The 112,819-nt window shown below is 71.6% G+C and carries 102 protein-coding genes and 2 pseudogenes (2 of these 104 only partly in view); 45 read left to right on the top strand and 59 right to left on the bottom strand.

The genetic code is table 11. The annotated features are described in order from the left end of the window. The 5 genes and pseudogenes from ACZ41I_RS01960 to ACZ41I_RS01940 all read right to left on the bottom strand — a co-directional run. Positions 1-710 (bottom strand): annotated as a pseudogene (locus ACZ41I_RS01960) (RNA polymerase sigma factor) (it extends 593 nt beyond the left edge of the window). 149 nt (positions 711-859) lie between these two features. Next, positions 860-2,770: a DNA primase gene (dnaG, locus tag ACZ41I_RS01955; protein ID WP_363215698.1), complete on the bottom strand. Its 1,911-nt coding sequence runs from the start codon at positions 2,768-2,770 to the stop codon at positions 860-862. 41 nt (positions 2,771-2,811) lie between these two features. Further along, complete coding sequence (locus tag ACZ41I_RS01950) at positions 2,812-4,083, bottom strand: NAD(P)/FAD-dependent oxidoreductase (RefSeq protein WP_468512937.1); 1,272 nt, start codon at positions 4,081-4,083, stop codon at positions 2,812-2,814. A 104-nt stretch (positions 4,084-4,187) separates the two neighbouring features. After that, positions 4,188-5,459, bottom strand: coding sequence for a deoxyguanosinetriphosphate triphosphohydrolase (locus tag ACZ41I_RS01945; RefSeq protein ID WP_363215696.1), 1,272 nt, complete (start codon positions 5,457-5,459; stop codon positions 4,188-4,190). A gap of 75 nt (positions 5,460-5,534) precedes the next feature. Further along, positions 5,535-6,392, bottom strand: a complete 858-nt coding sequence (locus ACZ41I_RS01940; protein WP_468512936.1) for a sirohydrochlorin chelatase — start codon at positions 6,390-6,392, stop codon at positions 5,535-5,537. A 156-nt stretch (positions 6,393-6,548) separates the two neighbouring features. Between ACZ41I_RS01940 and ACZ41I_RS01935 the strand changes: the two genes are divergently transcribed. The 3 genes from ACZ41I_RS01935 (at position 6,549) to ACZ41I_RS01925 (ending at position 11,071) form a co-directional block, all read left to right on the top strand. After that, positions 6,549-7,229 carry a SanA/YdcF family protein gene (locus tag ACZ41I_RS01935; protein WP_363215694.1) on the top strand — a complete coding sequence of 227 codons (681 nt, stop codon included), beginning with the start codon at positions 6,549-6,551 and terminating at the stop codon, positions 7,227-7,229. A gap of 2 nt (positions 7,230-7,231) precedes the next feature. Next, positions 7,232-8,701, top strand: a complete 1,470-nt coding sequence (locus ACZ41I_RS01930) for a membrane-associated oxidoreductase (RefSeq protein ID WP_468512935.1) — start codon at positions 7,232-7,234, stop codon at positions 8,699-8,701. A 111-nt stretch (positions 8,702-8,812) separates the two neighbouring features. Beyond that, a complete protein-coding gene (locus tag ACZ41I_RS01925) occupies positions 8,813-11,071 on the top strand; it encodes a molybdopterin oxidoreductase family protein (protein WP_468512934.1) in 2,259 nt (752 codons plus the stop codon). A gap of 33 nt (positions 11,072-11,104) precedes the next feature. On the opposite strand, the gene ACZ41I_RS01920 is transcribed toward ACZ41I_RS01925, so the two are convergent. From ACZ41I_RS01920 to ACZ41I_RS01910, 3 genes are all read right to left on the bottom strand, one after another. Continuing rightward, positions 11,105-12,043: a sigma-70 family RNA polymerase sigma factor gene (locus ACZ41I_RS01920; RefSeq protein WP_363215691.1), complete on the bottom strand. Its 939-nt coding sequence runs from the start codon at positions 12,041-12,043 to the stop codon at positions 11,105-11,107. A gap of 10 nt (positions 12,044-12,053) precedes the next feature. After that, complete coding sequence (locus ACZ41I_RS01915) at positions 12,054-13,244, bottom strand: NAD(P)/FAD-dependent oxidoreductase (protein WP_399771857.1); 1,191 nt, start codon at positions 13,242-13,244, stop codon at positions 12,054-12,056. A 130-nt stretch (positions 13,245-13,374) separates the two neighbouring features. Beyond that, positions 13,375-13,818 (bottom strand): gamma-glutamylcyclotransferase family protein, encoded by a 444-nt coding sequence (locus tag ACZ41I_RS01910; RefSeq protein ID WP_363215689.1) that lies wholly within the window; start codon positions 13,816-13,818, stop codon positions 13,375-13,377. Between the two features lie 139 nt (positions 13,819-13,957). Between ACZ41I_RS01910 and ACZ41I_RS01905 the strand changes: the two genes are divergently transcribed. From ACZ41I_RS01905 to ACZ41I_RS01895, 3 genes are all read left to right on the top strand, one after another. After that, positions 13,958-15,610, top strand: a complete 1,653-nt coding sequence (locus ACZ41I_RS01905) for a M4 family metallopeptidase (RefSeq protein WP_468512933.1) — start codon at positions 13,958-13,960, stop codon at positions 15,608-15,610. A 268-nt stretch (positions 15,611-15,878) separates the two neighbouring features. Continuing rightward, positions 15,879-16,388, top strand: coding sequence for a hypothetical protein (locus ACZ41I_RS01900; protein ID WP_363215687.1), 510 nt, complete (start codon positions 15,879-15,881; stop codon positions 16,386-16,388). 338 nt (positions 16,389-16,726) lie between these two features. Next, positions 16,727-17,362 (top strand): class F sortase, encoded by a 636-nt coding sequence (locus ACZ41I_RS01895; RefSeq protein WP_399771866.1) that lies wholly within the window; start codon positions 16,727-16,729, stop codon positions 17,360-17,362. A 4-nt stretch (positions 17,363-17,366) separates the two neighbouring features. Here the strand turns inward: ACZ41I_RS01895 and ACZ41I_RS01890 are convergent, their stop codons facing one another. Next, positions 17,367-17,711 (bottom strand): winged helix-turn-helix transcriptional regulator, encoded by a 345-nt coding sequence (locus ACZ41I_RS01890; protein WP_468512932.1) that lies wholly within the window; start codon positions 17,709-17,711, stop codon positions 17,367-17,369. 99 nt (positions 17,712-17,810) lie between these two features. On the opposite strand from ACZ41I_RS01890, the gene ACZ41I_RS01885 reads away from it, so the two are divergent. The 5 genes and pseudogenes from ACZ41I_RS01885 to ACZ41I_RS01865 all read left to right on the top strand — a co-directional run. Then, entirely contained in the window at positions 17,811-18,755 is a 945-nt protein-coding gene (locus ACZ41I_RS01885; protein WP_468512931.1) for an NAD(P)-dependent oxidoreductase, read from the top strand. A gap of 68 nt (positions 18,756-18,823) precedes the next feature. Then, positions 18,824-20,038 carry an NAD(P)/FAD-dependent oxidoreductase gene (locus tag ACZ41I_RS01880; RefSeq protein WP_468512930.1) on the top strand — a complete coding sequence of 405 codons (1,215 nt, stop codon included), beginning with the start codon at positions 18,824-18,826 and terminating at the stop codon, positions 20,036-20,038. Further along, the gene (nirB, locus tag ACZ41I_RS01875; protein ID WP_468512929.1) at positions 20,038-22,650 is read left to right on the top strand and encodes a nitrite reductase large subunit NirB; all 2,613 of its coding nucleotides are present in this window, start codon (positions 20,038-20,040) and stop codon (positions 22,648-22,650) included. Before ACZ41I_RS01880 ends, nirB begins: the two co-directional genes overlap by 1 nt. Then, on the top strand, positions 22,647-22,997 hold the full coding sequence (gene nirD, locus ACZ41I_RS01870) for a nitrite reductase small subunit NirD (protein WP_363215681.1): 351 nt from the start codon (positions 22,647-22,649) through the stop codon (positions 22,995-22,997). Before nirB ends, nirD begins: the two co-directional genes overlap by 4 nt. Before the next feature lie 308 nt (positions 22,998-23,305). Further along, positions 23,306-23,698, top strand: a pseudogene (locus ACZ41I_RS01865) (SDR family NAD(P)-dependent oxidoreductase); the annotation flags it as partial. 6 nt (positions 23,699-23,704) lie between these two features. On the opposite strand, the gene ACZ41I_RS01860 reads toward ACZ41I_RS01865, so the two are convergent. Genes ACZ41I_RS01860 through ACZ41I_RS01850 form a run of 3 tightly spaced genes read right to left on the bottom strand, consistent with a single transcriptional unit; the run spans position 23,705 to position 26,707 of the window. Continuing rightward, on the bottom strand, positions 23,705-24,538 hold the full coding sequence (locus ACZ41I_RS01860) for a carbohydrate ABC transporter permease (RefSeq protein ID WP_399771882.1): 834 nt from the start codon (positions 24,536-24,538) through the stop codon (positions 23,705-23,707). Beyond that, a complete protein-coding gene (locus ACZ41I_RS01855) occupies positions 24,531-25,433 on the bottom strand; it encodes a carbohydrate ABC transporter permease (RefSeq protein WP_468512928.1) in 903 nt (300 codons plus the stop codon). The genes ACZ41I_RS01860 and ACZ41I_RS01855 overlap by 8 nt, the downstream gene beginning before the upstream one ends. Continuing rightward, complete coding sequence (locus tag ACZ41I_RS01850; protein ID WP_399771887.1) at positions 25,430-26,707, bottom strand: ABC transporter substrate-binding protein; 1,278 nt, start codon at positions 26,705-26,707, stop codon at positions 25,430-25,432. Before ACZ41I_RS01850 ends, ACZ41I_RS01855 begins: the two co-directional genes overlap by 4 nt. Positions 26,708-26,943: 236 nt before the next feature. Here ACZ41I_RS01850 and ACZ41I_RS01845 point away from each other — a divergent pair, with 236 nt between their 5' ends. Beyond that, a complete protein-coding gene (locus tag ACZ41I_RS01845; RefSeq protein ID WP_399771890.1) occupies positions 26,944-27,474 on the top strand; it encodes a DUF4232 domain-containing protein in 531 nt (176 codons plus the stop codon). A gap of 75 nt (positions 27,475-27,549) precedes the next feature. Here ACZ41I_RS01845 and ACZ41I_RS01840 read toward each other — a convergent pair whose 3' ends face one another. Continuing rightward, positions 27,550-27,948: a cupin domain-containing protein gene (locus ACZ41I_RS01840; RefSeq protein WP_399771892.1), complete on the bottom strand. Its 399-nt coding sequence runs from the start codon at positions 27,946-27,948 to the stop codon at positions 27,550-27,552. Then, on the bottom strand, positions 27,945-29,429 hold the full coding sequence (locus ACZ41I_RS01835) for an MFS transporter (protein WP_468512927.1): 1,485 nt from the start codon (positions 29,427-29,429) through the stop codon (positions 27,945-27,947). The genes ACZ41I_RS01840 and ACZ41I_RS01835 overlap by 4 nt, the downstream gene beginning before the upstream one ends. Positions 29,430-29,498: 69 nt before the next feature. Between ACZ41I_RS01835 and ACZ41I_RS01830 the strand changes: the two genes are divergently transcribed. Both ACZ41I_RS01830 and ACZ41I_RS01825 read left to right on the top strand, forming a co-directional pair. Beyond that, positions 29,499-30,173, top strand: a complete 675-nt coding sequence (locus ACZ41I_RS01830) for a TetR/AcrR family transcriptional regulator (RefSeq protein ID WP_363215919.1) — start codon at positions 29,499-29,501, stop codon at positions 30,171-30,173. A gap of 213 nt (positions 30,174-30,386) precedes the next feature. Then, complete coding sequence (locus ACZ41I_RS01825) at positions 30,387-31,241, top strand: alpha/beta fold hydrolase (RefSeq protein WP_468512926.1); 855 nt, start codon at positions 30,387-30,389, stop codon at positions 31,239-31,241. 140 nt (positions 31,242-31,381) lie between these two features. Here ACZ41I_RS01825 and ppdK read toward each other — a convergent pair whose 3' ends face one another. Then, positions 31,382-34,102 carry a pyruvate, phosphate dikinase gene (gene ppdK, locus ACZ41I_RS01820; protein ID WP_363215916.1) on the bottom strand — a complete coding sequence of 907 codons (2,721 nt, stop codon included), beginning with the start codon at positions 34,100-34,102 and terminating at the stop codon, positions 31,382-31,384. A 406-nt stretch (positions 34,103-34,508) separates the two neighbouring features. Beyond that, the gene (locus ACZ41I_RS01815) at positions 34,509-35,729 is read right to left on the bottom strand and encodes an ROK family protein (protein ID WP_399771900.1); all 1,221 of its coding nucleotides are present in this window, start codon (positions 35,727-35,729) and stop codon (positions 34,509-34,511) included. 130 nt (positions 35,730-35,859) lie between these two features. On the opposite strand from ACZ41I_RS01815, the gene ACZ41I_RS01810 reads away from it, so the two are divergent. The 3 genes from ACZ41I_RS01810 to ACZ41I_RS01800 all read left to right on the top strand — a co-directional run bounded on the left by ACZ41I_RS01810 (position 35,860) and on the right by ACZ41I_RS01800 (position 41,304). Continuing rightward, positions 35,860-37,470 (top strand): MGH1-like glycoside hydrolase domain-containing protein, encoded by a 1,611-nt coding sequence (locus ACZ41I_RS01810; RefSeq protein ID WP_468512925.1) that lies wholly within the window; start codon positions 35,860-35,862, stop codon positions 37,468-37,470. Next, the gene (locus ACZ41I_RS01805; RefSeq protein ID WP_363215913.1) at positions 37,467-39,404 is read left to right on the top strand and encodes an amylo-alpha-1,6-glucosidase; all 1,938 of its coding nucleotides are present in this window, start codon (positions 37,467-37,469) and stop codon (positions 39,402-39,404) included. Before ACZ41I_RS01810 ends, ACZ41I_RS01805 begins: the two co-directional genes overlap by 4 nt. A 115-nt stretch (positions 39,405-39,519) precedes the next feature. Continuing rightward, positions 39,520-41,304 carry an alkaline phosphatase family protein gene (locus ACZ41I_RS01800; protein ID WP_468512924.1) on the top strand — a complete coding sequence of 595 codons (1,785 nt, stop codon included), beginning with the start codon at positions 39,520-39,522 and terminating at the stop codon, positions 41,302-41,304. On the opposite strand, the gene dusB is transcribed toward ACZ41I_RS01800, so the two are convergent. Further along, complete coding sequence (gene dusB / locus ACZ41I_RS01795; RefSeq protein ID WP_363215911.1) at positions 41,305-42,435, bottom strand: tRNA dihydrouridine synthase DusB; 1,131 nt, start codon at positions 42,433-42,435, stop codon at positions 41,305-41,307. It abuts the gene before it with no gap. Between the two features lie 52 nt (positions 42,436-42,487). Then, a complete protein-coding gene (locus ACZ41I_RS01790) occupies positions 42,488-43,363 on the bottom strand; it encodes a helix-turn-helix transcriptional regulator (protein WP_363215910.1) in 876 nt (291 codons plus the stop codon). A gap of 101 nt (positions 43,364-43,464) precedes the next feature. On the opposite strand from ACZ41I_RS01790, the gene ACZ41I_RS01785 reads away from it, so the two are divergent. Together ACZ41I_RS01785 and ACZ41I_RS01780 are read left to right on the top strand one after the other, a co-directional pair. Beyond that, positions 43,465-44,889, top strand: coding sequence for an MFS transporter (locus ACZ41I_RS01785; protein WP_468512923.1), 1,425 nt, complete (start codon positions 43,465-43,467; stop codon positions 44,887-44,889). Positions 44,890-44,984: 95 nt separating this feature from the next. Beyond that, on the top strand, positions 44,985-46,427 hold the full coding sequence (locus tag ACZ41I_RS01780) for an MFS transporter (protein WP_468512922.1): 1,443 nt from the start codon (positions 44,985-44,987) through the stop codon (positions 46,425-46,427). A 37-nt stretch (positions 46,428-46,464) separates the two neighbouring features. Here the strand turns inward: ACZ41I_RS01780 and ACZ41I_RS01775 are convergent, their stop codons facing one another. Further along, entirely contained in the window at positions 46,465-47,349 is an 885-nt protein-coding gene (locus ACZ41I_RS01775) for a helix-turn-helix transcriptional regulator (RefSeq protein ID WP_363215907.1), read from the bottom strand. A 146-nt stretch (positions 47,350-47,495) separates the two neighbouring features. On the opposite strand from ACZ41I_RS01775, the gene ACZ41I_RS01770 reads away from it, so the two are divergent. The 3 genes from ACZ41I_RS01770 to ACZ41I_RS01760 all read left to right on the top strand — a co-directional run bounded on the left by ACZ41I_RS01770 (position 47,496) and on the right by ACZ41I_RS01760 (position 49,814). After that, positions 47,496-48,923, top strand: coding sequence for an MFS transporter (locus ACZ41I_RS01770; protein ID WP_468512921.1), 1,428 nt, complete (start codon positions 47,496-47,498; stop codon positions 48,921-48,923). Positions 48,924-49,035: 112 nt separating this feature from the next. After that, the gene (locus ACZ41I_RS01765; protein ID WP_360096299.1) at positions 49,036-49,254 is read left to right on the top strand and encodes a hypothetical protein; all 219 of its coding nucleotides are present in this window, start codon (positions 49,036-49,038) and stop codon (positions 49,252-49,254) included. Between the two features lie 140 nt (positions 49,255-49,394). Then, entirely contained in the window at positions 49,395-49,814 is a 420-nt protein-coding gene (locus tag ACZ41I_RS01760) for a hypothetical protein (RefSeq protein WP_468325807.1), read from the top strand. Here the strand turns inward: ACZ41I_RS01760 and ACZ41I_RS01755 are convergent. The 3 genes from ACZ41I_RS01755 to ACZ41I_RS01745 form a co-directional block, all read right to left on the bottom strand. After that, positions 49,795-50,391 carry a TetR/AcrR family transcriptional regulator gene (locus tag ACZ41I_RS01755; protein ID WP_468512920.1) on the bottom strand — a complete coding sequence of 199 codons (597 nt, stop codon included), beginning with the start codon at positions 50,389-50,391 and terminating at the stop codon, positions 49,795-49,797. The genes ACZ41I_RS01760 and ACZ41I_RS01755 overlap by 20 nt on opposite strands. Before the next feature lie 26 nt (positions 50,392-50,417). Then, positions 50,418-51,440: an aldo/keto reductase gene (locus ACZ41I_RS01750; protein ID WP_468512919.1), complete on the bottom strand. Its 1,023-nt coding sequence runs from the start codon at positions 51,438-51,440 to the stop codon at positions 50,418-50,420. Between the two features lie 81 nt (positions 51,441-51,521). Next, positions 51,522-52,133, bottom strand: a complete 612-nt coding sequence (locus tag ACZ41I_RS01745) for a LysE family translocator (protein ID WP_468325804.1) — start codon at positions 52,131-52,133, stop codon at positions 51,522-51,524. 232 nt (positions 52,134-52,365) lie between these two features. On the opposite strand from ACZ41I_RS01745, the gene ACZ41I_RS01740 reads away from it, so the two are divergent. After that, positions 52,366-53,478 carry an endonuclease/exonuclease/phosphatase family protein gene (locus tag ACZ41I_RS01740; protein WP_399771930.1) on the top strand — a complete coding sequence of 371 codons (1,113 nt, stop codon included), beginning with the start codon at positions 52,366-52,368 and terminating at the stop codon, positions 53,476-53,478. A gap of 100 nt (positions 53,479-53,578) precedes the next feature. Here the strand turns inward: ACZ41I_RS01740 and ACZ41I_RS01735 are convergent, their stop codons facing one another. After that, positions 53,579-54,961 (bottom strand): glycine--tRNA ligase, encoded by a 1,383-nt coding sequence (locus ACZ41I_RS01735; protein ID WP_399771932.1) that lies wholly within the window; start codon positions 54,959-54,961, stop codon positions 53,579-53,581. A 162-nt stretch (positions 54,962-55,123) separates the two neighbouring features. On the opposite strand from ACZ41I_RS01735, the gene ACZ41I_RS01730 reads away from it, so the two are divergent. From ACZ41I_RS01730 to ACZ41I_RS01715, 4 genes are all read left to right on the top strand, one after another. After that, entirely contained in the window at positions 55,124-56,083 is a 960-nt protein-coding gene (locus ACZ41I_RS01730; protein WP_468512918.1) for a metal ABC transporter substrate-binding protein, read from the top strand. 20 nt (positions 56,084-56,103) lie between these two features. Next, positions 56,104-56,871 carry a metal ABC transporter ATP-binding protein gene (locus ACZ41I_RS01725; RefSeq protein WP_363215897.1) on the top strand — a complete coding sequence of 256 codons (768 nt, stop codon included), beginning with the start codon at positions 56,104-56,106 and terminating at the stop codon, positions 56,869-56,871. Next, positions 56,871-57,773: a metal ABC transporter permease gene (locus ACZ41I_RS01720; RefSeq protein WP_468512917.1), complete on the top strand. Its 903-nt coding sequence runs from the start codon at positions 56,871-56,873 to the stop codon at positions 57,771-57,773. Before ACZ41I_RS01725 ends, ACZ41I_RS01720 begins: the two co-directional genes overlap by 1 nt. A gap of 63 nt (positions 57,774-57,836) precedes the next feature. Next, entirely contained in the window at positions 57,837-58,247 is a 411-nt protein-coding gene (locus ACZ41I_RS01715) for a Fur family transcriptional regulator (protein ID WP_363215895.1), read from the top strand. Positions 58,248-58,303: 56 nt separating this feature from the next. On the opposite strand, the gene ACZ41I_RS01710 is transcribed toward ACZ41I_RS01715, so the two are convergent. The 5 genes from ACZ41I_RS01710 to ACZ41I_RS01690 form a co-directional block, all read right to left on the bottom strand. Beyond that, positions 58,304-59,638: a histidine-type phosphatase gene (locus ACZ41I_RS01710; protein WP_468512916.1), complete on the bottom strand. Its 1,335-nt coding sequence runs from the start codon at positions 59,636-59,638 to the stop codon at positions 58,304-58,306. Positions 59,639-59,678: 40 nt separating this feature from the next. Then, complete coding sequence (locus ACZ41I_RS01705; RefSeq protein ID WP_399771944.1) at positions 59,679-60,527, bottom strand: isoprenyl transferase; 849 nt, start codon at positions 60,525-60,527, stop codon at positions 59,679-59,681. A gap of 17 nt (positions 60,528-60,544) precedes the next feature. Further along, a complete protein-coding gene (recO, locus tag ACZ41I_RS01700; RefSeq protein ID WP_363215892.1) occupies positions 60,545-61,294 on the bottom strand; it encodes a DNA repair protein RecO in 750 nt (249 codons plus the stop codon). Between the two features lie 83 nt (positions 61,295-61,377). After that, a complete protein-coding gene (locus ACZ41I_RS01695) occupies positions 61,378-61,593 on the bottom strand; it encodes a hypothetical protein (protein ID WP_363215891.1) in 216 nt (71 codons plus the stop codon). After that, positions 61,590-61,787: a hypothetical protein gene (locus ACZ41I_RS01690; RefSeq protein WP_468512915.1), complete on the bottom strand. Its 198-nt coding sequence runs from the start codon at positions 61,785-61,787 to the stop codon at positions 61,590-61,592. Before ACZ41I_RS01690 ends, ACZ41I_RS01695 begins: the two co-directional genes overlap by 4 nt. Positions 61,788-61,932: 145 nt before the next feature. Between ACZ41I_RS01690 and ACZ41I_RS01685 the strand changes: the two genes are divergently transcribed. Beyond that, positions 61,933-62,766, top strand: coding sequence for a helix-turn-helix domain-containing protein (locus tag ACZ41I_RS01685; protein WP_363215889.1), 834 nt, complete (start codon positions 61,933-61,935; stop codon positions 62,764-62,766). Beyond that, entirely contained in the window at positions 62,748-62,942 is a 195-nt protein-coding gene (locus ACZ41I_RS01680) for a DUF397 domain-containing protein (RefSeq protein ID WP_363215888.1), read from the top strand. Before ACZ41I_RS01685 ends, ACZ41I_RS01680 begins: the two co-directional genes overlap by 19 nt. A 17-nt stretch (positions 62,943-62,959) precedes the next feature. Here the strand turns inward: ACZ41I_RS01680 and ACZ41I_RS01675 are convergent, their stop codons facing one another. Next, positions 62,960-63,820, bottom strand: a complete 861-nt coding sequence (locus ACZ41I_RS01675) for a hypothetical protein (protein WP_468512914.1) — start codon at positions 63,818-63,820, stop codon at positions 62,960-62,962. Beyond that, a complete protein-coding gene (locus tag ACZ41I_RS01670; RefSeq protein WP_468512913.1) occupies positions 63,817-64,245 on the bottom strand; it encodes a hypothetical protein in 429 nt (142 codons plus the stop codon). The genes ACZ41I_RS01675 and ACZ41I_RS01670 overlap by 4 nt, the downstream gene beginning before the upstream one ends. A gap of 310 nt (positions 64,246-64,555) precedes the next feature. Between ACZ41I_RS01670 and ACZ41I_RS01665 the strand changes: the two genes are divergently transcribed. Genes ACZ41I_RS01665 through ACZ41I_RS01645 form a run of 5 tightly spaced genes read left to right on the top strand, consistent with a single transcriptional unit; the run spans position 64,556 to position 71,040 of the window. Then, on the top strand, positions 64,556-66,166 hold the full coding sequence (locus ACZ41I_RS01665) for an ABC transporter substrate-binding protein (RefSeq protein WP_468513076.1): 1,611 nt from the start codon (positions 64,556-64,558) through the stop codon (positions 66,164-66,166). A 4-nt stretch (positions 66,167-66,170) separates the two neighbouring features. Beyond that, positions 66,171-67,127: an ABC transporter permease gene (locus tag ACZ41I_RS01660; RefSeq protein WP_468512912.1), complete on the top strand. Its 957-nt coding sequence runs from the start codon at positions 66,171-66,173 to the stop codon at positions 67,125-67,127. Then, positions 67,127-69,112, top strand: a complete 1,986-nt coding sequence (locus ACZ41I_RS01655; protein WP_468512911.1) for a dipeptide/oligopeptide/nickel ABC transporter permease/ATP-binding protein — start codon at positions 67,127-67,129, stop codon at positions 69,110-69,112. The genes ACZ41I_RS01660 and ACZ41I_RS01655 overlap by 1 nt, the downstream gene beginning before the upstream one ends. After that, on the top strand, positions 69,109-70,113 hold the full coding sequence (locus ACZ41I_RS01650) for an ABC transporter ATP-binding protein (protein WP_363215881.1): 1,005 nt from the start codon (positions 69,109-69,111) through the stop codon (positions 70,111-70,113). The genes ACZ41I_RS01655 and ACZ41I_RS01650 overlap by 4 nt, the downstream gene beginning before the upstream one ends. After that, positions 70,114-71,040: a dihydrodipicolinate synthase family protein gene (locus ACZ41I_RS01645; RefSeq protein ID WP_468512910.1), complete on the top strand. Its 927-nt coding sequence runs from the start codon at positions 70,114-70,116 to the stop codon at positions 71,038-71,040. On the opposite strand, the gene ACZ41I_RS01640 is transcribed toward ACZ41I_RS01645, so the two are convergent. The 3 genes from ACZ41I_RS01640 to leuA all read right to left on the bottom strand — a co-directional run bounded on the left by ACZ41I_RS01640 (position 71,037) and on the right by leuA (position 74,993). After that, a complete protein-coding gene (locus ACZ41I_RS01640) occupies positions 71,037-72,215 on the bottom strand; it encodes a sialidase family protein (protein ID WP_468512909.1) in 1,179 nt (392 codons plus the stop codon). The two genes, ACZ41I_RS01645 and ACZ41I_RS01640, sit on opposite strands and share 4 nt — an antisense overlap. A 116-nt stretch (positions 72,216-72,331) precedes the next feature. After that, entirely contained in the window at positions 72,332-73,018 is a 687-nt protein-coding gene (locus ACZ41I_RS01635; protein WP_363215878.1) for a TerB family tellurite resistance protein, read from the bottom strand. 253 nt (positions 73,019-73,271) lie between these two features. Then, on the bottom strand, positions 73,272-74,993 hold the full coding sequence (leuA, locus tag ACZ41I_RS01630) for a 2-isopropylmalate synthase (RefSeq protein WP_363215877.1): 1,722 nt from the start codon (positions 74,991-74,993) through the stop codon (positions 73,272-73,274). Between the two features lie 352 nt (positions 74,994-75,345). On the opposite strand from leuA, the gene ACZ41I_RS01625 reads away from it, so the two are divergent. Genes ACZ41I_RS01625 through ACZ41I_RS01610 form a run of 4 tightly spaced genes read left to right on the top strand, consistent with a single transcriptional unit; the run spans position 75,346 to position 79,337 of the window. Then, positions 75,346-76,416 carry a M4 family metallopeptidase gene (locus ACZ41I_RS01625; protein ID WP_363215876.1) on the top strand — a complete coding sequence of 357 codons (1,071 nt, stop codon included), beginning with the start codon at positions 75,346-75,348 and terminating at the stop codon, positions 76,414-76,416. A gap of 33 nt (positions 76,417-76,449) precedes the next feature. Continuing rightward, complete coding sequence (locus ACZ41I_RS01620; RefSeq protein ID WP_363215874.1) at positions 76,450-76,716, top strand: protealysin inhibitor emfourin; 267 nt, start codon at positions 76,450-76,452, stop codon at positions 76,714-76,716. A 57-nt stretch (positions 76,717-76,773) separates the two neighbouring features. Beyond that, entirely contained in the window at positions 76,774-78,099 is a 1,326-nt protein-coding gene (locus tag ACZ41I_RS01615; protein WP_399771971.1) for a GH1 family beta-glucosidase, read from the top strand. Beyond that, on the top strand, positions 78,096-79,337 hold the full coding sequence (locus tag ACZ41I_RS01610; protein WP_468512908.1) for an MFS transporter: 1,242 nt from the start codon (positions 78,096-78,098) through the stop codon (positions 79,335-79,337). Before ACZ41I_RS01615 ends, ACZ41I_RS01610 begins: the two co-directional genes overlap by 4 nt. A gap of 1 nt (position 79,338) precedes the next feature. On the opposite strand, the gene ACZ41I_RS01605 is transcribed toward ACZ41I_RS01610, so the two are convergent. Continuing rightward, positions 79,339-80,193: an NAD-dependent epimerase/dehydratase family protein gene (locus ACZ41I_RS01605; RefSeq protein WP_363215871.1), complete on the bottom strand. Its 855-nt coding sequence runs from the start codon at positions 80,191-80,193 to the stop codon at positions 79,339-79,341. A 124-nt stretch (positions 80,194-80,317) separates the two neighbouring features. On the opposite strand from ACZ41I_RS01605, the gene ACZ41I_RS01600 reads away from it, so the two are divergent. Continuing rightward, positions 80,318-81,166 carry a helix-turn-helix transcriptional regulator gene (locus ACZ41I_RS01600; protein WP_399771979.1) on the top strand — a complete coding sequence of 283 codons (849 nt, stop codon included), beginning with the start codon at positions 80,318-80,320 and terminating at the stop codon, positions 81,164-81,166. 202 nt (positions 81,167-81,368) lie between these two features. On the opposite strand, the gene era is transcribed toward ACZ41I_RS01600, so the two are convergent. Then, complete coding sequence (gene era, locus ACZ41I_RS01595; RefSeq protein ID WP_363215869.1) at positions 81,369-82,322, bottom strand: GTPase Era; 954 nt, start codon at positions 82,320-82,322, stop codon at positions 81,369-81,371. A gap of 151 nt (positions 82,323-82,473) precedes the next feature. Between era and ACZ41I_RS01590 the strand changes: the two genes are divergently transcribed. Both ACZ41I_RS01590 and ACZ41I_RS01585 read left to right on the top strand, forming a co-directional pair. Further along, a complete protein-coding gene (locus tag ACZ41I_RS01590; protein WP_363215868.1) occupies positions 82,474-83,814 on the top strand; it encodes an ammonium transporter in 1,341 nt (446 codons plus the stop codon). Further along, positions 83,811-84,149, top strand: a complete 339-nt coding sequence (locus tag ACZ41I_RS01585) for a P-II family nitrogen regulator (RefSeq protein ID WP_363215866.1) — start codon at positions 83,811-83,813, stop codon at positions 84,147-84,149. Before ACZ41I_RS01590 ends, ACZ41I_RS01585 begins: the two co-directional genes overlap by 4 nt. Here the strand turns inward: ACZ41I_RS01585 and ACZ41I_RS01580 are convergent. The 5 genes from ACZ41I_RS01580 to ACZ41I_RS01560 form a co-directional block, all read right to left on the bottom strand. Continuing rightward, positions 84,043-85,053: a DUF916 domain-containing protein gene (locus tag ACZ41I_RS01580; protein ID WP_468512907.1), complete on the bottom strand. Its 1,011-nt coding sequence runs from the start codon at positions 85,051-85,053 to the stop codon at positions 84,043-84,045. The genes ACZ41I_RS01585 and ACZ41I_RS01580 overlap by 107 nt on opposite strands. An 88-nt stretch (positions 85,054-85,141) precedes the next feature. After that, the gene (locus tag ACZ41I_RS01575; protein ID WP_468512906.1) at positions 85,142-86,479 is read right to left on the bottom strand and encodes a beta-xylosidase; all 1,338 of its coding nucleotides are present in this window, start codon (positions 86,477-86,479) and stop codon (positions 85,142-85,144) included. Positions 86,480-86,641: 162 nt separating this feature from the next. Beyond that, positions 86,642-87,118 (bottom strand): hypothetical protein, encoded by a 477-nt coding sequence (locus ACZ41I_RS01570; protein WP_468325767.1) that lies wholly within the window; start codon positions 87,116-87,118, stop codon positions 86,642-86,644. A gap of 166 nt (positions 87,119-87,284) precedes the next feature. Further along, positions 87,285-87,638, bottom strand: a complete 354-nt coding sequence (locus ACZ41I_RS01565; protein ID WP_363215862.1) for a cytidine deaminase — start codon at positions 87,636-87,638, stop codon at positions 87,285-87,287. 38 nt (positions 87,639-87,676) lie between these two features. Then, complete coding sequence (locus tag ACZ41I_RS01560) at positions 87,677-88,498, bottom strand: helix-turn-helix transcriptional regulator (protein WP_399772119.1); 822 nt, start codon at positions 88,496-88,498, stop codon at positions 87,677-87,679. 148 nt (positions 88,499-88,646) lie between these two features. Between ACZ41I_RS01560 and ACZ41I_RS01555 the strand changes: the two genes are divergently transcribed. Next, complete coding sequence (locus ACZ41I_RS01555) at positions 88,647-90,077, top strand: MFS transporter (RefSeq protein WP_468325761.1); 1,431 nt, start codon at positions 88,647-88,649, stop codon at positions 90,075-90,077. Positions 90,078-90,126: 49 nt separating this feature from the next. Here the strand turns inward: ACZ41I_RS01555 and ACZ41I_RS01550 are convergent, their stop codons facing one another. The 6 genes from ACZ41I_RS01550 to ACZ41I_RS01525 all read right to left on the bottom strand — a co-directional run bounded on the left by ACZ41I_RS01550 (position 90,127) and on the right by ACZ41I_RS01525 (position 96,015). Continuing rightward, positions 90,127-90,486 carry an MmcQ/YjbR family DNA-binding protein gene (locus ACZ41I_RS01550; RefSeq protein WP_363217895.1) on the bottom strand — a complete coding sequence of 120 codons (360 nt, stop codon included), beginning with the start codon at positions 90,484-90,486 and terminating at the stop codon, positions 90,127-90,129. After that, positions 90,483-91,775: a hemolysin family protein gene (locus ACZ41I_RS01545; protein WP_399771995.1), complete on the bottom strand. Its 1,293-nt coding sequence runs from the start codon at positions 91,773-91,775 to the stop codon at positions 90,483-90,485. The genes ACZ41I_RS01550 and ACZ41I_RS01545 overlap by 4 nt, the downstream gene beginning before the upstream one ends. Positions 91,776-91,784: 9 nt before the next feature. Then, a complete protein-coding gene (gene ybeY / locus ACZ41I_RS01540) occupies positions 91,785-92,282 on the bottom strand; it encodes an rRNA maturation RNase YbeY (RefSeq protein ID WP_363217897.1) in 498 nt (165 codons plus the stop codon). A gap of 12 nt (positions 92,283-92,294) precedes the next feature. Beyond that, positions 92,295-93,371, bottom strand: a complete 1,077-nt coding sequence (locus ACZ41I_RS01535; protein ID WP_363217898.1) for a PhoH family protein — start codon at positions 93,369-93,371, stop codon at positions 92,295-92,297. A 132-nt stretch (positions 93,372-93,503) separates the two neighbouring features. Next, complete coding sequence (locus ACZ41I_RS01530) at positions 93,504-94,661, bottom strand: carbohydrate kinase family protein (protein ID WP_363217899.1); 1,158 nt, start codon at positions 94,659-94,661, stop codon at positions 93,504-93,506. A gap of 64 nt (positions 94,662-94,725) precedes the next feature. Beyond that, positions 94,726-96,015, bottom strand: a complete 1,290-nt coding sequence (locus tag ACZ41I_RS01525; RefSeq protein WP_468512905.1) for a glucarate dehydratase family protein — start codon at positions 96,013-96,015, stop codon at positions 94,726-94,728. A 242-nt stretch (positions 96,016-96,257) separates the two neighbouring features. Here ACZ41I_RS01525 and ACZ41I_RS01520 point away from each other — a divergent pair, with 242 nt between their 5' ends. Continuing rightward, positions 96,258-97,478 carry an MFS transporter gene (locus ACZ41I_RS01520; protein ID WP_468512904.1) on the top strand — a complete coding sequence of 407 codons (1,221 nt, stop codon included), beginning with the start codon at positions 96,258-96,260 and terminating at the stop codon, positions 97,476-97,478. On the opposite strand, the gene ACZ41I_RS01515 is transcribed toward ACZ41I_RS01520, so the two are convergent. The 10 genes from ACZ41I_RS01515 to hrcA form a co-directional block, all read right to left on the bottom strand. Beyond that, positions 97,451-98,455: an adenosine deaminase gene (locus ACZ41I_RS01515; RefSeq protein ID WP_468512903.1), complete on the bottom strand. Its 1,005-nt coding sequence runs from the start codon at positions 98,453-98,455 to the stop codon at positions 97,451-97,453. The two genes, ACZ41I_RS01520 and ACZ41I_RS01515, sit on opposite strands and share 28 nt — an antisense overlap. Positions 98,456-98,475: 20 nt before the next feature. Beyond that, positions 98,476-99,381, bottom strand: coding sequence for a ribonuclease Z (locus ACZ41I_RS01510; RefSeq protein ID WP_399772005.1), 906 nt, complete (start codon positions 99,379-99,381; stop codon positions 98,476-98,478). Between the two features lie 6 nt (positions 99,382-99,387). Further along, entirely contained in the window at positions 99,388-99,741 is a 354-nt protein-coding gene (locus ACZ41I_RS01505) for a histidine triad nucleotide-binding protein (protein WP_399772008.1), read from the bottom strand. A 119-nt stretch (positions 99,742-99,860) separates the two neighbouring features. Next, entirely contained in the window at positions 99,861-103,055 is a 3,195-nt protein-coding gene (locus ACZ41I_RS01500; protein ID WP_468512902.1) for a S41 family peptidase, read from the bottom strand. A gap of 46 nt (positions 103,056-103,101) precedes the next feature. Continuing rightward, positions 103,102-103,641 (bottom strand): hypothetical protein, encoded by a 540-nt coding sequence (locus tag ACZ41I_RS01495; protein WP_399772014.1) that lies wholly within the window; start codon positions 103,639-103,641, stop codon positions 103,102-103,104. 109 nt (positions 103,642-103,750) lie between these two features. Next, complete coding sequence (locus ACZ41I_RS01490; protein ID WP_468512901.1) at positions 103,751-104,152, bottom strand: VOC family protein; 402 nt, start codon at positions 104,150-104,152, stop codon at positions 103,751-103,753. Between the two features lie 17 nt (positions 104,153-104,169). Beyond that, entirely contained in the window at positions 104,170-104,922 is a 753-nt protein-coding gene (locus ACZ41I_RS01485; protein WP_399772019.1) for a 16S rRNA (uracil(1498)-N(3))-methyltransferase, read from the bottom strand. Continuing rightward, complete coding sequence (locus tag ACZ41I_RS01480; RefSeq protein ID WP_399772021.1) at positions 104,919-105,995, bottom strand: nitronate monooxygenase; 1,077 nt, start codon at positions 105,993-105,995, stop codon at positions 104,919-104,921. Before ACZ41I_RS01480 ends, ACZ41I_RS01485 begins: the two co-directional genes overlap by 4 nt. A gap of 211 nt (positions 105,996-106,206) precedes the next feature. After that, positions 106,207-107,343 carry a molecular chaperone DnaJ gene (dnaJ, locus tag ACZ41I_RS01475; protein WP_363217911.1) on the bottom strand — a complete coding sequence of 379 codons (1,137 nt, stop codon included), beginning with the start codon at positions 107,341-107,343 and terminating at the stop codon, positions 106,207-106,209. Next, the gene (hrcA, locus tag ACZ41I_RS01470; RefSeq protein ID WP_363217912.1) at positions 107,344-108,360 is read right to left on the bottom strand and encodes a heat-inducible transcriptional repressor HrcA; all 1,017 of its coding nucleotides are present in this window, start codon (positions 108,358-108,360) and stop codon (positions 107,344-107,346) included. 162 nt (positions 108,361-108,522) lie between these two features. On the opposite strand from hrcA, the gene ACZ41I_RS01465 reads away from it, so the two are divergent. Then, the gene (locus ACZ41I_RS01465; RefSeq protein WP_468512900.1) at positions 108,523-109,245 is read left to right on the top strand and encodes an MBL fold metallo-hydrolase; all 723 of its coding nucleotides are present in this window, start codon (positions 108,523-108,525) and stop codon (positions 109,243-109,245) included. Positions 109,246-109,279: 34 nt separating this feature from the next. Next, positions 109,280-110,092, top strand: a complete 813-nt coding sequence (locus ACZ41I_RS01460) for a DUF3097 domain-containing protein (RefSeq protein ID WP_468512899.1) — start codon at positions 109,280-109,282, stop codon at positions 110,090-110,092. On the opposite strand, the gene ACZ41I_RS01455 is transcribed toward ACZ41I_RS01460, so the two are convergent. The 3 genes from ACZ41I_RS01455 to ACZ41I_RS01445 form a co-directional block, all read right to left on the bottom strand. Next, positions 110,070-110,291: a hypothetical protein gene (locus tag ACZ41I_RS01455; RefSeq protein WP_399772029.1), complete on the bottom strand. Its 222-nt coding sequence runs from the start codon at positions 110,289-110,291 to the stop codon at positions 110,070-110,072. The two genes, ACZ41I_RS01460 and ACZ41I_RS01455, sit on opposite strands and share 23 nt — an antisense overlap. A gap of 99 nt (positions 110,292-110,390) precedes the next feature. Then, positions 110,391-111,623 (bottom strand): radical SAM family heme chaperone HemW, encoded by a 1,233-nt coding sequence (gene hemW / locus ACZ41I_RS01450; protein ID WP_468512898.1) that lies wholly within the window; start codon positions 111,621-111,623, stop codon positions 110,391-110,393. Between the two features lie 27 nt (positions 111,624-111,650). Next, on the bottom strand, positions 111,651-112,819 hold the 3' portion of the coding sequence (locus ACZ41I_RS01445; protein WP_468513075.1) for a SpoIIE family protein phosphatase. The gene runs 655 nt beyond the window's last position; 1,169 of the gene's 1,824 nt are visible here — the last part of the coding sequence; its start codon lies beyond the right edge, outside the window; the stop codon is at positions 111,651-111,653.

Genomic DNA, 112,819 nt, shown 5'->3' with positions numbered 1-112,819 from the left:
CGGCCCGGATCAGCCCGAGGTTGCCCTCCTGGACCAGGTCGAGCATGGTCAGGCCACGGCCGACGTACCGCTTGGCGACGGACACGACGAGCCGCAGGTTCGCCTCGATGAGGCGGCGCTTGGCCATACGGCCCATGACGACCAGCCGGTCCAGGTCGAGGGCCAACTGGCTGTCCGGATCAGGGGTGTTGCTCAGCTTTTCCTCGGCGAACAGGCCGGCCTCGACCCGGCGGGCGAGTTCGACCTCCTCGGCGGCGGTGAGCAGCGGGATGCGGCCGATCTCGCGCAGGTACTGGCGGAACAGGTCGGCGGAGGGGCCGCCGGTGTCGGCCCGGGCCGACACCCGTGTCTCGACGGGCTCGGCGGCCTCCAGCGGTTCATCGGCCTCCTCGGGCTCGTCCGTGAGCGCTTCCGCCGGCGGTTCCGCCGGTTCGGCGGGCACCGCCTCCGGGTGCAGGGCGGCACGGCTCTGCGGGGGGACGGCCACGAGGACGTCCGTCTCCGCGTCCGGCTCGTCCGTGCTGGTGCTGGTGCTGGTGCTGGTGTCGCTGGTTGCGCTGTCGGTCTGGGTGAGGGTCTGGGTCTGCACGGGGGCGACCTCCAGGATGATCGCTGCTGAAGGTGTGCGGCAGCGGTACTTCGGGAGTGGAGAGTCGACGGCCTGCGCTCCGAGGACTCGGGCACCGTCCCCAGTGTGGAGTACGACACATCCCCGCCACGAGGGGCGTGCGGTGACTTTTTGCGTCCGCTTCGTGACCGGTCGGTTACTCAGGTCGTCGGACTATGCGATTGGCAACTGCGGGCCACTGAGCCGTGGCGGAAGACCGGTCCCCCGAGTCCTGATCCCGCGGAGGTGCCCCTACAGCGCCTCCGCGCCCCGCTCCCGCAACGCCTGGTCGTACTGCTGGAGGATCCACATCTCGTTCTGGACCGAGGCCAGTTGGGCGGGGTCGCCGCCGGTGGAGAGGCGGGTCATCTGGGACTGGATGTCGCGGATGCGGCGTTCGACGGCGCGGCGGCGGATCTGCACCAGGACCGTGCCGGCGTAGGTCTCGTCGACCGTGCGGCGCAGGATCGGCTCGACGGCCAGCTCGGTGACCATCGCACGGACGGTGTCGTCCGGAGCGGCCTCCCGGACCCTGACCAGGTATTCCTGGGAGTCGGACACGCCGTACTCGGCACCGCCGGCCTCCGCGATCGCCTGACGCACGGCCGCGTAGGGCGGCGCGGTGAACTCGTCCACGCCGTAGGCGTCGAAGGCCGGGGAGACCAGCTCGGGGCGCTGCAGGGCGAGTTTGAGGAGTTCCCGTTCGGCGGCGTGGACGGGGTTGCGCAGGGTCAGTGCCGGACCGCCGCTCACCGGACGGGCCGCGGGCGCCGCCCACTGCTGCTCCGGGCCGCGCGGGCGGTCCTGCTGCGGGGCCTTTCCGCCGCGGTCCCTCGCCCAGCGGGCCAGCTGGGCCACACGCCGGACCACGAACTGGGTGTCGAGGATGCCGAGCATGCCGGCCAGGTCGACGGCGACCTCGTGCTGGGCGCCGCTGTTCTTGATGCGGGCCACGATCGGCGCCGCCTCGTCCAGGGCGGCGGCACGGCCGGCCGGGGTGTCCAGGTCGTAGCGGCTCAGGATCTGGCGGAGCGCGAACTCGAAGAGCGGGGTGCGGGGTTCGACCAGGTCGGCCACCGCCTCGTCGCCCTTGGCGAGGCGCAGCTCGCAGGGGTCCATGCCGTCCGGGGCGATCGCGATGTACGTCTCTGCGGCGAACTTCTGGTCGTCCTCGAAGGCGCGCAGGGCGGCCTTCTGCCCGGCCGCGTCGCCGTCGAAGGTGAAGATCACGCGGGCCGAGCCGTTGTCCATGAGGAGACGGCGGAGGATCTTGATGTGCTCCCCGCCGAAGGCCGTACCGCAGGTGGCGATCGCGGTCGTCACACCGGCGAGGTGACAGGCCATGACGTCCGTGTAGCCCTCGACCACGACCGCCCGGCTGGCCTTCGCGATGTCCTTCTTCGCCAGGTCGATGCCGTACAGCACCTGGCTCTTCTTGTAGATCGCCGTCTCGGGGGTGTTCAGGTACTTCGGGCCGTTGTCCGCCTCGTACAGCTTGCGGGCGCCGAAGCCGACGACCTCGCCGCCGATGTCACGGATGGGCCACATCAGGCGGCCGCGGAAGCGGTCGATGGGGCCCCGGCGGCCCTCCTGGGACAGGCCGGAGAGGATCAGCTCCTTGTCGGTGAAGCCCTTGCCGCGCAGATAGCGGGTGAGGTGGTCCCAGCCCTGGGGGCTGTAGCCGACGCCGAAGTGGACGGCGGCGGCCTGGTCGAAGCCGCGCTCGGCGAGGAAGATCCGGCCGGTCTCGGCCTCGGCGCCGGTGGCGAGCTGCTCGGCGTACCACTGCGCGGCGATCTTGTGCGCCTCGACCAGGCGGATGCGCTCGCCGCGCTGGTGGGCCGGGTTGTACCCGCCCTCCTCGTAGCGCAGCGTGATGCCGGCCTGGGCGGCGAGCCGCTCGACCGCCTCCGAGAAGGAGAGGTGGTCCACCTTCATCACGAAGGTGATGGTGTCGCCGCCCTCCTGGCAGCCGAAGCAGTGGAAGAGTCCCTTGCTCGGGCTGACCTGGAAGGACGGCGACTTCTCGTCGTGGAACGGGCACAGCCCCTTCAGGTTGCCGCCGCCCGCGTTGCGCAGCTGGAGGTACTCGGAGACCACGGCGTCGATCGGGACCGCGTCCCGTACCGCCTTCACGTCCTCGTCGTTGATCCGTCCTGCCACGCGTGAATTCTACGGGGCTGCTGTGACAGTCCTGGTGGTCGTCAGCTCGGGGAGAGGAGACCGTCGAGGGGGATGTGGGGGTCTGAGAGTGCCTCGATGTTCACCTGGGCCCGGGAACGGATCAGCTTCTGGATCTGCTCTGTGACATCCCACACGTTCACGTTCATTCCGGCCAGCACGCGTCCCTCCTTGACCCAGAACGCGATGAACTCCCGCTTGCCCGCGTCGCCCCGGATCACCACTTCGTCGTACGAGCCGGGCGGGGCCCAGCCGCTGTACTCCATGCCCAGGTCGTACTGGTCGGTGAAGAAGTAGGGCACACGGTCGTGGACGACCTCCTGGCCCAGCATCGAGCGCGCCGCGGCCGGGCCGCCGTTCAGGGCGTTCGCCCAGTGCTCGACGCGGACCCGGGTGTCGTAGAGCGCGAGCGGGAAGGTCGCCACGTCACCGGCCGCGTAGATGTCCGGGTCGGACGTGCGCAACCGCTCGTCGACCACGACACCGCCGCCCCGCGCCCGGTCGGCCAGCTCCAGCCCCGCCGCCTCCGCGAGAGCGACCCGCGGCGCGGCGCCGATCGCCGCCAGCACGTCGTGCGCCGGGTGTTCCTCGCCGTCGTCGGTGCGGACCGCGAGGACCATGCCGTCCTGGCCGACGATCTCGGTGAGCCGCCGCCCGAAGTGGAAGCGGACGCCGTGCTCGCGGTGCAGCTCCGCGAAGACGCCGCCCAGCTCCGGGCCGAGCACCCCGTGCAGCGGCGTCGGCGCCGGCTCGATCACCGTGACCTCGGCGCCGTACTCGCGGGCCGCCGCGGCGACCTCCAGTCCGATCCAGCCGGCGCCCGCGATCACCAGGTGCCCGTTGTCCCGGCCGAGGTGCTGGAGGACGCCCTTGAGCCGCTCGGCGTGCGCGAGCCGGCGCAGGTGGTGCACGCCCGCCAGGTCCGTGCCCGGGATGTCCAGGCGGCGGGGCTCGGCGCCGGTGGCCAGCAGCAGCTTGTCGTAGCGGACGAGGGTGCCGTCGTCGCCGAAGCGGACCGTCTTCGCCGTACGGTCGATGCGGTCGACGGTCTGGCCCAGGTGCAGCTCGATGTCGTTCTGCGCGTACCAGGCGGGCTCGTGCACGAAGACGCTGTCGCGCTCCTCCTTGCCGAGGAGATAGCCCTTGGACAGGGGCGGGCGCTCGTAGGGGTGGTCGCGCTCGTCACTGATCAGTATCACCCGGCCGGTGAAGCCCTCCGCCCGGAGCGTCTCGGCCGCCTTCGCACCGGCGAGACCGCCTCCGACGATGACGAATGTCTGATCCGCGTCGACCACTTGATGCCTCCTCGTAAGGGTGCCGCCACATGCGAGCGTCCCGCACGCAGCCTGCTGCGTGAAGAGGGGGTGACCCGATCAGGCCACCGCCGGTCACGTTCCTCTCACATATGCCCCGTCAGTCTCGCGTGCAGCGAGCGCGCCGAGGCGTCGGTGAGGGAGGCGATCTGGTCGACGATCACCCGCTTGCGCGCGTGGTCGTCGCCTGCCCCGTCGAAGAGTGCCCGAAACTGCGGATCCAGCCCGTCCGGCGCGCGGGCGGTCAGCGCCTGGGCCAGCTCCGCCACGACGACCCGCTGGTCCGCGCGCAGCCGTTCCTGCTCGGCGCGCTGCATCACATACCGGTCCGCGACCGCCTTGAGCACCGCGCACTCCATGCGGGCCTCGCGGGGTACGACGAGTTCGGCGCCGTAGCGGGTGAGCCGGCCGCTGCCGTACGCGGCGCGCGTGGCGCTCTCGGCGGCCAGGCAGAACCGGCCGATGAGCTGGCTGGTGGCGTCCTTCAGGCGGGCCTGCGCGACCGCCGTGCCGTCGTAGCCGTGCGGCCACCACTCCTCGTCCTGGAGCCGGTCGAGGGCGGCGGAGAGTTCGGACGGGTCGGTGCCGGCGGGGACGTACCGGCCGATGGCGACCTCGAAGACCGCCTGCCGCTCGGGCTCGGCGTGCAGGCAGTTGGGGTCGATGTGACCGGCGTGCAGGCCGTCCTCGACGTCGTGCACCGAGTACGCCACATCGTCCGACCAGTCCATGACCTGGGCCTCGAAGCAGGTGCGGGTGCCGGGGGCGTGCGCTCTGATCCAGTCGAACACCAGGCGGTCGTCCTCGTACACGCCGAACTTCGGGGATGCCGGGTCGGTGGGGTGGGCGCCGCGGGGCCAGGGGTATTTCGTGGCTGCGTCGAGGGTGGCACGGGTGAGGTTGAGGCCGACGGAGCGGTCTTCGGTGAACCGTTTGGGTTCGATGCGGGTGAGGAGCCTGAGGGACTGGGCGTTGCCCTCGAAGCCGCCGCAGTCGTCCGCGAAGGCGTTCAGTGCCTGTTCGCCGTTGTGACCGAAGGGCGGGTGGCCCAGGTCGTGGGCGAGGCAGGCGGCTTCGACCAGGTCGGGGTCACAGCCGAGGGCCGCGCCCAGCTCCCGGCCGACCTGGGCGCACTCCAGGGAGTGGGTGAGCCGGGTTCTGGGGCTGGCGTCCCAGAGCTGGCTGTGGGCTCCCGGTGTGACGACCTGGGTCTTGCCCGCGAGGCGTCGTAGGGCGGCTGAGTGGAGGATGCGGGCGCGATCGCGCTGGAAGGCGGTGCGGCCGGGGCGTTTGTCGGGCTCGGGGGCCCAGCGCTCCGCTGAAGTGAGGTCGTAGGTTCCGTCGGGGGTGCCTTCCATGGTTCGACAGTAAGCGTCGGCAGTGACAAAAGGGTCGCGCCGGGTGCCTGCTCGTCTGCCGGGTCGCTGCTTCTTTCAAGCCGAGGCCAACTCCGCCTGTCTCGTCACCCTCGCCTGGTCGTACCGGTGCAGGATCAGGCGGGCCATCGCCGGATGGGCGCCCAGGGGAGCCGATGCCAGCCACGGCGCCACCTGCGCGCACTGGGTCGCGAAGCGCCCCGGTGCCGTGAAGTACGACGCGATCGCCACCCGGTGCCGGCCGCGTGCCGCCAGTGCCCGTACGGCCGTCGGAACGGTCGGGGCCGCTGCCGAGGCGTAGGCCGGGACGACCGGGACTCCCAGGCGGTCGGCCAGGAGGCGGGCCGCGCGGCGGGTGTCGGTGGCCGAGTCGGGGTCGCGGGAGCCGGCGGCGGCGAGGACCACCGCGCTCGTGCGGCGCGTCGGCTCGTCCGGCACCGTCGGCCAGCCTGCCTCCAGCAGCCGGTCGTACAGGGTCTCCACGAGGAGCGGGTGCGGCCCCAGCGGGGCGGTCACCCGGGTGCTCGCCCTCGCCGCGGCGGCCATCTCGGGGATGTCCTGCTTGACGTGGTAGCCGCGGGAGAGGAGCAGCGGGACCAGGACGGCGGGGGCGTCGCCGAGGGCGGTGAGGGTGTCCGGGAGGAGGGGCTCGTTCAGCTCGATGTGGCCCAGGTGGACGGGCAGGCCGGGGCGCAGCTCGCGCACGCGGTCCCGCAGGGTCCGTACGGTCTCCAGCGCGCGCGGGTCGCGGCTGCCGTGGCCGACCAGGACGAGCGCGGGCGGTGCCGGGCGGCGGACGGGCGGGGAGACGAGCCGGAGCTGCCCGGCGAGCCGGTTGCCGATGCTGTTCATGAGGTGCGCCGTGCTGTCGAGGTGGATGTCGGACTCGGAGCGGGGAGGGTGCGACGCCGTCATGGAAGGATCCTGCCGGGGTCAGATTGCGGGGCCGTTGCCGGACCGTCACGGGTGTTTTCCGTGGCTTCACGTCGTACGGATGCTCGATGTGAGGCGAACCGGATCGGCGGTCGCCGGCGTCCTCCATGGTCGACAAGCCGATCCCTGGGGGGCCGTATGAAGTTCCGTCGACCGCGGCTGCCGCGCTCCCGTCGGGGGCAGCGGCGGCTGCTGCAGGCCGTGATGGCCGGGTGTGTGCTGGCGCTGCTGCCGGTGACCTGGCTGTACGTGTCCACGGCGGACCGGCTGCGTACGACGGCGGACGCCCCGCGGGCGCAGGTCGCCCTGGTGTTCGGGGCCGGGCTGTGGAACGGGGAGCCGTCGCCGTACCTCGCGCACCGGCTGGACGCGGCGGCGAAGCTGTACCGGGCCGGGCGGGTCGAGGTCGTCCTGGTCACCGGGGACAACAGCCGCAAGGACTACGACGAGCCCGACGCCATGCGTGCGTACCTGACGAAGCACGGGGTGCCGGACCGGCGGATCGTCAGCGACTACGCCGGGTTCGACACCTGGGACTCCTGTGTGCGGGCCAGGAAGATCTTCGGCGTGGACCGGGCCGTGCTGATCAGCCAGGGTTTCCACATCCGGCGGGCGGTGGCGCTGTGCGAGGCGGCGGGGGTGGACTCGTACGGGGTCGGGGTGGCCGACAAGCACGACGTGACCTGGTACTACGGCGGCACGCGCGAGGTGTTCGCGGCGGGCAAGGCGGTGCTGGACGCGGTGTTCCGTCCGGATCCCACGTTCCTGGGCCCACGGGAGCACGGGGTCACCAAGGCGCTGGCTCAGGCGCGGGACTGAGCATGGAGATCACGGATCTGACGCCCGCCGAGCGCCGTGTCCGGGAGGCCTTTCCGCTCGGCGAGGGAGTCGACTTCCGGGAGAGCGAGGACGAGGACCCCGCGCACGGCGCCTCATGGGGTCCGGAGCGGACGCTGCGGGCCGAGGTGCTGCGGGCGCTGCTGCTCGACGGGCCGGTCCGCGGCGACCGGATCGCCGGGCTGAAGGTGTGGGGCGCACGCATCACCGGCGTGCTCCATCTGATGTACGGGACGGTCGGCCACCCGGTACGGCTGCGGGCCTGCCACTTCGACGAGACCCCGAACCTGTACGGGGCGAGGATCCCCGCCCTGGTCCTGAGCGATTCGGTCCTTCCCGGGCTCACCGCGGGGACCCTTCACGTCGACGGGGTGCTGCGGATCACCTGCTGCCGCATCGCCGGTCCGGTACGGCTGGCGGGCGCGAAGCTGTCCGGAGCCTTCTTCGTCAACGGGGCGCGGCTCGGCACTCCCGGCGAGGTCCCCGAGGAGCCCGTGCTCCAGCTCAACCACGCCGAGGTGGGCACCGACGTGTGGGCCGTCGGGCTCGTCGCGCACGGCGAAGTCCGGCTGAAGGGGACCACCGTGGGCGGGCAGGTGAACCTCGACGACGCCTTGCTGCAGAACCCCGGCGGGGAGGCCCTGGACGCCGAGACCCTGTCGGTCGGCACCGATCTGCGGGGGATGCGGCTGCGTGCCCACGGGCGGTTCAATCTTCGCGGCGCCCGGATTCCCCACCAGCTCAACCTCGCGTACGCCCGGCTGTCCCATCCGGGCCGCCAGGCCCTGCGCGCCAGCAGCAGTGTCGTCGGCGAGCTGTGGCTGCGGGAGGCCGCGCCGATCGAGGGATCCGTCAATCTGCGCCGTGCCCAGGTCGACCTGCTGCACGTGCCGCCCGAGGTGTGGCCCCGGCAGGTCCGGATCGACGGGCTCGGCTACCGCGTCCTGACCCCGCACCTCCCGGCCGAGCAGCGTCTTCCGCTGCTCGAACGCGAGGCGGACGGTTACCTTCCGCACCCCTACGAGCAGCTGACCACGGCGTACCGCACGGTGGGCGACGACGCCGCCGCCCGTACCGTCCAGCTGGCCAAGCTCCGTCGCCACCGCAGCACCCTGCCGCCCTACGCCCGGCTGTGGGGATACCTCCAGGACGCGGCCGTCGGCTACGGCTTCCGCCCGATGCGGGCCGCGGGATGGCTGCTGTTGCTGCTGTGCACCGGCACGCTCGCGTTCGCCCTGCACCATCCGCCGGCCCTCAAGCCCTCCGAGGCACCCGCGTTCAACCCGCTCTTCTACACCCTGGACCTGCTGCTGCCGATCATCGACTTCGGCCAGGAGGGGGCGTTCGCGCCGCGCGACGGGTACCAGTGGCTGTCGTATCTGCTGATCGCCGCCGGCTGGGTGCTGGCGACGACGATCGCGGCGGGTGTCACCCGCTCCCTGAACCGGCAGTAGGCACCGGGCCCCGGACCTCACGGCGCGCCCGGCCCGGCGGGGAGGTGGCCGTGCCGGGCGTGTAACCGGGAGCGGTCCGGGGCCGTAACACGGTCGACGCACGCTGGCGGTATGGAAACGATCGCCTCGACGCCCACCCACTGCCCGTACTGCGCCTTGCAGTGCGGGATGAATGTCACGCCCCTGCCGCAGGGGGGCGTCGAGGTGACCGAGCGGACGGACTTCCCGGTCAACCGGGGCGCACTGTGCGGCAAGGGCCGTACGGCGGCCCAGGTGCTGTCGCCCGCGGTGCGGCTGACCTCGCCGCTGGTCCGGTCCGGCGGCCGGCTGGTCGAGGCGAGCTGGGAGGCGGCACTGGACCTGATCGCCGAGCGGCTCGGGAGCACGCGGGAGGAGTACGGCGCCGACGCGCTGGGGGTGTTCGGCGGGGGCGGGCTCACGAACGAGAAGGCGTACGCACTGGGCAAGTTCGCCCGGGTCGTGCTCGGCACCTCGCAGATCGACTACAACGGCCGTTTCTGCATGTCGTCGGCCGCGGCGGCCGGTACGAAGGCGTTCGGGCTGGACCGGGGGCTGCCGTTCCCGCTGGAGGACGTGCCGAAGTCGGGGTGCGTGATCCTCGTCGGGTCGAACCTCGCGGAGACCATGCCGCCGTCGCTGCGCTTCTTCACCGAACTGCGCGAGAACGGCGGCACGTTGATCGTCGTGGACCCGCGGCGGACGAGGACGGCCGAGCAGGCGGACCTGCATCTGGCCCCCCGCCCGGGTACGGATCTCGCCCTCGCCCTCGGCCTGTTGCACCTGGTGGTGGCCGAGGGACGGACGGACGAGGAGTTCATCCGCGAGCGGACCACCGGCTGGGAGGAGGCACGGGCCGCGGCGATGGCGCACTGGCCGGAGCAGGTGGAGCGGATCACGGGGGTGTCCGTTCCCCAGCTCCGGCAGGCGGTACGGCTGTTCTGCGAACCGGAGTCGGCGATGGTGCTCACGGCGCGGGGGCCGGAGCAGCAGTCCAAGGGGACGGACACGGTGGGCGCGTGGATCAACCTGTGCCTGGCGACCGGCCGGGCGGGCCGCCCGCTGTCCGGGTACGGGTGCCTGACCGGGCAGGGCAACGGGCAGGGCGGGCGCGAACACGGACAGAAGGCGGACCAGCTGCCCGGCTACCGCAAGCTGGACGACCCGGCGGCGCGGGCGCATGTGGCGGGCGTGTGGGGGGTGGACCCGGATTCCCTTCCCGGCCCCGGACGCAGTGCGTACGAACTCCTCGACGCCCTCGGCACGGACGTCCGGGCGCTGCTGCTGATGGGCTCCAACCCGGTGGTGTCGGCGCCGCGCGCGGCCCACATCGAGGAACGGCTGCGCTCGCTGGACTTCCTGGCGGTGGCCGACGTCGTCCTGTCCGAGACGGCGGAGCTGGCGGACGTCGTGCTGCCGGTCACCCAGTGGGCGGAGGAGACAGGCACGACAACCAGCCTGGAGGGCAGGGTCCTGCTGCGCCGCCAGGCGGTCGCCCCGCCGCCCGGGGTCCGCAGCGACCTGTACGTCCTGCACGAGCTGTCGGCCCGCCTCGGCGTGGAGAAGGGGTTCCCGACGGACCCCGAGGAGGTCTTCGAGGAACTGCGCCGGGCGAGCGCGGGCGGCCCCGCCGACTACTCGGGCATCAGCTACCGCCGCCTGGCGCAGGAGAACGGCATCTTCTGGCCCTGCCCGGCACCCACGGCCGACCCGACCACCCGAACCCACGGCGACATCCCCACGGATGCATCCGCCACCGCCGACGGCGAGGACACACTGCTCGACGCCCTGCCCGAAGACCCCGCCCGGGACACCGACAGCACAGCCGGGCCGGCCGTGAATGACCCGGCGCGGGACGCGGGGTCCGTACTGCCCGTGGTCCATCCAGGAACGCCCCGCCTGTTCCTCGACCGGTTCGCCACCGCGGACGGCCGGGCCCGGTTCGTCGCCGTGACGCACCGGGCGACGGCGGAGGAGACCGATGCGGAGTTCCCGCTGGTGCTGACCACCGGCCGGGTGGTGTCGCAGTACCAGTCGGGGGCGCAGACGCGGCGGGTCCCCGAGCTGAACGCCGCCGCCCCCGGTCCCTTCGTGGAACTGCACCCCCGCCTCGCCGCCCGCATCGGCGCGGCCGAGGGCGACCCGGTGACGGTGGTCTCCCGGCGCGGCCGAGCCGTGGCCCCGGCCCGCATCACCTCGGCCATCCGCCCCGACACCGTCTTCATGCCGTTCCACTGGCCGGGCGAGGGCCGCGCCAACACCCTGACCAACCCGGCCCTCGACCCGACGTCCCGGATGCCGGAGTTCAAGTCGTGCGCGGTGCGGGTGGAGGTTCTCGGCTCACAGGCATAGAGCGTCGGGAACCGGAATTTCCGATGGCTCTGCTCACCATGCTTGGACGACCGGCGCGTCGGGTTCGTACTGCCGCCAGGCGGCATTGAGGCGCCCGAGCCGGTCCGCGGCGGCGATGCCGCGCAGGGACGCGATCCTCCCGTCGCTGATGTCGAACGCCACGGCGCCCACGACCCGGTCCTCGACCACGGCGACGACGGCCGGGGATCCGTTGACCAGCGCGACGTGGAGCGCGGGGGAGCCACCGGCCAACCGACGCTTCGCCGCGGTGGGTTTGAAGCCGGCCCGCACGGAGGCGGCGATGCGCTCGCGTGTCGTGTACCGCAGCAGCCGCCTGGCCAGTCCGGCGCCGTCCGAGACCGCGGTGGCGTCGGCGGTGAGCATCGCCACCAGCCGTTCGGTGCGCCCCGACGTGGCGGCGACGAGGAACTCCTCGACGATCCGGCGCGCGGTCGCAGGGTCCGCCTCGCCGCCGCCGCGGCGCTCGGCGGCGACCCGGCGTCGGGCCCGGTGGACATGCTGCTGGCTCGCGGACTCGGTGATGTCGAGGATCCCCGCGATCTCGGCGTGGCTGTACGAGAAGGCCTCGCGCAGGATGTAAGCGGCCCGTTCGACCGGCGAGAGGCGCTCCATCAGGGTCAGCACGGCCAAGGACACCGATTCGCGCTGCTCGAAGGTATCGGCGGGGCCGAGCATCGGGTCCCCTTCGAGGAGCGGCTCGGGCAGCCAGGCACCGGCCGCCCGCTCGTGGCGCGCCTGCGCCGAGCGGAGCCGGTCGAGGCAGAGATTGGTGGCGACCTTGGTCAGCCACGCCTCCGGCACCCCGATACGTTCCCGGTCCGCGTCCTGCCAGCGCAGGAACGTGTCCTGCACGGCGTCCTCGGCGTCGGCGGCCGAGCCGAGCAGACGGTATGCGAGCGAGGCCAGCCGGTCCCGGCTGGCCTCGAACCGATCGATGGCTGCACTGTCCATGCGGGGCAGCCTAGGCGGCGGCCCTCACACCGGTCCGGTCGGGCGCGGTGGCCAGGCGGCGCCTGCGCGCCGGCATGCCGAAGGTCGGGTGGGCGACGCTCCACCCGGCCCCCTTGAGCACGCCCGACTTGAGCCACGCGGCGGTCCGGCCACCCAGGTACCAGGACTTCGACCGGACGTTGCCGTCCACCATCTGGAAGATCGCGTCCCGCCGCCCGAGGCTGATGTGGTTGCCGTAGTACTTCAGCCCGGTGGTCGGGACCTCACTGCCCGTCAGGCGCGCGATGATCGCGGCGGTCGCCTGCATGCCGGTGTACCCGGCCGAGGCGCAGGACATCGGCAGCGGCCGGCCGTTCTCGCCGATCGCGTAGGCGCAGTCACCGACGGCGTAGACGTCCGGGTGCGAGACCGAGCGCATGCTGCGGTCGACGACGATCTGGCCGGTCTCGGCGACCTCCAGGCCGCTGGCGGCCGCGATGGGGTGCACGGCGAACCCGGCCGACCACACGGTCACGTCGGCCGGGATGGACGTACCGTCGGCGGCGATCGCCCGTGTCGGCTCGACGGCTTCGATGCCGGTGTGTTCGTGGACGGTGACGCCGAGCCGGTCGAAGACCTGGCGCAGGTGACGGCGTGCCCTCGGGGAGAGCCAGGCGCCCGGCTCACCCCGGGCGGCGAGCGCGACCGAGAGGTCGGGCCGGGACTCGGCGAACTCGGTGGCGGTCTCGATGCCCGTCAGCCCCTCACCGACGATCAGCACGGTGCCGCCCTCGCCCAGGCCGGCCAGGCGTTCGCGCAGACGCAGCGCCGAGGACCGGCCGGTCACGTCGAAGGCGTACTCGGCCACGCCGCGCTCACCGTGGTGGGCCACGGAGCTGCCGAGCGCGTACAGCAGCGTGTCGTACGCGAGTTCGCCGTCGCCGTCCTCGCCGGTGACGGCGACGGTCCTGCGCTCGGGATCGACGCCGGTGACGCGCGCCAGACACAGCCGCACCCCGGTGCCCGCGAAGACGTCGGCGAGCTTGCGGAACGCGAGATCCTGGCCGATCGCGAGCTGGTGGAGCCGCATCCGCTCGACGAAGTCGGGTACGGCGTTGACGACGGTGATCTCGGTGTCGGCCCGGGAGAGCCGGCGGGCCAGGCTGCCGGCGGCGAAGGCCCCGGCGTATCCGGCGCCGAGTACCACGATGCGGTGCGTCATGGCGTTGCTCCTGTCTCGTTCACGTGCCCCTTGAACGAGATGGCGCCGCGATTGCTGACAGGAACCAGGTGTGACCCGGGTCACTGAATCAGGACACGATTCCGCCGGGGACCGCTGCTCGGCGGCCGGCTCAGCGCCGGGACAGCCAGTCTCCGTCCTCGATCGGCTTGCCCTCGGTCCGCAGCCGGGCGGCGACACGCGGGGCGGCCAGATAGACCCAGGCCTCGGCGGCGGTGCCGTCGATGGTGCGCCGGACCTCGCGGGCGACGCGTTCGTAGAGGTTGCGCGGGCCGCCCGGCACGTACTCCTCCAGGCGGTCCAGGGCAGCGAGGAGTTCGGTGTACGACTCCGGCCGGGCGGTGACCAGTTCGCCCCGCACCTCGGCGCCCGGCCGCTCGACGGCGTAGGGGTAGCCGGGGCCGTCGTAGAGCGCCGCGCCGGGCAGCCGGGCCGGTTCCTCCGACGCGGTGCGGCCCCGCAGGAACAGCTCGTGGTTGGCCTGGCCGGGGCGGAGGGTGCCGTAGACGAAGAACGGCAGGGGGGTTCCGGACCGCTCGGGTTCCTCAGTGATCACGGAAACGATTCTGTACCCCCTTCGGCTCCTCACACATCTCCATGAAGGGGCTATGGACATGACATGTCAGCGGCCCTTAAATCTCTGTGGACATCAGCGCCACCCCCACGCCCCGATCGGCGCCTCCCCGAGGAGACAGATGAGCCGGATACGCCAGCACGTCCGAGGAACCCGTCGTCTCACCACCACCGCCGGCGTCGCCGTCACCACCGCGACCCTGCTGACCGTCGCCCTCTCCCCCGCCGCCCACGCCGACCCGAGACCGAGCCGGGCCACCGCGATCCAGAACGCGGCGTCGGCGCTCCTGGCCCACGCCACGAGCCTGGGCCTGACCTCCGCCGAGCACACCAGCGTCCGCGACGTGATCGTGGACAAGGACGGCACCCAGCACGTCCGCTACGACCGCACGTACCACGGACTGCCCGTACTGGGCGGCGACTTCGTGGTCCACCTGGCCCGGGACGGCGCCTACCGCAGCGCGAACCGGGCGACCCGCAGCCCGATATCCCTCCGCTCGATCCTGCCGGAGGTCTCCGCCCCCAAGGCCGCCGACCTCGCCGTGAACGCCCTGCGCGCCGCCCACCTCGGCAACGCGCTGAAGCAGGTGAAGGCCAAGCCCGAGCTGATCGTCGACGCCCTGCACGGCACCCCGAGGCTCGCCTGGCGCACCAACGCGGCCGGTCTGGACTCGCTCGGCAACCCGGTCGCCCGGACCGTGCTGACCGACGCCCGCACCGGCGCCCAGATCGACGCCTGGGACAGCATCGAGACCGCCGCCGGCGACGGCAAGTCGCTCTACAGCGGGACGGTGCCGCTGGAGACGACCCAGTCGGGATCGTCGTACCAGCTCAAGGACCCGACCCGCGGCAACACCTTCACCGGTGACGCGGAGGGCAAGACCGACCTGTGCTTCTTCGGCATCTGCTTCAGCCGGGCGCCCGCGACGCTGTTCACGGACTCCGACAACCACTGGGGCAGCGGCACCACCTCCGACCGGGCCTCGGCCGCCGTCGACGCCCAGTACGGCACCAACGAGACCTGGGACTACTACAAGAACGTCCAGGGCCGCAACGGCATCGGCGGCGACGGCAAGGGCTCGTACAACCGCGTCCACTACGGCAGCAACTACAACAACGCCTTCTGGGACGACAGTTGCTTCTGCATGACGTACGGCGACGGTGACGGGACCACCTTCGGGCCGTTGGTGGCCCTCGACGTCGCCGGGCACGAGATGACCCACGGGGTCACCTCCAAGACCGCCGCGCTGACCTACTCGGGCGAGTCCGGCGGGCTCAACGAGGCCACCTCGGACATCCTCGGCACGATGGTCGAGTGGTACGCGAACAACCCCTCCGACGCCGGTGACTACCTCATCGGCGAGAAGATCGTGAAGCCCGGCTTCGGCCAGCCCGCCCTGCGCTTCATGGACAAGCCGTCCAAGGACGGCAACTCGGCGGACTACTGGAGTTCGTCGGTGGGGAACCTGGACGTCCACTACTCGTCGGGCGTCGCCAACCACTTCGCGTACCTCCTCGCGGAGGGCAGCGGGCCCAAGACGATCAACGGCGTCAGCTACAACTCACCGACGTACAACGGCTCCACGGTCACCGGCATCGGCCGGGACAAGGTCGGCAAGATCTGGTACCGGGCGCTGACGGTCTACATGACCTCCTCCACGAACTACAAGGGGGCCCGTACGGCGACCCTGAACGCCGCCAAGGACCTGTACGGCGCGGGCAGCACGGAGTACAACGCGGTGGCGGCGGCCTGGAGTGCCGTCAACGTGAACTGAGCGCGTGGGATCCGCGTGAACCCCGAGAGGGCCGGTGCCTGGGCTGGCACCGGCCCTCTCGTCCATTCGTGTTCTCTTCGCACCGGCCTCTCGCGCCGGTCCGCGCAGCCCCTGTGACCTGCCCGGACTTCATGCGGGCTAGGCCGTGTGGGGGCCGGGGACGACACCCGTTCACCGCATTTCTGACGGGCCCTCAGGGAGCGGAACTCCGGGACTGCGACTTACCTCGGTAACGAACGGACCGAGACCCGAAGCCCCGGGGAGCACCATGCGCCGCACCGCCCGTCTGCTGACCGGTACCGCGCTCGTCGTGGCGGCCGCCGCACCCGCCCACGCCGCCGGCGCCGGCAGCCTGGACGTGTACCCCTCCACCGTGACTCCCGGCGGCCAGGTCACGGTGAACACCGCCGCGTGCGGGGACAAGGGCTCGGCGACCGGGGACGCGGGCGCGGTCGGAGCCGGGACCTTCACACTGGCGCCCAGCTCGCACGAGGGCGAGGCGATCGGCCAGTTCCAGGTTCCGCCGAGCGCGCAGCCGGGGACGTACGAGATCGTCGCCACCTGCGCGGAGGGCGGCCGGCAGGTGAGGGGCGATCTGGTGGTCGCGTTGAGCGCGGTGCACGAGCAGCTGCAGCCGCGGGGAAGCGTGAAGACGGGGGTCGGCGGCGCACTCGGCCCCGGCCCCGTGCAGACCACGGCGGGTGTGGCGGCACTGGCCGTCGCCGCCGCGGGCGGTACCTGGCTCCTGCATCGCCGGGCGAGAGGCGACGGGATCTGACGGACACCCTCCGCTGTCCGTCGGCCGGTACCGCATGTCCCGCCCCCTCCGGGTCCGATGCCCCTCGCGGCCCGGAGGGGAACGGGTCTCCGGGGTCCGCTCCGCGATTCAGGAGGTGCCCTCCGCAATTCAGGGGTCCCGTCCGGAGCTCGGGGGCCGCTCCGGAAGTCAGGGGTCCGCTCGGGGACTCAGGGGTCCGCCCCCGGACTCAGGAGGCCGCCCCCGGACTCAGGGGTCCGCTCCGGAAATCAAGGGTCCGCCTCCCGGACTCAGGAGGCCGCCCCCGGATCAGGTGTCCGCTCCGGTATTCGGGGGTCCGCCCCGGGAGAGGGGTTCGTATGCGCAGGAGCGCCAGGCGCGGCCGGGTCGGTGACACCGCGATAGCCGCGCTCACCGTCGTGGCCCTCGGCTGCGGGGTGTGGCTGCTCGGCGGTGCCGGGACGGACACGCCACCGCAGCCGGCCGCCGCCGAGGGCCGCCCGGATCCCGGCGAGGAGCGCCTCACGGCCCCCGCGCTCGCGCCGTCCCCGCCCCTGCGCATCCGCATCCCCTCGATCCGGGTGAACGCCCCGCTGATGGGCCTGTCCCTCACCCCGTCCGGCAGCCTGGACGTGCCGCCCGCCAAGAACAAGAACCTGGCCGGCTGGTACGAGTCCGGCACCATGCCCGGCGAGACGGGCACCGCGATCGTCGCCGGGCACGTCGACAACACCGAGGGCCCCGCCGTCTTCTACGACCTGGGCGCGCTCAAGCGGGGCGCCCGCATCGAGGTGGACCGCCGGGACGGCACCGTGGCCGTGTTCAGCGTGGACGCGGTGGAGGTGTACGCGGCCCGCGACTTCCCCGACGACAAGGTGTACGGCGCGGCTCCCCGCCCCGAGCTCCGCGTCATCACCTGCGGCGGGGGCTATTCGAAGGCCACGGGCTATCAGGGCAACGTCGTGGTGTTCGCGCATCTGACGGGCAGCCGGTGACGGCTCAGTGCGGCGCCGGCTCCCCGCCCAGCACGTGCGCCGTCCCCCACGCCCCCAGCGGCCTCAGCGCCTCGTTCAGCAGGGTGCCCCGGTCGGTCAGCGTGTACAGGACGCGGGGCGGCACCTCGTCGTACTCCTCGCGGTGCACCACGCCGTCCGCCTCCAGCTCACGCAGCTGCGCGGCGAGCACCTTCTCCGTCACGCCGGGCAGCGCTCTGCGCAGCTCACCGAACCGGTGCGGGCGTTCGTTCAGCGCCCACAGGATCAGCACCTTCCACTTGCCGCCGATGACGTCCATCGCCGCGTCGATTCCGCAGACGTACGCCCCGGGCCTTCGTCCGACCGGCATGCCCTCCCCCTTCGCGGCCTGCACCCTTTCCTCGGGGTAACCACCCACTCCGAAGTAGGTACTTACGCGGGGCGGCTCCCGCGAGCGAGCCTAGCCGCCATGACCGACATCTCACCCCTGACCCTGCTCGGCACCGGCGCGATGGGCACCGCGCTCGGACGGGCCTGGCTCGCCGCCGGGCACCCGCTGACCGTCTGGAACCGCACCCCCGAACGCACCGCCGTCCTCACCGCCGAGGGTGCGGTGGCCGCCGGGAGCGCGGCGGAGGCAGTGGCCGCGAACCGGCTCACCGTCGTCTGCCTGCTGGACGACGCCTCCGTGGGCAGCGCCCTGGCGGACACCGACCTGACCGGCCGGGACCTGGTGAACCTCACCACCGGCACCCCCGCCGACGCCCGGGCCCGGGCCGCCTGGGCCGAGGAGCGCGGGGCGCGTCTCCTGGACGGCGGGATCATGGCCGTACCCCCGATGATCGGCACGCCCGGCGCATACGTCTTCTACAGCGGCCACCGGGAGCTGTTCGAGGAGCACCGGGACACCCTCGCCGTGCCGGCCGGCACCCGGTACGTCGGCGCCGACCCCGGGCTCGCCGCGCTGCACGACGTGGCGCTGCTGAGCGCCATGTACGGCATGTTCGCGGGTATCACGCACGCCTTCGCGCTGGTGCGGGGCGAGGACGTGGCGCTCGGGGAGTTCGCCGAGGTGCTCGTGCCGTGGCTGGACGCGATGGCCGGCATGGCCCACCGGACGGCCGAACGGCTGGAGAGCGGCGACCGCACCGGCGGAGTCGTGTCCAGCCTGGCCATGCAGGTCGCGGGGGCCGGGACCCTGCTGCGCACGGCCGAGGAGCAGGGAGTGAGCGCCGAGCTGCTCACCCCGTTCCTGGACCTGATGGCCCGGCGCCTGGCGGACGGACACGGTGAGGAGGACACGGTGGGCCTGGTGGACCTGCTGCGCCGCCGAGTGCCCCGAAGGGACGCGAAGGAGCCGCGGGCCGCAGCCGAACGACGGACCGACCTCACACGCCCCCGCCACGGCAGCTGAGGGCAGCGTTCCTCACGGGAAACAGATGTGATGCGGCCGGGTAACGTCGGGACCGCACGCTCAAGGGCATGACCTCGAATACGCGTGTGGTGGTGATCGGCGCCGGCCTCGCGGGCGTGCGGCTCGCCCGGCGGCTCGGTGAGCTGGGCACGCCCGCGCTGCTCGTCGGCGAGGAGGAGCACCCTCCGTACAACCGGGTGCTGCTCGCGGAGGTGCTGGCCGGCCGCTACGCCCCGGAGGTGATCGGCCTGCCGGTGCCGGCGGGGCTGCTGCGGGCCCGGGTCACCGGTATCGACCGGGGCGCCCGGACCGTCGAGTGCGCCGACGGCTCCTCGATCGCATACGACACGCTGGTCCTCGCCACCGGCTCCAACCCCGTACTTCCGCCCCTGCGCGGTCTGTTCACGCCCGGCCACCAGCTCCCCGAGGGCGTCCACGCGTTCCGCACGCTGGACGACTGCCTGGGGCTGGCCAAGGCGGTCCGGCCGGGCGTGCGCGCGGTCGTCATCGGCGGCGGGCTGCTCGGCGTCTCCGCCACCCGCGCGCTCGCCGTGCGCGGCGCACAGGTGGTCCTCGCCCAGCAGGCCGAGCGGCTCATGGAACGCCAGCTGGACCCGGACGCCTCGCGGCTGGTGCTGCGGCACCTCACGGACCTGGGTGTCGAGGTGCACACCGAGTGCCGGGTGCGGGACGTGCGCTGCGTCGGCGGTGCGGTCCGCTCCGTGGAGATGGCCGACGGGTACGCGCTCGACGCCGACCTCGTGGTCCTCGCCTGCGGGGTACGGCCGCGCACCGGACTCGCCGAGCAGGCGGGTCTCGCCGTCCACAAGGGCATCCTCGTCGACGACGCGCTGCGCACCTCCGACCCGCACATCCACGCCGTCGGCGACTGCGTCCAGCACGACGGCACGGTCTACGGCCTGGCCGTCCCGGCCCTGGAACAGGCCGACGCGCTCGCCGAACTGCTCGCCGGGGACGCGAACGCGCGCTACCGCGGCACCCGTTCCCTGACCCGGCTGACCCTCACCGGCCCGGGCTCCCCCTTCGACCTGGCCGCGTTCGGCGAGACCGAGGCGCGCCCCGGCGACGACGTCATACGGCTCGCCGACGCCACCCGCGGCACCTACCGCAAGGTCGTCGTCCGCGACGACCGCCTGGTCGGCGGGGTCCTCGTCGGCGAACTCGGCACCGTCGGCGCGCTCGCCCGCGCCTGGGAGGGAGCAGAGCCGCTCCCCGACGACGGCCCCCTGCTCCACCTGCTCACCAACGACGGAGGCTCCTGATGTCCACGGACACCCGCACGGACACCCCCACGATCGTGCTCGTCGGCCATGGCATGGTCGGCCAGCGCTTCCTCGAAGCGCTCGCCGAGCGCGGCCTGACCGCCACGCACCGCGTGGTCGTGCTGTGCGAGGAGCCGCGTCCGGCGTACGACCGCGTCGCCCTCACCTCGTACTTCTCGGGCAGGACACCCGAGGACCTCTCCATGACCGACATGGAGTTCATCCACACGCACGGCATCGAGCTGTACGTCGGCGACCCGGCGGAGACCGTCGACCGCGAGGCGAGGACGGTCACGGCCAGGTCCGGCCGGGTCTTCGCGTACGACACCCTGGTCCTGGCCACCGGCTCGTACCCGTTCGTACCGCCGGTCCCGAACAAGGACGCCGAGGGCTGTTTCGTCTACCGCACGATCGAGGACCTGCTCGCCATCGAGGAGTACGCGAAGACGCGGGCGACGACCGGCGCCGTGGTCGGCGGCGGCCTGCTCGGCCTGGAGGCCGCCGGTGCCCTGAAGGGGCTCGGACTGACCGCGCACATCGTGGAGTTCGCGCCGCGCCTGATGCCGGTGCAGGTCGACGAGGGCGGTGGCGCGGCGCTGCTGCGGACGATCGAGGGCATGGGCCTGAGCGTGCACACGGGCGTGGGCACGAAGGAGATCGTCACGGACGCTTCCGGCGCGGTCACCGGCATGAAGCTGTCCGACGGCTCCGAACTGGCCACCGACATGGTGGTGTTCAGCGCCGGTGTACGGCCCCGCGACCAGCTCGCCCGGGACTGCGGCCTCGCCGTCGGCGAGCGCGGCGGCATCACCGTGGACGAGCAGTGCCGTACGGTCACCGACCCGCACGTGTTCGCGATCGGCGAGTGCGCGCTGGCGGCGGACGGCCGGGTGTACGGCCTGGTGGCGCCCGGGTACGAGCAGGCGGAGACGGCCGCGGCGACGATCGCCTCCGACGAGGCCGCTTTCACCGGCGCCGACCTGTCCACCAAGCTGAAGCTGCTCGGCGTGGACGTGGCGTCCTTCGGTGACGCGCACGGCACCACCGAGGACTGCCTGGACGTCGTCTACTCCGACTCCCGCGCCGGGCTGTACAAGAAGCTGGTCATCGGCGCGGACGGCACGCTGCTCGGCGGCATCCTGGTCGGTGACGCCGACGCGTACGGGACCCTGCGCGCGCTGACCGGCTCGGTGCCCCCGATCTCCCCCGAGTCGCTCGTCCTGCCCGCCGGAGCCGACTCGGGGGCCCAGCTCGGCCCGTCCGCCCTCCCGGACGAGGCGATCATCTGTTCCTGCCACAACGTCAGCAAGGGCACCATCCGCGGGGCGGTGACGGAGCACAAGTGCACCACCGTGCCCGAGGTGAAGAAGTGCACCAAGGCCGGTACCGGCTGCGGCTCCTGTGTGAAGGTGCTGGGCCAGCTGGTCGACGCCGAGCTGGAGGCGTCCGGCATCGAGGTGGACAAGGGCCTGTGCGGCTGCTTCGCCCAGACCCGCGAGGAGCTGTACGAGATCGTCCTCGCCCTGCGCATCACGTCGTACCGGGAGCTGCTGGACCGCCATGGCCGTGAGGGTGCCCGGGGCGGCGACGGCTGCGAGATCTGCAAGCCGGCCGTCGGCTCGATCATCGCCTCCCTCGCCCCGGCGATCGGCGCGAGCGGCTATGTCCTCGACGGCGAGCAGGCCGCCCTGCAGGACACCAACGACCACTTCCTGGCCAACCTGCAGAAGAACGGCTCGTACTCGGTCGTGCCGCGCATCCCCGGCGGTGAGATCGCGCCCGAGAAGCTGATCGTGATCGGCGAGATCGCCCGGGACTTCGGCCTCTACACGAAGATCACCGGCGGCCAGCGGATCGACATGTTCGGCGCGCGGGTCGAGCAACTGCCGCTGATCTGGGCGCGGCTGGTGGACGCCGGCTTCGAGTCGGGGCACGCCTACGGCAAGGCGCTGCGCACGGTGAAGTCCTGTGTGGGCTCCACCTGGTGCCGCTACGGCGTCCAGGACTCCGTCAGGATGGCGATCGACCTGGAGCTGCGCTACCGGGGCCTGAGGTCGCCGCACAAGCTCAAGTCCGCCGTCTCCGGATGCGCCCGCGAGTGCGCCGAGGCCCAGTCGAAGGACTTCGGGGTCATCGCCACCTCCAACGGCTGGAACCTGTACGTCGGCGGCAACGGCGGCGCCACCCCGCGCCACGCGGACCTGCTCGCGCAGGACCTGTCCGACGCCGAACTCGTCCGCCTCATCGACCGGTTCCTGATGTTCTACATCCGCACCGCCGACCGGCTGGAGCGCACGAGCACCTGGCTGGAGCGGATCCCCGGCGGCCTGGACCACGTACGGGACGTGGTGGTGCACGACTCGCTCGGCATCTGCGACGAGCTGGAGCAGCTGATGCGGGCGCACGTCGCCCACTACCGCGACGAGTGGGCGGAGACCATCAACGACCCTGAGAAGCTCGCCCGGTTCGTGTCCTTCGTGAACGCCCCGGACACCCCGGACCCGGTCGTCGCCTTCGTCCCCGAGCGCGACCAGATCAAGCCCGACCTGCCGCTGCTGTCCATCGGCCTGCGGCCCGCCGACGACGTCCTGGAAGGAAGCGCCCAGCGATGACCCTGGCTCTTGAGACCACCGACCTGAAGGTCCAGCTCCGGCTTGCCGACGGCTGGTTCACGGCCTGCGACCTGAGCGCGCTCAGCCCCGGCCGCGGGGTGGCCGCGCTGCTGCCGGACGGCCGCCAGGTGGCCCTCTTCCGCGACCGCACCGACCGGCTGTACGCCGTCGACAACCGCGACCCCTTCACCGGTGCGGCCGTCCTCTCCCGCGGCCTGACCGGCACCCACTCCGGCCGCCCGTTCGTGGCCTCGCCCCTGCTGAAGCAGCGCTTCGACCTGATCAGCGGGCAGTGCCTGGACGACGAGGCCGTGCAGGTGGCGGCCTACGAGGTACGGGCGCTGTAGCTGCGGCAGCTCGGCCTCCTGCCCGGACGGCCCGGCGGTCCGGGGGCGTGGCGGAGTCGCCCGGAGGACGCCGGTCACCCTGGCCTGCCTGCTGGTGACCGGCGCCGAGACGACGCTCTCTGCCGCGCCTGCCCCGACGCCGAGGGGGGCGAGCCGACGACGAGAACGCCGTCGGCCGGCAGGCTTCGTACCGCTCGCGGTGCTGCGCACCCCGCAGTTCCGGACGGCCGCCCTGATGACCGTGCTGCTGTCCACGTCGTACTTCACGCTGCTGTTCGCCGTGCCGCGGCTCATCGAGCAGCGCGCCGGCCGGCCGGGGCGGTGGCGTCATGACCGGGCGCGGGCGGCCCGCGGCGGAGCTGGCCGAGGAGGAGTGGCGGACGATGCTCGACATCAACGTCACCGGCATGCTGCTCGCCCTCCAGGCGGCCGTGTCGGTGCTCAGCCGCAGCGCCGCCCTGGACCACATCGCCGACGGTGTGCGCATCAACGCCGTCAGCCCCGGCCCCACCGCCTCGGACATGTCCTTCAAGCCCGGCGAGACGGAGGCCGACCGGGCCGCCCGGATGCGCGCCGAGGTGCCGCTCGGCCGGGTCTCCACCGTCGAGGAGGTCGCCGCCGCCGTGCTCTGTCTGGCCTCTGACGACGCGGCTTCGGTCGTCGGCACCGACCTGGTGGTGGACGGCGGCTCGACGGCCTGACCCGGTTCAGTCGATCCCCGACCGCTCCACCCCCGCCACGATCCACCGCTGGAAGCACAGGAACACCAGCAGCAGCGGCAGGATCGACACGACGGCCGCGACGAACAGCTCGTGCAGCCGGATCACCTGGGACGTCGTGAACGACGACAATGCCACCTGGACCGTCCAGGCGTTCCGGTCCTGCCCGATCACCAGCGGCCACAGGAAGGAGTTCCACGCGCCGAGGAAGACGATCGTGCCCACCGCCGCGAACACCGGCCGCGCGTTCGGCACGACCACCAGCCAGTACGTGCGCCAGTACCCGAGCCCGTCGACCTGCGCCGCGTCCTCCAGCTCCCGTGGGAAACCGAGGAAGTACTGCCGGAAGACGAAGCAGGCGAACGCCGGGAACAGCGTCGGGATGATCAGTCCGCGCAGGGTGGAGATCCAGCCCAGCGACGACACCAGCACAAAGCTCGGTACGAAGGTGACGGCGGCCGGGACCAGCAGGGTGCCGAGGATGCCGTAGAAGACCTTGTTCGCGTGCCGGTAGGGGATGCGGGCGAGGCCGTAGCCCGCGAGGGACGCGAGGAACAGGGTGCCCAGCGTCGTCGCGACGGCGATCAGCGCGGAGTTGAGCAGGGAGCGGGCGAAGGGGACGGACGGGTCGGCGAACAGCTCCCGGACGTTCCCCCACCTCAACTCGGCCGGGACGAAGGTCCATTCGGGCGAGGTGATGTCCTGCTCGCTCGACAGGCCGTTGCGCAGCAGCAGATAGAACGGGATCAGAAAGACGAGCGCGAGCGCGACGAGCAGCACCAGCCTGAGCGCCCGCCCGGCCCGCACCAGGGCGTCATCCATCGGCGTCCGTCCTTCCCAGTTTCAGCCACCGCGCCTGCCCCACGGTGACGACGGCGACGACCAGCGCGAGGATCACCGCGCCCGCGCTGCCGAGCCCGAGGTTCTGCCCCTGTCCGAGGGCGGTGTAGTAGAGGTAGACGAGCGGCGGCCGGGCGTACGGCGGATACCCCCTCGCATCGGACAGCAGGTTGTAGAACTCGTCGAAGGCCTGGAAGGCGTTGATGACGAGCAGCAGCACCACCGCGACCGAAGTGGCCCGCAGCTGGGGCAGGGTGATGTGCCGCAGCACGGTCCACCCCGGCCGGGCCCCGTCCACGGCGGCCGCTTCGTACAGCACCGGATCGATCCGCTGCAGCCCGGCCAGGAAGAGAATCATGTAGAACCCGGCCTGCAGCCACAGCCGTACGGACACGACGACCAGCCAGTACCAGGGCGGATCGGTGGTCGACAGCCAGGCGACGGGATCACCGCCGAACCGTCCCAGCACGGTGTTGGCCAGCCCGAACCGCACCCCGTTGAAGATCGACATCTTCCACACCAGCGCGGCGACGACGTAACTGCACGCGGCCGGAAGGAAGAACACCGACCGGAAGAACGCACGAGCGCGCTTCAGCCGGTTCACCATCAGGGCGAGGGAGAGCGCGCACACGTAGGTGACCGGCACGATGAAGGCGGTGAAGACCAGGAAGGTCTTCAGACTGCCGACGAACGCGTCGTCGCGCAGCATCGCCGTGTAGTTGTCCAGCCCGGTGAAGTGCGTCGGCGTGACCGTGTTGTGGGCATCGAAGAAGCTCAGGCCCACGCTCCACAGCAGTGGCACGTACGTGAACAGCGCGAGCCCGAGCGCGAACGGCCCCACGAACACCCAGAACCAGAGTGCTCTGCGGCGCCTCACGACGTCTGCTTCGCCTTCTTCCCGTTCTTCACACGGGCGAGTTCGCCGGTCACCTTCCGTACGACCGCCCGCAGTTCACTCGCCGGATCGGCCCCGCTCGTGATGATCCGGCTGAGCGCGTCCTGGTAGGCGGTCTGCGAAGCGGGCGTCCACAGCAGGGGCTGGGCGTAGCCGTGGTCGGTGGTGAAGCGGACGGCGTCGGCGGCGGCGCCCGACCGCAGCTTGGCCGCCTTCCTGGCGAGGGAGATCCGTGCCGGGATGTGAAAGCCGTAGGACAGCGCGAAGTCCTCCTGGAGGTCGGTGCGTTCGACCCACAGCCACTTCACGAACTCCTTGGCGGCCTCCGGGTGCCTGCCGCGCGCACTGACGGCGGCGCCGTAGGCTCCGACGGGTACGGCGGGCTTCCCGTGGCTGCCGTCCGCGGGGAACGGCAGGATGCCGAAGTCGTCCCCCAGCTCCTTCTGCACCTGCGGCAGCGCCCACAGCCCGGACCACTGCATCGCGGTCAGCCCCTGGATGAAGGCGGAGGGGTCGGACCAGTCGGCGGGCGCGCCGAGGAGGAGGGACTTGTCGGCGTACAGCCGGTGCAGCTTGCCGAGGGTGCGGGCGGCGGCGGGGTCGTCGAAGCCGGGCCTGCCGTCCTCGGTGACGAGCTGGAGCCCGGCGGCGTACAGGGGTGTGCCGCCGAGCACACCGGCTCCCCCGTCGTTGCCCAGGAACAGCCCCTTGACCTTGCTGCCGGTGAGTCTGCGGGCGGCGTCCACGAGGGCGTCGAGCGTGGCGGGCGGCTCGACCCCGGCGTCCTTCAGCAGGCTCTTGCGGTAATAGAGCATCTGCATGTCGATGACCTGCGGAATGCCCCAGACCCTCCCCTCGTGGGTCTTCGGTGTGAGCACGGCCGGATTGAAGTCGCCCTTCACGCCCTCGATCAGGTCGGTGAGGTCGACGACCTGGCCGCCCTGGATCTGGTCGAGCGTGGGTCCGTTCACCTCGAAGACGTCCGGTCCGGAGTCGGTGAGCAGGGCGGCGGCGGTCTGCTGGTCGTAGTTCCCGGGCCGCCACTGCACCTTGATCCGTGCCTTCTTGTAGGCGGCGGCGTACCGCTCGACGGCCTGCTCGGTGCCGGCCTCGCCGTACTGGTGGTACCACTGCGACAGCTCCGTCCCGTCGGCGCCTTTGCCCTCACGCCCGGTGTGGGAGCCGCAGCCGGCGAGTAATCCGGCGCCTGCCGCCCCGGCTCCCGCGGCCAGCAGTGCTCTGCGGCTGATCGTCATCGTCGGTGCCCCCTGACGTCGGTCGTCCTCGCCATCGATGCACGGCCCAACGATCAACCATGCGCGCCGATTACGAAAGAGGGGTTGCGGCCGTGTGTCAGGGAACGCGGGGATGGGATACCCGGCCGGGAGCGGAACGGAACACCCGGGCGGCGATGCACAACTTTTCCGAGCCGGAGTGCATCCAACACAGTGAGCTTCATCCACCCGATTCGCCCGATGGAGGCGGACACGACATGTTTGCATCTGCGCGAGGCACGGCCGGCGCGCTGGCCGCTGCCGTCCTGGGACTGACGGCCGCGGGAGCCGCGTGGAGCGCGACCCCGCCGGCGCACGCGGCGGCGCCCCGGGCCTCCACCGCCGTCCGGACCTGCACCACGAGCGATCTCTACCTCTCCATGGGCCACAAGGAGGGCGCGGCGGGGTCTCTGTACTGGTCGATCCGGTTCACCAACACCAGTACGACCGGCTGCTCCCTGCGCGGCTATCCGGGCGTCAGCGTCCTGGACACCGCGCATCACCAGATCGGCCCGGCCGCCACCCACAGCGGCAGCCCCTACGGCACCGTCACGCTGGCCCCCGCCCAGTCCGCCGCGGCGATCGCGCGCACCACCAACGGCCCGGTGGGCGGACCCTGCCTGCGCACCGGCACCTACCTGCGGATCTACCCGCCGGCCTCGCACACGGCGGTCCTGGTCCCGGCCCCCTGGAAGACCTGCTCCGGCGTCTTCCAGGTCGGCCCGGTGAACACGCAGGGCAACTTCTGAGCGAGGAGGTTCAGCAGCCCAAGGGGCGGCCGACCGGGACCGGGGGCCGCCCCTCGCGCTTCCCGGCGGTGCGGATCAGTTGCCCGGACCGGTGCGGTTCTCCAGACGTGAGCCACGCCGGCGGGTGATCGACATCAGATCGCTCGGGGCGTCCAGTTCGAGGCGGTGCCAGCGGCCACGGGGCACGATCACGGCCGTACCCGACCCCAGCCGCACCATCTCCTCGGCGCCGCCCTCCACGGCGGGACGGAGATACAGGCGCACGCCGCCGGACAGGCAGCACACGGCTTCCTCCGCGTCGGGATGCACCTCCCAGTGATCGGCGTGCACATCGGCGTCGGTCTCCACATGGAAGGCCGCGACCTGCCAGTCACCGGGGCCGCCGTCCGTCATCCGCCGGGCGCCGGAACGGACCTCGCCGTCGGGCCGGAAGTCCAGCATCGAGGAGAAGAGGTCGACGGGGGAGATCGTCATGAGGGTGTTCCTTCCATGTGTGTACGCGGACTGGGACCGGCACTCGGCGTCGTACCGGTGCCCCTGCCGGTGCTCGCACTCGTGCCGGGACTCCGGCTCGGGCGGCGGGGCAGCACGCAGATCGCCACGGCCGCCGCGAGCAGGAAGAGAACGGCGGTGACGGCCAGGCCGAAGGCGTAGCCGTCGTTGAGCGCGCCGGGACCGGTGGCCGTGCCCGTGCGGTGTGCGGCGACCGTGGCCAGGACGGCCAGGCCGATGCAACCACCGAGCTGGCGTGCGCTGTTGAACAGTCCGGAGGCCATTCCGGCCTCGCCGGACCGGACGCCGGTCGTCGCCGCGGCGGCCGCCGGCGCGAACAGCAGGCCGATGCCGACGCTGGTGAGCAGGGACGGCCCGAGCACGTCGGTGAGAAAGCCGCCGTGCGGGCTGATCAAGGAGTACCAGGCCATGCCTGCTGCGGCGAGCAGCGCGCCCGGCACCAGCGCGGTACGGGGCGAGCGGGTCGCGGCGATGCGGGTCGCGGCGACGGTGGCCGCCACCGAGCCCGCGCAGAACGGCAGGAACGCGGCACCGGTCGCGGCCGCGCCGAGGCCCAGGACCTGCTGGAGGTACAGGGAGACGAAGTAGAAGGCGGTGAACTGCCCGGCCGCGGCGAGGAACACCAGCAGATTGGCACCGACGACCCAGCGGCTGCGCAGCAGCCCGAGCCGCAACAGCGGGGCCGCCGCCCGGGATTCGACGAAGACGAACGCGGCCAGCAGGACGGCGGCGGCGCCGAGAGTCGCCGACGTCCGGGCCGACGACCACCCTTGGACATCGGTCCGTACGACACCGAACACCAGCAGCCCGATACCGCCGGTCGCGAGCAGCGCACCCAGCAGATCCGGCCGCTCGTGCCGCACCGGTCCCGGCTCGGTCGGTACGGCCACGTGGACCAGCGCGAGCGCCGTCGCCACGATGGGCAGATTGATCAGCATCACCCAGCGCCAGCCCGCGTACTCGGTGAGCACCCCGCCCGCGAGCACACCGAGCGCGCCGCCCACGGCGTTCATCCCGCTCCACACACCGAGGGCGCGGACGCGTCGGGGGCCGTCCGTGAAGGTGGTGGTCAGCAGGGCCAGCGCGGCGGGCGCGGTGGCGGCGGCCCCCACGCCCTGCCCCGCGCGGGCGGCGACCAACTGCCAGGGCTCCTGGGCGAGTCCGCCGGCGAGCGAGCAGACACCGAAGCCGACCAGCCCCGCCACGAACAGCCGGCGCGGGCCGTACAGATCACAGGCCCGGCCGCCGAGCAGCAGAAACCCACCGAAGGTGAGCGCGTACACATGCACGACCCAGGACAGATCGAGCGGGGCGAAGCCGAGGGAGGACCGGATGGCGGGGAGCGCGACATTGACCACGGCCATGTCGAGAGCGACGACGAACTGGGCCACGGCGGCGGCGGCGAGTACGGCCGCGGGACTGCCTCGTAAGTTTCTATACATGTAAGAAAACTAGCGCGGTCAGGTCCTCGTTGTCGATCCCGCGGGGATGACGAGGGCATGATGGAGGCCATGCCGCAATCGCCTGCACCCCGCAAGACCACCGGCCGACCTGCCCGTATCTCCCGTGCGGAGATCATCCGGACGGCGCTCCGCATCGTGACGGAGGACGGCGTGGACCGGCTGACCATGCGCAGGCTCGCCTCCGAGATCGGCAGCACGCCCATGGCGCTCTACCACCACGTCCGCGACAAGGAGGAGCTGCTCCTCCTGCTCCTGGACGACTACGCCGCACAGCACCTGCGCCGACCGCCCGCTCCCCCCACCGACCCGCGCGAACGCGTCATCGCCGCCGCGACCGCGATCCACGAGGTGCTGGCCGCCTGCCCCTGGGTCGTGGAGGTGCTGACGGCGGACGACCTGATGTCGACGTCCGCGCTGTGGTTCGTGGAGCAGATCGTGGACGGCCTGACGGACTGCGGACTGCCCCTGGAGCAGGCCGTGCACGGCTACCGGACGATCTGGTACTACACCGCCGGGGAGATCGTGGTCCGCGCGGCGGCGGCCCGCCGGCGCGCGACCGACGACCGTCCCACCTACCGCGAGCGCGTCTTCGCCGGCCTCGACCCGGCCGAACTCCCCCGCCTCGCCGAGGTCGCCGGCCGCTGGGCCCCGCTCACCGCCGAGGACACGTACGCCCCCGGCCTCCGCGCCCTGCTGAACGGCCTCCTGTCGGAAAGGGGTTAGGGCGGCGGCCTGCACAAGCGGAAGGACTCGTCCGGGTAGTGCGGATGATCTTTCACTGAGTACTGTGAACCACCGGACGGCGGGCAGCTGTCCGGACGCCGCCCTCATGACTCCGCGCGTGACCGCCGGCGCTCGCCCTGCAAAAGAGGCCTCCGCGGCGGGGACGGTGCGCCGCGCGACGACGACTCGTTCCCCGACGAAGTGAGCAGACAGATGCAACCGACGTTCGTACTGGTCCACGGAGCATTCGCGAATTCCTTCTCGTTCGCGCCGCTCCAAGCCGAACTCGGCCTCCTCGGACACCGCTCGGTCGCCGTCGACCTGCCAGGGCACGGATTCGCCGCGACGTACCCGCGCGCCTATCAGGCGCCGCAGGACCTTGGGGGGCTGGCCACCGCGCCCGGGGCCATCAAGGGCGTCACACTCGCCGACAACGCCGCGCACCTCATCGGGATACTGGAGCGGGCCAAGCGGAACGGGCCCGTCGTCCTCGTCTCCCACAGCCGCGGCGGCATGACGGCCACCGTCGCGGCCAACCAGCGGCCCGACCTGATCGACCGCATCGTCTATGTCTCCGCCTGGTGCCCCGTCGACCTCGATGTCAGCGCCTACTACGCCGAGCCCGAGATGGCCACGGTCGACGCCACGGGGCTGGCCTCGGCGATGGTCGGGAACCCGGCCGAACTCGGGCTTCTGCGCGCCAACTTCCGCACCGCCGACCCCGGCGTCCTCGCGGCCTTCAAGGCGGCCTTCCTCGCCGACGGCACGGACGACGAGTTCATGGTTGTCCTCAACACCTTCCAGCCCGACGAGAACCTCGACGTCGGCACACCCGACGACCGGGCACAGGCCGACACCTGGGGGCGGATCCCCAAGTCGTACATCCGGCTGACCGAGGACACCAGCCTGCCGCTTCCCATGCAGGACCGGATGATCCGCGAGGGCAACGCCCTGACGCCGGACAACCCCTACGACGTACACACACTCACCAGCAGCCACCTCAAGTGGCTGGTCGACCCGGCACCGGCGGCCCGAGTCCTGGCCGAACTCGCCACGCCCTCGCGGTGAGGGCACCGAGGCCATGAACACCGGAGAGGCGGCACCCCCCGCACAGGGTGCCGCCTCTCCTCTTTCGTGCGCCGGAGCCGCCGCCGATCGGTGAGGGTCGGGGACCAGCGGCGGCTCCGGGGTCACATGGCCCGGAGGGCCTAGCGGTGGTCGCTGCCCGCCGACTGCGTGGCGGCGCGCCCCGCTTCCAGGCGGGCGACCGGGATGCGGAACGGGGAGCAGGAGACGTAGTCCAGGCCCACCTCGTGGAAGAAGTGGACGGACTCGGGGTCACCGCCGTGCTCGCCGCAGACACCGAGCTTCAGGTCGGGACGGGTACGTCGGCCCGCCTCCGCCGCCGCCTTCACCAGGGAGCCGACGCCGTCCTTGTCGATCGTCTCGAAGGGGGAGACGCCGAAGATGCCCTTCTCCAGGTACGCCGTGAAGAACGAGGCCTCGACGTCGTCGCGGGAGAAGCCCCACACCGTCTGGGTCAGGTCGTTCGTGCCGAAGGAGAAGAACTCCGCCGCCTCGGCGATCTGGCCGGCCGTCAGGGCCGCCCGCGGGAGTTCGATCATCGTGCCGATGGCGAGCTTGAGCTGCGTGCCCGTCGCGGCCTCGACCTCCGCGATGACCTTGTCGGCCTCCTCGCGGACGATCTCCAGCTCCTGGACCGTGCCGACGAGCGGAATCATGATCTCCGCGCGCGGGTCGCCCTTCGCCGCCTTGCGTTCCGCCGCCGCCTCCGCGATCGCCCGGACCTGCATCGTGAACAGGCCGGGGATGACCAGACCGAGACGTACACCGCGCAGACCCAGCATCGGGTTCTGCTCGTGCAGGCGGTGCACCGCCTGGAGCAGGCGCAGGTCGTTCTCGTGCGGCTCCTGGCGGGACTCGGCCAGGGCCACACGGACCGAGAGCTCCGTGATGTCGGGGAGGAACTCGTGCAGCGGGGGGTCCAGCAGACGGATGGTGACCGGCAGGCCGTCCATCGCCTCGAAGAGCTCCACGAAGTCGGTCTTCTGCAGGGGCAGAAGGGCCTTCAGGGACTCCTCGCGCTCCCCTTCCGTGTCCGCCAGGATCAGGCGCTCGACCAGCTCGCGGCGGTCCCCGAGGAACATGTGCTCCGTGCGGCACAGGCCGATGCCCTGGGCGCCGAAGCGGCGGGCGCGCAGGGCGTCCTCCGCGTTGTCGGCGTTGGCGCGCACCCGCAGGCGGCGCTTGCGGTCGGCGAAGGCCATCATGCGGTGGACCGCCTCGACCAGCTCGTCCGCGTCGTCCGCGCCCGGGTGCATCCGGCCCTCGAAGTACTCCACCACCGGGGACGGCACCACCGGGACCTCGCCCAGGTAGACCTTGCCCGAAGAGCCGTCGATCGAGATCACGTCGCCCTCCTCGACGACGTGACCACCCGGCACCGTCATCCGGCGGCGCTTGGTGTCGACCTCCAGCTCCTCCGCGCCGCAGACGCAGGTCTTGCCCATGCCCCGGGCCACGACGGCCGCGTGGGACGTCTTGCCGCCGCGGCTCGTCAGAATGCCTTCCGCCGCGATCATGCCGTCGAGGTCGTCCGGGTTCGTCTCGCGGCGGACCAGGATGACCTTCTCGCCCGAGCGGGACCACTTCACGGCCGTGTAGGAGTCGAAGACGGCCCTGCCCACCGCGGCGCCGGGCGATGCGGCGATGCCGCGCGCCACCTTGTCGACCTTCGCCTGCTCGTCGAAGCGCGGGAACATCAGCTGCGCCAGCTGGGCGCCGGTGACGCGCTGGAGGGCTTCCGTCTCGTCGATGAGACCCTGGTCGACCAGCTGGGTCGCGATGCGGAAGGCCGCGCCCGCGGTGCGCTTGCCCACACGGGTCTGGAGCATCCACAGCTGTCCGCGCTCGATGGTGAACTCGATGTCGCAGAGATCCTTGTAGTGGTTCTCCAGGGTCTCCATGATCTGCATGAGCTGGTCGTACGACTTCTTGTCGATCGACTCCAGCTCCGCGAGCGGGACGGTGTTGCGGATGCCCGCGACCACGTCCTCGCCCTGGGCGTTCTGCAGGTAGTCGCCGTAGACGCCCTGGTGGCCGGAGGCGGGGTCACGGGTGAAGGCGACGCCCGTGCCGGAGTCGGGACCCAGGTTGCCGAAGACCATCGAGCAGACGTTGACGGCCGTACCGAGGTCGTGCGGGATGCGCTCCTGGCGACGGTAGAGCTTGGCCCGGTCGCCGTTCCACGAGTCGAACACCGCCTTGATGGCGAGGTCCATCTGCTCGCGCGGGTCCTGCGGGAAGTCCCGGCCGGCCTCCTTCTTGACGATCTTCTTGAAGGTGGTGACCAGCTTCTTGAGGTCGGCCGCCTCCAGATCGGTGTCGACCGTGACCTTCTTGGCCTCCTTCGCCTTGTCGAGGGCTTCCTCGAAGAGGTCGCCGTCGACGCCGAGGACGGTCTTGCCGAACATCTGGATCAGGCGGCGGTAGGAGTCCCAGGCGAAGCGGTCGTCGCCGGCCTGCTTGGCCAGGCCCTGCACCGACTTGTCGGAGAGGCCGATGTTCAGGACCGTGTCCATCATGCCGGGCATGGAGAACTTGGCGCCCGAGCGGACCGAGACCAGCAGGGGGTTGTCGGGCTGGCCGAGCTTCTTGCCCATGCGGGACTCGAGGGCGTCGAGGTGCGCACTCACCTCGTCACGCAGTGCCGCGGGCTCCGCACCGCTCTCCAGGTAGACCTTGCAGGCCTCGGTGGTGATGGTGAAGCCGGGAGGGACCGGCAGACCGAGGTTGGTCATCTCGGCGAGGTTGGCACCCTTGCCGCCGAGGAGGTCCTTGAGGTCCTTGTTGCCCTCGGTGAAGTCGTAAACGAACTTCACTACGTGGGGTTCTTTGTTTTCCGACACGGGTCTCGACTCCTTGAGGCCGCGGTGGCTGCCCTGACGGCCAGGAACATACCCAGATCGAAGGCACATGGGTACGTCCACTTGCGCGTCATACGCCTGTAACCACTCGTCCGCCAGCGGATCGAAAGTCAAAGCTTGGCAAGCCGAGAGAGGCGCATGTTTTCACTTGTTGAACGCATTCACCTTCAAAGCGCGAGATTTCCGCTCAGATGAGCGGGCCTCGCCACGTCTGATTTCGATCGATGAACGATCAAGGGGTGGCACCCAGTGCCACCCCTTGGAGAAGTGCAGTCGCTCAAGATCCGCTCATCTGAGCGCAACCCTTATCAAGGGTGGCGAGAATCACGCTGCCACAGCACGCCGGATTTCACCATGCGGACGCCGGAACGGGACGAAAACACCGACGTCACACGCCCAGCGCCAGCAGCCGCTCCTCGGCCCGATCCGGCGCGTAGAGGTGTTCCACGACCAGCGCCCCCGCTCCGATGAGCGCGGCCCGCTCCCCCAGCCGGGAGGTGACGACGTGCAGGTGGGCCGTGGAGCGCGGCAGCGCCCGCTGGTACAGCAGCTCCCGCACACCGGTGAGGAAGGGGGTTCCGGCCAGATCGCCCGCGATCATCAGCACGCCCGGGTTCAGCAGGGTGACGACGGTGGCCAGGACGTCCCCCACCTGCCGGCCCGCCTCCCGGGCCAGCGCCGCCGCCCCCGGATGGCCGGCGGCCAGCAGGTCCCGCACGTCCGCGCCGGAAGCGGCCGGCACCCCGCTCTCCGCCAGCCGCCGGGCGACGGCGCCCCCGCTCGCGACGGCGGCGAGACAGCCGTACGAACCGCAGCGGCACAGCGCGTCCGTGCCGACCCGGATGTGCCCGATGTCGCCCGCGCCGCCGTCGACCCCCCGGTAGATCGCGCCGTCCACGACCACCCCGGCGCCGATGCCCGTGGACACCTTGACCAGGACGAAGGCCGCGCAGTCGGGGTGACCGGCGCGCTGTTCGCCGTAGGCCATCAGATTGGCGTCGTTGTCCACGAGGACCGGGACCGGGCCGGCGCCGGTGTGCTCGGTGAAGGCGCGGGAGAGGCGGCCCCGTATGTCGTAGCCGTCCCAGCCCGGCATCATCGGCGGCTGCACCACCCGGCCGGTCGCGCTGTCCACCGGGCCGGGAACGGCGAGCCCCATGCCGCAGACCTCCGCCGCCGGGCGCCCGGCCTTCTCCAGCAACTCGGCGAACCACTGGCCGAGTTCGCCGAGCACGGCCTCCGGCCCGTCCTCGACGACGAGGGTCCCCGAGTGCTCGGCGAGGATCTCACCGGTCAGCGTGAGGACGGCCGCGCGGGCGTGCCGGGTGTCCAGGTCGCCGGCGAGGACGACGGCATGGGAGCCGTCGAACTCCAGGGTGATGGAGGGGCGGCCGCCGAGCGGCGAGTCGACCGGGCCGCCGGCGCCCTCGCGCAGCCAGCCGGCCCGGAACAGCCGGTCCAGGCGCTGGCCGACGGTCGCGCGGGACAGCCCGGTCGCCTGCTGGAGCGCACCGCGCGTCACCGCCCGTCCGCTGCGCACCAGTTCGAGCAGCTCTCCTGCGCCGGCCTGGCCGCCGGCTCTGACGGTCCGTCCCGGACGTCCGGTCATGCGCACCCCCTTGTGTTTCCCAAGACTGCATTACATAGTGAGTTTTGCGTGTTAAATAGACGTAACTCTACGGTCGTTGCCACAGAACCCGGTCCGCCGGCCGGGTGTCTTCGTCTTCGGGGAGCCCCGAGTGGATCGCAGCACGCAGCTCACCGCCCGTCCCACCGAGTACGAGAGCGCATACGACCCCCCGGCCCCGCGCACCTCGCTGCATGCCGCGGCGGCCCGGGTGCTCGACGCGAACTGGACGGGCCGCTCGACGGTCCCCTCCCGCAGCCTGTATCCGCACCAGTGGTCGTGGGACAGCGCATTCATCGCGATCGGGCTCCGGCACCTCTCACCGCTGCGGGCCCAGACCGAGCTGGAGACGCTGCTGGCCGCCCAGTGGGCCGACGGGCGCGTCCCGCACATCGTGTTCAACCCCTCCGTACCGCTCGACGCCTACTTCCCCAGCCCCGACTTCTGGCGCTCCGTCACCGCCGGTCGCACGGCCGGCGCCCCGCGCACCGTACAGACGTCGGGCATCGTGCAGCCACCGGTGCACGCGCTGGCGGCCTGGCTGGTGCACCGCGCCGACCCCGGCCTGTCCCGGGCGCGCGGCTTCCTGGCCCGGATCCACCCGCAGCTCGCCGCCTGGCACCGCTATCTGCTGCACCGGCGGGACCTGGGCGGCGCGGGGCTGGTGTCGGTCGTCCACCCGTGGGAGCAGGGCATGGACAACAGCCCCTGCTGGGACGCCCCGCTCGCCCGGATCACGCCCGCCCCGGCCCGCTCCTTCCGGCGCGCCGACCTCGACCACGGCGCGCCCGAGGACCGGCCGACGGATCTGGACTACGGACGGTATGTGCGGCTGGCCGCCGACTACCGGGACGCCGGGTACCGGGACGGGCCGGGCGGGGGACATGGCGACGGCGGGGAGTTCGCGGTCGAGGACCCCGCCTTCAACGCCCTGCTCATCGCCTCCGAGCATGCGCTGGCCCGGATCGCCGAGGAGCTGGGCGCGGCCGGCACCGCGCGGCACGCACGCGCCGAACGGCTGACGGCGGCGCTGGTGGAGCGGCTGTGGGACCCGGCGGCCGGCATGTTCCTGAGCCGGGACCTGCGCGCCCCGGCGCGGGGCGGGAGCGGGAGCGGGACCCGGGCAGCAGCCGGATCGGGCGACGACCGCGGACCGGCCTGGCAAGCACGGGGCTCCGGACCGGCCCCGCACACTCACAGCCCCGGACCGGTCCGCGAAGCGGGCGCCTTCGGGCTGATCCGCGAGCGGAGTGTCTCCGGTCTGGTGCCGCTCGTTCTCCCCGGCCTGCCGCGCGAGATCGTCGCCGCGCTCGTCCGTACCCTGTGCGGGCCGCACTTCGGGCTCGGCGACCGCACCCGGCTCGTCCCCAGCTACGACCTCCTCGGCGAGGCCTTCGACCCGCACCGGTACTGGCGCGGGCCTGCCTGGTTCAACACCAGCTGGCTGCTGGAGCGTGGCCTGCGCGTGCACGGCGAGCGGGAGCGGGCCGACGCACTGCGCGCCGCCGTGCTGCACCTCGCCGAAACCACCGGTTTCGCGGAGTACGTCGACCCCCGCACCGGCGAGGCCTGCGGCGCGACCGGTTTCGGCTGGACCGCCGCACTCGCCCTCGACCTGCAGCACGAGCTGCACCAAGAGCTTCTCAAGGGCGCCCGCGAGGGCGTGACCGAGGCGGCCACCGGCACGTTCGACAAAAGTGACGAAGGAGGCGACCGGGGATGACGGACCGGCATCATCTGCTCGTGCGCGGGGCGACGTTCGCCGCCGTGGGCGACCGGGGCGACATCAGCGGTGTCCGGGGCAGCGGCTCCCCGGACGGCTTGTTCGTACGGGACGCCCGGCACCTCAGCCGCTGGCAGCTCACCGTCGACGGCGCCGTACCCGACGTGCTCACCCCGGTCGCCGACGCCGACGCGGCCCGCTGTGTGCTGGTCCCGCGCGGCGGCCGGCAGGAGCCTCCCGCGCACACGCTCTTCCGGCACCAGGCCGTGGGCGACAGCTCGTTCGTGGAATCGCTCCGGGTGACCAGCAACCGCCCGGTGCCGACGACGGTCCGCCTCGCCATCACCGCCGACGCCGACTTCACCGACCAGTTCGAACTCCGCTCCGACCACCGCACGTACGCCAAGGCCGGCGCCGTACGCTCCCGCGAAGTCCTCGACGACGGCATCGAGTTCACCTACCGCCGCGCCGAATGGCGGTCGTGTACGACCATCACGGCCGACCCCGCCCCCGACGCCGTGGAGGAGACCGGCACCGGCGCCCGCCGTCTGGTGTGGACCCTGGACCTTGCGCCGCACGGCACGACCGAGCTGGTGCTGCGGGTCATCGCCCGCCCGCACGGCGAGAAGCGCGCCCTGCGCGTGCCCCGCGACCCGGTCTCCGTGCTGGACCAACTTGCTGCTGCCGAGGCCGAGTTCGTGGAGGGCGTGGCCTTCCCGACCGGCTGGCCGGAACTGGCGGAGGCCTGCGCGCGAGGCCTCGCCGACCTGGCCGCGCTCCAGGTACCGGCCACCGGACCGGACGGCGAGGAACTGCGCGTACCGTCCGGCGGCGCCCCCTGGTTCCTCGCCCTCCTCGGCCGGGACGCCCTGCTCACCTCCCTGTTCGCGCTGCCGTACCGCCCGGAGCTGGCCGCCGCCACGCTCCCCGCGCTCGCCGCGACCCAGGCGACCGGCACCGGCCTGTCCCCCGTCACCCAGCCCGGCAAGATCGTCCACGAGGTACGGCACGGCGAGCTGGCCCACTTCGGGCAGGTGCCGTTCGGGCGGTACTACGGCTCGGTCGACGCGACCCCGCTGTTCCTGGTCCTGCTCGGCGCGTACGCCGAACGGACGGGAGACGCGGATCTGGCCCGCCGCCTGGAACGGCACGCGCGTGCCGCCGTCGCCTGGATGCTCGACCACGGCGGCCTGACCTCACGCGGTTACCTGGTCTACCGCGCCGACGAGGGCGGCCTCGCCAACCAGAACTGGAAGGACTCCCCCGGCGCGATCTGCTGCGCCGACGGCACCCGGCCCACCGGCGCGGTGATGGCGGCGGGCGCGCAGGGGTACGCGTACGACGCGCTGCGCCGCACGGCGTGGCTGGCGCGCACGGCGTGGGGCGACGAGACGTACGCGGCCCTGCTGGAGCAGGCGGCGGCCGATCTGAGGGACCGTTTCCAGCGGGACTTCTGGATGGAGCAGCACTCCTTCCCGGCGCTCGCACTGGACGGTGAGGGCCACCAGATCGACGCGCTGGCGTCCGACGCCGGGCATCTGCTGTGGTCCGGGCTGCTGGACAAGGAGTACGGCGAGGTGGTGGGCCGGCGGCTGCTGGAGCCGGACTTCTTCTCCGGGTGGGGGGTGCGGACGCTGGCCGCGGGGCAGGCGGCGTACCATCCGCTGTCCTATCACCGGGGCTCCGTGTGGCCCCACGACAACGCGCTGATCACGTTGGGGCTTGCGCGGTACGGGTTGCATGACGAGGCTCGGGCGGTGGCGCATGCGCTGGTGGATGCGGCGGCGGTGGCGGGGTACCGGTTGCCGGAGGTGCTGGCCGGGTACGGCCGGGACACGCATCCGGAGCCGGTGCCGTATCCGCATGCGTGTGTGCGGGAGAGCCGGTCGGCTGCGGCGCCGCTTGCGCTGTTGACGGCGGTGGGTGGGGTGTAGCGCGGGAACTGTATTTGCCCGGTGTTTGCTCAGTGCCCTGAACAGGGGCCGACGGGTGACCGTACGGGACTGCAGATCGGGTCTCGCAGGGAAGGACGCCGGGTTGTCCCAGGACATGAGCACGCGCGAATCAGCGGTGGCAGAAGCCGAAGAGGCCGAGCCGGAACGGCCCGCCGCCCCCCTACCCGGCCCGCGCCGTAGCTTCCCGCGCCCCTGGGCCGCCTGTTCGGTGTGGGTGCGGCGCTGGCGGGAGGAGCATCAGACGGCCTCCCGGGCACTGTCCGTCACCGTCACCGCACTCGCCGCGGCCCTCGTCGTCGCCGCGCTGGTGATGCCGAACTCCATGGTGCTGCTGGAGCCTTCGCAGTTCCTGCGGATACCGGCGGAGGCCGTGATCGGGGCGGCTGTGATGATCGCGCTGCCGCGGCGACCGCGGGTGGTGCTGGCGGCCGTGTCCGGGGTCGCGCTGGCAGCGATGACCGTGCTGAACGCACTCGACATGGGCTTCAAGCAATACCTCGGCCGCGGCTTCAACGTCGTTCTGGACTGGAGCCTGTTCGGCGACGCGGAGTCGTATCTGGAGGACTCGCTCGGCCGTACGGAGACCTTGGCCGCCGTGGCCGGTGTGATCGCCACCGTCCTGCTGCTCTTCGTGCTGCTGGCGCTGTCCATGGTGCGGCTGGGCAACCTGCTCGCCCGGCACACCGGCATCGCGACCCGCGGCACGCTGATCGCCGGGGTCGTCTGGATCACCTGCTCCTCCCTCGGCCTCCAGATCGCCGGCGTACCGCTCGCCTCCGACAACACCGCCACCGCGCTGAAGGCCCAGGCCCACCTGGTCTCGGCCACGCTCAAGGACGAGGCGGAGTTCCGGAAGGTCGCCAAGGTGGACGCGTTCGGGAACACCCCGGGCAGCCAGCTGGTCCCCGATCTGCGCGGCAAGGACATGATCTTCACGTTCATCGAGAGCTACGGCCGCAGTGCGATCGAGGACCCGATCATGGCGCCCGGTGTGGACAGCACGCTCGACGCCCGGACCAAGGCGCTGGCCAAGGCCGGTTTCCACGCCAAGAGCGGCTGGCTGACCTCGGCGACCTACGGCGGCAGCAGCTGGCTCGGCCATTCCACCACCATGTCGGGCCTGTGGATCAGCAACCAGCAGCGCTACCGCACGGTCATGGCCAGCGACCACCTCAGCCTCACCGAGGCGTTCAAGAAGACCGGTGACTTCGACACGGTCGGGGTCATGCCGGGCGTGCAGAAGGCATGGCCGGAGCAGAAGTGGTACGGCCTGGACAAGGTCTACAACGCCTTCGAACTCGGCTACAAGGGACCGAAGTTCAGCTGGTCGACCATGCCCGACCAGTACGCGCTGCAGCAGTACCAGGAGCGGGTGCACAGCAAGAGGCCCGCCGCCGGCAAGGCGCGGATGTCCCTGCTCATCCTCACCTCCAGCCACCAGCCGTGGGCGCCGATCCCGCGCATGGTCGGCTGGGACCAGCTGGGCGACGGCTCGGTCTTCAAGGGCATCCAGGCGGCGGGCAACAAGCCGGAGGACGTCATCGCCGACACCACCAGGTCCCGCCAGGAGTACGGCAAGTCGATCCAGTACTCGGTGACCGCGCTGACCCAGTGGCTGGAGCGCTACGGCAACAAGGACACCGTGCTGGTCTTCCTCGGTGACCACCAGCCGATCGCCCGCGTCAGCGGCAACCACGCCAGCCGTGACGTGCCGGTCGCGATCGTCGCCAAGGACCCGAAGGTCCTCGACAAGGTCGCGAGTTGGGGGTGGACGGACGGTCTGCGTCCCGCCCACGACGCGCCCGTGTGGAAGATGAGTGCCTTCCGGGACCGCTTCCTGACGGCGTACGGCTCGACACCGCACCCGAAGAAGGGCTGATCAGCCGCCGGAAGTGTCCAGCTCCGCGTCCTCGCTCACGCCCGCGCAGTCGTACGGATCCTTCAGCCAGCCGTCCGGCAGCACCACCCGGTTGTTGCCGGACGTACGGCCGCGGGGCCCGTCCGCGCCGGACGGCCACGGCTGGTCCAGGTCCAGCTCGTCAAGACCCGCCCGCAGTTCCTCCAGCGAAGAGGTGATGGCGAGCCGCTTGCGCATCTCCGAGCCGACCGCGAAACCCTTCAGGTACCAGGCGACGTGCTTGCGGAAGTCGACGACACCCTTGGACTCGTCGCCGATCCACTCGCCGAGGAGGGTGGCGTGCCGGACCATGACGTCGGCCACCTCGCGCAGGGCCGGGCGGGCGAAGGACGTACGCCCCTCGAAGGCCGCCACGAGGTCCGCGAACAGCCACGGCCGCCCCAGGCATCCGCGCCCGACGACCACCCCGTCGCAGCCCGTCTCCCGCACCATCCGCAGCGCGTCCTCGGCCGACCAGATGTCGCCGTTGCCGAGCACCGGGATCTCCGGCACGTGCTCCTTCAGGCGGGCGATGGCGTCCCAGTCGGCGGTGCCGCCGTAGTGCTGGGCGGCGGTGCGGCCGTGCAGGGCGATCGCCGTGACGCCCTCCTCGACGGCGATGCGGCCGGCGTCGAGGTAGGTGATGTGATCGTCGTCGATGCCCTTGCGCATCTTCATGGTGACGGGGAGGTCACCGGCACCGCTCACGGCCTCCCTGAGGATCGCCCGCAGCAGGTTCCGCTTGTACGGGAGGGCCGAGCCGCCGCCCTTCCTGGTGACCTTCGGGACCGGGCAGCCGAAGTTCAGGTCGATGTGGTCGGCCAGGTCCTCCTCCGCGATCATGCGGACGGCCTTGCCGACGGTCGCCGGGTCGACGCCGTACAGCTGGATCGAGCGCGGCTGCTCGCTCGCGTCGAACCTGATCAGCTGCATGGTCTTCTCGTTGCGCTCGACCAGCGCCCGGGTCGTGATCATCTCGCTCACGAACAGGCCCTTGCCGCCGGAGAACTCCCTGCACAGGGTGCGGAAGGGCGCGTTGGTGATCCCCGCCATGGGTGCGAGCACGACGGGCGGTGCGACGGCGTGCGGGCCGATGGAGAGCGGGTGGGTCATCGTCAGGGCTCCGGGACGGATGTACGGCACAGGGGCGAGCCCCCATTGTCCCTCACCCGTCCGCCAGCTCCGCCAGCCGCTCCAGCCGCTCCTCTGTCTCCTCGTCGGCGGGGATGTACGCGACCACCCGGTGGGCCGGTGACTGCGGGGCCAGCCACATGGTGCGGTGCTCCAGGCGGACCAGGCCGACCACCGGGTGCCGGTACCGCTTGACGTGCGGGGACAACGGCGCGACCTCGTGCCGTTCCCACAGCGCACGGAACTCCTCGGAGGCCGCCAGCAGCCGGTCCCGGTGCTCCTTCCACACGGGCTCGGCGACATGCTCGGCCATGGCCACCCGGTACTTGGCGATCAGGTCGCGCAGCATCTCGTCCCGGTCGAGGAAGTCCCGCTTCCAGCGCTCGCTGGTGGTCAGCAGCCACAGACAGTTCCGGTCGGCCACCGGCAGCTCGGTGAGGTCGCCGAAGAGCTGGGCGAAGGGGCGGTTGGCGGCGAGGACGTCGTAGCGGGCGTTCTGCAGGGAGGCGGGGTAGGGCGCGAGCCGTTCGACGACCTTGCGCGCGGAGGTGGAGACGACCGGGCACTCGGGGTCGATGCGCGGGTCCGCGGTCCCGGCGAGGGCGAAGAGGTGGGCACGCTCGGTGGGGTCCATGAGCAGGGCGCGGGCGACGGCGTCCAGGACCTGTGCGGAGACATGGGTGGCGCGGGCCTGTTCGATCCAGGTGTACCAGGTGACACCGACGGCGGAGAGCTGGGCGACCTCCTCGCGGCGCAGGCCGGGGGTGCGCCGGCGCGGGCCGCGCGGCAGGCCGACCTGCTCCGGGGTGATGCGCTCACGGCGGCTGCGCAGGAAGGCGGCCAGTTCCCGGCGCCGGATGTGCTGCGCCCTGGGCTGCTCGGTGCGGTGTTCCGGCGCTGCGATGGTCATGAACCAAGGGTGCCGTCCCGTCGTACGGGGATTCCAGTTGGTGCGGATACCTGGATGACCACCGCCTGGTACCCGGCTGGGAGCTGCCGGAGAGTCGGGGCGTGACCACGACGACGACCTCTGTACGGACGGCGGCCCCGCCCCGCGGCCTCACGGCCCTCGGCCTGCTCACGCTCCTTCTCGGGACCGCGCTGCCGATGATCGACTTCTTCATCGTCAACGTCGCCCTGCCGGCGATCGAGCACGATCTGCACGCTCCGCCGGCCACGCTGGAGATGGTGGTGGCCGGATACGCGGTGGCGTACGCCGTACTGCTCGTCCTCGGCGGCCGGCTCGGCGACACCTACGGCCGCCGGCGGCTGTTCCTCTGGGGCGTGGCTGCCTTCGGGCTGACCTCGCTGGCCTGCGGACTCGCACCGGACGCAGGGTGGCTGGTGGCGGCTCGGGCCGCGCAGGGTGCCGCGTCGGCGGCGCTGCTGCCGCAGGTGCTGGCCACCATCCACGCGACGACGTCCGGTGAGCGGCGGGCCCGGGCGGTCGCCCTGTACGGCTCGGTCGGCGGGGTGTCCGTCGTGCTCGGGCAGGTGCTGGGCGGGCTGCTGGTCGCCGCGGATCCGGCGGGCACCGGCTGGCGTGCGGTGTTCCTGGTGAACGTGCCGGTGGCCGTCGCCGCCCTGGTCTGTGCGCTGCGGTCGGTGCCGGACAGCCGGGCCGAGCGGCCCGCGCGCGGTGATCTCGCAGGTACGGCGCTGCTGGGGGCCGCGCTGATCGCGCTGCTGCTGCCGCTGACCGAGGGCCGGGCGGCGGGCTGGCCGCTGTGGTCGGTGCTGCTGCTGTGCGCGGCGCCGCTGCTCGCGGCGGGGTTCTACGGCGTGGAGCGGCAGGGCGAGCGGGCCGGCGCAAGCCCGTTGCTGCCGCCGTCCCTGCTCACCGCCCCGGAGGTCCGCCGGGGCCTGCTGCTGGGTCTGCCGGTGTTCGTGGGCTTCGCCGGCTGGATGTTCACGAGCGCGGTGACCCTGCAGCAGGGCCTCGGGTACGGACCCCTGCGGGCCGGGCTCACGCTGGTGCCGATGGGGGTGGCGCAGTTCGCCGCGTCGATGGTGGCGCCGCGTGCCGTACGGCGGTTCGGCGGGCGGGCGGTGACGCTGGCGGCGGCGGTGCACATCGCGGGGCTGGTGACGGTGACGGCGACGGCGCTGCTGGGTCCCTGGCCGCAGCTGAGCCCGCTCGCTCTCTCTCCCGGTCTGGTGCTGTGCGGGCTGGGCCAGGGTCTGCAACTGCCCCTTTACTACCGGATCCTGCTGGCGGCGATCCCGGCCCGGCTGGCGGGCGCGGGCAGTGGGCTCGCGGCCACGCTGCAGCAGTCGTGCCTGGCGGTCGGGGTGGCGACGCTCGGTTCGCTGTTCCTGTCCCTCGTCCCCGGTCTCGGCATGCGTCGGGCCCTGGCGGTGGTGCTGGCGGTGCAGGCGGCGGGCTTGCTGGGGCTGGGGTGGCTCGGCCTGCGGCTGCCCCGGGTACCGGGATAGCCGCTGCCGGGACCACCACGATGATCGTGTAGTGCACATCAATTAGGCACACTATTAGTTAGACGCACTATCGAAGTAGGCGTACGATTGCATCCATGCCCGAGTTGACCCACCGCCGCCGTCTGCTCGTGCTCGCGATCTGCTGTATGAGCCTGCTGATCGTGAGCCTGGACGTCACCGCGCTCAACGTGGCGCTGCCGTCCATGCAGCGCGATCTGCACGCCACCACCTCCGGCCTGCAGTGGACGATCGACGCCTACACGCTGGTGCTCGCCTCGCTCCTGATGCTCGCGGGCTCCACGGCCGACCGCATCGGCCGCAAGCGGGTCTTCATGGCCGGCCTGGTGGTCTTCTCCGTCGGCTCCCTGCTGTGCTCGCTCGCGCCGAACCTGACCCTGCTGGTGGTGTTCCGCATGGTGCAGGCGATCGGCGGCTCGATGCTCAACCCGGTCGCCATGTCGATCATCACCAACACGTTCACCGACGCCCGGGAGCGGGCCCGGGCGATCGGCGTGTGGGGCGCGGTGGTCGGCATCTCGATGGCGGCGGGCCCGCTGGTGGGCGGCCTCCTCGTGCAGTCGGTCGGCTGGCGCGCGATCTTCTGGGTCAACCTCCCGGTCGGCCTGGCGGCCCTCCTGCTGACCCTCCGCTTCGTCCCGGAGTCCCGCGCGCCGAAGGCCCGCCGCCCCGATCCGGTCGGCCAGCTCCTGGTCATCGCCCTGTTCGGCTCGCTGACGTACGCGATCATCCAGGCGCCGGACTCGGGCGCGGCCGCCGTGGCCCCCTTCTTCGCCATCGCCGTCGCGGCCCTGCTCGGCCTCCTGTGGTACGAGCCCCGCCGCGCCGAACCCCTCATCGACCTGCGCTTCTTCCGCTCGGCTCCGTTCAGCGGCGCCACGGTGATCGCGGTCGGCGCGTTCGCCGCGCTCGGCGGCTTCCTCTTCCTGTCCACGCTCTATCTGCAGAACGTCCGGGGTCTGAACGCCCTGAACGCGGGCCTGTGGATGCTGCCGATGGCCGCGCCGACGTTCCTGTGCGCGCCCTTGTCCGGCCGCCTGGTGGGCAGCCGAGGCCCTCGCCTGCCCCTGCTGATCGCCGGCACGGCGATGACGGCGAGCGGCGTCCTCTTCGCCGCCTTCGAGGCGGAGACGTCCAACGCCGCCCTCCTCATCGGCTACGTCCTGTTCGGCATCGGCTTCGGCTTCGTGAACGCCCCGATCACCAACACGGCCGTCTCCGGCATGCCGCGCGCCCAGGCCGGGGTCGCCGCCGCGGTCGCCTCCACGAGCCGGCAGCTGGGCCAGACCCTCGGCGTCGCGGTGGTCGGCGCGGTCCTGGCCTCCGGCATCGGCTCGTCGCCCATGAAGCAGGCCTTCGTCTCGGCGGCCCGCCCCGGCTGGTGGATCCTCACCGCCTGCGGCCTGGCCGTCCTCCTCCTCGGCCTTCTCACCAGCGGCCGCTGGGCCCACCGCACCGCCCAACGCACCGCCGAGGAACTGGAGTCGACGGAGATCCGCCAGCCGGTCGGAGCGCCCTGACGCGCCCGGCGGCGGTCGGCCTGCCGGGCAGGCGGTGTCAGCGGGCGGTGCCGAGGGCGATGTCGTACAGCCTCTCCAGCCGCTCGCGGGTCTCCTCGTCGGCGGGGGTGTACGTCACCATACGGGCGCCCTGCTCCGGGCCCAGCCACAGGTCCGTGTGCGCCAGCCTGAGACGTCCCACGTGGGAGTTGCGGAACACCTTCGTCTTGTGGCGGCTGCCGACCACCTCGTAACGCTCCCAGTTCTCACGGAACTCGGGGAACTCCTCCAACCGCTTCAGAAGCAACTTCCAGGCCGGCTCGCCGAGGTGGCCGGCCATGGACGCGCGCAGCCGGGCGGCCATCAGGCGCCGGGTCTCCTCCAGGTGGACGACCGACTCCTGCCACTCCTTGTTCGCGTGGACGAGGAGCATGCAGTTGCGGTCCTGCGCCGGCAGCGCGTCCAGGTCGCACAGGAGGCGGCCGTACGTGCGGTTGTAGGCGAGGATGTCGTACCGGCTGTTCTGGATGCAGGCCGGGACCGGCTCCAGCTGCCGCAGCATCTCGCGCAGCGCCGGGGTGACGCTCGGGCAACTCGCCGCGGGGGTCGGATCGGTGGCGCCGGCCAGCTGGAAGAGGTGGGCGCGCTCGCTGGCATCCAGCATCAGGGTGCGGGCCAGGGCGTCCAGGACCTGCACCGAGACCTGGATGTCACGGGCCTGTTCGAGCCAGGTGTACCAGGTGACGCCGACCGCGGAGAGGTGCGCGACCTCCTCCCGGCGCAGGCCGGGGGTGCGGCGCCGGGCGCCGCGCGGCAGACCCACCTGCTCGGGGGCGATGCGCTCGCGGCGGCTGCGGAGGAACGCGGCCAGCTCGTGCCGCCGGATCTCCGAGCCCCGGGTCGGCTGTGCGGTGGTCTCCCGGGCCGTGGCGGTCGTCGTCATGGATCCAGGGTGCCCGCATCCCCAACCTGTCGCCAGGCAATTCTTCCACCAGGATCGGGACGCCCCGCATCCTGTTGCCGGGTAGTTCTTCTACCAGGATCAGGACACTCTGGTACCCGTCTGGGCGGTGACGCAGGCTGGACGGCATGAGTGAAACCGTCACCACCCGGGCCGTTTCCGCGACGGCCGCACCTCCCGCACTCGGCGGGCTCGGGCTGTTCACCGTTCTGCTGGCCGCGGCGCTGCCGCTGGTCGACTTCTTCATCGTCAACGTCGCCCTGCCGACCATCGGTGCCGATCTCGCCGCGGGCGAGGCCGTGCTGGAGCTGGTCGTGGCCGGGTACGGCGTCGCCTACGCCGTGCTGCTGGTGCTCGGCGGGCGGCTCGGGGACCTGTTCGGGCGGCGCCGGCTGTTCCTCGGCGGCATGGGCGCGTTCGGGCTGACCTCGCTGGCCTGCGGGCTGGCCCCCGACGCCTGGAGCCTGGTCGCGGCCCGGGTCGCGCAGGGCGCCTCGGCCGCCGCGATGCTGCCGCAGGTGCTCGCCACCATCCAGGCCACCACGCACGGCGCACGCCGCGCGAAGGCCATGAGCCTGTACGGCGCCACGGCCGGACTGTCCATGGTCGCGGGGCAGATACTCGGCGGGGTGCTCGTCGCCGCCGATGTCGCCGGGACCGGCTGGCGGTCGGTGTTCCTCGTCAACGTGCCCGTGGTCGTGCTCGGTCTCGTCCTCGCCGTGCGCGTCGTGCCCGAGACCCGCTCGCAGCACCCCGAACCCGTCGACGGTCCCGGCACGGTCCTGCTCGCGGTGTCCCTGCTGACGCTGCTGGCGCCGCTCACCGAGGGCCGTGCGGCAGGCTGGCCGCTGTGGACGTGGCTGTCGCTGGCCGTGTTCCCGTTCGCCGCCGGCGCGTTCTGGGCCGTGGAGCGGCGGGCCGACCGGGCGGGCCGGACCCCGCTGGTGCCGCCGAGCCTGCTCGCGCTGGCGTCACTGCGGCGCGGTCTGGTGCTGATGGTGCCGTTCTCCATCGGCTTCAGCGGGTTCATGTTCGTGATCGCGCTGGCGTTGCAGCAGGGCGCCCGGCTCGGGCCGGTGCCGGCCGGCCTGGCCCTCGCGCCGATGGCCGTGGCGTTCCTGTTCGTCTCCCTGGCCGGACCCCGGCTGATCGCCCGCTACGGCAGCCGCGTCGTCACCGCCGGATCCGTGGTGCAGGGCGTGGGCATCCTGCTGATCGTGCTGGCCGCCTGGCGTGACTGGCCGCATCTGGGCGTCGGCTCGCTGCTGCCGGGCGCGGCCGTGGCCGGCGCCGGACAGGCACTCCAACTGCCCAACGTGCTGCGGATCGTGATGTCGGAGGTGCCGCCGGCCCGGGCGGGCGTCGGCAGCGGTGTGATGGTCACCACCCAGCAGTCCGCGCTGGCCCTCGGCGTGGCCACCCTCGGCACCCTGTTCCTCACCCTCTCGGCGAGCATGGGCATGCGTGACGCGCTGGTCACCACGCTGCTGGTGCAGCTGGCCGGGACAGCACTGACCGGCCTGCTCAGCCTGCGCCTGCCCCGTGAGGTCGGCTGAGCCGAGGCCACGGCTCGGACAACTGCGCGGGAAGCTCCCCCTGTTGATGTTCGTCTTGCTGCACACTCCTGTTCCGGTCGGGGGTGCCGGATGCGAGGAGGCGTGAGGCGTGATGCCGCAGGGCAACAGCACGAGCAAGGTCAGCAGATGGGACGGGCACGGCCGGGAGCATGTCGTCCGGGTCCAGCGCACGGGAGTGCAGCGCACGATCAGATGTGACACGTGCGGCTGGCGCAGGGGCGCCCAGTTCCTGCCGTGGCTGAAGGCGGCGGAGCATCTGGCCGAGGCCCATCAGGCGACAGTGGATCCGGCGGCGGCCCGGCAGCCGTGAGGACGAGCGGCCCGGCAGCCGTGAGGACGAGCGCCCGGCCGTGGGAAATCCGGCCCTGACCTGCGCCGTCATCCGCCCGAGTGGCCGCCTTCGCGGAGCCGGTTCAGCCTGGGAAAGGTTCATCGAGACAGGAGACGACCATGACCTGGGTACTCCGCCACCGCTTCGGCCGTGCGCTCGGCACCGGTCTTCTCTCCGTGGCGCTGCTCTCCGGTGGGACGGCCGCAGCCTTCGCCGCCGGCGGCGCCCCGGGCGCCCCCAGTGCCCCGCCCAGCCCGGCCGCCGGTACGGCCTCGATCACCATCAGCGTCAACAAGACCGCGGTGAAGACCGGGCAGTTGGTGAGGCTCACCGGACGCACCAAGGGCCTGAAGACCGGCACCCCGCTGGCCCTCCAGCACGAGAAGAACGGCACGTGGACGAATATGAAGTCGACCGCGAAGGTCGGGAAGGGCAGCTCGTACGCGCTCCTCGCCCGGCTCAACACCAAGGGCACCGAGCATCTGCGGATCGCGGCCGGGCACGTCTACTCGCCCGCCGTCACCGTGAAGGTGAGCTGAGTCCCCGTATCAGCAGGTCCACGACGGCCATGAACTCCTCGTCGACGCCGGGGGCGGTCCACTCCCGGGCGTAACAGGGGTCGTGGAAACGGCCGGTGGCCTGGAAGACGGCCCGCGCCGCGGCGGCGGGGTCGGGTACCGGGAAGGCGCCCGACGCGGCACCTGCCGCGATGATCCGGGCCAGCTGCGCGGTCAGGTCGGCGATGTGCTCGCCGACCGCGGTGCCGTTCTCGTCGGTCAGCACCGTGTAGGTGGCGAAGAGTTCGGGGTCGTCTCCCGCCTTGTGCCGCTTGGCCTCGAACAGGGCGGTGAGCCAGGCCCGCAGCCGCTCCTCGGGGGTGCCGTCGCCGGCGACGATGACGGCGAGCTTCTGCGACGTCCGGTCCAGCCACCGCTTGGTGACCGCCTCGCGCAGCGCCGCCTTGGTGCGGAAGTGCCGGTACACACTGCCGTGGCTGACGCCGAGCGCGCGGGCCACGTCGACCACGGTGGCCTTGGCCGGGCCGTGGCGGCGCAGCACCTCCTCGGTCGCTTCGAGGATGCGCTCGGCGGTCAGGGTCTCGCTGGTCGGTGCCATGCTCCAGACCGTACCCGGCATCCCGGTCAGCGCTCGCTGTCGAGGTGTGCCATCTGCGCGGTCGGGTAGCGGTCGCCGGCCGCCGCGTCCGCCGGTACGGCCTCCTCGATCGCCGTCAGGTCGGCCGCGTCCAGGGTGACGTCCAGCGCGCCCAGCGACTCGGTCAGCCGCTCGCGGGTGCGGGCCCCGATCAGCGGCACGATGGTCGTGTCCTGCCGCAGGCCCTGGGAGATCACCCAGGCGATGGCGATCTGCGCGACGGTGACGCCCTTGCGTTCGGCGATCTTGCGCAGGGCCTCGACCAGGTCCAGGTTGTGCTGGAGGTTCTCGCCCTGGAAGCGGGGGGAGTGGGCGCGGAAGTCGTTCGCGGCCAGCTGCCGGTCGCGGGCGAAGTGGCCGGAGATCAGGCCGCGCGAGAGCACGCCGTACGCGGTGATGCCGATGCCCAGCTCGCGGGTGGCGGGCAGGATGTCCCGCTCGATGCCGCGGGAGATCAGCGAGTACTCGATCTGCAGATCGGACACGGGGGCGGTGGCGGCGGCCCGGCGGAGGGTGTCGGCGCCGACCTCGCTCAGGCCGACGTGCCGGACGTATCCCTTCTCGATCAGTTCGGCGATCGCGCCGACGGTCTCCTCGATCGGCACGTCCGGGTCGAGACGGGCGATCCGGTAGACATCGATGTGGTCGACGCCGAGGCGCTGCAGGGAGTAGGCGGCGAAGTTCTTCACGGCGGCCGGGCGGCCGTCGTAGCCGGCCCAGTTGCCCTCCGGGTCGCGCAGGGCGCCGAACTTCACGCTGAGCAGCGCCTGTTCGCGACGGGCGGCCGGGGCGGTGCGCAGGGCCTCGCCGATCAGCATCTCGTTGTGCCCCATGGCGTAGAAGTCGCCGGTGTCCAGCAGGGTGACGCCTGCTTCCAGGGCGGCATGGATGGTCGCGACGGACTCCGCGCGGTCGGCGTCGCCGTACAGCGCGGACATGCCCATGCAGCCGAGACCGAGGGCGGAGACCTCGGGTCCGGTGGTTCCGAGGGTTCGGGTTCGCATCGTCATGCCTTCACCTTGCCATGACAGCTGACAGATTTCAATATCTGTCATTCCATAGCTGTCATCCGCACCGGTTCCGGCGCCGTCTCATCGGGCCGTGAAGGCCAGCCTGGCGCCGAGGGCCAGGAAGGATCCGGCGAAGCTGCGCCGCAACCAGACCATGACCCCCGGCCGTGCGGTGAGGCGGCTGCGCACGGAGGCGGCGAGGACGCCGTACAGGGCGAAGACGACAAACGTCAGCAGCATGAAGACACCGCTCAGGCCGAGCATGCGCGGGAGCGCGTGCGGCTCGGCCGGGTTCACGAACTGGGGCAGGAAGGCGAAGAAGAAGATCGTCAGTTTGGGGTTGAGCAGATTGACCAGCACACCCCGGACGATCACCTGCGCCGAGGAGCGGGGCGGGCCGTCCTGCTCGACGGCGATCGCCTCCTTGTCCCGCAGCGTCGCCCACGCCATGTACATCAGGTAGGCCACACCGGCGTACTTGAGGAATTGGAAGGCGGTCGCACTCGCGTTCAGCAGCGCGGCGAGCCCGGTGACCGTGGCCAGCACATGGGGCACGATCCCGAGCGCGCAGGCGAACGCCGCGACGACACTCGCGCGACGGCCGTGCGAGAGGGCGGCGGCGAGGGTGTAGACGACACCGGTGCCGGGGGTGGCGACGACGACGAGGGTGGTGAGGAGGAAGGCGAGGCTCATGGGGTCACCCTGACGGCGGCGCGGCCCCGGAAACAGGGCCAAACACCGAGCGGTTCACGGGACCAATCGGCGAGCGGCGGAAGCCGTCCATGAGCGGGCGGTACGGGCGGGATCCGCCCCGTTGGACACGGTTCGCCGCCCACCGGACAATCGAAGTTGTCGGCGAGCAGTCACTCCGGCGGCGCCTGCCGCCGACCGTGCGGTGTTCTCGCGCCGCCCGAAGGAGGCCGCCATGGTCGTTCGTATCGCCACCTTCAACACCGAGAACCTCTTCCGCCGCCCCTCCGTCTTCCGTCTCTCCGACGCGGCACAGCGGAAGCAAGTCCTCGACGATTTCGACAAGTTGGTCGCTCTCCTGGACAAGCCGGCGTACACCGAGCCGGACAAGAAGGAGATCGCGGACATCATCCTCACCTACCAGGCCTACAGCAACGACCCCGACAACCCCCCGCTCATCCGCATCAACCAGAACCGCCCCGGGAAGAGCAGCGGGCTCTTCGACACGCCTGCGCCGGGGTCCCACCCCACGGAGCTGCAGATCCGCGCCGGCGGCCGCGGCGCGTGGGCCGGCTGGGCCGAACTCGGGCAGGACGACCTGGACATGGTCGCGGTGAAGAACACCGGGCGGGTGGTCACAGAGGTCGACGCCGACGTTCTGCTGGTGCCCGAGGTCGAGGACCGGCTCACCCTGGAACGCTTCAACCAGCACGTCCTGGGCCTGGGCCGGCAGCCGTACCCCTTCGGTCTGCTGATCGACGGCAATGACCCGCGGGGCATCGACATCGGGATCCTCAGCCGTCTTCCGATCACTTCCGTCCGGCCGCACCTCTTCGACCCGGACCCGGCGGACCCGACGAAGCCGCTGTTCAGCCGCGACTGCCCGGAGTACGAGATCCAGCTCGACGGGGAGAGCCTGGTGATCCTCGGCAACCACCTCAAGAGCAAGTTCAACGACGACCCCGAGCTGCGCCTCGCCCAGGCGGAACGGGTCGCCGAGATCTACCGGGCGGCGCTCAAGCGCACCCCGAACGTCGTGGTCGCCGGAGACCTCAACGACTTCCCGGACAGCAAGCCGGTCGAGGCGCTGCTGGGCGCCGACCCCCCGCTGCGGGATGTGATGAGCCACCCCTCGTACCAGGGAGACCCGGGCACCCATGGCACCTGCCACTCGAAGCGGGACAAGCTCGACTACATCCTGCTTCCGCCCGATCTGTGGTCGAAGGTGCAGAAGGTGGGCCTGGAGACGCGGGGCATCTTCGCGCACCCGAACCACTTCGACAGCGTGAAGTCGAAGACCGACGAGGCATCGGACCACGCCGCGCTGTACGTGGACCTGGATCTGTGAGCAGAACGCCCACCCTCCAGCCGACAGCGTCGGCTGGAGGGTGGGCGCAGACCGCGGGTCCAGGGGGCGGAGCCCCCTGGACGGGCACCGGCGGTGGGCGTCAGCAGCCCAGCAGACGGCCGGCCAGGTAGCCCTCGATCTGGTCCAGCGACACACGCTCCTGCTTCATCGAGTCCCGCTCGCGCACCGTGACGGCGTTGTCCTCCAGCGTGTCGAAGTCGACGGTCACGCAGTACGGCGTACCGATCTCGTCCTGGCGGCGGTAACGGCGGCCGATCGCACCGGCGTCGTCGAACTCGATGTTCCAGTTCTGGCGCAGCGCCTGGGCGAGGCCCTTGGCCTTCGGGGACAGCTCCGGGTTGCGGGACAGCGGCAGCACCGCGACCTTCACCGGGGCCAGGCGGTGGTCGAGGCGCAGCACCGTGCGCTTCTCCATCTTGCCCTTGGCGTTCGGCGCCTCGTCCTCGACGTAGGCGTCGAGCAGGAAGGCCAGCATGGTCCGGCCGACACCCGCCGCGGGCTCGATGACGTACGGCGTCCAGCGCTCGCCGGCCTCCTGGTCGAAGTAGGAGAGGTCCTGGCCGGAGGCCTTGGAGTGGGCGCCGAGGTCGTAGTCGGTCCGGTTGGCGACACCCTCCAGCTCGCCCCACTCGCTGCCGCCGAACTGGAAGCGGTACTCGATGTCGGCGGTGCGCTTGGAGTAGTGGGAGAGCTTCTCCTTCGGGTGCTCGTACCAGCGCATGTTCTCAGTGCGCAGACCCAGGCCGGTGTACCAGTTCCAGCGCTGCTCCATCCAGTACTCGTGCCACTGCTCGTCCTCGCCCGGCTTGACGAAGAACTCCATCTCCATCTGCTCGAACTCACGGGTGCGGAAGATGAAGTTGCCCGGCGTGATCTCGTTGCGGAACGACTTGCCCATCTGGGCGATGCCGAACGGCGGCTTGCGGCGCGAGGTGGTCTGCACCTGGGCGAAGTTGGTGAAGATGCCCTGGGCGGTCTCGGGGCGCAGGTACGCGACCGAGCCGGAGTCCTGGGTCGGGCCGAGGTGCGTCGACAGCAGACCCGAGAACTGCTTGGGCTCGGTGAACTGGCCCTTGTTGCCGCAGTTCGGGCAGTTGATGTCGGCGAGGCCGTTGGCCGGGGCGTGGCCCTTCTTCTCCTCGTACGCCTCTTCCAGGTGGTCGGCACGGAACCGCTTGTGACACGCGGTGCACTCGGTCAGCGGGTCCGTGAAGGTGGCGACGTGGCCGGACGCGACCCAGACCTCGGAGGCCAGGATGACGGACGAGTCGATACCGACCACGTCCTCGCGCGACGTCACCATGTAGCGCCACCACTGGCGCTTGATGTTCTCCTTGAGCTCGACACCCAGCGGTCCGTAGTCCCAGGCGGCACGCTGTCCGCCGTAGATCTCACTGCACGGGAAAACGAAGCCACGGCGCTTGCTCAGGCTGACGATGGTGTCGATCTTGTCGGCGGCCACGGTGCTCTCTTCATTACGACGACGGGCGTTGAAGCGAGATGCTTCCAGCGAATGATTCAGGTTACCGGCGCGGGCTCCCCCACGGCCAAATCGGCCCCCCTTCCAAGCAGCCCGGACAGGGCTTGTTGACAACGGTTTCCATATTTGTTGAAAATGACTGTCATGAACGTACGACGACGCCTCATACCCGCCGCCGCGATCACCGCCGTGACCGCCCTCGGCCTCGGCACCCTCACCGCCTGTTCCGGGGGCACGGCGGAAGCGGCGAACACCGGCAAGTTCGACGTCGTAGCGTCCTTCTATCCCATGGCCTTCCTCGCCGAGCGCATCGGCGGGGACCACGTCCACGTCACCAGTCTGACCACTCCCGGCCAGGAACCGCACGACCTGGAGCTCAGCCCCCGGCAGATCGCGGGACTGGAGAACTCCGACGCGGTCCTGTATCTGAAGCACCTCCAGCCCTCCGTCGACGACGCGGTGGCCCAGTCCCCGGTCAAGACGAAGATCGACGCGGCCTCCCTGACCACGCTGGAGGACCACGGCAACGAGGTCGGCGGCCGTGCGGCCGCGCACGACACCCACCAGAACGGGGAGTCGACGGGCAAGGACCCGCACATCTGGCTCGACCCGGTGCGCTACGCCCAGGTCGCCGAGGGTGTCGGCAAGGCCTTCGAGAAGGCCGACCCCCGGCACGCCGCCGACTACAGGAAGAACACCGCGGCCCTGGTCGAGCAGCTGAACGGCCTGGACAAGCAGTTCAAGGACGGACTGGCGCACACGAGGACCAAGGTCTTCGTCACCACCCACGCCGCCTTCGGCTATCTCGCCGAGCGCTACGGCCTGACCGAGGAGGCCATCAACGGCCTCGACCCCGAGTCGGAGCCCAGCGCCGCCCGGATCAAGGACCTGGAGACGCTGGCCGAGGCCGACGGCGTCTCCACCGTCTTCTACGAGACGCTCGTCAGCGACAGAACCGCGAAGACCGTCGCGAACGACGCCGGCCTGAAGACGGACGTCCTGGATCCGATCGAGGGCATCACGGCCAAGTCCCGCGGCAAGGACTACTTCGCCGTCCAGCAGGCCAACCTCACAGCGCTCCAGCAGGCACTGGGCGCCAAGTGACCGACAGGGAGGGCAGGATCATGGGAGAGCCCGTCATAGCCCTGCGCGGGGTCACCGCCGAACTCGGCGCACGTCCTGTGCTGCGCGGCATCGACCTCACCGTCGGCCGCGGGGAGGTCGTCGCGCTGCTCGGCGCCAACGGCTCCGGCAAGTCCACGGCGGTCCGCACGATCATCGGCCAGGTCCCGGTCAGCGGCGGCACGATCGAGCTGTTCGGCACCCCGCGCCGCTCCTTCCGCGACTGGGCGCGCGTGGGCTACGTGCCGCAGCGCACGACAGCCGCAGGCGGCGTCCCGGCGACGGTTACCGAGATCGTCTCCTCCGGCCGCCTCTCGCGCACCCGCTTCGGCGTCTTCCGCAAGACCGACCGGGCGGCCGTGCACCGGGCCCTGGAGCTGGTCGGCATGGCGGACCGCGCCAAGGACTCGGTGAACGCCCTGTCCGGCGGCCAGCACCAGCGGGTGCTGATCGCCCGCGCGCTCGTCGCCGAGCCGGAGCTGCTGATCATGGACGAGCCGATGGCGGGCGTGGACCTGGCCAGCCAGGAGGTGCTCGCCCGGACCCTCCAGGAGCAGGTGGCCGCCGGTACGACGGTTCTGCTGGTCCTGCACGAACTCGGGCCGCTGGAGCCCCTGATCGACCGGGCGGTCGTACTCCGCGACGGCTGCGTGCTGCACGACGGCCCGCCCCCGAAGGCCCTGGGCCAGCACGCGCTGCCCGGCCACGACCACGTACACCCGCACGCACCAGCGGGCGCCGAACCGATCCGCACGGGACTGCTGAGCTGATGGACCTCCTGAACTACGCCTTCATGCAGCGGGCGCTCATCGCCGCCGTCCTGGTCGGCATCACCGCGCCCGCGATCGGCATCTACCTCGTCCAGCGCCGCCAGCCCCTGATGGGCGACGGCATCGGGCACGTGGCGATGACCGGCGTCGGCCTCGGCTTCCTGCTGCACGCCTCACCGGTGTGGATGGCGACAGCCGTCTCCGCGCTCGGCTCGGTGCTGATGGAACTGATCCGCTGGTACGGCAAGACACGCGGCGACATCGCCCTCGCGATGCTCTTCTACGGCGGCATGGCCGGCGGCGTGATGTTCGTCAACCTCGCACCGGGCGGTTCCAACGCCAACCTGACGTCGTACCTGTTCGGCTCCCTGTCGACGGTGTCCCCGTCGGACGTAACGGCGATCATGGTGCTGGCGGCCTTCGTGGTGGCGGTCACCCTCGGCCTGCGCCGCCAGCTGTTCGCGGTCAGTCAGGACGAGGAGTTCGCGCGGGTCACCGGGCTGCCGGTGCGCGCCCTGAACCTGCTCACCGCCGTCACGGCGGCCGTCACGGTGACCGTCGCCATGCGGGTCGTCGGCCTGATCCTGGTCTCCGCGCTCATGGTCGTACCGGTCGCCGCCGCACAGCAGCTCACCCGCAGCTTCGCGGCGACCTTCGTGATCGCCGTGGCCCTCGGCATCACCGTGTCGATCAGCGGCACGGTCACCTCGTACTACCAGGACGTCCCGCCCGGCGCGACGATCGTCCTGCTGACCATCGCCGCGTTCGTCGCGCTCACGGCCCTGGCCACCCCGCTGGCCCGCCGACGCGCCCGCGCGGCCGCCGCCGCACACCCCGCCGGGGACCCGGCGGAGTGCACGATTCCGGCCACGAGAGGGGCCGCGGACGAGATCGGCGTCTGACCGCCGACTGTCCGGGCTGGCACAATGGCCGCCCGGGCACAAGCGAGACGTGAGGAGACAACGGTGACGACCGCTGGACCGCCCGTGAAGGGCCGCGCGACCCGCCAGCGTGCAGCCGTGGCGGCGGCCCTGGACGAGGTCGAGGAGTTCCGCAGCGCGCAGGAACTGCACGACATGCTCAAGCACAAGGGCGACTCGGTCGGGCTCACCACCGTCTACCGCACGCTGCAGTCCCTCGCGGAGGCCGGCGAGGTCGACGTCCTGCGCACGTCCGACGGCGAGTCCGTCTACCGCCGCTGCAGCAGCGGTGAGCACCATCACCACCTCGTGTGCCGTGCCTGCGGCAAGGCGGTCGAGGTGGAGGGTCCGGCGGTGGAGAAATGGGCCGAGGCCATCGCGGCGGAACACGGTTACGTCAACGTGGCGCACACGGTGGAGATCTTCGGCACATGTGCGGAGTGCGCCGCCGGTTGAGACCGTGTGGGCGCGGACCGCTGCCGAGACAGCTCCGCGCCCCTCGGCCGCTCGGCTCAGCCCCGCCCGAAGCAGCGCTCCAGTTCGTCCAGGTTGTAGAAGGTGCTCCCCTTCTCGACCGGACGGCACCCCGTCCTGAACGCCGTCTCCTTCTCGTTGTAGAGCATGCGGACGAGGTACTGGTCGCCCTTCCTGAAGACGTCCCACTGGATGTTCGCGCCCAGCGGAGCCACCGACGCCCCCCGCCAGGGATTGCCGGCGTACGTGTACGTCTCCCCCGGCGTCGCCGGCTTCGTGCTGCCCGGCAGCCCCATCAGCGCGGCCAGCGGAATGATCTCCTCGGCGTGGGTGAAACGCAGCTCGGCGCCGAGGTCGCTGGTGCCGGCGCGCTTGGCCTCGGCCTGCTGGAAGAAGTCGTCGAGCAGAACGTTTGCCATCCTGTACGTGATGTCGCTGTCGGAGAAACCGGGACCCTTCTCGTAGAAGTCCTCGGCGTCGGAGAGGTAGCCGAACCAGGACGCGTCCGAGCGGGAGATGTAGCGGTCCATGCCCCAGCCGTCGCCGTCCGGGTCGGGGCTCTCCTCGCTCATCGCCGGCGCGATGGCGTACAGGTCGTAGACGGCCCGCGCGGCGCCGACCTGGTCGGTGATCCGGTCGACGAAGGCGTCCTTGAAGATCCGCCGCAGGACACTGCGCGCGGCCTCGTGCGTCCTGGGCTGGTCGGTGATCGCGTTCAGGGTGTCCTTGAGGCGCTGGTCGTTCGCGAGGTAGTCGCGGTAGGCGGCCCCGCCCGCCGCCTTGTGGAAGTACAGCAGATCCTTGTCCGTACGGGTCGCCCCGATCAGCGGCTTCAGCGCGGGGTCGGCCGCCGCGAGCGCCCCGGTGAACTCCCCCGCGCTGTCCACGGCCCGCCCCTGCCCGGAGCTGACCACGTCGATCTTCTCGCCCTCGTCGGCGATCCGCGTGAACAGGGCGGGCAGCCGGCGCTCCATGCGCGTCGCCGTGTCCCGCATCTCCTGTCGCCCGCGCCCGCTGAGGTTGCCGTACCCGGTCTTCTCCATGGCGGCCATCAGCGCCCGCACACGCGGCCCGAACTCCTCACCTCTCGGGGTGAGTTGAGCCTGCTCCTGCGCCCTGTCCCACAGGGCGAGGACCAGGTCGCCGTCCGCACCGTCCGTCGCCGCACGGGAGCCGTGCCGGGAGACGTTCTCGGTGAAGACGGCGGTGTAGCCGGCCGGGGGCCGCTGATGGGTGTGCGCGCTCTGCCGAGGCTCGTACGGGGCTTTGGTGCCGTAGCTGTCGCGGTGCGCGGGACCCTCGTCCACGGCGTGCGCGGGCAGCGCGGTGAGCAGCAGGGCGCCGAGCGCGAGGACAGGCGTGAGAGGTCTCATGAGTCCCGCATCCTCGGCGCCCCGGATGAACCGCCGGTGGCTACGAGGTGGACTCGCCCTTCATGGCGGCCTCCATGGCGAGGAGTTCCTCGTTCGGCACGGCGCCGCCGAACCGCCGGTCGCGGGAGGCGAATTCGACACAGGCCCGCCACAGGTCACGGCGGTCGAAGTCGGGCCACAGCACGTCCTGGAAGACCATCTCGGCGTACGCGCTCTGCCACAGAAGGTAGTTGGAGGTGCGCTGCTCGCCGCTCGGCCGCAGGAAGAGGTCCACGTCCGGCATGTCCGGGTAGTACAGGTACTTCTGGAGGGTCTTCTCGTTGACCTTCCCCGGGTCCAGCCGCCCCGCCTTCACGTCCTCGGCCAGCGCCTTCGCCGCGTCGGCGATCTCGGCCCGCCCGCCGTAGTTCATGCAGAAGTACAGGGTGAGCAGATCATTGCCCTTGGTCTGCTCCTGGGCGATCTGCAGCTCCTTGGCGACCGACTTCCACAGCTTGGGCATACGCCCCACCCAGCGCACCCGGATCCCGAGTTCGTCGAGCTGGTCGCGGGTCTTGCGGATGAAGTCGCGGTTGAAGTTCATCAGGAAGCGGACCTCGTCGGGCGACCGCTTCCAGTTCTCGGTGGAGAAGGCGTACAGGGAGATGTTGCGCACACCGATCTCGATGGACCCCTGGAGGACATCGAGCACCCGCTCGGCCCCGACCTTGTGCCCCTCGGTCCGCGGCAGCCCCCGCTCCTTCGCCCACCGTCCGTTGCCGTCCATGACGATGGCCACGTGGTTGGGCACCAGCTCGCCGGGGAGCTTGGGCGCACGCGCACCGGACGGATGCGGCTCCGGCGCCTTGTACTCACGCCGCTGGCGCCCCAGGATCCCGCGTACGACCATGTGCTTCTCGTCTCCCTCTACGTCTTTTCCACATACCTGAGCGAGCGCAGCCCGCGCTCCAGATGCCAGTGCAGATAGGCGGACACCAGCCCGCTGCCCTCGCGGACGTACCGGGCCTCGCACGCGTCCGCCGTCTCCCAGTCTCCCGTAAGCAGCGCCCCGAGGAGCACCAGGGTCTCCGGCGACGGTACGACACTGCCGGGCACCCGGCAGTCGACGCAGACGGAGCCGCCGGAGGCCACGGAGAAGAACCGGTTCGGCCCGGGCATGCCGCACTTCGCGCAGTCGGTGAAACTCGGGGCATACCCGTTGACCGCGAGGGAGCGCAGCAGAAAGGCGTCGAGCACGAGATGCGGGGCATGCTCCCCCCGGGCGAGCGTCCGCAGGGCGCCCACCAGCAGCAGATACTGCTGCACGGCCGGCTCGCCCTCATGATCGGTGAACCGCTCGGCGGTCTCCAGCATGGCTGTTCCGGCGGTGTACCGGGCGTAGTCGGTGACGATCCCACCGCCGTAGGGAGCGATGGTCTCACTCTGCGTGCACAACGGCAGTCCGCGCCCGACCAGCTCGCTTCCCCGCGCGAAGAACTGCACGTCGACGTGGGAGAAGGGTTCCAGCCGGGCCCCGAACTTCGACTTCGTCCGCCGCACCCCCCGGGCCACGGCCCGCACCCGCCCATGACTCCGCGTGAGCAGGGTGATGATCCGGTCCGCCTCACCCAGCTTCTGGGTGCGCAGCACGATGCCGTCGTCGCGGAACAGACTCATGGGACCATTCTGAACCACTCCGGGTGGCGCCCGCGCAGATCCTCCATCGCGGGCAGAAACGTGCGCAGTGCGGTCCGCACCCCCTAGAGCAGCTCGCCACGACTGCGGGCGTTCGCGTACGCCGTCTCCGCGCTGATCCGCTCGGCGGGGGTGGCCGGCCGTACGGCACCGGGCTCGGCGTCCCACTCCCGGCCCCCGCCGTACGGCCTCAGCTGGATGTAGGGCCCCTCGTGCCCCATGACGATCCCGACCCGCCCGGACGCGGTGTCCACGGCGTGGCTGCCGATGGGCGGCTTCACCGCGCCGCTCCCGTCAGGACGGCGGCGAGCCGCCGTGCGGTGTCCACGGGACACCGTCCCAGTTCGACCAGCGGACAGGGCGCCTCCCGCGCGAGACTCACCGGATCCAGTCCGAGTGACGGCAGCACGATCCCGGCCTTCTCGAAAGCCGACCGCAATTCCTCCAACGTGTCCTCCGCCTCTTCGACACACAATGCCGAGTGTGTGGTCCGTCGCGCCCTCACCGTGCTCCCCTTCCTCTTCGAGTTTCACTCTTCGCACATCCAGAGTGACTCTCCGCCACTACACTCGCCAGCAGTCTGCGCCCTACAAGAGCGAGGCAGGGCAAGGGGGTTGGCCATGGCCAGCGGTTCACGGCAAGCGGCATGGGAGTTCTTCGGCACGGAGCTGAAGAGGCGCCGGGAAGATGCCGGATTCACCCAGGTGGAGCTGGGGGCGCGCGTCTTCGTCTCCGGCGCCTATATCGGACAGTTCGAGCAGGCCATTCGAAAACCTCAGCTGGATATCGCCCAGCGGATCGACGAGGTCCTGCAAACCGACGGTATTTTCGAGCGCCTCTGCCGGAAGCTGATCGACGACCGCCGGTACGCGGAGTACTTCGCGGAGGTCGTGGAGTTGGAGCGGGTGGCGACGCGGATCTGTGAGTTCGCGCCCACCGTGGTGCCGGGTCTGCTGCAGACGAAGGCATACGCGGAGGCAGTCACGCTCGCCGCAAATCCGTTCGTGACGGACGAGTACGTCGAGGACATCGTCATGGCTCGTCTGGAGCGGGCGCACATCCTCAAGGACGCTACAAGGCCCGAGTATTGGGTGATCCTGCACGAGAGCGTCCTGCGCATTCCGGTGGGCGGCCGGCGGGAGATGGCGGAGCAACTGGACCACATCGCAGGGCTGATGCGGGAGCGGACGGTGTGGGTGACGGTGATTCCGTACGCGGCTGGGGCACACGCATCGATGACAGGTGACTTGCGACTCATGGACTTCGAGGAAGCGCCGCCCGTCGCCTATACAGAGACGTCGTTTTCGGGCACGTTGATGGACGGTCCGGCCGTGGTGAAGCGGGCGCAGCGCGCCTACGATCTGCTCAGGGTCGCCGCGTTGTCGCCGAAGGCGTCCCTCACCTTGATCGAGTCGGCGGCTGAGGACTATAGACGATGCACCAGCACGACCTGAGCAACGCCCGTTGGCGCAAGAGCACCTACAGCAACGGCGAGGGCGGCAACTGCGTCGAGGTCGCCGACGGAGTCCCCGGTGTCGTACCGGTCCGGGACAGCAAGGTCCCCGGGGGTGCGGTGCTCGTGATCGGGGCGTCCGCGTGGACGGAGTTCATCGGCGCCCTGGAGGCCTGAGCCACCGCCACCGCCGGTCAGTAGGTGAAGTCCTTCTGGACCCCGGTCACCTTCACGTTCGTGATGTTCGGCGGCGGAGAAGAACCGGCGGAGAACACGCTGAGGCACACCGTGTACTTGGCTCCCCGGACCAGGTTGATGCCCACCTGCGCCTCCTGCCACTGCTGCGCGGACGAGTCCGCGGGGTAGGCGCCCTTGCGGGAGTAGGCGAGCGGCTGGGTCTGCGGGAAGACCGCCTTGCCGCTCGCGTCCTTCAGCCAGAGATAGACGTCCACCGATTCCGCGCCCTTCGTGGCCTGCCATTCCCCGACCATGTAGACGCGTGAGCCGTCGCGCCGCCAACAGGGCCGGACCTTGACGTCGGGCATCTCCCGCAGCGTGAACCAGGATCGGCAGTTCTTGGGATCCGCCGGATTCGGCGGGGCCGCCGGCACGGGAGCCGAGCTCTGTGTGTCGGGGTTCGAGTCCTCCGGCGGGGCGGAGTGCTTCGTAGGGGCGCCTGCCTTGGGTGCGGTGACGTGCGTCTTCGCGGAGGGGGAGGCCGAGGATGAGCCGGCGGTGGAGGGGCCCGCGGAGTGCGGCGCCTCGCCGCCGGCGGTGGCACCGGACGACCTCTGGTCCAGCCACAGCCAGGTGCCGCCGCCGGCCAGCGCGGCCAGCAGGACGACGGCGGCGGAGGCACTCCAGAACAGTGCGAGCCTGCCCCTGGCCGGGCGGGCCGCCGCCGCGGGGGCGGGGTGAGTCACCGGCCCGTGGTAGTGGTGCTCGTGGAAGTGCTGGTTTCCAGCGGCCTGGTAGGCCCGGCCGGTGTCCGACGGCGAGGAGCTGAAGGACGCCGGTGCGCCGGGTCCCTCGGTGGGTGACGGTTTCTCGGTCATCGCTCGTGGAAGTTCTGGTCACGGCCGGCCTGGTAGACACGGGCGTTTCCGGTCGGGTTGGCGTGGAAGACGACGGGTGCGGCCTGGGCCGGCGCGGGCAGCGCGGGCATCAGTTCCTCGTCGAGGATGCGACGCACCTCCTGGGCGAACTCCGGTTGCGTGCTGAGCAGCCGGCGGAACTTGCCACGCCACTCGGCGGTCCCCTCGTCGAATCCCGGCGTACCGGAACCGGTCTCCTCTCCCGTGGCGAGCAGCAGTTCCCGCGTTTCCAGCAGCTCGGCCTCGACGGTCTCGACCCGGTCGGGGCAAGCGCGCCCCCACAGCGTGGCGACCGCTTTCCTGGCCCTCTCCCACGCATCAGTGGTCAGCAGCGTGACCACGGTCGTACCGGCCGTCGAGGCGAGCGTCATCAGCTCTGCGTCCACGCGCAGACCCTTCTCTCTAGCTGTCGTAGACGCGACATCATAAGCGGTAACTCCTGCTGACCAGCGCAGAGTTGACGCCCGCGGGAGGGAAGGGCGGAACGGGGGGAGGGAACGGTCCGGAGAGACGCCGCCCCTGGGCCGCCATTGGTGTGACCTGTGGCGGCTACGCCATTCGTGCGTGTGCCCTTGACCACCCCTTGGGGCCCTCCTATGGTCACGCTGACCAACCGGACATAGGACGTCGTACCTCCTCTCCTCCCCCTTCCCCGACCTCGCTGGAGGATCCGTGCGTGACGACGTGACCCGCGACATGCCGGCCCCGCACCGGCGGTCCTTCCTGAAAGGCGTCGGTGCGCTCGGCCTGGCCGCCGCCCTGCCACCCGCGCTGGCCGCCTGCTCCGCGGGCCCGGAGTCCACGAACGACACCGGAGGCGGCGGCAGCGGCAAGGACCGGACCCTGACCGCCGTGATCGGCTACGGCAACGACGGCAGCTGGGATCCGACGCAGACGGCGTCGGCGTTCGCGATGGCCGCAAACCACCACGTCTACGAGGGGCTGCTGGACACCGATCCGATCACCCGGGTGCCGTATCCGGCGCTCGCCACCGAGGCTCCGAAGGACGCGACCGCCACCACCTGGCGGTTCACCCTGCGCTCGGGTGCGACCTTCCACGACGGCAGGCCCGTCACCGCCGACGACGTCGTCTTCGTCTTCGACCGGATCCTCGACCCGAAGACCCCGACGCTCGCCAAGGGGTTCTTCGCCGGGTGGCTCAGCGGCGTCGAGAAGGTCGACTCCCGCACCGTCGAGCTCGTGCTCAAGTTCCCCTTCCCGGACGGGCTTTCCCGGCTCACCCTGGCCAAGATCATGCCGAAGCACGTCTTCTCCAGGCCCGGCGCCTGGGACGATGCCATCAAGGGGCTGGCCGTCGGCTCGGGGCCGTACCGGCAGACCGCGCACCACCCCAAGTCGAACACCACCTTCGAGGCGTTCGCCGCCTACAACGGGCCCCGCCCACCCGCCTTCAAGCGCATGAACTGGCTGACCATCGTGGACGCCGCTCCCCGCGTCGCAAAGATCTCCGGGACCGGTGCCGGTGCGCAGATCGCGGACAACATCCCGTACGCCAACATCTCCCGGCTGGAGCAGGGCGGGCTGGAGGTAGCCGGCGGCGCCGGGATGAACAATCTCTTCCTGATGTTCAACACCCGGCACAAGCCCTTCGACGACGTCCGGGTGCGGCAGGCCCTCCACTACGCCATCGACACCGAGAAGATGGTGCAGGTGGCCTTGAAGGGGCACGGGAAGCCCGCGTCCTCCTTCCTCAACGAGGGAAACCCGAGCTACCGGCGGGCCAGGACCGTCTACGACTACGACCCGGCCAAGGCGAAAGCCCTGCTGAAGGCCGCCGGGGTCAGCGACCTCAAGGTCAATCTCCTCGCCGTCAACGTCAGTTGGATCGTGGACTGCCTGCCGACCATCAAGTCCTCCTGGGACGCGGTCGGCGTGCAGACGACCCTCGCGCCGCAGGAGACCACCGCCGTCTTCACCAAGATGGACCAGAAGCAGGACTACCAGGTCGTGGCCGCCGCATCCAACCCCAATCAGTTCGGGCTCGACGCCGATCTGATCATGCATTACAACTACGGGCCGCAGAACCTGTGGATGGGGTACACCCGGTGGGCCGGCCATCCCGTCGCCCAGCGGCTCTTCAAGGACATGGACCGGGCGACCCGGGAGCCGGACCCGGCGAAGAAGAAGGCGATCATCCAGGACTACATCGACCTCGTCGCCGAGCAGGCCGTGCTCTACCCGGTGGTCCACAACGAGCTGATGACCGCCTGGGACCCGCGCCGGCTCAGCGGGATAAGGCCACAGCCGTACCCCGGTATCAACCTCCTCCAGGCCAAGTGGGCCTGACGGCATGACGGCCGTCGTACGGATCCTGCTCCGCCGGGTCGCCCTGCTCGTGCCGCTGCTGCTCGGGATCGTCCTGTTCGTGTTCCTGGTGATGCGGTTCTCGGACGTCGACCCGGCCTCCGCGTTCTTCCAGGGGGCGAATCCGACGCCGCAGCAGCTGCACGACTTCCGGGAGCGGAACGGGCTGCTCGACCCGCTCCCCGTGCGGTACGTCCACTTCGTCGGCGCTCTGCTCCACGGAGACCTCGGCACCAGCGCCCTGACCGGAGCCCCGGTTGCCGACCAGGTCACCACCGCGCTGCCGCTCACCCTCCAGCTGACCTGCCTGGGACTGGCCGTCGCGGTGGTGCTGGCGCTGTCGGGCGGGGTCACGGCGGCCGTGTACCGGGACCGGATCCCGGACCAGGTCATCCGGGTGGTCTCGCTGGTCGGGGTGGCCGCGCCCGGGTTCTGGCTGGCGCTGCTGATGATCCAGTACCTGGCGGTGGACCGGGGCTGGTTCCCGACGGGCGGATACATCAACCCGGCCGACTCCGTCACCGGCTGGCTGAGGACCATGGCGCTGCCCGCCTTCGCGCTCTCCCTGCCGGTGGCCGCCCAGCTGACGCGAATCGTGCGGACCTCGGTGGTGGAGGAATTGGACAAGGACTATGTGCGCACAGCGATCGGGAGCGGGTTGCCGCCGCGCGTGGTGGTCGGCCGGAACGTCCTGCGCAACGCCCTCGTCAATCCGCTGACCGTGCTCGGCCTGCGGGTCGGCTATCTGCTCGGCGGCGCCGTCGTCATCGAGACGATCTTCTCGTTGCCCGGCATGGGCAAGCTGATGATCGACGCCGTGCAGAACGGTGATCCGGCGGTGGTGCAGGGGGTCGTCCTCACCACGGCCACCGGGTTCGTCGTCGTGAACCTCGTCATCGACGTCCTCCATCTGCTCGTCAACCCACGTCTGAGGGTGGCCTGATGGTCATGCGTGCGCGCCTCACCGAGCGGCTCCCCCGGCCCGGCGGCGGGCGGCTGCGCGGCCGGCGCCGGCTGCCGCTGCTGTCGCAGGCCGCCGTCTGTTTTCTCGCCCTCGTCGTCCTCGTCGCCGTACTCGCTCCCCTCCTCGCCCCGGACGACCCGCTCGACCAGCAGGACCCGGTCGGCGGCAGCGGGCATCCGTCCGCCGCGCACTGGCTCGGGCAGGACAGCCTCGGCCGGGACATCCTGAGCCGGCTGATGTACGGCGCCCGCTGGTCGCTGGCGATCGGGCTGGGCGCCACCGGGCTCGCCCTGGTCGCGGGCGCCGTCATCGGTGCGGTGGCCGCCACCTCGCGCAAGGCGGTCGACGAGACGCTGATGCGCTGCCTGGACGTGGTGATGGCGTTCCCGGGGATCGCGCTCGCGGCGGTTCTGGTCGCCGTGTTCGGCGGCGGGATCGGCGTGCTGATCTGTGCCCTCGCCTTCCTGTTCACGCCGCCCGTCGCCCGGGTCGTACGGGCGAACGTGCTCGATCAGTACGGCGAGGACTACGTCACGGCGGAGCGGGTGATCGGCGCCCGTACCGCGCACATCGTGCTGCGGCACGTGGCCGTCAACTGTGCCGCGCCCGTGCTCGTCTTCTGCACGGTCCAGGTCGCCGAGGCGATCGTGTTCGAGGCGTCGCTGTCCTTCATCGGCGCCGGGGTGCGGCCGCCGGACCCGTCCTGGGGCAGTGTCATCGCCGACGGCAAGAACATGGTGCTGACCGGCGGCTGGTGGGCGACCGTCTTTCCGGGGCTGCTGATCCTGCTGACCGTGCTGTCGCTGAACATCCTCTCCGAGGGTGTCTCCGACGCGTGGGCGGCACCGGCGCCCCGGGAGGTGCGGGCGCCTCAGGACCGGCTGCAGGCGCCGGAGCCGGGCAGCGGTGAGGTGCTCCCGCTGCCCGGTCTCGCCGAGGCCGCCCGGCGGCTGCGGTCCCGGGCCCGGCCCCGCCCCGGCTCCTCCGGTCAGCCGGTGCTCGCCGTGGAGAACCTCACCATCGGCTTCCCGGACCGGCACCGCGGGGTGGACATCGTGGCCGGGGTCGGCTTCGAGGTGTATCCCGGGGAAGTACTCGGCCTGGTGGGCGAGTCGGGCTGCGGGAAGTCGCTGACCGCGCTCACGGTCATGGGGCTGCAGCCGAGGGGCGCGCGCGTCGGCGGCCAGGTGCGGTTCCGGCAGCGGGATCTGCTCGCCGAGCCGATGCGGGTACGGCGGCGGCTGCTCGGCCACGAGATGGCGATGGTCCACCAGGACGCCCTGTCCTCGCTGAACCCGGCGATGACCATCCGGGCGCAGCTGAAACAGCTCGTCCGGCGCGGGGGCCGCCGCAGTCCGCGGGAGCTGCTGGACCTGGTCGGTCTGGACCCCGAGCGCACCCTGCGCAGCTATCCGCACGAGCTGTCCGGCGGCCAGCGCCAGCGCGTCCTGATCGCCATGGCCCTCTCCCGCGACCCGAGCCTGATCGTCGCCGACGAGCCGACAACGGCCCTGGACGTCACCGTGCAGGCCCAGGTGATGGAGCTGCTGCTGCGGCTGCGCGAGGAGCTGGGTTTCGCGCTGATCCTGGTCTCGCACGATCTGGCGCTGGTCGCCGACGTCACCGACCGGGTGGTGGTGATGTACGGCGGGCAGATCGTGGAGAGCGGGGTGACCGCCGAGCTGGTGGCGGCACCGGCCCACCACTACACGCGCGGTCTGCTCGGCAGTGTGCTGTCGCTGGAGTCGGCCGAGGAACGGATGACGCAGATCAAGGGGGTCGTACCGGCCCCGGCGGACTTTCCGGCGGGCTGCCGCTTCGCCGACCGCTGCCCGCTGGCGACCCAGGTGTGCCACGAGAGCGCCCCGGTCCTCGCCGGTACGGCCACCCACACGGCCGCCTGCCATCACCCGGCGGTACTACGTGGAGAACGAGGTGGTGCAGTGAACGAGGTGGTGCAGTGAACGCCGTCGTCGAGGTCCGGGACGTCCATGTGGTGCACAGGGCCCGCAGCGGCGGACTGCTGAGGCGCGACCGGGTGTACGCCCTGACCGGAGCCGGCCTCGCCGTGGCCCCCGGCGAGACGGTGGGCGTGGTCGGCGAGTCGGGGTGCGGGAAGTCGACGCTGGCCAGGGTGCTCGTGGGCGTACAGCGGCCGACCTCGGGGACGGTGGCGTTCCAGGGCCGCGACCTGTGGGCGATGCCGCCCGCCGAGCGCCGGGCCACCGTCGGCGCGGGCGTCGGGATGGTCTTCCAGGACCCGTCGACCGCACTGAACCGGCGGCTGACGGTACGGCGGATCCTGCGCGACCCGCTGGACGTCCACGACCGTGGCACCAGGGCCGAACGGGAGGAGAAAGTCAGGGAGTCGATGGCCCTGGTCGGCCTGCCCCGGGCCCTGGCGGACGCGTTGCCCGGACAGCTCTCCGGCGGGCAGCGGCAGCGCGTCGCCATCGCCCGTGCGCTCGCCCTGGACCCGGCCCTGGTCGTCGCCGACGAGCCGACCAGCGCACTGGACGTGTCGGTCCGCGCGCAGATCCTGAACCTCCTGCTGGACCTGAAGGAGCGCCTCGGGCTTGCCCTGGTGTTCGTCTCGCACGACATCCAGACGGTACGGCGGATGAGCGACCGGGTGATCACCATGTACCTGGGCCGGATCGTCGAGGAGGCCCCCGCCGACCGGGTCACGGACGCCGCCCGGCACCCGTACACGCGTGCCCTGTTCTCCGCCACGCCCGGTCTGCTGGACCCCCTCGACCCGATCCCGCTGACCGGGCCCGTGCCGTCGGCGACCCGGCCGCCGAGCGGCTGCCCGTTCCGCACCCGCTGCTGGAGGGCGGACGGGGTGTGCGCCCAGGTGATGCCTGAGTTTGCGGCCGCGTCACGGCCCGGCCACCGCTACCGCTGTCACCATCCTGTCGAGGAGGACCAGTCGACCCGCGACCTAGCACGCCAGGAGCCCTGAATGACCTTCCCCGCCCCGCTCACCGGTGTCGTCCCGCCCGTCTGCACGCCCCTGACACCGGAGCGCGAGGTGGATGTGCCCTCGCTGCTCAGGCTGGTCGACCACCTGGTGGACGGCGGGGTGCACGGGCTCTTCCTGCTCGGGTCCACGTCCGAGGCCGCGTTCCTGACGGACCGGCAGCGGCGGCTGGTCGTGGAGGCGGTGGTGGGCCATGTGGGCGGCGGGCTGCCCGTGCTCGCCGGCGCGATCGACATGACCACCCCGCGCGTCCTGGACCACGTCCGGGCCGTGACGGCGGCCGGCGCGCAGGCCGTCGTCGTCACCGCCCCGTTCTACGCCCGTACCCACCGCTCCGAGATCGTCCATCACTACCGCCGGATCGCCGCCGCGTCCACGGTGCCGGTCATCGCCTACGACATCCCCGTCGCCGTGCACACCAAGCTGCCCGCCGACGTGGTGCTGGGGCTGGCCGCCGACCGGGTGCTGGCCGGGATCAAGGACTCCAGCGGGGACCTGGCCGCCTTCCGTGAGATCGTCACCGGCGCCCGCACGAACCCCGGGTTCAGTGTGCTGACCGGCTCGGAGCTGATCGTGGACTCCGCGCTGGCGCTGGGCGCCGACGGGGCCGTGCCGGGGCTGGCCAACGTCGACCCGCACGGGTACGTCCGGCTGTACCGGATGTGCCGGGCCGGCGACTGGGACGGGGCGCGGGCCGAGCAGGAGCGGCTGTGCGCGCTGTTCGGGATGGTCACGGTCGGGGATCCGGCGCGGATGGGCGGCAGCTCGGCGGCGCTGGGCGCGTTCAAGGCCGCGCTGTATCTGCGGGGCGTCATCGACTGCCCGGTCACGGCGGAGCCGCAGGTGCCGCTGTCCGGGGAGGAGACCGAGAAGGTGGGCAAGTTCGTGGCGGCGGCCGGTCTTCTCTAGGCGATCGTCACTCTGCGGAACTCCACGGTGCCGTAGGCGTGCGCGGTGCCCGTCTCGTACAGGACGCCGACCGTGGCGTGGCCGAGCTGGACCAGGTCGGAGTAGGCGGCGGGGCGGTCCGAGAGGGTGAGGAGCCGGGTGAAGGTGCGGCCGGCGTCCGTGCTCGTCCAGAGGGCCAGGGCGCGGCGGGCGGTCGGCACGGAGGGCGCGGAGAACACCAACGGGGCTCCGGGTCCGTGGAGTTGCAGGACGCTGCCCTGGACCATGGGGACGTCGCCCAGCGCGGGCTGGACGGCGTAGGGGCGGTCGAGGGTGGTGCCGCCGTCGGAGGAGTAGGTGTCGAGGCGGTTGCCGGGCGCGCTGCCGTTCTGGTCGCGGGCACTGAAGTAGAGGCGGCCGTCCGGGAGTTGGGCGGCGCTCGTCTCGTTGGTGTTGGTCACGCCGTCGTAGGTGGCGTCCACGGAACCGAGCTGCCAGGTGCGGCCGCCGTCGTCGCTGTAGAGGGCGTGAGCGCCGTAGTACTTGGGCTCCTGGCCGGTGTCGGGGGATCCGGCGGGCGGGGCGGCGGAGTGGTCGGCGGGGACCAGCAGGCGGCCGGCATGGCGGCCCCGGGTGAGGACCACCGCGTGGCCGGGGCCGGTGGCGTACCAGCGCCAGCCGGGCCGCTTCACCTGCGCGGTGATGTCCACCGGGGGCGTGAAGTGCCGGCCGTCGTCCCAGCTGCGCTGGACGAACACCCGGCGGCCCCGCTCCTCGGGGACCTCGCCGCGCATGATCTGTTCCTCCGTCACCGAACCGCTGTTGCCGCAGGTCACGAGGATGACTGCACCCGTGCGGGGGTCCAGGACCGGCGCCGGGTTGCCCCGGGTGTCCCCGTGGCCCGGGGTCGCCACCGTCAGCGGACCCCAGGTGCAGCCGCCGTCGGTGGAGCGGCGCAGCACGACGTCGATGTCCCCGGTGTCGCCCGCGCTGTCGCGCCGGCCCTCGGCGAACGCCAGGATCGTGCCGTCCCAGGTCCGGACCGTGGCCGGGATCCGGTACGTGTGGTAGCCGCCCTCCCCCGAGACGTACGGCTGCGAGGAGACGCAGGCGGAGGCGGCGTGGGCCGGTGGGCGGGCGGCGAGCGAGGTGAGGAGCGCGAGGGCGGTGAGCAGGGTGCGGCTCTTCGGTGTCACCCACCCATGTTCCCCGGAACCATCCCTCCCGATTCGTCCCGGGGATCACTCGTACGGGCGACGTCGCGACCGATCGCCCGATCGGGCGATCCGTGGGCCGGACCGGGGCAGGCCGGTCAGGACGGCGTGCGGGCGGCGGCCAGGAGACGGGTGACGTCGTCGGCGCAGATGGTCAGGGCCGCGCCGACCGTGGTGAGGGCGTCGCGTTCGGCGGGGGTGTAGGGGCCGTCGGCCAGCGCGATGCGGGCGGCCTGGAGGAGCAGGGACTCGCGGCCGGCCGGGGCGAGGTGCGGGGCCAGCGGGTCCAGCGCCTCGTGCAGCTCTATGGTCAGGCTCGTGCCGCCCTCCCCGCCGAGGACCCGGCCGGTATCGGCGGCGAGGGCCTCGACCAGGGCGGCCAGCTGGTCCTCGGTGCAGCCGTCGAAGCCGGCCGCGCGCACGGCCGCGGCGGCGGTCTCCAGCGCCGTCCGGGAGGAGGTGCCGCCCGCGGCGAGCACCGCGAGGGCGACGGTGTGCACGGCGTCGCGGAGCATCGCGGAGAAGCGGCGGGTGGTGGGGTGGTCGAGGACGTCGGTGCCGTAGTGGTGGCGGCAGGCGGCGCACTCCACGACCGGTCCGGCCGTGCCGCGGGGCAGCAGGGGCACTCCGAGCAGGGTGAGCCGGCGGCGCCCGGTGAGCCGCTGGTAGTTGCGGTCGCCTCCGCAGCCGGGGCAGTAGAACTCGCCGTCCCCGATCGGTGTCCATGCGGTGCGTGTGCCCAGGAAGCGCAGGGCCTGGCCGTCTCGTCCCCGTACTGGCAGCACGTCGCACCTCCGTAACCGCACGGCAACATCGCCGCGCTGGCGTGATGTTAGCCACATCCCGGAGGTTGAGTCAGTACCCCGTAAGAGACCTTTCTGTGACCTGCGGTGACCATTGGCCGGAAAACGGCGGGCGGGACAGCGCCCTGAAGGGGCGCGGGGAACTGCGCGACCGGCCACAACGGCGCAGCGGCCGATCGACGGCCCCTCGCGGCACATACCGAAGCGGCAGTTCCCCGCGCACCCGGCGGAGCGACTAGCGGGCCGCGCGGTTCACCGCGGAGACGACCGCCTTCAGCGACGCACGCGTCGTGTTCGCGTCGATGCCGATGCCCCACAGGACCTTGCCGTCGATCGCGCATTCGATGTAGGAGGCGGCCTGTGCGGAGGCGCCCTCGCTCATCGTGTGCTCCTGGTAGTCCAGCAGGCGTACGTCGATGCCGATGGACTGCAGGGCGTCGAAGAAGGCCGAGATCGGACCGTTGCCGGAACCGGTCAGGACGGTGTCCTGGCCGTCCACCGTCGCCTCGACCGTGAGGGTGTCGGTGCCGTCGGTGTCCGTGGTCGACTGCCCCGTCCTGACCTGGATGCGGCCCCACGGGTTGTCCGGGTTCGGCAGGTACTCGTCCTGGAAGACCGCCCAGATCTGCTTCGGCGTGATCTCGCCGCCCTCGGCGTCGGTCTTCGCCTGGATCAGCTTCGAGAACTCGATCTGCATCCGGCGCGGCAGGTCCAGCTTGTGGTCGTTCTTCAGGACGTAGGAGATACCGCCCTTGCCGGACTGCGAGTTGACCCGGATCACGGCCTCGTACGAACGGCCGACGTCCTTCGGGTCGATCGGCAGGTACGGCACCGCCCACTCGATGTCGTCGACGGTGACCCCGCGCGCCGCCGCGTCCGCCTCCATCGCGTCGAAGCCCTTCTTGATGGCGTCCTGGTGGGAGCCGGAGAAGGACGTGTAGACCAGGTCGCCCACGTACGGGTGGCGCGGGTGGACCTCCATCTGGTTGCAGTACTCCCACGTACGACGGATCTCGTCGATGTCGGAGAAGTCGATCTGCGGGTCGACGCCCTGCGAGAACAGGTTCATGCCCAGGGTGACGAGGTCGACGTTGCCGGTGCGCTCGCCCTGTCCGAACAGGCAGCCCTCGACGCGGTCGGCGCCGGCCATCAGGGCCAGCTCGGCCGCCGCCACGGCCGTACCGCGGTCGTTGTGCGGGTGGACGGACAGGCAGACGTACTCGCGGCGGGTCAGGTTGCGGTGCATCCACTCGAAGCGGTCCGCGTGCGTGGACGGGGTCGAACGCTCCACGGTGGCGGGCAGGTTGAGGATGATCTCGCGGCCGGGGCCGGGCTGCCAGACGTCCATGACCGCCTCGCAGACCTCCAGCGCGAAGTCCAGCTCGGTGTCGGTGAAGATCTCGGGGCTGTACTGGTAGCCGAACTCGGTCTCGGGGCCCAGCAGCTTGTCGGCGTACTCCATCACCAGGCGGGTGCCGTCGACGGCGATCTGCTTGATGTCGTCCTTGGAGCCGCGGAAGACGACCCGGCGGAACACGGGAGCCGTCGCGTTGTACAGGTGGACCGTGGCCCGCTTGGCGCCCTTCAGGGACTCCACGGTCCGCTCGATCAGGTCCTCGCGGGCCTGGGTCAGCACGGAGATCGTGACGTCGTCCGGGATCGCGCCCTCTTCCTCGATGATCGAGCGCACGAAGTCGAAGTCGGTCTGGCCCGAGGCCGGGAAGCCGACCTCGATCTCCTTGTAGCCCATCTTGACCAGCTGGTCGAACATCCGGCGCTTGCGCTCGGGCGACATGGGGTCGATCAGGGCCTGATTGCCGTCGCGCAGGTCGGTGGAGAGCCAGCGGGGGGCGACGGTGATGCGCTGCTCCGGCCAGGTGCGGTCCGGGATGTCGACCTGCTCGTAGCGGCCGTACTTGTGGATCGGCATGGAACTGGGCTGCTGGCGGTTGGCCATGGTGCGTGGGCTCCTCAGGGTGTCCGGAGATCCGGATGTCCGGGTGGACGGCCGACGACGCAACGCCAAAGCTCCGCGGGGAGGGAGTCGGCCTTGTGACTACAGGCCCTCGCCGCGGCAGCTAAGAAGAAGCAGCCCGAAACGCATGATGCCTCGCAGCCTAACCGAGCCGCCCCGGACCCGGGGGACGCGTTTCAGTATGCGGGACCGTGACCGCAAAACGGACAAAAAGTGCTCTTCGCCACAACGCCTTAGCACATCGTCACGGAGTGTGGTGCTCCGTGTCCCGGTATTTCACCAATCATGGTGGCAGCTAGTGACATCGGCATCACTGAATGCGATGGTGCGGGACATGACGACCAACGGGGGCTTCGAGCCCGTCTTCTGCACGATCGTGCCGCCCCACGTCCTCGACAAGCTCGCGCAGGCCGAGGACGCCGCGCTCTCCGGCCCGGCCCGCCGGTCCCTGGAGCACGACGCCTACCAGCGCACCAAGCGCCGTCTGACCACGGTCGTCGGCGCGCCCTCCGTCGCCGCTCCCGCGGGCGCCGCCGCCGACCAGCCGCACCGCACCATCTACGACGCCCGCCACACCCAGGACCTGCCCGGCACCAAGGTCCGCGAGGAGGGCTCCGACCCGGGCTCGGACGCCACCGTCAACCGCGCCTACGCGGGCCTCGGCGCCACCTTCGAGCTGTACCTGAAGGCGTACGGCCGCCACTCGATCGACGGCGACGGCCTGCCGCTGGACGCCACCGTGCACTTCGGCGAGGGCTACGACAACGCCTTCTGGAACGGCGAGCAGATGGTGTTCGGCGACGGCGACGGCGAGGTCTTCCTCGACTTCACCCTCCCGGTGGACGTCATCGGCCACGAGCTGACCCACGGCGTCACCCAGTACACCGCGAACCTGGAGTACTTCGGCCAGTCCGGCGCGCTCAACGAGTCGGTCTCCGATGTCTTCGGCTCGATGATCAAGCAGTACACGCTCGGCCAGACCGCCGCCGAGGCCGACTGGCTGATCGGCGCGGGCCTGCTCGCCCCGCACGTCCACGGCACCGCGCTGCGCTCGATGAAGGCCCCGGGCACGGCGTACGACGACCCGAACCTGGGCAAGGACCCGCAGCCGGCGACCATGGAGCACTACGTCCGCACCGGCCGCGACAACGGCGGCGTGCACATCAACTCGGGCATCCCCAACCACGCCTTCTACCTGGTCGCCACGGCCATCGGCGGGCACTCCTGGGAGAAGGCCGGGCAGATCTGGTACGACGTGCTGACCGGCGGCGACCTCAAGCAGGACGCGCTGTTCGCCGACTTCGCCACGCTGACGGTGAAGGCGGCCCGGGAGCGGTTCGGCGCCGGGGACGAGCTCCAGGCCGTGCAGAAGGCGTGGGAACAGGTCGGGGTGCGGACGCTGTAGTGCCGCGACGCCGGAGTGCTGGACACTGGGCCCATGCGGATTCAAGTGAGGCGCACGGGCGGTTTCGCGGGCATCGAGCGCCGGGCCGAGGTGGACACCGCGGGCCGGCCCGACGCCCCCGCGTGGCAGGCCCTGGCCGAACGCGTCCTCGCGTCCGGCCGGGGCACCCCGCCCGCCGGCGTCCCGGACGGCTTCCAGTACGAGATCACGGTGGACGGCCGCACGGTGTATGCGGCCGATCCCCGACTCACCGAGGAGGAGCGGGAGTTGGTGTCCCGGGTACTGAAGGAGGGCGCGTGACCGCCGGTTTCCGCCGGGGCGTTGACTTCTGTTACCGGGGGTAAGGATGATCCGGCCATGGCGACTGACGCAGGCGATCCCGTATCCGCCCCGATCCCCCGCTTCCCGGACGGCTTCCTGTGGGGTGTCTCGACCTCCGCCCATCAGATCGAGGGGGCGGCCGAGGAACGCGAGCCATCCGTGTGGGATGTCTTCACGGCCGCACCGGGGCGGGTGAAGGACGGTTCGACGGCGGCGGTGGCCTGTGACCACTACCACCGCTTCCGCGAGGACGTCGCCCTCCTCGCCGGCCTCGGCGTGGACGCGTACCGCTTCTCGGTCTCCTGGCCCCGCGTGAACTCCCCCGGCGGGCTGGACTTCTACGACCGCCTGGTGGACGAGCTGTGCGCCGCGGGCGTACGGCCCGTGCCCACCCTCTTCCACTGGGACCTGCCCGCCTCCCTGGACTGGCTGGAGCGGGACACGGCGGCCCGGTTCGCCGGCCATGTGACGACGGTGGCCGAGCGCCTCGGCGACCGGGTGAGCAAGTGGATCACCCTGAACGAGCCCGCCGAGCACACCCTGCTGGGCCACGCCCTCGGCGCCCACGCCCCCGGCAGGCAGCTCCTGTTCGACGCGCTCCCGGTCGCCCACCATCAGCTCCTCGCCCACGGTCTCGCGGTACGGGCCCTGCGCGCGGCCGGGGCCACGGACGTCGGCATCGCCAACTCCCACGGCCCCACCTGGCCCGCCTCCGCCGAACCGGCGGACGTCGAGGCGGCCGGTTTCTACGACGTCCTGCTCAACCGCCTGTTCGCCGAGCCGGTCATCCTCGGCGCGTACCCGGACGGCCTGGGCGAGTTGATGCCGGGCGACGTGCAGGAGGACCTGAAGGTCATCGCCGAGCCCGTCGACTGGTACGGGATCAACTACTACGCGCCCACCCGAGTGGGGGCACCCGGCGGCGCCGACAGCGAGTACGGCGGTCTGACGCTCCCCGCAGGACTGCCCTTCTCGGTCCGGGAGATCGAGGGCCGCCCGGTGACCGACTTCGGCTGGCCGATCGTCCCGGAGGGCCTCACCGAGCTGCTGTGCGGCTTCCACGAGAGGTACGGCGACAAGCTCCCGCCGATCGTCATCACCGAGAACGGCTGCTCCTACGACGGCCTCGACGACCAGGACCGCATCGCCTACCTGGACGCCCACCTCCGCGCCCTGCACACCGCGCTGGAGGCCGGCGTGGACGTGCGCGGCTACTTCGTGTGGTCCCTCATGGACAACTTCGAGTGGGCCGAGGGGTACGCCCGCCGCTTCGGCCTGGTGCACGTGGACTACGAGACGCTGCAGCGCACCCCGAAGGCCTCCTACCACTGGTTCCGGGACCTGCTGCGGACCCAGGGATGACCACCGCCGCCCTGGCCGAGCCCGTCGCACCCGTCGGCCGGGGCTGGACGGCGGCCCTCGCACTGGCCAACGGGGCGATCTGGGTCGGCTGGTTCGGCCCGCTGCAGATCCTGCTCGCCTCCCAGGCGAAGGACTTCGCGCCCGGCACCGGGATGTCCAAGGAGACGCTGCTGGCCTGGGTGACCGGCGCCGGCGCGGTGGTCTCGCTGCTCGCCGGCCCGCTCTTCGGCGCGCTGTCCGACCGTACGACGGCCCGCCGGGGCCGCCGTACGCCATGGATCGTGGCCGGGGCGGCGGGCGGCGCGGTGTCCTTGCTGCTGCTCGCACAGGCGGGCGGAGCGGGGTCCATGGCGGTGGGCTGGTGCCTGGTGCAGCTCACGCTGAACGCGGCGTTCGCGGCGGTGACGGCGGCCGTACCGGACCGGGTCCCCCGGCTCCAGCGGGGCGCGGTGGGCGGCTGGCTGGGGACGGCACAGATCCTGGGCGTGGTCGGCGGCACGGGCCTGGCGACGGCGGCGGGCGGGACCGGGGCCGGATACACGGCGTGTGCGGTGTGCACGACGGCGGGCGTGCTGCCGTACGTCCTGCGCTACCGGGATCTGCGGCTGGCGCGGGCGGACCGGCCGGCGTGGTCGTGGCGGTCGTTCCTGGCGGGGTTCTGGCTGAGTCCCCGCCGCCACCCCGACCTCGGCTGGGCCTGGCTGACCCGCTTCCTGATCAACCTCAGCAACTCCCTCGTCCTGCTGTACCTCCTCTATTACCTGCGCGACCGCCTGCACCACGCCGACCCGGACCAGGGCGTGCTGGTTCTGACCGCCGTCAACAGCCTGACGCTGACGGCGACGGTCGTGGCGGGCGGCGTCTGGTCGGACCGGGTGGGCCGGCGCAAGCCGTTCGTCGTCTGGTCGGGCGTGCTGATGGCGGTGGCGACGGCGGCCCTGGCCGGCTGGCAGACCTGGCCCGGCGCGATCGTCGCGGCGGCCGTCCTGGGCGTCGGCTTCGGCGTGTTCACCTCCGTCGACTTCGCACTGATGACGGACGTCCTGCCGAAGGCGCTGGACCGGGGCAAGGACCTCGGCGTGATCAACGTGGCCAACGCGCTGCCCCAGGTCGCGGCCCCCGCCCTGGCCGCGCCGATCGTGACCCACCTCGGCGGGTACCGGGTGCTGTACCTGGTGGCGGCGGTGATCGGGCTGGCAGGGGCGGTGCTGGTGGGGCGGATCAGAGGGGTCGAGTAGGTCAGAGGGCGCCTGCGTCCCGGGCGGCCCACACGGTCGGATGGTGCGGCCGGAAGCCGAGGTCCCGGCGGATCCGCTCGGTGGACATGATCCCGAGCCACGGGTCGGGGTCGGTCCTGGTGTGCAGGTCGGCGGGCACCTCGACGCCGTTGAGCCGGTGCAGCTCGACCGCCGTGACGGGGGCGTCGTCGGCGATGTTGTAGACGGGCCCGCCGACCGCCGGCGCGTACAGCAGGCGCAGCAGCCCCTGGGCGACATCGGCGTGGTGACCCATGTGCAGCCGCTGGGTCGCCGCCCAGTGCGCCGCCCAGCGCAGGGACTGGGCGAGATGGGGATCGCCCTCGCCGTAGACGAAGGGGAGCCGGCCGATGCGCACCTCCATGCCCTCCAGGGCGAGCAGCTCCCGCTCGGCCGCGGCCTTGGACTCGGGGTAGGCGCCCCACATCGCGCCGCCGGGCCGGATCTCGTCCTCCTCGGTCAGCGGGCGGCCCCGCCCGACGCCGTACACCAGCCCGGTACTGACCTGCACGAAGCGCCGCACTCCGGAGGTCACCGCGGCCCGGCCCAGGGCCACGGCCGCGTCCCGGTTGACGGCCCACGCCTCCTCGTCCGGCACCCCGCGGAAGGACGCCGCGACGTTGACGACCGCGTCCGCCCCGGCCACCGCCTTGCCGAGCGCCTCCGCGTCCCGCAGATCCCCGACGACGACCTCGGCGCCCAGCTCGGCGAAGCGCTCACCGCGCGATGCGTCCCGCACCAGGACCCGTACCCGCTCGCCCGGCCGCCGCTGCGCCAGCAGCCTCGGCACGAAGCGCCGGCCGACCTGCCCCGTCGTCCCCGTCACCAGTGTCAGCATGATCCGTTCCTCTCGCTGGATGTGCCTCCACCCTCGGCCACCGCGTTGCGGACCGGCAGAGACCTCCCGATCAGGGGATCGGCAGTCCCTGGATAAGCCGGGCGCGCTGCCCCACCCTGAAGGGGTGAACCGGACCGAACTCGCCGACTTCCTGCGCCGCGGCCGAACCCGCCTGGACCCGTCCGACGTGGGCCTCGCCCCCGGCGCCCGGCGCCGCACCCCGGGTCTGCGCCGGGAGGAGGTGGCGTCGCTGGCGGGCATGTCCGTGGACTACTACACGCGCCTGGAGCAGTCCCGCGGCCCGCGCCCGTCCCGCCAGATGCTCGCCGCGCTGGCCCGTGCCCTGCGGCTGAGGGACGACGAACGGGACCATCTCTTCCATCTGGCGGGCGAGGAACCACCGCGGCGGGACGCCACGTCCGCCCACGTCCGCCCCGGTCTGCTGCTGGTCCTGGACCGGCTGCACGACACACCGGCGCAGGTGTTGACGGACTGCGGTGAGGTGCTGGCCCAGAACGCGATGTCGAAGGCGCTGACGGGTGACGCCACCGCCCGTCCGCCGCGCGAGCGCAACCTGATCCGCCGCTTCTTCCTGGATCCCGCGACCCGCGGCCTGTTCCCCCCGGAGGACCTGCCCGAACTGGCCCGCGCCCACGTGGCCGATCTCCGCCGGGTGGCCGCGGCCCGCCCCGACGACCCGCAACCGGCCGCGCTGGTGGCCGAACTCCGCTCGGCCAGCGAGGAGTTCGCACGACTGTGGGAAGCACACGAGGTGGCGGGACGCCGGTCCGCCAGGAAACGCTTCCGGCATCCCGTGGTCGGCCTCCTGGAACTGGACTGCGAGGTCCTCCTCCACCACGGCCACCGCCAACTGCTCGTCCTGCACACGGCCCGCCCGGGCACGGAGGCGCACGACAGACTGCAGCTGCTGCGGGTGGTGGGCTTGCAGGACCTTTCCCCCAGCAGTCCCTGACCGCTCGGAAGGCCGCTAGGGGGTGTCGTTTGGATCATCCCGGCCGTCGCGGGCCCTGGCACGCACATCTGCCGCGTTGTCGTCACTCGCCGACGCTCCGCGTCGACTCCCTCCTCCGCCTTGCAGCTGCACGCACCAGACCCCGCTCGGGTCGGCCGGTCGGCACCGCTCGTCACGGCCGGCCTGATCCGAACGACACCCCCTAGAAGCCCAGCCTGCGCAGCTGCTTCGGGTCGCGCTGCCAGTCCTTGGCGACCTTGACGTGGAGGTCCAGGAAGACGGGCGTGCCGAGCAGTGCCTCGATCTGCTTGCGGGACTTGATGCCGACTTCCTTCAGCCGCTTGCCCTTGGGGCCGATGATGATGCCCTTCTGGCTGGGACGCTCGATGTAGACGTTGGCGTGGATGTCCAGGAGGGGACGGTCCGCGGGACGGTCCTCGCGCGGCAGCATCTCCTCCACGACCACGGCGATGGAGTGCGGCAGCTCGTCGCGGACCCCCTCCAGCGCGGCCTCGCGGATGAGCTCCGCGATCATGACCTGCTCGGGCTCGTCGGTCAGGTCACCCTCGGGGTAGAGCGCGGGGCCCTCGGGGAGAAGGGGGATCAGGAGGTCGGCCAGCAGGTCGACCTGCTTGGAGCCGACCGCCGACACCGGCACGATCTCCGCCCACTCGATACCCAGGTCCTTGCCCAGCTGGTCGATCGCGATCAGCTGCTCGGCCAGGGTCTTGGAGTCGACCAGGTCGGTCTTGGTGACGATGGCGATCTTCGGGGTCTTCTTGATCCCCGCCAGCTCCTTGGCGATGAAACGGTCACCGGGACCGATCTTCTCGTTCGCCGGCAGGCAGAAGCCGATCACGTCGACCTCGGCCCACGTCGTGCGGACGACGTCGTTGAGCCGCTCGCCGAGCAGGGTGCGCGGCTTGTGGAGCCCCGGGGTGTCCACCAGGATCAGCTGGGCGTCGGGCCGGTGCACGATGCCCCGTACCGTGTGCCGCGTCGTCTGCGGCTGGTTCGCGGTGATCGCCACCTTCTGCCCGACCAGAGCGTTCGTGAGGGTGGACTTGCCCGCGTTGGGGCGGCCCACGAAGCAGGCGAAACCGGCGCGGTGGACGGCCTCGGCCGGCTGCTCGGATGACTGGGTACGAACACTCATGCCGTTCATTGTCCCTGATCCACAAAGCCCCGCCGTACCGTGAGGTTTCGGTAACCCTCACGCAACGAAACGTCACGGAAACACACCCGTACGCGACCGGAAACGCACACCGGTGACCCTCTGACGAGCCCCGACCCCGTTGGAGACGCCCGTGACCCTCGCCGCCGCGCATGTGAACACCGGCGACACCGCCTGGCTGCTCGCCGCGACCGCCCTCGTCCTGCTGATGACCCCGGGCCTGGCCCTGTTCTACGGCGGCATGGTCCGCACGAAGAGCGTCCTCAACATGCTGATGATGAGCTTCGTGTCGATCGCCCTGGTCACGGTCGTATGGCTGGCGGCCGGCTACTCCCTCGCCTTCGGCGACGACGCCTTCGCGGGGCTCATCGGCGGACTCCACCACGCCGGCATGGCGCACATCACCCCGGACAGCGCGCACGGCACGGTCCCCACCCTGCTCTTCGCCACCTTCCAGCTCACCTTCGCGATCATCACGGCCGCGCTGATCAGCGGCGCGGTCGCCGACCGGACCAAGTTCTCGGCGTGGCTGGTCTTCGTACCGGTGTGGACCCTCCTCGTATACGTTCCGGTCACCCACTGGGTGTGGGGTCCCGGCGGCTGGATCCTCGACAGGCTCGGCGCCCTGGACTTCGCGGGCGGTCTGCCCGTCGAGATCACCTCCGGCGCCTCCGGCCTCGCCCTGTGCCTGGTCCTCGGCCCGCGGCTCGGCTTCAAGAAGGACGCCATGCGCCCGCACAACCTGCCCATGGTGATCCTCGGCGCCGGCCTGCTGTGGTTCGGCTGGTTCGGCTTCAACGCCGGTTCCGCGCTCGGCGCGAACGGCCTCGCCGCGGCCGCCTTCCTCAACACGCTGGCCGCCGGCTGCACCGGTCTGCTCGGCTGGCTCTTCGTCGAGCACAAGCGCGACGGCCACCCGACCACCTTGGGCGCCGCCTCCGGCGCGGTCGCCGGACTGGTCGCGATCACCCCGTCCTGCGGCGCGGTCTCGCTGCTCGGCGCCCTCGTCGTCGGCCTCGCCGCCGGCGTGGTCTGCTCCTATGCCGTGAGCTGGAAGTTCAAGCTCGACTACGACGACTCGCTGGACGTCGTCGGCGTCCACCTGGTCGGCGGTGTCATCGGCACCCTGCTGATCGGCCTGTTCGCCGAGAAGGCGATGACCGGCGGTACCGAGGGCCTCCTCTACGGCGGCGGACTCGCCCAGCTCGGCAAGCAGACCCTCGCCGTGGCTGTCGTGGCCGGCTACGCCTTCACGGTGACGTACGGCCTCGGCAAGCTGCTCGACAAGGCGATGGGCCTGCGCGCGAGCGAGGAGCAGGAGCTCACCGGCCTGGACCTTACGGTGCACGCCGAGACGGCATACGATCACGGCGTCCTGGGCCACGGCGCCCCGGTCACCTCGTCCGTCCTCGCCTCCGCCCAGAAGGCCTCCGTCCACAAGGCCCCCACCCAGAAGGTCGACACCCAGGCATGAAGCTCATCACCGCGATCGTCAAGCCGTACCGGCTGGACGAGGTCAAGACGGCCCTGCAGGAGCTGGGCGTGCACGGTCTGACCGTGACCGAGGCGAGCGGCTACGGCCGGCAGCGCGGCCACACCGAGGTGTACCGGGGCGCGGAGTACCGGGTCGACCTGGTGCCGAAGGTGCGCATCGAGGTCGTGGTGGAGGACGCGGACGCCGACGCCGTGATCGACGCGATCGTCAGCGCCGCGCAGACGGGGAAGATCGGGGACGGGAAGGTGTGGGCCGTACCCGTGGAGACGGTCGTCCGCGTGCGGACCGGCGAACGCGGCCCCGACGCGCTCTGACCAGCAGCACTCCGGTCGCCGCGCCCGCGACGAACACCAGCGTCACGACCAGCCACGGCAGCGCGAGGAAGGCGGCGCCCGCCGACTGCCGGGTACCGGGCGCGCTCACGGTCAGCGTCACCTCGCCCCGGTCGAGTTGGGGCGCCCCGCGCCAGGTCTCGGTGAGCCGGACCCGCTGTCCCGGCAGCAGCTCGGACGGCGCCCCGGTCAGCTCGCGGTCGAGCAGCGTACGGCCGAACAGCCCGCGGGCCTTCAGTTCCACCTTGGGGTGGAGGGTGACGTTCCCGGTGTTGCGCAGGGTGTAGGAGATGGTCGCCGTGCTGTCGCCGAGGCCGGGGACGAGCGGCTGGTGATGGCTGATGTGCAGCTGTCCGACGGAGAGCGCGGGCAGGGTGGGCCCGCCGACCCGCAGGTAGACCCGGGCACCGACGGCCCGCTGCACTCCGAGCGCGAACCGCCCGCTGCCGGGGTCGATCCTCTCGTCGAGCGCGACCAGGGCACCGGGGTGGTCACCGGGCTCGGCCCCTTCCGGGACGTGCAGCGTGAACGGCACGGTGACCGTCCGGTGCGCGGGCACGGTGATCCGGGACTTCGCGGGCTTCGCCCAGGCGCCCACCCCGCGCATCCGCTCCTTCAGCGTACGCACGGCGAAGCCGCCGTCCCTGGGCGTGTTGTAGGCGTCGGCCGCATAGAGCCGGAAGGTGAGCGGTCTGCCGGTCCTGTTCTGGACGGCGACCTTGTCGGTGAGGGTCTGGCCGGGGTCCGCGGAGAGGTAGAAGGAGGGCCGCGCGGCGACTTTCGAGGCGACCGGGTAGACGGACCAACTGCCGTTGTCGGCGGCGTGGGCGGGCGTGGCCTGCCAGGCCAGCATCAGGCCGAGGAGGAGGACGTACAGCTTGCGCATGGGTGCGGACCCCCGCGGACGAGAGACGAGAGACAGGGGAGAGTCGGGGGAGAGTCAGGGGAACGGGCGGGTGCGGACGCCCGTACGCTCAGGTGAGCGTCAGTGTGAGCACACCCGAGTACGCGCCGGGAGGCGTGAACGCCGGTACGTCCAGGGAGAGTCCGGCGTCGACGGTGAACTCACCACCGGTGAGCGTGCCGTCGGAGGTCGACGCCAGGGTCGCTCCCGAGCCGCCCAGGGCGCCCGCCGAGCCGGCCTTGCAGGTGCTGGGGCTGCCCGGCTTGGTCGCGCAGGCCGGGGTCCAGCTCAGTCTGCCCGCGTCGATCCTGCCGCCGGGGCCGGTGAAGTCGGTGACCTTGCCGGTCAGGGACCAGCCCGCGGGCCCGCCTCGGAAGTCCTGCACGGTCACGGTCTGGAGCTTGCCCGAGGAGGCCCCGCCCTTGCCGAAGCCGACCGCCGACAGCGCGACGGAGTCCCCGGCCTGTGACATGGACAGCGTGCCGACCTTGACCGTGGTGGTCAGCTTCTGGCCACCGGGCGGGACGGGGGTGTTGTCGTTGACGACGTAGGCCGCGGGTCCGGCCCCCTTGTCCGCGTTCCAGGAGCCGCCCTCGTACGCCACGATCCCGGTCGTCGTCCTGTCGTTGACGACGAGGGAACCGCTGAAGGAGCCCTGGGCGTTCGCGGTCACGGTCGCGGTGTCCGCGGTCTGGGTGCCGCCGGACCGCCCGGCCAGCGTGACGGTCGCGCCCGCAGTGAAGTGCGTACCGCTCACGGTGACACTGGCGCCCGGATCTCCCGAGGCCGAACTGAGCGAGATCGCCCGGGTGTTGGCCGGGGTCCCGGAGGTCGCCGTCACGGTCTGGGACACCGGGGCGGGCGGATTGGTGACCGTGCAGGGGGTGTCCAGTTCCATGATGTAGCTGGTGTGGATGTTGTAGTCGCCGGGCGACAGGGTGATCTGGCCGGCCTTGGTGACGGTGAACGTCCCGGTCATGGAGAAGGACGGGAAGGCGGCCTTCCCCGGCACCGGCGGGTTCTTCTTGGGTCCCGTGACGGTCACGTCCCCGGTCTGTACGCCACCGAGGGTGACCTTCCCGGTCGGGGTCATGATGTCGGCCGGCAGGGCCAGGTCGGTGGGATTGCCGGCGGCGGCCGTGACCACGGTGTAGGTCACGGTGACGGTGTCGCCGACCTTGGGACTGGCATTGTCCACGGACACGCCGGCGGTCGTGGTGCCGTCGATCGGCGGCAGGCCCGCGATGGCGGGCGGGATGCAGTGCGTGGCGAAGTCCACGTTCGTGCCGGCGGCGCCGGCCGGACAGGCCAGCGCGCCGCCCGCGGTGACCGCGAGCGCGGTCGCCCCGAACAGTGACGCCCAGCGCCACTGTCGGGATCTTCGTGGTCTTGGGGGTGTCGAACCCATGGGGCCCCCTCCTGAGGGTTGCGGGCGCAGCGGCTCATCTGCGCCGACAGGGGGCATTGATGTGGAGCGGGGGTGAGAAGTCAATGGAGATGCCGCAGAAACCTGACGGATCATCAGTTCTCGTCGGTTTCTGCGGCATCCGGAACAGATCGCTCGGTCCCGTCAGTCGAACACGAAGGGCCCGGGTGACTGCGGACCGCTCGCGGTGCAGGTCACGGTGACGCCGAAGATCACCATCTTCAGCGAGCCGCCGTAGGCGTCCAGGCGGTCACCGGAGGCGACGGTGCCGGGGAGCGGGCCGACGCTGACCGGGTCGCCGGTGTTCATGGCCGGGTTGATCTTCCCGCTGAACACGACGCTGCCACCGCCCGCCTTGGCCAGGGTGAGGGTGGAGGTGATGGAGTCCTTCGCCACCGCGACCGGTGCGGTGATGGCCGAGGAGGTGAGGGTGATGGTGGCCGAGGTGCCGCTCTGGGCGGCGGTGAGCGTGGCCGCGCCACCGCCGAAGATGCCGCAGCTCGCGGTGATGGTCGCCGACTGTGGGGTGACGGCGGCCGCGGTGGGCGCGAAGGCGAGTCCGGTGACCGCGAGGGCCCCGGTGACCAGCGCCGCACCCGTTGCCGTGCGCTTGCGTCTCATGGGGATCCGCTTCCCTTCCCTGTGGGGAGTGCCGTGTGGGGGGACGCCGACGGGCGGGTGCGGATCTGACGACCCGTCGGATGTACGGCTTCATTGATGCGCAAGGGCTGGAACCCAACAAGGTTGAATTCCAGCCGACCTTTCGTTCGGCCGGTACTTCGGTACGTCAGCCGGCGGAAACGGTCACCCGCACAACCCCGTCGAGCCCGGCCAGCAACACCGGCGTCCCCGCACCCCCGAGATCGGCGACCGCGGCCAAGTCCTCCCCGGGCACCGACTCCACCTCACTCACCACCGCCGCCGCCTCCAACGACGTGGCCCCCGACGCCACGGCCATGGCGACAGCCGTCCGCAGCGCGCTCAGCTTCAGCGACGGCAGCGAAACCGACCCGGCGACATAGGTCCGCCCGGTCTCGTCCCGTACGGCCGCCCCCTCCGGCACACCGTTGCGGGCCCGCACCGAACGGGCCAGGGTGACGATCTTGCGGTCCTCGGGATCAAGCGCGTTGCTCTCGGTCATGCCCAGAGCATACGAAGCCGCACCCGCCGCGCCGTCCTTCACCCCGCCACGGGGTACATCGCGCCCCGCCGCCCCTCCGGAGAGGCGAGCCACTCCAGCTTCGCCGCGGTGTTCGCCTCCTCCAGCGGAGTGTGCAGCACGATCATCAGATCGGGCCGGGCCGGCACCTTCATCACCGTCGACTCCACGACCAGCAGCCCGGCCAGCGGATGGTCCAGCTCCTTGCGGACCTGCCCCTGTTCCTCGATGTCCCGCTCGGCCCACAGCGCCACGAACTCGGGACTGCGCTCGCTCACCTCCGCGAGCACCGCCTGGAACCCCTCGTCGTCCGGCCGCGCCGCAGACGCGGCCCGGAACTGTGCCACGACCGTACGGGCGTTCTCCTCCCAGCTGTGGCTCCGCGACCGGTACAGCGGATCGGTGAAGAAGTCGACGAGACAGTTCTGGGTGATGTCCGGCCGCATGCCGAGCACGATCGCGGCCGCGTCGTTGTACATCACGCAGTTGTAGTACAGGTCCATGATGTGCGCCGGATACGGCATCCAGGTGTCGATCAGCCGCCGCAGCCCCTCGCACATGTCCCGTTTGCCGGGCACCACTTCGGGCGCCGGCGGGTTCAGCCCGGCCAGCAGATACAGGTGCCGGCGCTCGGCGCCGCTCAGCCGCAGCACCCGCGCCACCGCGTCGAGCACCGAGGGCGAGACGGAGATCTCCCGCCCCTGCTCCAGCCACTGGTACCAGGAGGCGCCCACCCCGGCGAGCACGGCGACCTCCTCCCGGCGCAGCCCCGGCGTACGGCGCCGGCCGCCCCCGGCAGGCAGTCCGGCTTCCTCGGGACTGACCCGGGCCCGTCGGCTCATCAGGAACTCGCGCAGTTCGTTGCGCCGTTCACTCCTCGTCGCCCCCGCAGCAGGCACGTACCGCTCCTCCCCCGTCGTGTCTGGTGGTGCCACCACCACCATAAGTTCCGACTCCCCATGTTTCTTCCGCCGGCCGGAAGCTCGTGCCATGGCGATCGACACCACCACCCAGTCCACCACCCCCACGGGCACCTCGCTCGACACTCCCCGGCCGCCCCGGTTGTCGACGCGTGACAAGCTCGTCCTGTTCGTGCTGTGCGCGGCCCAGTTCATGGTCGCGCTGGACTTCTCCGTCCTGAACGTGGCCCTGCCGGACCTCGGCACCGACCTCGGCATGAGCCGCTCGGCCCTGCAGTGGGCGGTCACCGCGTTCGCGCTCCCGTCCGGCGGCTTCCTCCTTCTGTTCGGCCGGATCGGCGACCTGTACGGCCGGCGGAAGCTGTTCCTGACCGGCCTGGCCCTGTTCGGCGCGGCCTCGCTGCTGGCGACCCTGGCCTGGGACCCGGCGTCCTTCCTCACCGGACGCGCGCTGCAGGGCCTCGGCGCGGCGGCGATCGTCCCGACGGGTATGTCCCTGCTGACCACCACCTTCCCCGAGGGTCCGGCCCGGGACCGTGCCCTCGGCATCTCCGGCACGCTGATGTCGCTGGGCTTCACGGTCGGCATGATCGCGGGCGGTGTGCTGACGGACGCGCTCGGCTGGCGTTCCACGATGGCCCTGCTGACGGTGTTCGCGCTCATCGTGCTGCCGCTGGCCCCGGGCCTGCTGCCGGAGTCGCGGACTCCGCAGGGCCCGCGTCTGGACGTGCCGGGCGCGGTCACCGTCACCACCGGTCTGCTGTCCCTGATCTACGCCCTGTCCACGGCCGCCGACCACGGCTTCGCCCGTCCGGACGTCATCACCACCCTGGTCGCCGGCCTCCTCCTGCTGACCGCGTTCACGGTGATCGAGTCCCGTTCGGCCGCGCCGCTGGTCTCGCTGCCCATGCTGCGCCGCCGCACGGTGGCCTGGGGCAACGTGGGCGGTCTGGTCACCTTCTCGATGATGTCGACGGTGATCTTCGTGCTGACCCTGTACCTCCAGGAGGTCCTGCACCTGTCGGCGTTCGAGACGGGCCTGGTCTTCGGCGTCCAGGGCGTCCTGTCGGCCGTCGCCGGCACGCTCGCCCCGAAGGTGATCGGCCGCTTCGGCGCCCGCCGCACCCTGGTCGGCTCGCTGACCGGCCAGGGCGCGCTGATCGCGGCGCTGCTCCTGCTGAACGCGCACACCTGGTCGGTCTGGCTCGCCACGGCGGCAGTGTCCCTGGCCAGCATGTGCCACCTGGGCGCGATCATCTCCTACGGCCTGACCGTCACCTCCGGTGTCCCGGACGAGGAGCAGGGCCTGGCGACGGGTCTGGTGACCTCCACCCAGCAGGTGGGCATCACCATCGGCATCCCGCTGCTGGGCGTGCTGGCGACCACCTCCGGCGATCTGCTGGGCGGCGTCCACACGGTCCTCGCCCTGGACGCGGCGATCGTTCTCGCCACCGCCGTCCTGGTCGGCCTGGGCCTGCGCCGGGGCCGGTCCGGGGTCTGAACGATCCCGTTCCGCGCGGCCGTGCACACCGCACGGCCGCGCGCCGGTTTCACGGCCGGTCCAGCCGCAGCCGCTCCGCCCTCGGCAGGCCGGCGACGACGAGGTCGTACGAGTCCTCGATCAACTCCTTGACCAGCCGTTCGGGGAGTGTGCCGTCGACCGTCACGGTGTTCCAGTGCCGCTTGTTCATGTGGTACCCGGGAATGATCAGCCCCTCGTGCTCCCCGCGCAGCCGCACCGCGTCCTCCGGGTCGCACTTGAGATTGACCGTCAGGGGCCGCGCGCCCAGGTTCGTCAGGGCGAACATCCTGCCCAGCACCTTGAAGACCGACGTCTGCGGGTTGAACGGGAAGTCCTCCACGGCCGCGTTGAAGGACAGGCAGAACGCGCGCAGTTCCTCGGGCGTCACTCGGGCTTCTCCCGGGCCTTCCCGGCGGGCTCGACCAGGACCGTCACGATCTTGTTCCGGCGGCCGGCCGCGGCCTCCGCGGTCAGCTTCAGCCGGCGCTCGTCGGGCAGCTCGACCTCGGCGGACGCACCCGCGATGGGGACACGGCCGAGGGCCTTGGCGAGCAGTCCGCCGACGGTCTCCACGTCCTCGTCGTCGTACTCCTCCAGGCCGTACAGCTCGCCGAGATCGGTGATGTCCAGGCGGGCGGTGACCCGGAAGCGGTCGTCGCCGAGGTCCTCGACCGGCGGGAGTTCGCGGTCGTACTCGTCGGTGATCTCGCCGACGATCTCCTCCAGGATGTCCTCGATGGTGACGATGCCGGCGGTGCCGCCGTATTCGTCGATGACGACGGCGACGTGGTTGCGTTCCTTCTGCATCTCGCGCAGCAGGTCACCGGCGTTCTTGGTGTCGGGCACGAAGACTGCCGGCCGCATGGCGGTCGAGACCAGGTCGCTCTCCGCGTCACGGCTGATGTGCGTCTTGCGGACCAGGTCCTTCAGATACACGATCCCGACGATGTCGTCCTCGCTCTCGCCGGTGACCGGGATCCGGGAGAAACCGGAGCGCAGGGCGAGGGTGAGGGCCTGCCGGATGGTCTTGAAGCGCTCGATGGTGACCAGGTCGGTACGCGGCACCATGACCTCGCGCACCAGCGTGTCCCCCAGCTCGAAGACCGAGTGCACCATGCGGCGCTCCTCGTCCTCGATCAGAGACTCCTGCTCGGCGAGGTCGACCAGCGCACGCAGCTCCGCCTCGGAGGCGAAGGGGCCGCGCCGGAAGCCCTTGCCGGGCGTGAGCGCGTTACCGATGAGGATCAGCAGGGACGGGATCGGACCCATGATCCTGGCGAGCGGCAGCAGCACGTACGCGGACACGGTCGCCGTGTTCAGCGGGTGCTGGCGGCCGATGGTGCGCGGTGACACGCCCACGGCGACGTACGACACCAGCACCATCACCCCGATGGCGACCAGCAGGGCCTGCCAGGTGGCGGCGAACTCCTGCAGACAGGCGTACGTCACCAGCGCCGCGGCCGCCATCTCGCAGGCGACGCGGACCAGCAGGGCCACATTGAGATAGCGGGTGGGGTCGGCGGCGACCTGGGCGAGCCTGGCGCTGCCGCGCCGCCCTGACTTGACCGCCTCCTCGGCGCGGAAGCTGGAGACCCGGGCGATGCCCGCCTCCGCGCAGGCGGCGAGCCAGGCCACGACGACCAGCGCGATCGCGCCGACCACGATCTGCGGAGACATACGGCCCGCTTACGAGACGGTCGGCGCCGGGGACGGCCCGGTCAGCCCGCGCTCGGCCCGCCACCCGTCCACGATGGCCGCCTGGAGCCCGAACATCTCGGCCTTCTCGTCGGGCTCCTCGTGGTCGTACCCGAGCAGGTGCAGCACTCCATGGACGGTGAGCAGCTGCAGCTCCTCGTCCATGGAGTGCCGGGTCGGCGCTTCCTCGCCCTGCTTCTTGGCGACCTCGGGGCAGAGCACGATGTCACCGAGCAGCCCCTGCGGCGGCTCGTCGTCGTCCTTGGACGGCGGCCGGAGCTCGTCCATCGGGAACGACATGACATCGGTGGGACCCGGCAGATCCATCCACTGGATGTGGAGCTGCTCCATGGCGTCGGCGTCCACGACGATCACCGAGAGCTCGGAGAGCGGGTGGATGCGCATCCGTGCGAGTGCGTAGCGGGCGATGTCGAGGATCGCCTGCTCGTCGACCTCGGTGCCGGACTCGTTGTTGACGTCGATCGACATGGTCGTGCTGGTCTACTTCCCCTTGTGTCCGGCCTTGCCCCGGCCCTGCACCTTGTGCGCGCCGTTCTGGGTGCCGTGCTTGTCGTCGTACTTCTCGTACGCGTCGACGATACGGCCCACCAGCTTGTGCCGTACGACATCGTGGGACGACAGCCGGGAGAAGTGGACGTCCTCGACGCCCTCCAGGATCTCCTGCACCTGCCGCAGACCGCTCTTGGTGCCGTCCGGGAGGTCCACCTGGGTCACGTCACCCGTGATCACGATCTTCGAGTCGAAGCCGAGGCGGGTGAGGAACATCTTCATCTGTTCGGGGCTCGTGTTCTGGGCCTCGTCCAGGATGATGAAGGCGTCGTTGAGGGTGCGGCCACGCATGTAGGCGAGCGGCGCGACCTCGATGGTCCCGGCGGCCATGAGCCGTGGGATGGAGTCCGGGTCGAGCATGTCGTGCAGCGCGTCGTACAGCGGGCGCAGGTAGGGGTCGATCTTCTCGTACAGCGTGCCGGGCAGGAAGCCGAGCCGCTCACCGGCCTCCACGGCGGGGCGGGTGAGAATGATCCGGTTGACCTGCTTGGACTGCAGGGCCTGCACGGCCTTGGCCATGGCCAGGTAGGTCTTGCCGGTACCGGCGGGCCCGATGCCGAAGACGATCGTGTGCTTGTCGATCGCGTCGACGTACCGCTTCTGGTTGAGGGTCTTCGGGCGGATGGTGCGCCCGCGCGAGGACAGGATGTTCTGCGTCAGTACCTGCGCCGGGGTCTCCGGCCCGTCGCTCGTCCCGTTCTCGCTCGCCTTGAGCATGGCGATCGAGCGTTCCACTGCGTCCTCCGTCATCGGCTGCCCGGTGCGGAGCACCAGCATCATCTCGTCGAACACGCGCGCAATGAGGGCGACGTCGAGGGGGTCGCCGACCGCGCTGATCTCATTGCCCCGGACGTGTATGTCGGCCGCCGGGAAGGCCCTCTCGATCACGCGCAGGAGGGAGTCGCCGGAACCCAGCACGGTCACCATGGGGTGCTGGGCGGGGACGGTGAACTGCGCTCTCGCCTGCTCCTGCGCGGAGGTGGTGTGAGCTGTGGGTGTCTGTGTCATGGGCCGGCGCTGAAGGCCTGCGCTTCCTCCTTCTCACGGCCGCGTAGCTGAGGGCGGCCTCGCGCTTCCAGAGTACGACGGGGCACTGACAAGCCCGTAGGACTTTTCCGCGGGTGACTCCCCGGCCGGCGGTCAGCCGGACTGGCGGAAGCCGATGGTCGGTACCGCGCGCCGCAACGGCCAGGGCCGGTCCAGCTCCTCCGGCACCAGCCCCTCCAGGAACTCATACCTCCGCAACGCCATCGGTTCCTGCCCCGGAAGGGCCTGCACCCGCCGCCACCACGCCCCGATCTCCGACCACCCCGGCGCGGACAAGGACCCCCCGAACTCCTGCACCGACAAGGCCGCCGTCAGCCCGGCGAACGCCAGCCGGTCGGCCAGCGGCCACCCCGCCAGCGACCCCGTCACGAACCCGGCGACGAAGACGTCCCCCGCCCCTGTCGGATCCAGCGCCTCCACCGCGATCGCCGGCACCTCCGCGGCCTCCCCCGTCCGCCGGTCCACCGCGTACGCCCCCTCCGACCCCAGCGTCACGACCGCCACCGGCACATGCTCGGTCAGGGCATGCGCGGCGAGCCGCGGACAGTCGGCCCCCGTGTACCGCTTCGCCTCCTCCGCGTTCGGCAGAAACGCCTCGCAGTGCTCCAGATCGGAGAGCCCGGCCAGATCCCACGCCCCCGTCTCGTCCCAGCCGACGTCGGCGAAGATCCGGGTCCCCTCCCGTGCGGCCTGCGCGATCCACGGCGCCCGCGTACCGGGCGTCAGCGAGGCGACGGCGGCACGCGCGCGGGGCGGGCGCGCCGGGGCACCCTCCGCCCCGAACACGGCCTCCGGCGGCGGCTCGTGCCCGTGGGACACCATCGTCCGCTCACCCTCGTACGCCATGGACACCGTCACCGGCGAGTGCCAGCCGGGTACGGTCCGCGACGCCGACAGATCGATGCCCTCGCCCTGTTCGAGCGCGTCCCAGCAGTACTCGCCGTAGTGGTCGTCCCCGAAGGCCGCGGCGAGGGAGGTGCGCAGTCCGAGCCGGGCCAGGGCCGTGGCCATGTTGGCGACCCCGCCGGGACTGGAGCCCATGCCCCGGGCCCAGGACTCGGTGCCGCGCACGGGCGCCGAGTCCAGGCCGGTGAAGATGATGTCGAGGAAGACCGTGCCCGTCAGGTACACGTCCCAGGGCGGGTCACCGGGCGCGCGCAGCGCCGCGAGCGGGTCGACCTGAGCCTGACAGCGCGCGGCCTGGGTGAGGTGTTCCGGTTCCTCTCCGGTGAGAGTGTGCGACGGGGTCACGGTGCGCTCCCTGACGTGGTGCGGATCTGGCCAGTGTGCACCACATGCCGCACCGCGCAGGGGGTTACCAGCGGGGCATCACCGGTTGCCGCCAGCCCGGTTCGGCCGTCCGCATCGCCGCCGCGTCGTCACGGTCCCGCAGCGAGCCGTCGTCCTCGGCCCACCGCCGGTGCAGCCGGGCCAGCTCGTCCCGGTCCAGTGCGACGCCGAGACCGGGTGCGTCGGAGACCTCGACCCGCCCGCCCCGGAACCGGGGCCGGTCGGTGAGGACGTCCTCGGACTGCCAGGGGTAGTGGGAGTCGCACGCATGGTGCAGACCGGGGACCGTGGCCGCGACCTGGGTCATCGCGGCGAGGCTGATGCCGAGGTGGGTGTTGGAGTGCATGGAGACCCCGACTCCGAAAGCGGCGCAGATCGCGGCGAGTTGCCGGGTGTTGCGCAGCCCGCCCCAGTAGTGGTGGTCGCAGAGCACGACCTGCACGGCGTCGCGCGTGAACGCCTCCTTGATCTCCCCGAAGGTGGTCACGCACATGTTGGTGGCGAGCGGGACCTCCGTACCCGCCGACACCTCGGCCATCGCGGCCGTACCCAGCGTCGGGTCCTCCAGGTACTCCAGGACGTCCCCGAGTTCGGCCGCCACCTTCAGCGAGGTCGCGACCGACCAGGCGCCGTTGGGGTCGAGGCGCAGCGGATGCCCGGGGAAGGCCTCGGCGAGGGCCCGTACGGCGGCGATCTCCTCCTCGGGCGCGAAGACGCCGCCCTTGAGCTTGAACGACGTGAACCCGTACCGCTCCTTGAACAGCCGCGCCTGCGCCACCACCCCGGCCGGGTCGAGGGCGGCCCCCCAGTCGTCCTGCTCGCAGGCCACGCCCGCCGGATGGCCGGCCCACTTGTAGAACAGATAGGCGCTGTACTCCACGTCGTCCCGCAGCTTGCCGCCGAGCAACGCGTGCACGGGCAGCCCGAGTGCCTTGCCCTGGGCGTCCAGGCAGGCCACCTCGAAGGCGGACAGCACCGACAGCCGCAGCTTGTCGGCGCTCTGCACCCCGCGCAGCCCGCCGGCGTCCACCCGCCCCTCGACCAGCGACTCGTCCACCCCGAGGTCGATCCCGAACAGGCCGTTCACATCCATGACCGACCGTCCGGTGAGCCGTTCGGCCAGCGGGCGGGCCAGCGCCAGGTACCCGGTGTCGCCGTACGTCTCACCGAGGCCGGTGATCCCGTCGGCGGTGACGATCTCCACGATCAGCCGCGGGGTGTACGGCTGGTGCACGCCCTGGGTGTTGAGCAGGGGCGGGTCGGCGACCAGGATCGGCGTCAGCCGTACCTCGGCGATGGTCAGGTCACGGGTCACAGAGAGGCTCCCACGAGGTCGAGTCATCCCCCATTATGAATACCGTCCATATATGAGAACGAGCGTAATCACTTATACCCGGGCCCCCACCTCGCAAACCGAAAAGTGATCCAGATCGCACCCCCCGTTCTTCATCCGGAACCGCGTGCTTGATACAACTTGCTCGCGCGTTCCTGTCCGTCGACGGTCGTCGCCCCATCCCCCGTTCCGAGCCCTTCCTTTCGCCTGCCCTGGGAACGCCCGTGTCCGCCCCCCGCACCCTGCCCTGGCCCCTCGTCGCCCTTTTCACCGCCGGGTACCTCGCGCCGTATCTGCTGCCGACCACCGTCGGCCGACTCGATTCCGGGCTTCCGCTCGACCCGACGCAGGCCGGGGCCATCGGCAGTGCGCTGCTGCTGGCTTCGGCGACGGCGGGCTTCCTGCTGGCCGCGCGCGTCGACCGGATCGGTCCCCGTACGCTCGCCCGCCTCGGGCTCGCACTCGCGGTCCTCGGCTACGGCGGTGCCGCCCTCAGCACGCCCGTCCCGGCCGTCGTCGTCGGCGCGGTCGTCGGCGGATTCGGATCAGGCACCATCACAGCGGTCGCCGCGAGCGGCATCGCGGCCCACCGCGATCCGCACCGGGTCAGCACGCTCGGCCTGCTCGGCGTCTCCGCCCTCGCCGGCGCCCTTTACCTGACCTTCCCGCACCTCGGCCCCGGCCACGGTCTGCCCCTCGCCGCCGTCGCGCTCACCGCGCTCGCCGTCTGGCCGCTCACCCGCCGGCTGCCCGCTCGTACGCCACCGGCCCGCACGACCGTCGCCCACGGCCGCCTCCCCCACCTGCGCGCCGGGCTGCTGCTGGCCGCCGCCATGCTCTGCTGGTCCCTCGCCCAGAACGCCCTGTGGGGGGTCAGCGGCCGGATCGGACTCGACCAGGCCGGTCTCTCCGAAGTCACCGTAGGCGCGGTGTTCGCGGTCGCACTCGGCGCCGGACTCGTCGGGGTCGTCGGCGCGGGGGCACTCGGGCAGCGGCTGGGCCAGGTCCTGCCCATCGGCGCCGGTACCGCACTGATCGCGGGCTGCATCGCGCTCAGCGCATCCGCGACCGGTCTGCCGACCTTCGCGGCGGGCGAGATCCTGTGGAACCTGATCTACCCGGTCGTCCTGTCGTACGTCATCGGCCTCGCCGCCGCCCTCGACCCGCGCGGCCGCTGGGCGGTCCTGGTCGGCTCGGCGTCCTCACTGGGGACGGCGGCGGGACCGCTGACGGGGAGCATGTTGGCGGCGGGGGCGGGCTTCCCCGTGATGGGGAAGGTGCTCGGCGCCGGGCTGCTGCTGGTCGCCGTCCCGATGACGGCGGTGGCACTGCGGGCGGGCAAGCACCCCCTGCCGGTGCTGGAACTCCCCGTGGTGGAAGTCCCCGTGGAGACGCCGGCCGTGCCCGCCCGGCACGCCTACGACACCGCGTCCCCGAACTCGTAGGCCGCCACCTCGGCCAGGTAACGGGCCCGCCGCTCCTCGTCGTCCTCCAGGAAGGAGGCGAGGAAGGAGTTGCGGGCCAGCTCGCGCAGCCGGTCCTCGGACAGGCCCAGAATCCGGTGCACGGCCGCGAAGTTGTCGTCGGCGTACCCGCCGAAGTACGCCGGGTCGTCGGAGTTGACCGTGCACAGCAGCCCGGCGTCGAGCATGGCGGGCAGGGGGTGGTCGGCGAGGGTGTCGACGGTCCGCAGGCGGACGTTGGACAGCGGGCACAGCGTCAGCGGGATCCGCTCCCGCACCAGCCGCTCGACCAGCGCCGAATCCTCCATGCAGCGCAGCCCGTGGTCGACGCGCTCCACGCCGAGCACGTCCAGGGCCTCGCGGATGTACTCCGGCGGCCCCTCCTCACCGGCGTGCGCGACGCGGCGCAGCCCGAGCCCGGCCGCGGCCTCGTAGACCTCCCGGAACTTCACCGGCGGGTGCCCGACCTCGGCCGAGTCCAGGCCGACGCCGGTGATCCGGTCCAGGTACGGCCCGGCGGCCCGCAGGGTCTCCAGCGCCGACTCGGCGGACTCGTCCCGCAGGAAGCAGAGGATGAGCCGGGTGGAGATGCCGTGGTTCTGCTCGCTGCTGCCGAGCGCCCGCCACAGCCCCTCCACGACCGTCCCCATGGACACGCCCCGGGCGAGGTGGGCCTGCGGGTCGAAGAAGATCTCCGCGTGCCGCACGCCCTGCGCGGCGGCGCGAGCCAGGTAGGCGTTCGCCAGGTCGGCGAAGTCCTGCTCGGTCCGCAGGACGGCCATCAGTTCGTAGTACAGGTTCAGGAAGGACTGGAGGTCCTCGAACCGGTAGGCCGTGCGGAGCGCCTCCGTGTCGGCGTACGGCAGCTCGACGCCGTTGCGGGCGGCCAGCTCGAATGCCAGCTCGGGTTCCAGAGTGCCTTCGATGTGGAGGTGCAGTTCTGCTTTCGGGAGGGGCATCAAAGCATCGTACGGGCGTGTCATCGCCGTTTCGGAACCGGCACCCGCTGCAGGTCGTGCGCCACGGTCAGCTCACCCTCGAAGCCGGCCGCGCGCGCCTGCCGCTCGAACTCCTCCGGTTCGGTGTAGCGCTGGCTGAAGTGGGTGAGGACGAGGTGCCGTACGCCCGCGTCCCGGGCGACCGCCGCTGCCTGGCCCGCCGTCAGATGACCGTGCTCGACGGCGAGCGGTGTGTCCTCGTCGAGGAAGGTCGACTCGATGACGAGCAGGTCGCAGCCCTCCGCGAGCGCGTGCACGCCGTCGCAGAGCCGGGTGTCCATGACGAACGCGAACCGCTGCCCGCGCCGTACCTCGCTGACGTCCTCCAGCGTCACGTCCCCGAGCCGGCCCTCACGCTGCAGCCGCCCGACGTCCGGGCCCTTGATCCCGTGCGCGGCGAGCCGGTCGGGCAGCATGCGGTGGCCGTCGGGTTCGATCAGGCGGTAGCCGTAGGACTCCACCGGATGCGAGAGCCTGCGGGCCTCCAGCGTGTACGACGAGGTCACCGCGAGGATGCCGTCGGCGGCGACCGGTTCCTCGGTGAGGCGGACCGTCTCCCGGTAGGCCGTCGCGTAGCGCAGACGGTCGAAGAAACGCTGGCCGGAGCGCGGGTAGTGCGCGGTGACCTCGTGCGGCACCTGGTCGAGGTTGATCCGCTGGATGACACCGGCGAGGCCGAGGGAGTGGTCGCCGTGGAAGTGGGTGACGCAGATCCGGTTCAGGTCGTGGGCGGCGACCCCGGCGCGCAGCATCTGCCGCTGTGTGCCCTCGCCGGGGTCGAACAGGATGCCCTGGCCGTCCCACCTCAGCAGGTAGCCGTTGTGGTTGCGGTGCCGGGTGGGGACCTGGCTGGCGGTGCCGAGGATCACCAATTCACGTACGGACACGGTGGCTTATCCGGGGGGCCACTCGAGGCCCCGGCCGCCGAGGACGTGCGCGTGGGCGTGCCACACGGTCTGGCCTGCGCCGCTGCCGGTGTTGAAGACGATGCGGTAGCTGTCGAGCTTTTCCTCGTCGGCCACGGCCCGGGTCTCGGCGAGCACGTCGGCGGCGAGTTGCGGTGCTTCGGCGCCGAGGGTGGCGGCGTTCTCGTAGTGGGCCTTGGGGATCACCAGGATGTGGGTGGGGGCCTGGGGGTTTATGTCCCGGAAGGCCACCGTGGTGTCTGTCTCGCGGACGATCGTCGCCGGGATCCGGCCCGCGACGATCTTGCAGAACAGGCAGTCGTCCTGGGGTTCGCCTGCCATGCGGTGCCTCCTCGCGCTGGTGATCAATACGGGGGGCATCGTAGTCGTTCGGGTGCGGGCCGTATGTGGCTGGGCGCGCCCACGCGGGGCGGCCGCATGTCGACGCAGCCCCGCGCCCCTTACGTCGGCATTCCCGGCGGAGTCTTGGCCGGCCGTTCCTCCAGTGCCTCCAACGCGAGCCGGATCGCCGTGTCCAGCTGGGTGTCCCTGCCCTCCGCCCAGTCCTGGGGCCGCTGTACGACCTCCACGTCCGGGTCCACGCCGTGGTTCTCGACGTCCCACCCCACGCCCTCCACCCACATCGCGTACTTCGGCTGGGTGACCAGGGTGCCGTCGATCAGGCGGTAGCGGCTGTCGATTCCGATCACGCCGCCCCAGGTGCGGGTGCCGACGACCGGGCCGATACCGAGGGCCTTGATCGCCGCGTTGACGATGTCGCCGTCGGAGCCGGAGAACTCGTTGGCGACGGCGACGACCGGGCCGCGCGGGGCGTCGAGGGGGTAGCTGGTGGGGCGCATGCCGCGCGGGAGGTCCCAGCCGATGATGCGGCGGGCCAGCTTCTCGACGACGAGCTGGGAGGTGTGGCCGCCGCGGTTCTCACGGACGTCGACCACCAGGCCGTCCCGGGCGACTTCCACGCGCAGGTCGCGATGGATCTGGGCCCAGCCGGGGGCCTGCATGTCGGGGACGTGGAGGTAGCCGAGGCGGCCGTCGGAGGCCGCGTGGACGTGGGCGCGGCGGCCGGCCACCCAGGCGTGGTAGCGCAGGGGTTCCTCGTCGGCGATCGGGATGACGACGGTGTGGCGGGGTTCGCCGCCGCCCGCCGGGGAGACGGTCAGTTCCACCGGGTGACCCGCCGTGCCGACGAGCAGCGGACCCGGCCCCCTCACCGGGTCGACGGAGTGGCCGGCGACGGCGATGATCGCGTCGCCGGGACGGACGGCGACTCCCGGCGCGGCGAGCGGGGAGCGGGCGTCCGGGTCGGAGGTCTCCGCGGGCAGGATGCGGTCGATGCGCCAACTTCCGTCCGGGTGGCGGGAGATGTCGGCGCCGAGCAGACCGTGCCGGGGGCCGCCGCCGGAGCCGCCGGAGGGGATGACGTAGGCGTGCGAGGTGCCGAGTTCGCCGTGCACCTCCCACAGGAGGTCGGTCAGGTCGCTGTGGGTGGCGAGGCGGGCCAGGAGGGGACGGTAGCGGGCGAGGACGCCGGTCCAGTCGGCGCCGCCGAGGTCGGGCCGCCAGAAGTGGTCGCGCATGAGGCGGCCGGTCTCGTCGTACATCTGCCGCCACTCGGCGGCCGGGTCGAGGGTCTGCCGGACCCGGGCGAGGTCGACGGAGACGCTGGTGTCGCCGTCGTCGTCGGTGCCGGTACGGCGGTCGCCGGGGACGACCCGGAGCCGGCCGTCGGTCCACAGCAGCACGCGTTTGCCGTCGCCGCTGACCTCGAAGTGGTCGGCGTCGGAGGCCAGGTGCTCCAGGCGCCGCTGGCCGAGGTCGTAACGTTCCAGCTCGGTGTGCGGGTCGGGGTCCTCGGGGTGGGCGCGGGCGGCGCCGAGGACGCCCTGCACGGGGTGGCGCAGCCAGAGCACGCCGTCCTTGGCGGCGCGCAGCGTGGAGTACCGGCCGGCCTCCACCGGGAAGGGGACGATGCGGTCGGCGAGGCCCTCGGGGTCGATGCGGGTGGCCGGGGTTCCCTCGCTGTCGGGGGTCTCGTCCTTGTCGGGGGTCTCGAAGGGGCGGCCGTGGCGTTGCGGGCCGAACGGCGAGGGGGTGGTGGCGGCCAGGGTGATCAGGTGCGGGCGGGCGCCGACCACGAACGCGAGGTCGAAGACGTGCTCGTCGTAGACCGGGTCGAAGGCGCGGTTGGAGAGGAAGGCGAGGTGTTTGCCGTCGAGGGTGAAGGCGGGGGCGTAGTCCTGGAAGCGGAGCGGGGTCGCCTCGGTGACCGACAGGTCGGTGGTGTGGGCGATGCGCAGCTGGGAGAGCGGGCGCGGGCCGGGGTGGGCCCAGGCCAGCCAGGCGGAGTCGGGTGAGAAGGCGAGGCCGGAGACCTCGCCGTCGTCGCTGCGGTCGACCTCGCGGACCTCGCCGGTCTCGCGCTCGACGAGCAGCAGCCGCCCGTCGTGCGCGGCCACGGCGGCCCGGCTGCCGTCCGGGGCCATGGCCAGCTCCAGGACCCGTCCGAGCTGTCCGGCGGCGAGCCGTCGCGGGGGCGCGCCGGGCACGGTGCCGGTCGCCGGGGCGAACTCCAGGGCGTCGTCGCCCTCCGCGTCCGTCACCCACACCACCCACTCCTCGCCGTCGGCGCGAAAGGCGCGCGGCATCCGGGCGCGGACGCCGGGGGCGGCGGCGAGGGCACGGGCGGGTCCGGAGCGGTGGGTGACCCAGTGGATCCCGCCGCGCACGCAGACGGCGCTGCCGCGCGCGGTGTGGTCGGGAGACGCCTCGCCGAACCAGCGGGAGGCGTTCACCGGGCGGGGGCGCAGATCGATCCGGGGCCCGCCGAGGCGTACGTCCAGCCGGCGCGGCTCGGCGCCGTCCAGGTCGTCGAGGAGCCACAGTTCACCGGCGCAGGCGTAGACGATCCGGGTGCCGTCACCGGACGCGTGCCGGGCGTAGAAGCTGTCGAGGGGGGTGTGGCGGCGCAGGTCGGAGCCGTCGGCGAGGGAGGAGTACAGGGCGCCGGTGCCCTCGTGGTCGGAGAGGAAGGCGATCCGGTCCCCCGCCCACACCGGGCACTCGATGTTCCCGTCGAGGTCCTCATGAAGCCGGACGAACTCCCCGCTGCCCTCCCGGTCGATCCACAACTTGCCCGCGGTGCCGCCCCGGTAGCGCTTCCAGTGGGCGGCCTCGCGGCCCATCGGCGCGGACAGCAGCACGGTGGCCGGGCCGGAGGCCACGTCGCCGACCGGGCCGTACGGCAGGGTCTCGGCGGGTCCGCCGTCCAGCGGGACGGCGTGCGCCCAGCTGTGCCGGAAGGTGTGGCGGCCGTGCGCGCCGAGCGCGAGCACCCGTCCGTCGGCGGTCCAACCCCTTACCTCGGTACGGCGGTTGCCCCAGTACGTCAGACGGTCGGCGGGGCCGCCGTCGACGGGGGCGACATGCACCTCGGGCGCGCCGTCCCGGGTGGAGGTCCAGGCGAGGAACCGGCCGTCCGGGGATATCCGGGGCGTGGTCACCGGCCTGTTGTCGGCGCTGACGCGCCAGGCCCGGCCGCCGTCGAGCGGCGCGAGCCACACGTCGTCCTCGGCGACGAAGGTCACCAAGTCGCCGTGTACATGTGGAAATCGGAGATACGCGGCACCCTGAGTCACTCCGTCACTGTACGCAGTGACGGGTGCGCCTCGCCCGGTGTTCAGATCACTTCCCCTCGACGGGCCAGCAGGTGGGGTCGCCCTTGCACCAGAGGGTGCGGGTGACGGTGACGGTCACGGTCGGACGGCCGCCGGGACGGTAGGTGGGCGGCTTGTACGTCGGTCCGGGCTTGGCGCTGCAGTCGCCGAGCCCGTTCACGTGGAACACCTGTCTGCCACCGACCTCGGCGGTCAGGTCGCCGCGCACACAAGCCCCGTCGACAGCCTTGGTCACCTTCCCGGTGACGCTGATCTTCCGCCCGTCCCTGGTCTCGCCCCGGCAGTCGACGGAGACGACGGTGCTCTCGCTCGGCGAGGGCGACTTTCCCGTCGAGCCGCCCCCGTGGTTCCCGGTGCAGGTGAGCCAACGGACGTCGATGTGCTGCTGCTCCAGCCTGGCGGTGGCGGTGGTGTCGGTGGTGTAGGCGGCGGAGGCGGAACCGAGATCGGTGGGCTGACACGCCACGACGGCCGCTCCGGCCCCGACAGCCAGCCCGGCGACAGCCACCACCCGCACCCCGCGTCGTTTCCCTCTCAAAACCCCCATGCAGGGCAGCGTGCCACCGGCACGGGCGAGGCGGAAGGCCGCATACGGCCACTCACCCGTCCGGGTCGCGGGGCAGCGCCCCGAAAGGGGCGCGGGGCTGTGCGGGCACTCACTCCAGCGGAGCGCCCAGGAGCAGCCACTCCTGGAGCTCGACCAGGTTGCCCTCCGGGTCCTTGAGGTGAGCCACGCGCATGCGGTCGGTCATGGGGGCCGGGCCGTGCACGAGCGTGGCGCCGCGGGAGGTGATCTCCGCGCAGTAGGCGTCCAGGTCGTCGACGCGCAGGACGACCAGGGAGCGGTGGCCGGTGGCGGTCTCGCCCAGCTCCCGAAGGACCTCGGCCATCATCGAGCGGTCCTGCAGCGCGATCCCCGCGGAGCCGGCGTGCGGGCTGAACTTCTCGTACGGCCCCTCGACCGCCCCGGACTGCGGCTTGAGGCCGAGGACGTCGGCGTAGAAGCGGTAGCAGGCGGCGAAGTCGGTGACCATAAGCCGGACTTGAGCGAGTTCCACGGTGTCCCCAGACGGTGTCAGGACCAGCGGCCGGTGCGGCCCAGGAGCAGGGCCACGGCGGCGGTGCCGGCGGTGGAGGTACGCAACACGGTAGGACCGAGCACGCATGTCTTCGCACCCGCCTCCTCGAAGAGCGCCAGCTCGTCGCGTGCGACACCCCCTTCGGGGCCGACGACCAGCACGATCTGGCCTTCGGCGGGGAGTTGGGCGGTGGCCAGCGGCTCGCTGACGTGCTCGAAGTCGGAGTGCAGCACGGCGGCGAAGTCGGCCTCGGCGAGAAGTGCGGCAACCTGCTTGGTGCTCGCCGCGTCCGCGACCTCGGGGAAACGCAGCCGGCGGGACTGCTTGCCGGCCTCGCGCGCGGTGGCCCGCCACTTGGCGAGTGCCTTCTGACCCCTGTCGCCCTTCCACTGGGTGATGCAGCGGGCGGCCTGCCAGGGCACGATCGCGTCGACGCCGGTCTCCGTCATGGTCTCGACGGCGAGTTCGCCCCGGTCACCCTTCGGGAGCGCCTGGACGACGGTGATCCGGGGGCTGGGCTCCGGCTCCACCGGGAACTCGAACGGCTCGACCACCAGGTGGTCCTTGCCCGACACGCTGACGACGACCCCGGCCGCGCCCCGGCCCTTGCCGTCCGTCAGCACCACGTTCTCGCCGGGCTGCAGCCGCCGTACGGAGACCGCGTGCCGCCCCTCGGGACCCGTGACGTCGACGACCGAACCGGGACCCACGCCTTCCAGCGAGTCGACGACGAACACCGGCGCGGTCATCGCAGGCCTCCCTTGGCCGACAACGCTGTCCTGGCGGCGTCGAGTTCCTCGGCCAGCACCTCCACCAGCCGCCCGGCCGGCAGGTCGCGGGCCATCCGGTGGCCCTGGCCCGCCCACAGCGCCATGCCCTGCGCGTCCCCGGCCTTGGCGGCGGCCTTGCGCAGCGGCGAGGTGAGGTGGTGGATCTCCGGGTAGGCGGCGGGGGCGTACGGGCCGTGCTCGCGCAGGAACCGGTTGACCAGTCCGCGGGCCGGTCTGCCGGAGAAGGCGCGGGTCAACTCGGTGCGCGCGTACAGGGGGTTGGTCAGCGCCTGCTTGTGCAGGGCGTGGGCGCCGGACTCGGGCGTGGCGAGAAAGGCGGTGCCCAGCTGGGCCGCGCTCGCGCCGGCCGCGAGGACGGCGGCGATCTGGCCGCCGCGCATGATGCCGCCGGCGGCGACGATCGGGATGCGCACGGCCTCCCGGATCTGCGCGACCAGCGAGAGCAGCCCGATGCCGGAGCCGTCGTTCTCGGCGAGGTCCCGGTGGGTGCCCTGGTGACCGCCGGCCTCCACGCCCTGCGCGATCACGGCGTCCGCTCCGGCCTGTTCGACCGCGCGGGCCTCCTCGGCGGTGGTGGCGGTGACCAGGGTGTAAGTGCCGGCCCGGCGCAGCCTGTCGAGCACTTCCCGGCTCGGCACACCGAAGTGGAAGGAGACGACCGGCACCGGGTTGTCGAGGAGTACGGCGAGCTTGGCGTCGTAGCCGTCGTCCCGGCCGCTGTCCGGGTCGCCCAGCTCGGTCTCGTACCAGGCGGCCTCGCCGGCCAGCTGGTGGGCGTAGACCTCGACGGCGCCGGACTCGGCGTACTCCGACTGCGGCACGAACACATTCACGCCGAAGGGGCGGCTCGTGAGCCCCCGCAGCTGCTTGATCTCCTGGTACATGCCGTCGGCGGTCTTGTATCCGGCGGCGAGGAACCCGAGGCCACCGGCCTCGGAGACGGCGGCGACGAGCTGCGGGAGGGAGACTCCGCCCGCCATGGGGGCCTGCACGATCGGGTGGGGGAAGAGATCGGTCAGCGCGGAGGACATGACCGCATGTTGTCACGTCCTTCGAACAAGTCCGAATCGGGGCGTCCCCCGGCATAGGACAGCGGCATAAGGGGTGCCGAAGCACCCCGTACGCCCTGTCTCAGCGACCGTTGAACGCGTCCTTCAGCCGGCTGAACAGCCCCTGCTGCCCCGGCTGACTGTGCTTGCCCGGGGGCCAACCCCCGGACCCCCGGCCACCCCGCAGCTCGCGTCAACGACCGTTGAACGCGTCCTTCAGCCGGCTGAACAGCCCCTGCTGCCCCGGCTGGAACTGGCCCTGCGGCCGTTCCTCGCCGCGCAGCTTGGCCAGCTCGCGCAGCAGTCGCTCCTGCTCGGGGTCCAGCTTGGTCGGGGTCTGCACCTCGACGTGCACGATCAGGTCGCCCCGGCCGCCGCCGCGCAGATGCGTGACGCCCCGGTTGTGCAGCGGAATCGACTGGCCGGACTGGGTGCCGGGCCGGATGTCGACCTCCTCCATGCCGTCCAGGGTCTCCAGCGGCACCTTGGTGCCGAGCGCCGCCGCCGTCATCGGGATCGTGACCGTGCAGTGCAGGTCGTCACCGCGCCGCTGGAACGTCGGGTGCGGCAGCTCGTGGATCTCGACGTACAGATCACCGGCCGGACCGCCGCCGGGCCCGACCTCGCCCTCACCGGCGAGCTGGATCCGTGTGCCGTTGTCGACACCGGCCGGGATCTTGACGGTGAGCGTGCGACGGGAACGGACACGGCCGTCACCGGCGCACTCCGGGCACGGGGTCGGGACCACGGTGCCGAAGCCCTGGCACTGGGGGCAGGGACGCGACGTCATGACCTGGCCCAGGAAGGACCGGGTGACCTGCGAGACCTCGCCACGGCCACGGCACATGTCACATGTCTGGGCGGTCGTACCGGGTGCCGCGCCCTCGCCGTTGCAGGTGTTGCAGACGATCGCGGTGTCGACCTGGATGTCCTTGGTGGTCCCGAAGGCCGCCTCGTCCAGCTCGACCTCGATCCGGATCATCGCGTCCTGGCCGCGCCGGGTGCGCGAGCGCGGCCCGCGCTGCGACGCCGTACCGAAGAACGCGTCCATGATGTCGGAGAAGTTGCCGAAGCCGCCGGCCCCGAAGCCGCCCGCACCGGCACCGCCGGACTGCGAGAGCGGGTCGCCGCCGAGGTCGTAGACCTGCTTCTTCTGCGGGTCCGACAGCACCTCGTAAGCGGCGTTGATCTCCTTGAACCGCTCCTGGGTCTTCGGATCCGGGTTGACGTCCGGGTGCAGCTCGCGCGCGAGCCGACGGAACGCCTTCTTGATCTCATCCTGCGACGCGTCGCGGCGCACGCCGAGAACGGCGTAGTAGTCCGTGGCCACTTACGACTCCGCCAGGATCTGTCCGACGTACCGTGCCACTGCGCGTACCGCTCCCATCGTTCCCGGGTAGTCCATGCGGGTCGGTCCGACCACGCCGAGCTTGGCAACCGCCTCGCCGCCCGAACCGTAGCCCACCGACACCACCGAGGTGGAGTTGAGCCCCTCGTGGGCGTTCTCGTGCCCGATGCGCACGGTCACGCCCGGATCCTTCGCCTCGCCGAGGAGCTTGAGGAGCACGACCTGCTCCTCAAGGGCCTCCAGCACGGGTCGGATCGTGAGGGGAAAGTCATGCCCGAAGCGGGTGAGATTGGCGGTGCCGCCGATCATCAGCCGCTCCTCGTTCTCCTCGACGAGCGTCTCCAGGAGAGTGGAGAGCACCGTCGAGACCGTACCGCGGTCCTCGGCCTCGAAGGCCTCCGGAAGGTCCTCGACCAGCCTCGGCACGTCCGTGAACCGGCGGCCCGCGACCCGGCTGTTCAGCCGGGCGCGCAGATCGGCGAGCGAAGCCTCGCCGAAGGGCGCCGGGCAGTCGACCATCCGCTGCTCGACCCGTCCGGTGTCCGTGATCAGCACGAGCATCACGCGCGCGGGAGCGAGCGAGAGCAGCTCCACGTGCCGGACGGTGGACCGGGTCAGGGACGGGTACTGCACGACGGCGACCTGCCGGGTCAGCTGCGCGAGCAGCCGTACCGTGCGCGCCACGACGTCGTCGAGGTCGACGGCGCCCTCCAGGAAGTTCTGGATGGCCCGCCGCTCGGGCGCGGTCATCGGCTTCACGCCCGCGAGCTTGTCCACGAACAGCCGGTAGCCCTTGTCGGTGGGGATGCGCCCCGCGCTGGTGTGCGGCTGCGCGATGAACCCCTCGTCCTCCAGGGCCGCCATGTCGTTGCGGACGGTGGCCGGGGAGACCCCGAGGTTGTGCCGCTCGGTCAGGGCCTTCGACCCGACCGGCTCCTCGGTGCCGACGTAGTCCTGGACGATGGCGCGCAGTACCTGAAGCCTGCGTTCACTCAGCATTCGCGCGCACCTCCAGCACGTCGTCCCCTCTGTTCCGCGGTTCGTCCGCCTGGCACTCTTCGCACGCGAGTGCCAGCGTTCCCGGGCCCAGTGTACGGCTGTCGGGTACACCCGGGGCAAGGTCGGTGCGGTCGCGGCGGCCTGTGCAGCTAGCGTCGCGGTATGACGGTGACTTGGGAAGAGCTGGGGTGGGAGCGGCTTGCCGCCGGGGTCGGGCGCTGCCGCCTCGCGGGCTGGGACTGCACGGCCGGGCTGGTCCTCGGGGCCGGTACGGCCCTGATGGTGGACGCCGGTTCCAGTCTGGCCGAGGGCGCGCGGCTGCGGGCACAGGCCGAGGAACTGACCGGCGGCCGTGTGACCCATCTCGCGCTGACCCACCCCCACTTCGATCATGTCTTCGGGGCTGCGGCGTTCGCCGGGGCGGAGGTGTACGGCGCGGTGGGCCTGGACGCGGTCTTCGCGTACGAGCGGGAGGAACTGCGCCTGGACGCGATCAGGAACGGCCTGCCGGTCGCGGACGCCGACGAGGCGGTGGACGCGCTGGTCCCGCCCTGGCATCCGGTCTCCGGCGAGTGGACGCTGGACCTCGGCGACGGCCGCCAGGCGCTGCTGGCCAACGTGGGCCCGGGGCACACGGCCCACGATCTGGTGGTGCTGGTGCCGGGGGACCCGGAGGTGGTCTTCTGCGGCGACCTCGTCGAGGAGTCCGGCGAACCCCAGGCCGGCCCGGACGCGGTCCCGTCCCGCTGGCCGGACGCCCTGGACCGCCTGCTGTCCCTGGGCGGCGAGGACGCGCTGTACGTGCCCGGTCACGGAGCGGTGGTGGACGCGGGGTTCGTGCGACGGCAACGCGACGAGCTGGCCACGCGTTTCGGCGTGTCGTGAGCGCGGCCGTACGGCTTCTCCTATCGTCACTCGAATGCGCCAGTACTCCGCCGACCTGACCCCACCGTGGAAGAAGCCGAAGCCGGTGCCGGAGGTACCGGCGGAGCCCGGCCTGGTGGTGGAGGAGCCCGGTACCGGGTTCTGCGGGGCGGTGATCCGCTGCGAGGCGGGCACGGTGACGCTGGAGGACCGCTTCGGCAAGCACCGGGTGTTCCCGCTGGAGCCGCGGGGCTTCCTGCTGGAGGGGCGCGTGGTGACGCTGGTGAGGCCTTCCGGCGGTCCGGTACGGCCCACCCGTACGGCCTCCGGTTCGGTCGCCGTCCCCGGCGCCCGCGCCCGCGTGGCCCGCGCCGGCCGCATCTACGTCGAGGGCCGGCACGACGCCGAGCTGGTCGAGAAGGTGTGGGGCGACGACCTGCGCATCGAGGGCGTGGTGGTGGAGTACCTGGAGGGCGTGGACGACCTGCCGTCGATCGTGTCGTCCTTCGCCCCGGGTCCGGACGCCCGCCTGGGTGTCCTCGTGGACCACTTGGTGCCGGGCACGAAGGAATGGCGGATCGCGGAGTCGGTGACCAGCGAGCACGCGCTGGTGGTCGGTCACCCGTACATCGACATCTGGCAGGCGGTGAAGCCGGCCGCGCTGGGGATCGAGGCGTGGCCCATGGTCCCGCGGGGGCAGGACTGGAAGACGGGGGTGTGCCGGGCGCTGGGCTGGCCGTCGGAGAACACCGGGGCGGTGTGGCAGGCGATCCTGAAGCGGGTGGGGTCCTACAAGGACCTGGAGCCGGAGTTGCTGGGGAGGGTGGAGGAGCTGATCGACTTCGTCACGGGTAGCGGTGGGGCCTGACGTCGGGGAAGGTTCCGAACTCGCTGGTTTTCAGCTCGACACCCAGGACATCCAGCATCAGCGGCCGGCCGAACTTCTCGATGTACTGCGCCCGGTAGTTGGCACGTCCTTCCCCCCGCAGAAGCTCCGCTTTGAGCCCGTCAGGCGGCTCAAAACCCTCGAAGAACTCTGCGACTCCACGTTCGTCCACAGCGGTCATCTCCGTGGCCTCTACATTCACCGCATACTGTCAGCGGCAGCCTACGAACCAGGTTGGGGGCCGAACCGGCGTCCGGCTGTGATTCACCCGCCCGAGTGATCAATCCACCAGGTCCCTGACCACCGCATCCGCCAGCAACCGCCCCCGCAACGTCAGCACGGCCCGCCCCTCCTCGTACGGACCTTCCTGGAGCAGCCCCTCCCCCAGCGCCCGCCGGGACGCCGCCAACCCCTCCTCCTTCAGCAAGGACAGCGGCACCCCCTCCCACAGCCTCAGCTCCAGCAGGATCCGCTCGACCCGGCGGTCCTCCTCCGACAGCAGCTCACGACCCGCCCCCGGTGACCGGCCGGAGGCGAGTGCCGCCGCGTACGCCCCCGGATGCTTCACGTTCCACCAGCGCACCCCGCCCACGTGCGAGTGCGCCCCGGGACCGGCCCCCCACCAGTCGGCGCCGCGCCAGTACAGCTCGTTGTGCAGGCAGCGGCCCGCCTCGGAGGTGGCCCAGTTGGAGACCTCGTACCAGTCGAAGCCCGCCGCGGACAGGGTCTCCTCGGCGATCAGATAGCGGTCGGCGTGCACGTCGTCGTCGGTCATCGGGACCTCGCCCCGGCGGATCCGGCGGGCGAGCTGCGTGCCCTCCTCGACGATGAGCGCGTACGCACTGACGTGGTCCGGACCGGCACCGATCGCCGCGTCCAGCGAGGCCCGCCAGTCGTCGTCGCTCTCGCCCGGGGTGCCGTAGATCAGGTCGAGGTTGACGTGCTCGAAGCCCGCCGCGCGCGCCTCGGCCACACACGCCTCGGGACGCCCGGGAGTGTGCGTGCGGTCGAGCACGCGCAGCACATGCTGCCGCGCGCTCTGCATGCCGAAGGAGATCCGGTTGAAGCCGCCCTCCCGGAGCGTGGCGAGGTACGCCGGGTCCACCGACTCGGGGTTCGCCTCCGTCGTGATCTCCGCGTCCGGCGCCAGCCCGAACTCGTCGCGGATCGCCCCCAGCATCCGTACGAGATCGTCGGCGGCCAGCAGTGTGGGCGTACCGCCCCCGACGAACACCGTACGGACCTCGCGCGGGTCGTCGCCGAGCACCTTCCGGGCGAGCCGGATCTCGTCCGTCAGCGTGTCCGCGTAGTTGTCGCGGGACGCCAGCACACCGCCCGTGCCGCGCAGCTCGGTCGCGGTGTAGGTGTTGAAGTCGCAGTAGCCGCAGCGGGTCGCGCAGTACGGGACGTGCAGGTAGAAGCCGAGCGGGCGGGCGGCGGCCCCGGCGAGCGCGTGCGCGGGCAGCGCGCCGTCGGCGGGGACGGGCTCGCCGTCGGGGAGAGCGGAAGGCATGCCTTCCATTGTCCAGCACCGGCGCGGTTACTCCGCCTGCAGCACCAGCAGTGCCAGGTCGTCCTCCGGCTGCCCGCCCCCGAAGTCGTGGACGAGCCGCCGGATCCTTTCCGCGATCAGTGCGGCGCTGAGCCCGGCGCAGCCGGACAGGGCGCGGGCGAGCCCGTCGGCGTCGTCGAACTGGCGGGAGCCGGAGCGCCGCTCGGTCACCCCGTCGGTGACGCACAGCAGGCTGTCGCCGGGCCGCAGGTCGACGGTCTCGCTGGTGTAGGTCTCGTCCTCGACGACGCCGAGCAGGGTCTGCGGGCGGGCCGCGGTGCGTACGGTGCCGTCGGGGCTCAGGACGAGCGGCAGCGGGTGGCCGGCGGAGGCGAGGGTACAGCGGACGCCGCCGCCCTCGTACGGCGTGAGCTCGCCGTAGAGCAAGGAGAGGAAGCGGGTCTGCGGGCCGTCCCCGGGGGCCACGGGCCGTCCGCCTGCGGCGACGAGGGCGCGGGCGGCGGCGTCGGCGGCCTCGGTGGCGTCGTCCAGGAGGAGCTGGTTGAGCCGGTCGAGGACATCGGCGACCCGGTAGCCCTCGCGGGCGAGCAGGCGGAGCCAGGGGCGGGCGAGGCCGATCACGACCGCCGCCTCGGGACCCTTGCCCTGGACGTCGCCTACGGCGAAGCACCAGCGGCCGTCGCCGGCCGGGAACAGGTCGTAGAAGTCGCCGCTGGGACCGCCCTTGTCGCAGGGCTCGTAGACGAGCGCGCTGCTCACGCCGGGGATCTCGGCGACCGCGCCGGGCAGCAGGCCGCGCTGCAGGACGGCGCTGATGGTGGCCTGGCGGGCGTACTGGCGGGCCGCTCCGATGGCGAGGGCCACCCGGCGGCTGAGGTCCTCCACGAGCCCGGTGACCTCGTCGGGGAAGCCGAGCAGCCCGCACCGGCCGAGGACCAGCGTGCCGAGCGGCCGGCCGCCCGCGATCAGCCGGTACGCCAGCGCCGTGCCGTCGGTGCCCTGCGGGCCGAGCGCGTGGCCGGGCCACGGGTACGCCTCGGGGCCGGAGCGCAGCCCGTCGCGCGGGCAGGGCGGTTCCTTCTCCAGGGCACAGCGCAGTTCCTCGATGCGGTTCTCGCTGGCGTGCCAGACCCGGTCGGGGCCGCCGCCCGCGCCGCCGCGCACGGTCGCCTCGTCCTCCAGCCACACCGCGCACC

The organism is Streptomyces sp. NPDC030799 (genome assembly GCF_055572255.1).
This window is presented reverse-complemented; position numbering and strand designations above follow the sequence as displayed.

Bases quoted from the DNA above. Each gene is read 5' to 3' on its own strand.
- ACZ41I_RS01680 (WP_363215888.1), top strand. From the start codon at position 62,748: ATGCACCAGCACGACCTGAGCAACGCCCGTTGGCGCAAGAGCACCTAC.
- ACZ41I_RS01685 (WP_363215889.1), top strand. From the start codon at position 61,933: ATGGCCAGCGGTTCACGGCAAGCGGCATGGGAGTTCTTCGGCACGGAG.
- ACZ41I_RS01750 (WP_468512919.1), bottom strand. From the start codon at position 51,440: ATGACGATGCGAACCCGAACCCTCGGAACCACCGGACCCGAGGTCTCC.
- ACZ41I_RS01760 (WP_468325807.1), top strand. From the start codon at position 49,395: ATGACCTGGGTACTCCGCCACCGCTTCGGCCGTGCGCTCGGCACCGGT.
- ACZ41I_RS01585 (WP_363215866.1), top strand. From the start codon at position 83,811: ATGAAGCTCATCACCGCGATCGTCAAGCCGTACCGGCTGGACGAGGTC.
- ACZ41I_RS01615 (WP_399771971.1), top strand. From the start codon at position 76,774: ATGGCGACTGACGCAGGCGATCCCGTATCCGCCCCGATCCCCCGCTTC.
- ACZ41I_RS01805 (WP_363215913.1), top strand. From the start codon at position 37,467: ATGACGGACCGGCATCATCTGCTCGTGCGCGGGGCGACGTTCGCCGCC.
- ACZ41I_RS01780 (WP_468512922.1), top strand. From the start codon at position 44,985: ATGCCCGAGTTGACCCACCGCCGCCGTCTGCTCGTGCTCGCGATCTGC.
- ACZ41I_RS01625 (WP_363215876.1), top strand. From the start codon at position 75,346: ATGACGACCAACGGGGGCTTCGAGCCCGTCTTCTGCACGATCGTGCCG.
- ACZ41I_RS01740 (WP_399771930.1), top strand. From the start codon at position 52,366: ATGGTCGTTCGTATCGCCACCTTCAACACCGAGAACCTCTTCCGCCGC.
- ACZ41I_RS01845 (WP_399771890.1), top strand. From the start codon at position 26,944: ATGTTTGCATCTGCGCGAGGCACGGCCGGCGCGCTGGCCGCTGCCGTC.
- nirB (WP_468512929.1), top strand. From the start codon at position 20,038: ATGTCCACGGACACCCGCACGGACACCCCCACGATCGTGCTCGTCGGC.
- ACZ41I_RS01730 (WP_468512918.1), top strand. From the start codon at position 55,124: ATGAACGTACGACGACGCCTCATACCCGCCGCCGCGATCACCGCCGTG.
- ACZ41I_RS01545 (WP_399771995.1), bottom strand. From the start codon at position 91,775: ATGTCTCCGCAGATCGTGGTCGGCGCGATCGCGCTGGTCGTCGTGGCC.
- ybeY (WP_363217897.1), bottom strand. From the start codon at position 92,282: ATGTCGATCGACGTCAACAACGAGTCCGGCACCGAGGTCGACGAGCAG.
- ACZ41I_RS01460 (WP_468512899.1), top strand. From the start codon at position 109,280: ATGCGCCAGTACTCCGCCGACCTGACCCCACCGTGGAAGAAGCCGAAG.
- ACZ41I_RS01940 (WP_468512936.1), bottom strand. From the start codon at position 6,392: ATGACGGCGTCGCACCCTCCCCGCTCCGAGTCCGACATCCACCTCGAC.
- ACZ41I_RS01555 (WP_468325761.1), top strand. From the start codon at position 88,647: ATGGCGATCGACACCACCACCCAGTCCACCACCCCCACGGGCACCTCG.
- ACZ41I_RS01710 (WP_468512916.1), bottom strand. From the start codon at position 59,638: ATGAGACCTCTCACGCCTGTCCTCGCGCTCGGCGCCCTGCTGCTCACC.
- ACZ41I_RS01725 (WP_363215897.1), top strand. From the start codon at position 56,104: ATGGGAGAGCCCGTCATAGCCCTGCGCGGGGTCACCGCCGAACTCGGC.
- ACZ41I_RS01535 (WP_363217898.1), bottom strand. From the start codon at position 93,371: ATGACACAGACACCCACAGCTCACACCACCTCCGCGCAGGAGCAGGCG.
- ACZ41I_RS01455 (WP_399772029.1), bottom strand. From the start codon at position 110,291: ATGACCGCTGTGGACGAACGTGGAGTCGCAGAGTTCTTCGAGGGTTTT.
- ACZ41I_RS01825 (WP_468512926.1), top strand. From the start codon at position 30,387: ATGCAACCGACGTTCGTACTGGTCCACGGAGCATTCGCGAATTCCTTC.
- ACZ41I_RS01915 (WP_399771857.1), bottom strand. From the start codon at position 13,244: ATGACGCACCGCATCGTGGTACTCGGCGCCGGATACGCCGGGGCCTTC.
- ACZ41I_RS01920 (WP_363215691.1), bottom strand. From the start codon at position 12,043: ATGGACAGTGCAGCCATCGATCGGTTCGAGGCCAGCCGGGACCGGCTG.
- ACZ41I_RS01465 (WP_468512900.1), top strand. From the start codon at position 108,523: ATGACGGTGACTTGGGAAGAGCTGGGGTGGGAGCGGCTTGCCGCCGGG.
- ACZ41I_RS01815 (WP_399771900.1), bottom strand. From the start codon at position 35,729: ATGACCGGACGTCCGGGACGGACCGTCAGAGCCGGCGGCCAGGCCGGC.
- ACZ41I_RS01570 (WP_468325767.1), bottom strand. From the start codon at position 87,118: ATGAGACGCAAGCGCACGGCAACGGGTGCGGCGCTGGTCACCGGGGCC.
- ACZ41I_RS01935 (WP_363215694.1), top strand. From the start codon at position 6,549: ATGAAGTTCCGTCGACCGCGGCTGCCGCGCTCCCGTCGGGGGCAGCGG.
- ACZ41I_RS01800 (WP_468512924.1), top strand. From the start codon at position 39,520: ATGAGCACGCGCGAATCAGCGGTGGCAGAAGCCGAAGAGGCCGAGCCG.
- ACZ41I_RS01755 (WP_468512920.1), bottom strand. From the start codon at position 50,391: ATGGCACCGACCAGCGAGACCCTGACCGCCGAGCGCATCCTCGAAGCG.
- dusB (WP_363215911.1), bottom strand. From the start codon at position 42,435: ATGACCCACCCGCTCTCCATCGGCCCGCACGCCGTCGCACCGCCCGTC.
- hrcA (WP_363217912.1), bottom strand. From the start codon at position 108,360: ATGCTGAGTGAACGCAGGCTTCAGGTACTGCGCGCCATCGTCCAGGAC.
- ACZ41I_RS01560 (WP_399772119.1), bottom strand. From the start codon at position 88,498: ATGAGCCGACGGGCCCGGGTCAGTCCCGAGGAAGCCGGACTGCCTGCC.
- ACZ41I_RS01770 (WP_468512921.1), top strand. From the start codon at position 47,496: ATGAGTGAAACCGTCACCACCCGGGCCGTTTCCGCGACGGCCGCACCT.
- hemW (WP_468512898.1), bottom strand. From the start codon at position 111,623: ATGCCTTCCGCTCTCCCCGACGGCGAGCCCGTCCCCGCCGACGGCGCG.
- ACZ41I_RS01945 (WP_363215696.1), bottom strand. From the start codon at position 5,459: ATGGAAGGCACCCCCGACGGAACCTACGACCTCACTTCAGCGGAGCGC.
- ACZ41I_RS01655 (WP_468512911.1), top strand. From the start codon at position 67,127: ATGGTCATGCGTGCGCGCCTCACCGAGCGGCTCCCCCGGCCCGGCGGC.
- ACZ41I_RS01720 (WP_468512917.1), top strand. From the start codon at position 56,871: ATGGACCTCCTGAACTACGCCTTCATGCAGCGGGCGCTCATCGCCGCC.
- ACZ41I_RS01835 (WP_468512927.1), bottom strand. From the start codon at position 29,429: ATGTATAGAAACTTACGAGGCAGTCCCGCGGCCGTACTCGCCGCCGCC.
- ACZ41I_RS01900 (WP_363215687.1), top strand. From the start codon at position 15,879: ATGCGCCGCACCGCCCGTCTGCTGACCGGTACCGCGCTCGTCGTGGCG.
- nirD (WP_363215681.1), top strand. From the start codon at position 22,647: ATGACCCTGGCTCTTGAGACCACCGACCTGAAGGTCCAGCTCCGGCTT.
- ACZ41I_RS01790 (WP_363215910.1), bottom strand. From the start codon at position 43,363: ATGACCATCGCAGCGCCGGAACACCGCACCGAGCAGCCCAGGGCGCAG.
- ACZ41I_RS01620 (WP_363215874.1), top strand. From the start codon at position 76,450: ATGCGGATTCAAGTGAGGCGCACGGGCGGTTTCGCGGGCATCGAGCGC.
- recO (WP_363215892.1), bottom strand. From the start codon at position 61,294: ATGAGTCTGTTCCGCGACGACGGCATCGTGCTGCGCACCCAGAAGCTG.
- ACZ41I_RS01830 (WP_363215919.1), top strand. From the start codon at position 29,499: ATGCCGCAATCGCCTGCACCCCGCAAGACCACCGGCCGACCTGCCCGT.
- ACZ41I_RS01565 (WP_363215862.1), bottom strand. From the start codon at position 87,638: ATGACCGAGAGCAACGCGCTTGATCCCGAGGACCGCAAGATCGTCACC.
- ACZ41I_RS01895 (WP_399771866.1), top strand. From the start codon at position 16,727: ATGCGCAGGAGCGCCAGGCGCGGCCGGGTCGGTGACACCGCGATAGCC.
- ACZ41I_RS01850 (WP_399771887.1), bottom strand. From the start codon at position 26,707: ATGACGATCAGCCGCAGAGCACTGCTGGCCGCGGGAGCCGGGGCGGCA.
- ACZ41I_RS01485 (WP_399772019.1), bottom strand. From the start codon at position 104,922: ATGACCGCGCCGGTGTTCGTCGTCGACTCGCTGGAAGGCGTGGGTCCC.
- ACZ41I_RS01610 (WP_468512908.1), top strand. From the start codon at position 78,096: ATGACCACCGCCGCCCTGGCCGAGCCCGTCGCACCCGTCGGCCGGGGC.
- ACZ41I_RS01765 (WP_360096299.1), top strand. From the start codon at position 49,036: ATGCCGCAGGGCAACAGCACGAGCAAGGTCAGCAGATGGGACGGGCAC.
- ACZ41I_RS01605 (WP_363215871.1), bottom strand. From the start codon at position 80,193: ATGCTGACACTGGTGACGGGGACGACGGGGCAGGTCGGCCGGCGCTTC.
- ACZ41I_RS01905 (WP_468512933.1), top strand. From the start codon at position 13,958: ATGAGCCGGATACGCCAGCACGTCCGAGGAACCCGTCGTCTCACCACC.
- ACZ41I_RS01775 (WP_363215907.1), bottom strand. From the start codon at position 47,349: ATGACGACGACCGCCACGGCCCGGGAGACCACCGCACAGCCGACCCGG.
- ACZ41I_RS01495 (WP_399772014.1), bottom strand. From the start codon at position 103,641: ATGGGGGTTTTGAGAGGGAAACGACGCGGGGTGCGGGTGGTGGCTGTC.
- ACZ41I_RS01705 (WP_399771944.1), bottom strand. From the start codon at position 60,527: ATGGTCGTACGCGGGATCCTGGGGCGCCAGCGGCGTGAGTACAAGGCG.
- ACZ41I_RS01505 (WP_399772008.1), bottom strand. From the start codon at position 99,741: ATGGCAGGCGAACCCCAGGACGACTGCCTGTTCTGCAAGATCGTCGCG.
- leuA (WP_363215877.1), bottom strand. From the start codon at position 74,993: ATGGCCAACCGCCAGCAGCCCAGTTCCATGCCGATCCACAAGTACGGC.
- ACZ41I_RS01860 (WP_399771882.1), bottom strand. From the start codon at position 24,538: ATGGATGACGCCCTGGTGCGGGCCGGGCGGGCGCTCAGGCTGGTGCTG.
- ACZ41I_RS01890 (WP_468512932.1), bottom strand. From the start codon at position 17,711: ATGCCGGTCGGACGAAGGCCCGGGGCGTACGTCTGCGGAATCGACGCG.
- ACZ41I_RS01885 (WP_468512931.1), top strand. From the start codon at position 17,811: ATGACCGACATCTCACCCCTGACCCTGCTCGGCACCGGCGCGATGGGC.
- ACZ41I_RS01480 (WP_399772021.1), bottom strand. From the start codon at position 105,995: ATGTCCTCCGCGCTGACCGATCTCTTCCCCCACCCGATCGTGCAGGCC.
- ACZ41I_RS01645 (WP_468512910.1), top strand. From the start codon at position 70,114: ATGACCTTCCCCGCCCCGCTCACCGGTGTCGTCCCGCCCGTCTGCACG.
- ACZ41I_RS01930 (WP_468512935.1), top strand. From the start codon at position 7,232: ATGGAGATCACGGATCTGACGCCCGCCGAGCGCCGTGTCCGGGAGGCC.
- ACZ41I_RS01880 (WP_468512930.1), top strand. From the start codon at position 18,824: ATGACCTCGAATACGCGTGTGGTGGTGATCGGCGCCGGCCTCGCGGGC.
- era (WP_363215869.1), bottom strand. From the start codon at position 82,322: ATGAGTGTTCGTACCCAGTCATCCGAGCAGCCGGCCGAGGCCGTCCAC.
- ACZ41I_RS01575 (WP_468512906.1), bottom strand. From the start codon at position 86,479: ATGGGTTCGACACCCCCAAGACCACGAAGATCCCGACAGTGGCGCTGG.
- ACZ41I_RS01675 (WP_468512914.1), bottom strand. From the start codon at position 63,820: ATGACCGAGAAACCGTCACCCACCGAGGGACCCGGCGCACCGGCGTCC.
- ACZ41I_RS01840 (WP_399771892.1), bottom strand. From the start codon at position 27,948: ATGACGATCTCCCCCGTCGACCTCTTCTCCTCGATGCTGGACTTCCGG.
- ACZ41I_RS01665 (WP_468513076.1), top strand. From the start codon at position 64,556: ATGCCGGCCCCGCACCGGCGGTCCTTCCTGAAAGGCGTCGGTGCGCTC.
- ACZ41I_RS01925 (WP_468512934.1), top strand. From the start codon at position 8,813: ATGGAAACGATCGCCTCGACGCCCACCCACTGCCCGTACTGCGCCTTG.
- ACZ41I_RS01745 (WP_468325804.1), bottom strand. From the start codon at position 52,133: ATGAGCCTCGCCTTCCTCCTCACCACCCTCGTCGTCGTCGCCACCCCC.
- ACZ41I_RS01515 (WP_468512903.1), bottom strand. From the start codon at position 98,455: ATGCCCCTCCCGAAAGCAGAACTGCACCTCCACATCGAAGGCACTCTG.
- ACZ41I_RS01660 (WP_468512912.1), top strand. From the start codon at position 66,171: ATGACGGCCGTCGTACGGATCCTGCTCCGCCGGGTCGCCCTGCTCGTG.
- ACZ41I_RS01580 (WP_468512907.1), bottom strand. From the start codon at position 85,053: ATGCGCAAGCTGTACGTCCTCCTCCTCGGCCTGATGCTGGCCTGGCAG.